The sequence below is a fragment of the Algibacter sp. TI.3.09 genome (assembly GCF_038154905.1).
GTDB lineage: Bacteria > Bacteroidota > Bacteroidia > Flavobacteriales > Flavobacteriaceae > Algibacter.
Genome location: NZ_JBAKAN010000003.1, coordinates 7,501 through 122,843, shown reverse-complemented (window position 1 = coordinate 122,843; position 115,343 = coordinate 7,501). Strand labels below are relative to the sequence as shown.

General features: G+C 33.5%; 102 protein-coding genes (2 of these 102 only partly in view). 29 read left to right on the top strand and 73 right to left on the bottom strand.

The features are described from left to right. The 3 genes from V6246_RS12410 to rpmH form a co-directional block, all read right to left on the bottom strand. Positions 1-1,164, bottom strand: partial view of a glycerol-3-phosphate dehydrogenase/oxidase gene (locus V6246_RS12410; RefSeq protein ID WP_341560795.1) — the 5' portion only. The gene continues 396 nt to the left of window position 1, outside the view; only the first 1,164 of its 1,560 coding nucleotides appear in the window; it begins with the start codon at positions 1,162-1,164; the stop codon falls past the left edge of the window. Positions 1,165-1,294: 130 nt separating this feature from the next. Then, positions 1,295-4,147 (bottom strand): carbamoyl-phosphate synthase large subunit, encoded by a 2,853-nt coding sequence (carB, locus tag V6246_RS12405; protein ID WP_341560794.1) that lies wholly within the window; start codon positions 4,145-4,147, stop codon positions 1,295-1,297. A gap of 112 nt (positions 4,148-4,259) precedes the next feature. Beyond that, positions 4,260-4,421, bottom strand: coding sequence for a 50S ribosomal protein L34 (rpmH, locus tag V6246_RS12400; protein WP_042495769.1), 162 nt, complete (start codon positions 4,419-4,421; stop codon positions 4,260-4,262). A 292-nt stretch (positions 4,422-4,713) separates the two neighbouring features. Here rpmH and V6246_RS12395 point away from each other — a divergent pair, with 292 nt between their 5' ends. Beyond that, the gene (locus V6246_RS12395; RefSeq protein ID WP_341560793.1) at positions 4,714-5,289 is read left to right on the top strand and encodes a DUF2892 domain-containing protein; all 576 of its coding nucleotides are present in this window, start codon (positions 4,714-4,716) and stop codon (positions 5,287-5,289) included. A 76-nt stretch (positions 5,290-5,365) separates the two neighbouring features. Here V6246_RS12395 and V6246_RS12390 read toward each other — a convergent pair whose 3' ends face one another. Then, the gene (locus V6246_RS12390; RefSeq protein WP_042495773.1) at positions 5,366-6,286 is read right to left on the bottom strand and encodes a lytic transglycosylase domain-containing protein; all 921 of its coding nucleotides are present in this window, start codon (positions 6,284-6,286) and stop codon (positions 5,366-5,368) included. Between the two features lie 36 nt (positions 6,287-6,322). Then, the gene (locus V6246_RS12385) at positions 6,323-6,988 is read right to left on the bottom strand and encodes an alpha/beta hydrolase (RefSeq protein WP_341560792.1); all 666 of its coding nucleotides are present in this window, start codon (positions 6,986-6,988) and stop codon (positions 6,323-6,325) included. 122 nt (positions 6,989-7,110) lie between these two features. Here V6246_RS12385 and V6246_RS12380 point away from each other — a divergent pair, with 122 nt between their 5' ends. After that, positions 7,111-7,407, top strand: a complete 297-nt coding sequence (locus V6246_RS12380) for an N-acetyltransferase (RefSeq protein ID WP_042495776.1) — start codon at positions 7,111-7,113, stop codon at positions 7,405-7,407. 76 nt (positions 7,408-7,483) lie between these two features. On the opposite strand, the gene V6246_RS12375 is transcribed toward V6246_RS12380, so the two are convergent. Together V6246_RS12375 and mtaB are read right to left on the bottom strand one after the other, a co-directional pair. Next, the gene (locus V6246_RS12375; RefSeq protein WP_341560791.1) at positions 7,484-7,879 is read right to left on the bottom strand and encodes a hypothetical protein; all 396 of its coding nucleotides are present in this window, start codon (positions 7,877-7,879) and stop codon (positions 7,484-7,486) included. Positions 7,880-8,002: 123 nt separating this feature from the next. After that, positions 8,003-9,331, bottom strand: a complete 1,329-nt coding sequence (gene mtaB, locus V6246_RS12370) for a tRNA (N(6)-L-threonylcarbamoyladenosine(37)-C(2))-methylthiotransferase MtaB (RefSeq protein WP_133968224.1) — start codon at positions 9,329-9,331, stop codon at positions 8,003-8,005. A gap of 89 nt (positions 9,332-9,420) precedes the next feature. Here mtaB and V6246_RS12365 point away from each other — a divergent pair, with 89 nt between their 5' ends. Beyond that, positions 9,421-11,052: an ABC transporter substrate-binding protein gene (locus V6246_RS12365; RefSeq protein WP_341560790.1), complete on the top strand. Its 1,632-nt coding sequence runs from the start codon at positions 9,421-9,423 to the stop codon at positions 11,050-11,052. Here the strand turns inward: V6246_RS12365 and V6246_RS12360 are convergent. The 4 genes from V6246_RS12360 to V6246_RS12345 form a co-directional block, all read right to left on the bottom strand. After that, complete coding sequence (locus tag V6246_RS12360; protein WP_074937852.1) at positions 11,049-11,753, bottom strand: lysoplasmalogenase family protein; 705 nt, start codon at positions 11,751-11,753, stop codon at positions 11,049-11,051. The genes V6246_RS12365 and V6246_RS12360 overlap by 4 nt on opposite strands. A gap of 47 nt (positions 11,754-11,800) precedes the next feature. Next, positions 11,801-12,712 carry a TolB family protein gene (locus tag V6246_RS12355; protein WP_341560789.1) on the bottom strand — a complete coding sequence of 304 codons (912 nt, stop codon included), beginning with the start codon at positions 12,710-12,712 and terminating at the stop codon, positions 11,801-11,803. Positions 12,713-12,801: 89 nt separating this feature from the next. Further along, positions 12,802-13,977, bottom strand: a complete 1,176-nt coding sequence (locus tag V6246_RS12350) for a GlmU family protein (protein WP_341560788.1) — start codon at positions 13,975-13,977, stop codon at positions 12,802-12,804. Between the two features lie 129 nt (positions 13,978-14,106). Next, on the bottom strand, positions 14,107-14,358 hold the full coding sequence (locus tag V6246_RS12345; protein ID WP_159019589.1) for a type B 50S ribosomal protein L31: 252 nt from the start codon (positions 14,356-14,358) through the stop codon (positions 14,107-14,109). 161 nt (positions 14,359-14,519) lie between these two features. Between V6246_RS12345 and V6246_RS12340 the strand changes: the two genes are divergently transcribed. The 7 genes from V6246_RS12340 to V6246_RS12310 all read left to right on the top strand — a co-directional run bounded on the left by V6246_RS12340 (position 14,520) and on the right by V6246_RS12310 (position 21,587). Then, the gene (locus tag V6246_RS12340) at positions 14,520-15,050 is read left to right on the top strand and encodes a DUF4199 domain-containing protein (RefSeq protein ID WP_341560787.1); all 531 of its coding nucleotides are present in this window, start codon (positions 14,520-14,522) and stop codon (positions 15,048-15,050) included. 39 nt (positions 15,051-15,089) lie between these two features. Continuing rightward, complete coding sequence (locus V6246_RS12335) at positions 15,090-16,049, top strand: glycosyltransferase family 2 protein (protein ID WP_341560786.1); 960 nt, start codon at positions 15,090-15,092, stop codon at positions 16,047-16,049. A 111-nt stretch (positions 16,050-16,160) separates the two neighbouring features. After that, a complete protein-coding gene (locus V6246_RS12330) occupies positions 16,161-17,891 on the top strand; it encodes a phospho-sugar mutase (RefSeq protein ID WP_341560785.1) in 1,731 nt (576 codons plus the stop codon). Positions 17,892-17,929: 38 nt separating this feature from the next. Then, a complete protein-coding gene (locus tag V6246_RS12325) occupies positions 17,930-19,759 on the top strand; it encodes an ABC transporter ATP-binding protein (protein ID WP_341560784.1) in 1,830 nt (609 codons plus the stop codon). A 298-nt stretch (positions 19,760-20,057) separates the two neighbouring features. Then, positions 20,058-20,600 (top strand): RNA polymerase sigma factor, encoded by a 543-nt coding sequence (locus tag V6246_RS12320; RefSeq protein WP_341560783.1) that lies wholly within the window; start codon positions 20,058-20,060, stop codon positions 20,598-20,600. A 33-nt stretch (positions 20,601-20,633) separates the two neighbouring features. Further along, positions 20,634-21,131 (top strand): hypothetical protein, encoded by a 498-nt coding sequence (locus V6246_RS12315; RefSeq protein ID WP_341560782.1) that lies wholly within the window; start codon positions 20,634-20,636, stop codon positions 21,129-21,131. A 6-nt stretch (positions 21,132-21,137) separates the two neighbouring features. Then, positions 21,138-21,587, top strand: a complete 450-nt coding sequence (locus V6246_RS12310; RefSeq protein ID WP_341560781.1) for a Spy/CpxP family protein refolding chaperone — start codon at positions 21,138-21,140, stop codon at positions 21,585-21,587. 9 nt (positions 21,588-21,596) lie between these two features. On the opposite strand, the gene V6246_RS12305 is transcribed toward V6246_RS12310, so the two are convergent. Beyond that, positions 21,597-22,322 carry an NUDIX hydrolase gene (locus V6246_RS12305; protein WP_341560780.1) on the bottom strand — a complete coding sequence of 242 codons (726 nt, stop codon included), beginning with the start codon at positions 22,320-22,322 and terminating at the stop codon, positions 21,597-21,599. A 174-nt stretch (positions 22,323-22,496) separates the two neighbouring features. On the opposite strand from V6246_RS12305, the gene V6246_RS12300 reads away from it, so the two are divergent. Next, entirely contained in the window at positions 22,497-23,966 is a 1,470-nt protein-coding gene (locus V6246_RS12300) for a mannitol dehydrogenase family protein (RefSeq protein WP_341560779.1), read from the top strand. Positions 23,967-24,039: 73 nt separating this feature from the next. On the opposite strand, the gene V6246_RS12295 is transcribed toward V6246_RS12300, so the two are convergent. The 18 genes from V6246_RS12295 to V6246_RS12210 all read right to left on the bottom strand — a co-directional run bounded on the left by V6246_RS12295 (position 24,040) and on the right by V6246_RS12210 (position 40,579). After that, complete coding sequence (locus V6246_RS12295; RefSeq protein WP_341560778.1) at positions 24,040-24,921, bottom strand: carbohydrate kinase family protein; 882 nt, start codon at positions 24,919-24,921, stop codon at positions 24,040-24,042. Between the two features lies 1 nt (position 24,922). Further along, positions 24,923-26,419 (bottom strand): mannitol dehydrogenase family protein, encoded by a 1,497-nt coding sequence (locus V6246_RS12290; RefSeq protein WP_341560777.1) that lies wholly within the window; start codon positions 26,417-26,419, stop codon positions 24,923-24,925. Positions 26,420-26,441: 22 nt separating this feature from the next. After that, on the bottom strand, positions 26,442-27,410 hold the full coding sequence (locus V6246_RS12285; protein ID WP_074937873.1) for an ABC transporter permease: 969 nt from the start codon (positions 27,408-27,410) through the stop codon (positions 26,442-26,444). 26 nt (positions 27,411-27,436) lie between these two features. Then, a complete protein-coding gene (locus V6246_RS12280) occupies positions 27,437-28,960 on the bottom strand; it encodes a sugar ABC transporter ATP-binding protein (protein WP_042505835.1) in 1,524 nt (507 codons plus the stop codon). Between the two features lie 19 nt (positions 28,961-28,979). After that, positions 28,980-30,044 carry a substrate-binding domain-containing protein gene (locus tag V6246_RS12275; RefSeq protein ID WP_042495808.1) on the bottom strand — a complete coding sequence of 355 codons (1,065 nt, stop codon included), beginning with the start codon at positions 30,042-30,044 and terminating at the stop codon, positions 28,980-28,982. A 41-nt stretch (positions 30,045-30,085) separates the two neighbouring features. Continuing rightward, positions 30,086-30,934: a hypothetical protein gene (locus tag V6246_RS12270; RefSeq protein WP_341560776.1), complete on the bottom strand. Its 849-nt coding sequence runs from the start codon at positions 30,932-30,934 to the stop codon at positions 30,086-30,088. A 346-nt stretch (positions 30,935-31,280) separates the two neighbouring features. Further along, positions 31,281-32,345 carry a sialidase family protein gene (locus tag V6246_RS12265; RefSeq protein WP_341560775.1) on the bottom strand — a complete coding sequence of 355 codons (1,065 nt, stop codon included), beginning with the start codon at positions 32,343-32,345 and terminating at the stop codon, positions 31,281-31,283. Between the two features lie 114 nt (positions 32,346-32,459). Then, entirely contained in the window at positions 32,460-33,128 is a 669-nt protein-coding gene (locus V6246_RS12260; RefSeq protein WP_341560774.1) for an SCO family protein, read from the bottom strand. Between the two features lie 4 nt (positions 33,129-33,132). Next, complete coding sequence (locus V6246_RS12255) at positions 33,133-33,750, bottom strand: toxin-antitoxin system YwqK family antitoxin (RefSeq protein WP_341560773.1); 618 nt, start codon at positions 33,748-33,750, stop codon at positions 33,133-33,135. Between the two features lie 12 nt (positions 33,751-33,762). Next, positions 33,763-34,563 (bottom strand): YHYH protein, encoded by an 801-nt coding sequence (locus tag V6246_RS12250; RefSeq protein WP_341560772.1) that lies wholly within the window; start codon positions 34,561-34,563, stop codon positions 33,763-33,765. 160 nt (positions 34,564-34,723) lie between these two features. After that, a complete protein-coding gene (locus tag V6246_RS12245) occupies positions 34,724-36,139 on the bottom strand; it encodes a CotH kinase family protein (protein ID WP_341560771.1) in 1,416 nt (471 codons plus the stop codon). A gap of 18 nt (positions 36,140-36,157) precedes the next feature. Next, positions 36,158-36,904, bottom strand: coding sequence for a DUF2490 domain-containing protein (locus V6246_RS12240; protein WP_341560770.1), 747 nt, complete (start codon positions 36,902-36,904; stop codon positions 36,158-36,160). Between the two features lies 1 nt (position 36,905). Further along, positions 36,906-37,508, bottom strand: coding sequence for a DUF4956 domain-containing protein (locus V6246_RS12235; protein ID WP_341560769.1), 603 nt, complete (start codon positions 37,506-37,508; stop codon positions 36,906-36,908). Between the two features lie 2 nt (positions 37,509-37,510). Further along, entirely contained in the window at positions 37,511-38,260 is a 750-nt protein-coding gene (locus tag V6246_RS12230; RefSeq protein WP_341560768.1) for a polyphosphate polymerase domain-containing protein, read from the bottom strand. A 195-nt stretch (positions 38,261-38,455) separates the two neighbouring features. Then, positions 38,456-38,941 carry an EF-hand domain-containing protein gene (locus tag V6246_RS12225; protein WP_341560767.1) on the bottom strand — a complete coding sequence of 162 codons (486 nt, stop codon included), beginning with the start codon at positions 38,939-38,941 and terminating at the stop codon, positions 38,456-38,458. Positions 38,942-39,063: 122 nt separating this feature from the next. Beyond that, complete coding sequence (locus V6246_RS12220) at positions 39,064-39,603, bottom strand: Spy/CpxP family protein refolding chaperone (protein ID WP_341560766.1); 540 nt, start codon at positions 39,601-39,603, stop codon at positions 39,064-39,066. A 6-nt stretch (positions 39,604-39,609) separates the two neighbouring features. Then, complete coding sequence (locus V6246_RS12215) at positions 39,610-39,930, bottom strand: hypothetical protein (protein WP_341560765.1); 321 nt, start codon at positions 39,928-39,930, stop codon at positions 39,610-39,612. A gap of 67 nt (positions 39,931-39,997) precedes the next feature. Then, the gene (locus V6246_RS12210) at positions 39,998-40,579 is read right to left on the bottom strand and encodes an RNA polymerase sigma factor (RefSeq protein WP_042505851.1); all 582 of its coding nucleotides are present in this window, start codon (positions 40,577-40,579) and stop codon (positions 39,998-40,000) included. A gap of 145 nt (positions 40,580-40,724) precedes the next feature. On the opposite strand from V6246_RS12210, the gene V6246_RS12205 reads away from it, so the two are divergent. The 3 genes from V6246_RS12205 (at position 40,725) to purL (ending at position 47,868) form a co-directional block, all read left to right on the top strand. Continuing rightward, the gene (locus tag V6246_RS12205; protein WP_159019565.1) at positions 40,725-41,942 is read left to right on the top strand and encodes an RsmB/NOP family class I SAM-dependent RNA methyltransferase; all 1,218 of its coding nucleotides are present in this window, start codon (positions 40,725-40,727) and stop codon (positions 41,940-41,942) included. Positions 41,943-42,176: 234 nt separating this feature from the next. Further along, positions 42,177-44,036 (top strand): endonuclease, encoded by a 1,860-nt coding sequence (locus V6246_RS12200; RefSeq protein WP_341560764.1) that lies wholly within the window; start codon positions 42,177-42,179, stop codon positions 44,034-44,036. Positions 44,037-44,193: 157 nt separating this feature from the next. Further along, a complete protein-coding gene (gene purL / locus V6246_RS12195; RefSeq protein WP_341560763.1) occupies positions 44,194-47,868 on the top strand; it encodes a phosphoribosylformylglycinamidine synthase in 3,675 nt (1,224 codons plus the stop codon). Positions 47,869-47,935: 67 nt separating this feature from the next. Here purL and V6246_RS12190 read toward each other — a convergent pair whose 3' ends face one another. Together V6246_RS12190 and V6246_RS12185 are read right to left on the bottom strand one after the other, a co-directional pair. Then, positions 47,936-48,385 (bottom strand): hypothetical protein, encoded by a 450-nt coding sequence (locus tag V6246_RS12190; RefSeq protein ID WP_341560762.1) that lies wholly within the window; start codon positions 48,383-48,385, stop codon positions 47,936-47,938. Further along, entirely contained in the window at positions 48,376-48,939 is a 564-nt protein-coding gene (locus V6246_RS12185) for a hypothetical protein (protein ID WP_341560761.1), read from the bottom strand. Before V6246_RS12185 ends, V6246_RS12190 begins: the two co-directional genes overlap by 10 nt. A 301-nt stretch (positions 48,940-49,240) precedes the next feature. On the opposite strand from V6246_RS12185, the gene V6246_RS12180 reads away from it, so the two are divergent. The 6 genes from V6246_RS12180 (at position 49,241) to V6246_RS12155 (ending at position 58,508) form a co-directional block, all read left to right on the top strand. Further along, positions 49,241-51,010, top strand: coding sequence for an AMP-dependent synthetase/ligase (locus tag V6246_RS12180; RefSeq protein WP_341560760.1), 1,770 nt, complete (start codon positions 49,241-49,243; stop codon positions 51,008-51,010). Between the two features lie 101 nt (positions 51,011-51,111). Then, a complete protein-coding gene (locus tag V6246_RS12175; protein ID WP_159019559.1) occupies positions 51,112-51,558 on the top strand; it encodes a MarR family winged helix-turn-helix transcriptional regulator in 447 nt (148 codons plus the stop codon). A 9-nt stretch (positions 51,559-51,567) separates the two neighbouring features. After that, positions 51,568-53,976, top strand: a complete 2,409-nt coding sequence (locus V6246_RS12170; RefSeq protein ID WP_341560759.1) for a 3-hydroxyacyl-CoA dehydrogenase/enoyl-CoA hydratase family protein — start codon at positions 51,568-51,570, stop codon at positions 53,974-53,976. Between the two features lie 5 nt (positions 53,977-53,981). Continuing rightward, a complete protein-coding gene (locus V6246_RS12165; protein ID WP_341560758.1) occupies positions 53,982-55,175 on the top strand; it encodes an acetyl-CoA C-acyltransferase in 1,194 nt (397 codons plus the stop codon). Between the two features lie 26 nt (positions 55,176-55,201). Further along, positions 55,202-57,010, top strand: coding sequence for an acyl-CoA dehydrogenase family protein (locus V6246_RS12160; protein ID WP_341560757.1), 1,809 nt, complete (start codon positions 55,202-55,204; stop codon positions 57,008-57,010). Between the two features lie 166 nt (positions 57,011-57,176). Then, on the top strand, positions 57,177-58,508 hold the full coding sequence (locus V6246_RS12155) for a M28 family metallopeptidase (protein ID WP_341560756.1): 1,332 nt from the start codon (positions 57,177-57,179) through the stop codon (positions 58,506-58,508). Positions 58,509-58,644: 136 nt separating this feature from the next. On the opposite strand, the gene yajC is transcribed toward V6246_RS12155, so the two are convergent. The 3 genes from yajC to nusB all read right to left on the bottom strand — a co-directional run bounded on the left by yajC (position 58,645) and on the right by nusB (position 60,547). After that, entirely contained in the window at positions 58,645-58,941 is a 297-nt protein-coding gene (gene yajC / locus V6246_RS12150; protein WP_042495844.1) for a preprotein translocase subunit YajC, read from the bottom strand. A 10-nt stretch (positions 58,942-58,951) separates the two neighbouring features. Then, positions 58,952-59,518: a DUF1573 domain-containing protein gene (locus V6246_RS12145; protein WP_341560755.1), complete on the bottom strand. Its 567-nt coding sequence runs from the start codon at positions 59,516-59,518 to the stop codon at positions 58,952-58,954. 81 nt (positions 59,519-59,599) lie between these two features. Continuing rightward, the gene (gene nusB / locus V6246_RS12140) at positions 59,600-60,547 is read right to left on the bottom strand and encodes a transcription antitermination factor NusB (RefSeq protein ID WP_341560754.1); all 948 of its coding nucleotides are present in this window, start codon (positions 60,545-60,547) and stop codon (positions 59,600-59,602) included. Between the two features lie 198 nt (positions 60,548-60,745). On the opposite strand from nusB, the gene V6246_RS12135 reads away from it, so the two are divergent. Together V6246_RS12135 and V6246_RS12130 are read left to right on the top strand one after the other, a co-directional pair. Beyond that, positions 60,746-62,503 carry an ABC transporter ATP-binding protein gene (locus V6246_RS12135; RefSeq protein ID WP_341560753.1) on the top strand — a complete coding sequence of 586 codons (1,758 nt, stop codon included), beginning with the start codon at positions 60,746-60,748 and terminating at the stop codon, positions 62,501-62,503. 138 nt (positions 62,504-62,641) lie between these two features. Further along, on the top strand, positions 62,642-63,037 hold the full coding sequence (locus V6246_RS12130; protein WP_159019550.1) for a PUR family DNA/RNA-binding protein: 396 nt from the start codon (positions 62,642-62,644) through the stop codon (positions 63,035-63,037). A gap of 56 nt (positions 63,038-63,093) precedes the next feature. Here the strand turns inward: V6246_RS12130 and V6246_RS12125 are convergent, their stop codons facing one another. Genes V6246_RS12125 through V6246_RS12115 form a run of 3 tightly spaced genes read right to left on the bottom strand, consistent with a single transcriptional unit; the run spans position 63,094 to position 65,373 of the window. Further along, a complete protein-coding gene (locus V6246_RS12125; RefSeq protein ID WP_341560752.1) occupies positions 63,094-64,125 on the bottom strand; it encodes a lysophospholipid acyltransferase family protein in 1,032 nt (343 codons plus the stop codon). Positions 64,126-64,143: 18 nt separating this feature from the next. Beyond that, positions 64,144-65,034, bottom strand: a complete 891-nt coding sequence (locus V6246_RS12120; RefSeq protein WP_341560751.1) for a bile acid:sodium symporter family protein — start codon at positions 65,032-65,034, stop codon at positions 64,144-64,146. 3 nt (positions 65,035-65,037) lie between these two features. Next, positions 65,038-65,373, bottom strand: coding sequence for a tRNA-binding protein (locus V6246_RS12115; protein ID WP_341560750.1), 336 nt, complete (start codon positions 65,371-65,373; stop codon positions 65,038-65,040). Between the two features lie 47 nt (positions 65,374-65,420). Between V6246_RS12115 and V6246_RS12110 the strand changes: the two genes are divergently transcribed. Further along, positions 65,421-65,981: a thioredoxin family protein gene (locus tag V6246_RS12110; protein WP_341560749.1), complete on the top strand. Its 561-nt coding sequence runs from the start codon at positions 65,421-65,423 to the stop codon at positions 65,979-65,981. Here the strand turns inward: V6246_RS12110 and V6246_RS12105 are convergent. The 8 genes from V6246_RS12105 to V6246_RS12070 all read right to left on the bottom strand — a co-directional run bounded on the left by V6246_RS12105 (position 65,978) and on the right by V6246_RS12070 (position 72,474). Beyond that, the gene (locus V6246_RS12105; protein ID WP_341560748.1) at positions 65,978-66,463 is read right to left on the bottom strand and encodes a GNAT family N-acetyltransferase; all 486 of its coding nucleotides are present in this window, start codon (positions 66,461-66,463) and stop codon (positions 65,978-65,980) included. The genes V6246_RS12110 and V6246_RS12105 overlap by 4 nt on opposite strands. Before the next feature lies 1 nt (position 66,464). Further along, positions 66,465-67,010, bottom strand: coding sequence for a YfiT family bacillithiol transferase (locus V6246_RS12100; protein ID WP_341560747.1), 546 nt, complete (start codon positions 67,008-67,010; stop codon positions 66,465-66,467). 21 nt (positions 67,011-67,031) lie between these two features. Next, positions 67,032-67,454, bottom strand: a complete 423-nt coding sequence (locus V6246_RS12095; protein WP_341560746.1) for a hypothetical protein — start codon at positions 67,452-67,454, stop codon at positions 67,032-67,034. 238 nt (positions 67,455-67,692) lie between these two features. Next, positions 67,693-68,625 carry a peptidylprolyl isomerase gene (locus tag V6246_RS12090; RefSeq protein WP_341560745.1) on the bottom strand — a complete coding sequence of 311 codons (933 nt, stop codon included), beginning with the start codon at positions 68,623-68,625 and terminating at the stop codon, positions 67,693-67,695. Between the two features lie 186 nt (positions 68,626-68,811). After that, entirely contained in the window at positions 68,812-69,045 is a 234-nt protein-coding gene (locus tag V6246_RS12085) for a hypothetical protein (protein WP_042495871.1), read from the bottom strand. A 195-nt stretch (positions 69,046-69,240) separates the two neighbouring features. Next, entirely contained in the window at positions 69,241-70,185 is a 945-nt protein-coding gene (locus tag V6246_RS12080; protein WP_341560744.1) for a DUF6602 domain-containing protein, read from the bottom strand. Between the two features lie 95 nt (positions 70,186-70,280). Further along, positions 70,281-70,751, bottom strand: a complete 471-nt coding sequence (locus tag V6246_RS12075) for a hypothetical protein (protein WP_341560743.1) — start codon at positions 70,749-70,751, stop codon at positions 70,281-70,283. A gap of 175 nt (positions 70,752-70,926) precedes the next feature. Continuing rightward, entirely contained in the window at positions 70,927-72,474 is a 1,548-nt protein-coding gene (locus V6246_RS12070; RefSeq protein ID WP_304405897.1) for a hypothetical protein, read from the bottom strand. 148 nt (positions 72,475-72,622) lie between these two features. Here V6246_RS12070 and V6246_RS12065 point away from each other — a divergent pair, with 148 nt between their 5' ends. After that, complete coding sequence (locus V6246_RS12065; protein ID WP_341560742.1) at positions 72,623-73,798, top strand: 2-isopropylmalate synthase; 1,176 nt, start codon at positions 72,623-72,625, stop codon at positions 73,796-73,798. Positions 73,799-73,852: 54 nt separating this feature from the next. Next, entirely contained in the window at positions 73,853-74,971 is a 1,119-nt protein-coding gene (leuB, locus tag V6246_RS12060; protein ID WP_341560741.1) for a 3-isopropylmalate dehydrogenase, read from the top strand. A gap of 269 nt (positions 74,972-75,240) precedes the next feature. Here the strand turns inward: leuB and V6246_RS12055 are convergent, their stop codons facing one another. From V6246_RS12055 to V6246_RS11965, 19 genes are all read right to left on the bottom strand, one after another. Further along, on the bottom strand, positions 75,241-76,209 hold the full coding sequence (locus V6246_RS12055) for a bile acid:sodium symporter family protein (RefSeq protein WP_341560740.1): 969 nt from the start codon (positions 76,207-76,209) through the stop codon (positions 75,241-75,243). Positions 76,210-76,317: 108 nt separating this feature from the next. Then, entirely contained in the window at positions 76,318-76,869 is a 552-nt protein-coding gene (locus V6246_RS12050) for a hypothetical protein (protein WP_341560739.1), read from the bottom strand. Between the two features lie 46 nt (positions 76,870-76,915). Further along, positions 76,916-78,190 carry an argininosuccinate lyase gene (argH, locus tag V6246_RS12045; protein ID WP_341560738.1) on the bottom strand — a complete coding sequence of 425 codons (1,275 nt, stop codon included), beginning with the start codon at positions 78,188-78,190 and terminating at the stop codon, positions 76,916-76,918. Between the two features lie 82 nt (positions 78,191-78,272). Next, positions 78,273-79,343 (bottom strand): M20 family metallo-hydrolase, encoded by a 1,071-nt coding sequence (locus V6246_RS12040; protein ID WP_341560737.1) that lies wholly within the window; start codon positions 79,341-79,343, stop codon positions 78,273-78,275. A 2-nt stretch (positions 79,344-79,345) separates the two neighbouring features. Next, positions 79,346-80,125, bottom strand: coding sequence for an acetylglutamate kinase (argB, locus tag V6246_RS12035; RefSeq protein ID WP_159019532.1), 780 nt, complete (start codon positions 80,123-80,125; stop codon positions 79,346-79,348). Next, positions 80,126-81,064 carry an acetylornithine carbamoyltransferase gene (locus V6246_RS12030; protein ID WP_341560736.1) on the bottom strand — a complete coding sequence of 313 codons (939 nt, stop codon included), beginning with the start codon at positions 81,062-81,064 and terminating at the stop codon, positions 80,126-80,128. It abuts the gene before it with no gap. Positions 81,065-81,163: 99 nt separating this feature from the next. Then, the gene (gene proB, locus V6246_RS12025) at positions 81,164-81,928 is read right to left on the bottom strand and encodes a glutamate 5-kinase (protein WP_341560735.1); all 765 of its coding nucleotides are present in this window, start codon (positions 81,926-81,928) and stop codon (positions 81,164-81,166) included. Between the two features lies 1 nt (position 81,929). Beyond that, a complete protein-coding gene (locus V6246_RS12020; RefSeq protein WP_341560734.1) occupies positions 81,930-83,123 on the bottom strand; it encodes a glutamate-5-semialdehyde dehydrogenase in 1,194 nt (397 codons plus the stop codon). 137 nt (positions 83,124-83,260) lie between these two features. Beyond that, positions 83,261-84,418, bottom strand: coding sequence for an aspartate aminotransferase family protein (locus V6246_RS12015; protein ID WP_341560733.1), 1,158 nt, complete (start codon positions 84,416-84,418; stop codon positions 83,261-83,263). 2 nt (positions 84,419-84,420) lie between these two features. After that, positions 84,421-85,215: a pyrroline-5-carboxylate reductase gene (gene proC / locus V6246_RS12010; RefSeq protein ID WP_341560732.1), complete on the bottom strand. Its 795-nt coding sequence runs from the start codon at positions 85,213-85,215 to the stop codon at positions 84,421-84,423. Positions 85,216-85,455: 240 nt separating this feature from the next. Then, on the bottom strand, positions 85,456-86,439 hold the full coding sequence (argC, locus tag V6246_RS12005; RefSeq protein WP_341560731.1) for an N-acetyl-gamma-glutamyl-phosphate reductase: 984 nt from the start codon (positions 86,437-86,439) through the stop codon (positions 85,456-85,458). 85 nt (positions 86,440-86,524) lie between these two features. After that, positions 86,525-87,706, bottom strand: a complete 1,182-nt coding sequence (locus V6246_RS12000) for an argininosuccinate synthase (RefSeq protein ID WP_341560730.1) — start codon at positions 87,704-87,706, stop codon at positions 86,525-86,527. A gap of 30 nt (positions 87,707-87,736) precedes the next feature. Continuing rightward, the gene (locus V6246_RS11995; protein ID WP_341560729.1) at positions 87,737-88,309 is read right to left on the bottom strand and encodes a GNAT family N-acetyltransferase; all 573 of its coding nucleotides are present in this window, start codon (positions 88,307-88,309) and stop codon (positions 87,737-87,739) included. Between the two features lie 458 nt (positions 88,310-88,767). Next, positions 88,768-89,745, bottom strand: coding sequence for a ThuA domain-containing protein (locus V6246_RS11990; protein ID WP_341560728.1), 978 nt, complete (start codon positions 89,743-89,745; stop codon positions 88,768-88,770). Between the two features lie 13 nt (positions 89,746-89,758). Next, a complete protein-coding gene (locus tag V6246_RS11985) occupies positions 89,759-90,550 on the bottom strand; it encodes a 3-keto-disaccharide hydrolase (RefSeq protein WP_341560727.1) in 792 nt (263 codons plus the stop codon). Further along, on the bottom strand, positions 90,550-91,602 hold the full coding sequence (locus V6246_RS11980; protein WP_282148970.1) for a sugar phosphate isomerase/epimerase family protein: 1,053 nt from the start codon (positions 91,600-91,602) through the stop codon (positions 90,550-90,552). Before V6246_RS11980 ends, V6246_RS11985 begins: the two co-directional genes overlap by 1 nt. 128 nt (positions 91,603-91,730) lie before the next feature. Then, positions 91,731-92,879, bottom strand: a complete 1,149-nt coding sequence (locus V6246_RS11975) for a Gfo/Idh/MocA family protein (protein ID WP_341560726.1) — start codon at positions 92,877-92,879, stop codon at positions 91,731-91,733. A gap of 6 nt (positions 92,880-92,885) precedes the next feature. Then, positions 92,886-94,058 (bottom strand): MFS transporter, encoded by a 1,173-nt coding sequence (locus V6246_RS11970; protein WP_341560725.1) that lies wholly within the window; start codon positions 94,056-94,058, stop codon positions 92,886-92,888. Between the two features lie 203 nt (positions 94,059-94,261). Then, entirely contained in the window at positions 94,262-95,293 is a 1,032-nt protein-coding gene (locus V6246_RS11965) for a helix-turn-helix transcriptional regulator (protein ID WP_074938002.1), read from the bottom strand. 210 nt (positions 95,294-95,503) lie between these two features. On the opposite strand from V6246_RS11965, the gene V6246_RS11960 reads away from it, so the two are divergent. From V6246_RS11960 to V6246_RS11950, 3 genes are all read left to right on the top strand, one after another. After that, positions 95,504-98,329 carry a TonB-dependent receptor gene (locus V6246_RS11960; protein ID WP_341560724.1) on the top strand — a complete coding sequence of 942 codons (2,826 nt, stop codon included), beginning with the start codon at positions 95,504-95,506 and terminating at the stop codon, positions 98,327-98,329. 108 nt (positions 98,330-98,437) lie between these two features. Continuing rightward, positions 98,438-100,339 (top strand): 3-keto-disaccharide hydrolase, encoded by a 1,902-nt coding sequence (locus V6246_RS11955; RefSeq protein ID WP_341560723.1) that lies wholly within the window; start codon positions 98,438-98,440, stop codon positions 100,337-100,339. 16 nt (positions 100,340-100,355) lie between these two features. Beyond that, positions 100,356-102,329, top strand: coding sequence for a plastocyanin/azurin family copper-binding protein (locus V6246_RS11950; RefSeq protein WP_341560722.1), 1,974 nt, complete (start codon positions 100,356-100,358; stop codon positions 102,327-102,329). Positions 102,330-102,480: 151 nt separating this feature from the next. Here V6246_RS11950 and V6246_RS11945 read toward each other — a convergent pair whose 3' ends face one another. The 8 genes from V6246_RS11945 to ilvD all read right to left on the bottom strand — a co-directional run bounded on the left by V6246_RS11945 (position 102,481) and on the right by ilvD (position 114,348). After that, entirely contained in the window at positions 102,481-104,715 is a 2,235-nt protein-coding gene (locus V6246_RS11945) for a DUF7133 domain-containing protein (RefSeq protein ID WP_341560721.1), read from the bottom strand. A 285-nt stretch (positions 104,716-105,000) separates the two neighbouring features. Further along, on the bottom strand, positions 105,001-105,510 hold the full coding sequence (azu, locus tag V6246_RS11940) for an azurin (protein ID WP_341560720.1): 510 nt from the start codon (positions 105,508-105,510) through the stop codon (positions 105,001-105,003). A gap of 167 nt (positions 105,511-105,677) precedes the next feature. Continuing rightward, positions 105,678-107,270 carry an NADP-dependent glyceraldehyde-3-phosphate dehydrogenase gene (locus V6246_RS11935; RefSeq protein ID WP_341560719.1) on the bottom strand — a complete coding sequence of 531 codons (1,593 nt, stop codon included), beginning with the start codon at positions 107,268-107,270 and terminating at the stop codon, positions 105,678-105,680. Between the two features lie 196 nt (positions 107,271-107,466). After that, positions 107,467-108,732 (bottom strand): threonine ammonia-lyase IlvA, encoded by a 1,266-nt coding sequence (gene ilvA, locus V6246_RS11930; RefSeq protein WP_341560718.1) that lies wholly within the window; start codon positions 108,730-108,732, stop codon positions 107,467-107,469. Between the two features lie 111 nt (positions 108,733-108,843). Beyond that, positions 108,844-110,319 (bottom strand): ketol-acid reductoisomerase, encoded by a 1,476-nt coding sequence (ilvC, locus tag V6246_RS11925; RefSeq protein ID WP_159019512.1) that lies wholly within the window; start codon positions 110,317-110,319, stop codon positions 108,844-108,846. A gap of 12 nt (positions 110,320-110,331) precedes the next feature. Next, positions 110,332-110,868, bottom strand: a complete 537-nt coding sequence (ilvN, locus tag V6246_RS11920) for an acetolactate synthase small subunit (RefSeq protein ID WP_341560717.1) — start codon at positions 110,866-110,868, stop codon at positions 110,332-110,334. 21 nt (positions 110,869-110,889) lie between these two features. Beyond that, positions 110,890-112,626 carry a biosynthetic-type acetolactate synthase large subunit gene (gene ilvB / locus V6246_RS11915; RefSeq protein WP_341560716.1) on the bottom strand — a complete coding sequence of 579 codons (1,737 nt, stop codon included), beginning with the start codon at positions 112,624-112,626 and terminating at the stop codon, positions 110,890-110,892. A 39-nt stretch (positions 112,627-112,665) separates the two neighbouring features. Then, complete coding sequence (gene ilvD, locus V6246_RS11910) at positions 112,666-114,348, bottom strand: dihydroxy-acid dehydratase (protein ID WP_341560715.1); 1,683 nt, start codon at positions 114,346-114,348, stop codon at positions 112,666-112,668. A 687-nt stretch (positions 114,349-115,035) separates the two neighbouring features. Here ilvD and metK point away from each other — a divergent pair. Beyond that, a protein-coding gene (gene metK / locus V6246_RS11905) for a methionine adenosyltransferase (RefSeq protein ID WP_159019508.1) crosses the window boundary here: on the top strand, positions 115,036-115,343 show its 5' end (the start). It continues 946 nt past the right edge of the window; 308 of the gene's 1,254 nt are visible here — the first part of the coding sequence; it begins with the start codon at positions 115,036-115,038; its stop codon lies off the right edge, out of view.

Here is a 115,343-nt window from a genome sequence, read left to right as displayed (position 1 = left end):
TTTCTCTGCTTTATTTACTAAATCTTCACCCATTTTTCTAAAAGTAGTCCATTTGCCACCAACCATAGTTAAAAGCCCTGATTTTGATGTATAAATTTTATGACTTCTAGAAATCTCTTTTGTTTTATTGCCTTCTCGTTTAGGGGCCGCCAATGGTCGTAAACCAGCGAAGACACTTAATACATCACTTCTTTTAGGTGCTTTAGTTAAATAACGACTTGCCGTATTTAAAATGAATTCAATCTCCTCTTCGAAAGCTATGGGTTCCAAAACTCCACGTTCTACTGGAGTATCTGTTGTTCCAATAATAACTTTATTATGCCAAGGCACTAAAAAGAGTACGCGACCATCATCTGTTTTCGGAATGGTAATCGCATCATTTCCCGGTAAAAACGATTTATCTAATATTAAGTGCACACCTTGGCTAGGAGCAATTGTTTTTCTAGAACCTGGTGCATCCATTTGTAACACATCATCTGCAAAAACACCGGTAGCATTAACAACTTGTTTACCTTTTATTTCGAATACATCTCCAGATTCTTCATCCTGAACTTTAACACCCATTACATCGCCCTTTTCATTTTTAACCAAAGCATTTACAGCACAATAATTAAGAACAATAGCTCCCATTTCTGAAGCACTTTGAAGCGTATTTATAGCCAATCGCGAATCATCGAACTGACCGTCGTAATAAACAACACCCGCGGAAATTTTCTTCGGATTAATTAAAGAAATACGTTCTAAGGTTTCTGACTTTGAAATATGTTTAGATCGCCCTAAACTCAGTTTCCCTGCTAATAAATCGTAAACCGTTAAACCAATGGTGTATAAAATTTCATCGTACCAGCCGTGTGTTGGAATAATAAACGATTGAATTTTTACGACATGAGGTGCATTACGCAACATTAACCCACGCTCCACAACAGCTTCTCGCACTAAAGCAATATCGCCTTGTTCCAAATATCTTACACCGCCATGCATTAACTTGGTGGCTTTACTTGATGTTGATTTTGTAAAATCTGATTTTTCTAATAACACTACCGAGTAACCTCGTGCCGAAGCCTCTAAAGCAATCCCTATTCCGGTTGCTCCGCCGCCTATAATTATAAAATCGTAAGTTTTGGAATCATTCCTTAACTTATACATCATGTCTTCTCTGTTCATGTAGACTTACTTTATTTTAGGAGGGCTATTAGTTACAAACGAAGTTAATAAAATTACAACCAACTAGAATAGGTTTAAAAACAAAAAACCCCGCATAATTGCGAGGTTTTTAATATAATTTGAATTGTTATTATTTGCTTAAGTACATTTTACGTCTTGAATATAAATCGTAAAAAGCATCGTCTTTTAAACTATCAATAAATAAGATACTCTCTCCCGTACTCTTCATTTCTGGTCCTAGTTTCTTATTTACATTATGGAACTTATCAAAAGAGAATACTGGTTGCTTAATGGCGTAACCTTCTAGTTTAGGGTTGAAAACGAAATCTTTAACTTTCTTCTCACCTAGCATCACTTTAGTAGCATAGTTTACATAAGGCTCTCCATATGCTTTTGCAATAAATGGTACCGTTCTAGAAGCTCTCGGGTTGGCCTCAATAATATAAACCGTATCATCTTTAATAGCAAATTGGATATTGATTAACCCAACTGTATTAAGTGCTAAAGCAATTTTTTTAGTATGATCCTTTATTTGTTCCATCACTAAATCACCTAAGTTAAAAGGTGGTAGTAATGAGTTACTATCTCCAGAGTGAATTCCGCAAGGTTCAATATGCTCCATGATTCCAATGATGTACACATCTTCCCCATCGCAAATAGCATCAGCTTCAGCCTCGATAGCACCATCTAAATAATGATCTAGAAGTAATTGGTTACCTGGCATTCTGCTTAATAAATCTACAACGTGCTTTTCTAACTCTTCCTTATTAATTACAATTTTCATACCCTGACCACCAAGAACGTACGATGGACGCACTAATATTGGAAAGTCTAATACATCTGCAATCGCAGCCGCTTCATCAGCTGTTGTTGCGATATCAAATTCTGGATAAGGAATATTATTTTCTTTAAGCATGTTAGAGAACAGTCCGCGATCTTCAGCTAAATCTAAAGCTTCAAAACTTGTTCCTAATATCTTAACACCGTATTTAGTTAATTTCTCCGCTAATTTTAATGCGGTTTGACCACCTAACTGAACAATTACACCTTCTGGTTTTTCATGTTTAATAATGTCGTAAATATGTTCCCAAAATACAGGCTCGAAGTATAATTTATCGGCTGTATCAAAATCGGTAGAAACCGTTTCTGGATTACAGTTAATCATGATGGTTTCGTAACCACATTCAGCTGCAGCTAAAACACCATGCACACAACAGTAATCAAACTCGATACCTTGACCAATTCTGTTTGGTCCAGACCCTAAAACAATTACTTTTTTCTTATCTGTAACAACACTTTCGTTATCTGCATAACGATTACCGTCTGCAGTTTCCATATCACTTTCAAAAGTTGAATAGTAATAAGGAGTTTTTGCTTCAAACTCAGCCGCACATGTATCTACTAATTTGTACACACGGTTTATACCAAGTTCTTCACGTTTATTATATACTTGACTTTCTAAACAGCCCAACATGTGCGCTATTTGGCGATCACCATATCCTTTTTGTTTAGCCTCTAATAATAAATCCTTTTGAATGGTATCTATTTTGAAGGTAGAAATTTCGTTCTTAATCATATGAAGTTCCTCATATTGCTTTAAGAACCACATATCAATTTTGGTGATTTCGTGAATTCTGCTTAGCGGAATTCCCATTTCGATAGCATCATAAATAATAAAAACACGATCCCACGAAGCATAAGTTAATTTTTCAATTATTTGTTCGTAGTTTTTGTTTTCTTTACCATCGGCGCCTAAACCATTTCTCTTAATTTCTAGAGATTGTGTTGCTTTGTGTAAAGCTTCTTGAAAAGAACGCCCGATACCCATAACCTCACCTACAGATTTCATTTGAAGTCCTAAAGTTCTATCTGAACCTTCAAATTTATCAAAGTTCCAACGTGGTATTTTTACAATTACATAATCTAATGTTGGCTCAAAAAGTGCCGATGTAGATTTAGTAATTTGATTTTTTAATTCATCTAAATGATATCCTAAAGCTAATTTTGCAGCAATTTTAGCGATTGGGTAACCTGTTGCTTTACTCGCTAATGCAGAAGAACGAGATACACGTGGGTTAATTTCAATAGCGATAATATCTTCTTTCTCATCTGGAGAAATCGCGAACTGTACGTTACATCCTCCGGCAAAATCACCAATATTACGCATCATATGGATAGCCATATCACGCATTTTTTGGAATGTTTTGTCGCTTAATGTCATTGCTGGAGCAACCGTTATCGAATCTCCTGTATGAATACCAATTGGATCCATATTTTCGATAGAACAAATAATAACAACGTTATCATTAGAATCTCTAAGCAACTCTAACTCATACTCTTTCCAACCTATTAAGGCTTTATCAATCATAACCTCATGAATTGGAGAAATCTCTAATCCGCGCGTTAATAATTCATCAAAATCTTCTTCTTTATAAACAAAAGAAGCACCTGCTCCACCTAAAGTAAAGGAAGCTCTAATAATTAAAGGAAAACCAAATTCTTGAGCAATTTCTTTACCTTTTAAGAATGAAGTTGCAGTTGCTTGAGGCGCCATTGGAATACCAATATCCAACATTAAGTGTCTAAACTTCTCTCTATCTTCAGTAATATTAATGGCATCAATATTAACACCAATAATGTCTACACCAAAATCTTTCCAAATTCCTTTTTCATCAGCTTGAATACATAAATTTAAAGCTGTTTGCCCCCCCATTGTTGGTAAAACCGCATCAATTTGAGGATGATCTTTTAAAATCTGTATTATAGATTTTGTAGTCAACGGAAGTAAATAAACATGATCTGCCATAGATGGATCGGTCATGATAGTTGCTGGGTTGGAATTGATTAGAACTGTTTCTATTCCCTCTTCTCTTAGCGAACGTAACGCTTGAGTTCCTGAATAATCAAATTCGCAGGCTTGTCCAATTACAATTGGTCCTGAGCCAATAATTAATATCGATTTTAGTTTTGAATTTTTTGGCATTTTACTCGTTATTTATTGTAGCTTAATGAATTGCAAAAATAGTAATCAGTTGACATAAAAAAAGGCATTACACTTAAGTAACACCTTTAATTTATCAACAATTGTTAATCATTTATTTCTTATGTCTAGTTTCAGTAGAAACAGATAATTTTTTTCTTCCTTTAGCTCTTCTACGTGCTAATACCTTTCTACCATTGGCAGAAGCCATTCTTTCTCTAAAACCGTGTTTGTTTCTTCTTTTTCTCTTAGAAGGCTGAAAAGTTCTTTTACTCATTATCTTGTATCTTTAAAACTGAATTGTATTTTTTTAAATCTATAGCTCTGAGTGTTCCCCAAAACTGACGGCAAATATACGAAGACTTTTCACTTTGACAAATGTTATTAGAAAAAAAGTTAGATTATTTTTATTCTGAACAAAAACATAGAGAACACCGCAATATATTTGACTTCGTTAGTCTTTTTTATGATAAAGGTTTCATTTGTTTTTCATAAAAATTTAGTTTCTTTGCACAAATAACAGTTAAATAGAAGGATATTTTCTTCTAGTTTCATACCAAAACTCAACCATGTACAATAAAATTATAAAACTTATTATCGCTGCGGGTCTTATTGCTTTTGCAGTTTATCAATTTACTGAAAGTAATATAGGTAATGGCATTATGCTTATTTTACTTTCCCTAATATTCATTTTCTTATACTTTAAGAATGAATTTATTTTATTAGCCTTTTTAAAATTAAGAAAACAAGATTTTGAAGGTGCAACAAAATGGTTAAACAAAATTAAAAACCCAGAAACGGCGTTAGTAAAAAAACAGCAAGGTTACTATAATTATTTAAACGGTATTATGGTATCGCAATCTAATATGAACGATGCTGAGAAATACTTTAAAAAAGCAATTTCTCTTGGTTTATCTATGGATCACGATTTAGCGATGGCTAAATTAAACTTGGCTGGTATTGCTTTTTCTAAACGAAGAAAAATAGAAGCTCAAAAACTACTTACTGAAGCAACTAAACTTGACAAACAAGGAATGTTAACTGACCAGATAAAAATGATGAAGGATAACATGAAACGTGCCGTTGGACCAACACAACACTATGGTTCTGGAGGTTCTGTAAGATCTCAAAAACGTAGAGGATAACATTATTTAAATACTCCATAATAAAAAAGCCAATACTTTTAAAAGTATTGGCTTTTTTATTGATATCTACTACCGACTAGTTGTAATATCCTTCTTCAGGAATATCGATATAATATTGTTTTCTAGATCTATTGTTTAAGTGTGGCTCACGTAACCAAGGGTTATGTAACTTTAATATTTTGTAGTTTATACCATAATTTTCGGCAAACTTAGTAAAATCTGTTACTGCTGTATCTACTTCTACTTTGTAAGTTGGTACAGGCGTGTATAGATCTTTATCTCTAAAATTGAAACCATATGTATCTGGGTTAGATAAAATTTCTTTTAAAGCTACAATTCTAAACATATAACGCCCTGTTTCTTCGCCTAAAAGCAAATCGTAATACTCACTTACATTTTGTTCTTTTAAACGCCTAGAAACACCTGCATTTCCAGCATTATACGCGGCAGCTGCTAACGTCCAAGATCCTAATTGTTCTTTCGCTCTTAACAAATATCTACAGGCTACTTCTGTAGCCATTTCTAAATTGTAACGCTCATCAACATTATTGTTTACTTCTAAACCATTTTCTCTACCTGTTGCAGGCATAATTTGCCAAAACCCTCTTGCTCCTGCTGGAGATACAGCATTGGTTAAACCACTTTCTATAACAGCTAAATATTTAAAATCGTCTGGCACACCATGTTTAGCCAAAATAGGTTCTATAATTGGGAAATACTTTTTAGAGCGCTTAAACATTAATAAACCATTAGATTGCCAATACGTGTTTACTAACAACTCTCTATCCATACGTTCTAAAATATCTGGATTATCAAGTGGCATTGGCTCTCCTGCGAAATCTAATTTTTCTGGAACTTGCAACGCATAAACATTATAATCGTTTATTAATTTAGTTTCAAAATTCTCATCGGTAGGAGCTTCTTGAAAAGCATTAATAAACAAGGCGCATAAGCTTAATAAGCCTACTAAAGCTAGGGTTTTCTGTACTATTTTCATTTTTACTTCTTTTTATTTTAAATGTAAGTTTTTTATTTAATTTTCTAATATAATTTTTGGTAAATTTTCGTTAAACCATTTATACTTATTTATAATCGCAATATGTGTTCCGTTTTTAACAACCATACAGTTTTTTATATTCTTAATAGGAAAAACCCCATCGGCATCACCATGGATATGTACTATATCTTTTGGAGCCTCTTTTTGCTCCCAGCAAACCATTTGCTCTATAGCCCAAGATAAATAACGACTATCATTAACCGAAAGGTATTTTTGATAAAGTTCTATACGTTTCTTAACCACATTACCTACTGCATATTTTTCGAATACATCAATATTTGAAGCCAATTGCGTTGGCACTAACTTATAAGCCTTTGTTGTTTTAGCCAACAACATACGTTTTGGCAATTCGTACATAGATTTAACACTCGATGCAATAATTAATTTCCTCGTTTTTATATGTTTAGCCATTTCTTGTACTAAAACACCTCCAAAAGAGACACCTAATAAAACAATATTATCGTGTTTTACACCCTGAGTCATTCGCAAAGCATAATCACTAAGCGACTCATTTTCAATAGGTATCATCCATTCTAACAGATGAATTTGAAAGGTTTCTTCTGGTAATTTTATGTTTTCAAAAATTAACGGACTAGCAGCCATTCCTGGCATGAGGTAAACATGTATTAGCTCTTGATGCATAAGGGATTAACTTCTATTTAACTATAATATAATGTTTTTTTTTCGTACTTTTGCACGACAAACTTATACAAAAATAGTTCTCACTATTTCAAGTTTGCAAATAATTTTAAAAATTTTATGATATGGTTGAAGCTGCTGAATTGATTGATAACGATTTTTTACGTCAATTTGAAATTAAAATCGATGACCAAATGGCCATAATCGAATATTCTCTACAAGAACGAAAGATTTTTTTAACAAAACTTTTTATTCCAGAAAGCATAACGGACGAAAACTTTAGTAAAGATTTTTTATCTGCTGTATTTGATCAAATAGCTGAACGTAACTTAAGCGTGATGCCTACTTGCCCAGAAATAGCAAAATTTGTTAGAAGCAACAGAAAGTACAAGCGCATGCTACCAGTAGGCGTAAGAATCTAATTTTAGAAATAACCTAAAACAAAAAATCCGAAGCAAAGCTTCGGATTTTTTTATGTTTTATATTCAACGTTGACTATCAATAATAATCTGAATAATCATTAGATATTTTATCAAGAACAACCACACCTGCAGAACCAGTTAACTCAAGTTGCCCGTCATCATTTATTTCATAACTATTTCCAGAGACATCTATATCTAAAAGCGTAACCACTTTACCATTTAGCTCCCAATTAAAAGGCTCTAAACTTGAAGTCTCTTCACCTGTATTCGTTTCGATAGCATAAATACTTAATCCGGTATTATTGTCTCCAAAAACTAATGTAAATGTTGTTGCAGCTTCTGTGGTAACCTCACTGGTTTGCCAAACTCCTAATAAAATAGAATCTTTATCGTTATCATCATTGTCACTAGAACAAGACATGAACAGAAAAACAACTAAGAGAGAAGTTAATAATTTTAAGTTTCTTTTCATAATTAATAAATCTCGATACTTTATACCGAAAACACTTGATGTAAACTTACATCAGCAAACAACATTTAGCAAAATAAAATCGTTTAAACTCAAATAAACCAATGCAAGATGAAAAAGCAGTTATTAAGCAACGCTATCTTGCTTAACAAAATCGAAACGCACTAAGCCATCATCATCAATTTTCGTAAGATTTACCGCATGTAAAGTATTTACCAACTCTGGGTTCCATGGCGTTTTTACTTTTACATAATTTTCTGTAAAACCATGAATGTAACCGCTTTTATTTTCACTTTCAAACAAAACAGTTCTTGCTGATTCTAATTGACTTTCATAAAATGCACGGCGTTTTTTAACCGATAAGCCCCGCAACATCTTACTTCGCTTACTACGCACATTACCTGGAACAATACCATCCATTTCTGCAGCTTCGGTATTATCTCGTTCCGAATACGTAAACACGTGTAAATATGAAATATCTAACTCGGTTAAAAAATTATAAGTTTCTAGAAAATGCTCATCAGTTTCACCCGGAAACCCAACAATAACATCCACACCAATACAGGCATGAGGCATAACTTCTTTTATTTTAGAAACACGATCTACATAAAGTTCACGCATGTAACGGCGTTTCATTTTTTTAAGAATTTCATTACTTCCAGATTGTAGAGGAATATGAAAGTGTGGTACAAAAGCTCTAGATTTCGAAACCAAATCAATGGTATCATTCTTTAGTAAATTAGGTTCAATAGACGAAATTCGTAAACGCTCAATACCTTCTACTTTGTCCAACTCTGTTACTAAATCTAGAAACGTATGCTCATGTTTTTTGTTTCCGAATTCACCTTTGCCATAATCACCAATATTAACACCGGTTAAAACAATTTCTTTTATATTTTGTTTTGAAATATCTCGTGCGTTTTTCAATACGCCTTCCATAGTGTCACTTCTAGAAATACCACGTGCTAAAGGAATAGTGCAATATGTACATTTATAATCGCAACCATCTTGAACTTTTAGAAAAGCACGTGTTCTATCTCCAATTGAATAAGAACCAACATAAAAATCGGCATCTTCAATTTCGCAAGAATGCACTTCACCAAAATCGTTTTTAGATAAATCGTTTAAATAATCTGTTATTTTAAATTTCTCTGTAGCACCAAGCACCAAGTCTACTCCGTTTACATCGGCTAGTTCCTGAGGTTTTAATTGTGCATAACACCCCACTGCAGCTACAAAAGCATCTGGATTAGATTTTTGAGCTTGCTTAACAATAGTTTTAAAACGTTTGTCTGCATTTTCGGTTACCGAACAGGTGTTAATAACGTAAATATCTGCCTTTTCAGAAAAATCTACGCGACTAAATCCCTCATCGTCAAAGTTTCTAGCTATAGTTGATGTTTCGGAAAAATTCAGTTTGCAACCTAAAGTATAAAATGCGACTTTTTTATTCATTATATTTTGTTATCCTCTGCTTGTTTCAAGATCTTTTTAAAATTATCTTTACATTTAAAAAGTCTGCAAATTTACAATTAATAAGTTATATGATAAAACATGTTACTAGTCAAATAATAAACTATCTCTCAATTAGTTGCGTTGTTTTATTCATTTTTTCATGTGAAAGCGATACAAATACAGCCAAAGACCATCTTGTTTTTCGCTATAATGAGCATAAAAATATAGGATCTCTAGATCCTGCTTTCTCTAAAGACATTGCCGATATTTGGGCTACCAACCAACTATTTAATGGTCTGGTACAAATGGATAACAACTTAAAAGTAATACCATGTATTGCAAAAAACTGGACAATCTCTGAAGATGCAAAAACATATAACTTCAGCCTTAGAAATGATGTCTATTTCCACAAACACGAACTATTTGGCAAAGACTCCACCAGAACCGTTGTTGCTACAGATGTCGCTTATAGCTTAAACAGATTATTAGATAAACAAATTGCATCTCCCGGAAGTTGGATTTTAAATAAAGTAGACCAATTTAATGTGATTAACGATACTACGTTTCAAATTAAATTAAAACAACCATTTCCCGCGTTTTTAGGGTTACTAACCATGAAATACTGCTCGGTTGTGCCTAAGGAAATTGTAGATTTCTATAATTCAGATTTTAGAGCACACCCTATTGGAACAGGGCCCTTTAAATTTAAACGCTGGGAGGAAAATGTAAAGTTGGTTTTTAGAAAAAATGATAATTATTTTGAAAAAGACCTTAACGGAAATAATTTACCTTACCTAGAAGCTGTTGCAATCACCTTTTTACCTGATAAGCAAAGCGAATTTATGCAATTTGCACAAGGAAACATTGATTTTGTTTCTGGTTTAGATGCATCATATAAAGATGAAGTTTTAACAGCCGATGGTAGATTAAGAGATTCTTACCAAAAAACATCGCGTTTAATTCGTGGCCCATATTTAAATACCGAATATTTAGGATTTAACTTAGATTCTGAAACCTCGGAAACACAATCAAAATTATTAAGACAAGCTATTAATTACGGCTTCGATCGAAAAAAAATGATGATTTACCTGCGTAACGGTGTTGGAATTCCTGCAAATGGCGGCTTTATACCTAAAGGTTTACCAGGTTACAATGCGACTACGGGTTTTAACTATAAGCCGGAAAAAGCTAAACAATTAGTTGAACAATATAAAAACGAAACTGGTAAACAAAAGCCAGAAATTACAATTACAACCATTGGGAACTATTTAAGTTTTTGTGAATATATACAACGTGAACTACAAAAAACAGGACTTATAGTAAACATCGATGTTATACCTGCGGCTACTTTAAAAGATGCTAAAGCCAACAATAAATTAGATTTATTTAGAGCGAGTTGGGTTGCCGATTATCCTGATGCTGAAAATTATTTATCTTTATTTTATAGTAAAAACTTTTCGCCAAATGGACCAAATTACACGCACTTTAAAAATCCACAATTTGACTCTTGGTATGAAAAAGCTTTTACAGAAACTAACCCAGGGAGCAGAGAACAACTTTACTCTAAAATGGATTCATTAGTTATGCAAGAAGCTCCAATTATTCCTTTGTTTTATGATGAAGTGGTTCGATTTACAAGGAAAAACGTTCAGCATTTAGGCATAAACCCTATCAACTTATTAGAATTAAAACAGGTGAAAAAATTAAAAGAAAATATTTAGTCTATTTCAACTGGTTTAATTAAAACTTCTTCTAAAACACCAAGAATAAAAAGATATTGTCCCAACTCATATAAAACAAGAAGCGTTGGACCATCAAAGGCAAAACTATTTCCGTAGAGTTTTACAACCAACATACTTTCTGATATCACAAAAAATAACAAGCCTAAAAACACCAAAACATAACTCTTGTAGCAAACAAATTCCTTTCGAACAAAAGCGAATGCTAATAAAACTATAGAAATAAAAAAATAAATAACGATTATTATAAGTTGATCACCTAACTTTTCGTAAACCTCATTAACAAGCACGAACATATACAAACTAAAAAACAACAAGAAAAAGAATATTCTCTTAAAGCTAAAATCATGATTTTTCGCTAACCTCAAGGCATAGAAAAACTTGCCAGCAACAAAAAAAACAAAAGAGAGTAAAAAAAATATTTGATTATTATTCATAAGTGTACCAAAACATCCACCAATAGTAAAAAGAACTAACCCAATAATTACGGCGTTAGATTTTAATTTTGGTACCTTATCATTCTTGTTTACCAAATAGTAAACTAACAACAAGCCTGTTACTAAACTCTTAGATATATGTCGATTAAAGGATGTATCGAGATTTTGTTTAATTAAATTATCCAGCACCACTGCAACCAAAAACACTACAGAAAACAAGTAAATATTTTTAAAAAAAATATTCATATAATATATTAGTTGTCTTATTTTTTTCAAGATAGGCAATTCCCTACTTATTTCATTTTAAAAACATAGATATCATCGTCTCCTTTTCCGCCTAAGCGTTTCGACGATAAAAAACCAGAAGTATTATTTGCATTCATTATTAAAGACAAATCGTCCTTAACACTATTTAATGGTTTTTCTAGTTTCTCTGCTTTTTCAAAAGTACTATCTCCATTCATTTTACATTTATACAAATCGTAACCACCAAAGCCATTAGGCCTGTTGGACGAAAAATACAATGTATTATCACTAGCTATAAACGGAAACATTTCTTTTCCGTAAGAATTTACTTTGGATCCTAAATTCTCAGGTTCACTATACGTATTTCCCTCTAAAATATCGACCTTAAAAATATCCGAACCTCCTTTTGTTGTAGCTTTACCTCCTTTGATATTTGCAGTGAAAAACAAAGTTTTACCATCGGGACTTAACGCTGGGTGCGCATAAGAGAACCTAGGCTTACAGAATGGTAATACTTTAAAATTAGTAAAACCAACACCTGCCTTAAACTCCCCTACTTTTAAATGAAAGTTAGTTTCCTTAAACCTAACATCTGGTTTATTTCTATTGGTGTAAACTGTAGTAATATAAATAAGCCTACCGTCTTGAGATAATGTTGCACTAGTAATTTGAGGCACACCTGCTTTGGGATCGATTTGAACGGTAGACAAGTTTTCGATTGTCTCTGAATTTTTAATCTCTCCCTGAAATATTGTTAGTTTTGGCTGACCCTGAACGCGCTTTACTCTTCCTTTTTTATCAAGTTGAAAAGATGTTACTATAACCGCATCGGCAACTCGCATTAATCCAAAATGAGGATTTTCATTGTTCAAACTTAAATTCTCAACAACATAATTTTCATTTTGAGCTAAAACTATTCCGTTACAAAACAAAAAAATACAGACTACAAATTTCATCATAAAAAACTGATATTTAAACAAATATACAAATACCTGTGTAATTCAAAAGTTTACAAAAAAACTTCATCTGTTTATTTTAAAACATAAATCTATTCTCTTCTAAACTTTTTTGTTTCCTCAAAAACATGAGTTAAAATAGCCTCTTCTTGCTCGGTAAATTCAATACCGCGCCTACTCATAACAATTTTAGTTACCTCAAAAGCTTTCTTTGTTAAGTAAGTAGTAAAGCCACTGCTACCGCCCCAAGAAAAACTTGGTACAAAATTACGAGGAAACCCTGTTCCAAAAATGTTTGCACTTACGCCAACTACGGTTCCTGTATTAAACATGGTGTTTATTCCACATTTACTATGGTCACCCATCATTAAACCGCAGAATTGTAAGCCTGTTTTAGCAAAACCTTCAGTTTGGTAATCCCATAAACGCACTTCAGCATAGTTGTTTTTAAGGTTAGAATTATTGGTGTCGGCACCTAAATTACACCACTCACCTAATACAGAGTTCCCTAAAAAGCCTTCATGTCCTTTATTAGAATACCCAAAAATAACCGAATTATTAACCTCGCCACCTACTTTACTAAAAGGACCTACTGTTGTTGGACCATAAATTTTGGCTCCCATTTTTATGGTAGAAGATTCGCATAAAGCAAAAGGCCCACGAATAAGCGCACCTTCCATTATTTCTGCATCTTTAGCAATATATATTGGTCCGTTTGTAGCGTTTAACGAAACGTACTCTAACTTTACTCCTTGTTCTATAAAAATGTTTTCTGGAGCTATAATATTATTGGTTTCCGAGATGGTTTCAGTCTTTCTATCTTCTGTAATTAATTCAAAATCGGCCTTAATTGCATCGCCGTTTTTAGAAAAAATATCCCACGTATTTTCAATTTTTAATACGTCACCATCAAATTCAATGGCTTTGTAATCGTCAAAATCAATATCTTCTTGTCCTTCTACTGCAAAAAAAGCAATAACATCGTCACCTTGAAAAATAGCTTGATTTTCTTCTAACTCCTTAATTTTTGCAACTAATGCCACATTTGGCAAATACGATGCGTTAATCATAACGTTAACTTCCATCTCCACCATCGGATATTTATCAGCTAAATAATCTTCAGTTATCGTAGTTGTTGTACAACTTAAATGGTTTTCCCATTTTTCACGAATAGTTAATATGCCTACTCTAATATCTGCAACAGGCCTTGTATAAGTAAAAGGCAGTAGATTGTTCCTTGAAGGACCGTCAAAAAGTATATAATTCATTTTAAGTGTAAAATTAAAAGTTCATCAATATAAACTTCAATTATGAATTCAAATGTAATTTAAATATAGAAAACAAAAAAGCCTTCCATATTAAATATGAAGGCTTTATATATTAAATGTAGACTAAATTTATTTTTTAAACTTAGCGTATTTATTTTTGAACTTGTCAATACGACCAGCTGTATCTACTAATTTAGATTTACCAGTGTAAAAAGGATGAGACGTTCTAGAAATCTCCATTTTTATTAATGGATATTCAACACCGTCAACCTCAAGAGTTTCGTTTGTATTTGCTGTAGATTTTGTTAAAAACACATCTTCGTTAGACATATCTTTAAACGCTACTAATCTATAATTTTCTGGGTGTATACCTTTTCTCATCGCTAAATGCTTTTTATTCTTTTCAATTTTGGAAGTGCAAATTTAAGTAAATTTTATAAATTCACAATATTTTTTGCATTTTATTTTTCTCTGGTACAAATGTAACGTTTTAGTATCTTTGAACACTAACAATTCAACTAAAATAATTTAATCAAAATATCATGGAAAAAACTTTAAAATCTATTGCTACTAATTTCGGATTGTATTTAGGAGCATTTCTAGCTCTAATCACTATAATTCCTTACGCCGTAAATATTGAATTATTAATAAATACTTGGTTAGGCGCCTTCATTTTAATTACTATTATTGTTTTCGGAATTGTTTCGGTAGCCAAAGTTAAACAAGCTCAAAACAGTTACGCTACTTTTAAAGAAGCTTTTACTGCATATTTTATTACTGTTGCGCTAGGTTTACTAATTAGTGTTTTAGTCTCTTATATATTATTCAACTTTATCGATCTAGAAGCAGCAACAGTTTTAAAAGAGATTACTATTGAAAAAACAGTACAAATGATGGAAGGTTTTAATTCACCAAGTGATATTATCGACCAAACCGTTGAAAACATGGAAGCTCAAAACAATTATTCTTTAGCCAACATCGCTAAAAGTTTAGCCGGCTACTTAGTTATGTTTAGCATTATTGGTTTAATAGTTGCAGCAGCAATGAAAAAAAAGAACCCTGACGCAGAATAATTTCAGTATTTTTGAACTTTATTATCTGAAAAAAATTACATGGATATATCAGTAGTTATACCACTACTTAACGAACAAGACTCTTTAACCGAATTGCACGATTGGATTGCTGGCGTTATGCAAAAGCATCAATTTTCGTACGAGATTATTTTCATTGATGACGGAAGTAAAGATGAGTCATGGAATATCATCACCTTACTTTCAACGCAAAATAATAGCGTAAAAGGCATTCGGTTTTTACGGAATTTTGGTAAATCTCAGGCTTTACATGCTGGTTTCGAAAAAGCGAAAGGCGATGTAATTATCACCATGGATGCCGATTTACAAGATAACCCAGACGAAATCCCAGATCTTTATAAAATGATTATAAAGGATGGTTTCGATTTGGTTTCGGGCTGGAAAAAGAAACGCTACGACTCTGTAATAGCTAAAAACATTCCATCAAAACTATTTAATTGGGCTGCCAGAAAAACATCGGGAGTAAAACTGAACGATTTTAATTGTGGCTTAAAAGCTTATAAAAAAGAAGTTGTAAAAAACATTGATGTTAATGGCGAAATGCACCGTTACATTCCGGTGCTTTCAAAAAACGCAGGCTTCTCTAATATTGGTGAAAAAGTAGTACAGCACCAAGCCAGAAAATATGGTGAAACGAAATTTGGTATGGATCGTTTTATTCATGGTTTTCTAGATTTAATTACCATTTGGTTTTTATCTCGTTTCGGAAAACGCCCTATGCATCTCTTTGGAGCATTAGGTTTTATAATGTTTGCCATTGGTTTTGCGTTTGCATTTTACCTTGGTGTCGATAAATTGTTTTTAGACCGCGCAGGCAGATTAATTACGCAACGCCCTCAATTTTACATTGCACTTTCTACCATGGTTATTGGTACTCAGTTTTTTGTAGCTGGTTTTTTAGGCGAAATTATCTTGAGAAACAGACCCGATAAAAAACGATATTTAATTAAAGATGAATTAAATTTAAACCAAAATCATTAAGAAATAGTTAAAAACGCCTTTTAAGGGCATCAAAATTGCCTGTTTTTAAAAATTATTCTTTAACAATTGTTTACTTTTGTTTTCATTTGTTACACAACTAATTATACATATATGATACACATTGAACCAAAAATTTTAGACAGAATAAACGCCTGGTTAACACCAGCTTTTGATGAAGAAACGCAAAAAACTATTAAAGATAGTATTGCAAACAATCCAAAAGATATACAAGAAAGCTTTTATAAAGATTTAGAATTTGGTACAGGTGGCATGCGTGGTATTATGGGTGTTGGTACAAACCGTATTAACAAATATACTTTAGGTAAAAGCACACAAGGTTTAAGCGATTATTTACATAAATCTTTTCCAGATGAAACACCTAAAGCTGTAATTGCTTACGATTGTAGACACAACAGTAAATCTTTAGCAAAATTAGTGGCCGATGTATTTTCTGCAAATGGTATTCAAGTTTATTTATTTGAAGATTTACGTGCTACACCAGAATTATCTTTCGCAGTAAAACATTTAAACTGCCACTGCGGTATTGTATTAACAGCATCTCACAATCCACCAGAATATAATGGCTACAAAGTATACTGGCAAGATGGTGGACAATTAGTACCTCCGCATGATGGTGGTGTTATTGGCTTAATTAACGATTTAGATTATGCTGATATTAAGTTTGAGGCAAACAACGATTTAATTCAATATATAGGTAAAGATGTTGATGATGTTTTTATCAACGCATCGGTTCAAAACGGTTCGGTTGGTGCAACTCAAGCCGCTAAAGACGATTTAACTATTGTATTTACATCATTACACGGCACATCAATTACCGCAGTTCCAGAAACATTAAAACGTGCTGGATACAAAAATGTACATATTGTAAAAGAACAAGAAGTGCCAGATGGTGATTTTCCAACAGTAAAATCTCCAAACCCAGAAGAACCTGCTGCTTTAAAAATGGCTTTAGAATTAGCCGATAAAGTAAATGCAGATATCGTTATTGGTACAGATCCAGATTGTGATCGTTTGGGCGTAGCCGTTAGAAATGCTGATGGTGAATTACAATTACTAAACGGAAACCAGACCATGTTAATGATGACGGATTTCTTACTAAAACAATGGAAAGAAGAAGACAGAATTAAAGGTAAAGAATTTATTGCATCTACAATTGTATCTACACCTATGCTAACAAAACTAGCTACATCTTACGGTGTAGAAAGTAAAATTGTTTTAACCGGTTTTAAATGGATAGCTAAATTAATTCACGATTTTCCAGAATTAGATTTTATTGGTGGTGGTGAAGAGAGTTTTGGTTTTATGGTTGGCGATTTTGTTCGCGATAAAGATGCCGTAACCTCTACCCTATTAGCTTGTGAAATTGCAGCTATCACAAAATCTAACGGAAGTTCTTTCTTTAATGAATTACTTCAATTATATACAGAACATGGTTTTTACAAAGAGAAATTAATCTCGTTAACTAAGAAAGGTATTGAAGGTGCTGAAGAAATCAAACAAATGATGACGGATGCTCGTAACAACACACTTAAAGTTGTTAATGGTTCTAAAGTTGTAAAATTTGAAGATTACGATTTATCAATTTCAAAAAACATGATTACTGGTGAAGAATCTACAATAGATGTTCCAAAATCTAACGTACTAATTTACTATACTGAAGATGGAAGTCAAGTAGCATTAAGACCAAGTGGAACTGAACCAAAAATTAAGTTCTACGTAAGTGTAAACACAGAGCTAAATGCTGTTGAAGATTTCAAAACAACCGAAGCTTCATTAGACGCTAAAGCTGAAGACATCTTAAAAAGCATGAACCTTATTTAAGGATCAGAACAATTTAAATAAAACAAGCATCAATTTAGATGAATCATTTTTATAACATACTTCGGTATGCCAAACCATATAAAAATTTCGCCATAGGACACATTATATCTAATGTGTTTTATGCGTTATTTGGGGCACTTTCTTTCATAGCATTAATACCAATGCTAGATATTTTATTTGAAAAAAAAGACCCCACTGCAACCATTGTAGAACCGGTATATAAAGGCATATCTAGTCTTAAAGATTTTTATAAAGACTATTTAGCTTACCAAGTAAGCCTACACACAGATAATGATCCGCAAAAAGCATTACTTATTGTAGTTAGCTTAATTATAATCTTATTTCTTTTAAAAAATATCTTTGGCTATTTAGCCAATTACTTCATGGTATTTTTAAGAAACGGTGTGGTTAGAGATATCAGAAATACTGTCTATAAAAAAACTGTAGAGCTACCTCTTTCTTATTTTTCTGAACAAAAAAAAGGAGATATCATGACACGTGTAACTGGCGATGTAGCAACTTTACAATACTCTATGCTACCAGCACTAGAGCTTATTGTTCGCGAACCACTTACAATTATTTTTACTATTGTTATGATGCTTCTAATAAGTGTGCCTTTAACCGTTTTTGTGTTTATTTTTATTCCGCTTTCTGGCTTGGTTATTTCCAGAATAGGAAAAAGCTTAAAACGAAAATCGGATCGTGTTCAAAAAGAGCAAGGTATTACACTATCAACTTTGGAAGAAACATTAACAGGTCTTCGTATCATTAAAGGTTTTAATTCTGAAGATAGATTTTATGAAAAATTCTCTGATTCAACAGGTAAATTCTATAATTTTTCTAACAAATTACTTAACCGACAAAACTTAGCATCACCAGCTAGCGAATTCTTGGGTATATTAGTTATTTCTATACTTTTATGGTACGGAGGACAACTAGTTCTAGTTGACAAAACACTAGACGGAAGTTCTTTTATCGCATATATGGGATTAGCATATAACATTTTAGTTCCGGCAAAAGCAATTTCCAGAGGACTTTATAACATTAAACAAGGTAACGCTGCTGCGGAAAGAATACAGGAAATCGTAGAAGCTCCTAACCCTTTAAAAGATAAAGAAGGCGCTATCGACAAAACGAGTTTCGATTCTGAAATTGAATTCAAAAACATTTCCTTTAAATATCAAGATGATTATGTTTTAAAAGATTTTTCATTAACCATTCCTAAAGGAAAAACCGTTGCTTTAGTAGGCCAATCTGGTAGTGGTAAATCTACAATTGCCAACTTAATCACTCGTTTTTACGATGTAAACAAAGGAGAGATCTTAATAGACGGCATCAACATTAGTGATTTAAAAACAAGTGCTTTACGTGCGCAGTTAGGTATTGTAACACAAGATGCTATTCTATTTAACGAAAGCATAAAAAACAACCTAAAACTAGGTAAACAAAACGCTACCGACGACGAGGTTATTGAAGCCTTAAAAATTGCAAATGCCTGGGAATTTGTAAAAGATTTACCAAAAGGCATTGAAACCAATATTGGTGATGCAGGAAACAAGCTTTCTGGCGGACAAAAGCAACGTTTAAGTATTGCTCGCGCCGTACTTAAAAGCCCTCCAATTATGGTGCTAGACGAAGCTACTTCTGCCCTAGATACAGAGAGCGAACGCCTAGTACAAATTGCTCTAGAAAACATGATGAAAAATAGAACCTCTATAGTTATTGCACATAGACTTTCAACCATTCAAAATGCAGATCAAATTGTTGTTTTAAACAAAGGCGAAATTGTAGAGCAAGGTAAACACCAAGAACTTATTGATAAAAATGGGGTTTATAAAAAACTTGTAGATATGCAAAGTTTCGAATAAACTTCAAAAACATGTTGTAAAATATAAAAAGGATAGAGACTTGGGGGTTTCTATCCTTTTTTTGTAGGTTAATGCTAGATTTGGGGCATCTAACAACTTAAGCAGGTTTCTGATGCAAATTTAAGGTAAATAATCTTACAAACAAAAAATTATCTGCATTTAATCTAAACTATATGTCTTTAAACGATAAAAAAGATTAAAACCCTTGAAAAACCAGCATTTTTTATTTTCCAAAAAAAATATCATAACAGATTAAACCTTTTGTATATTTATAAGTCTAAGAAATAAAGAAGTTTTAGTGACGGACGAAGTACAGCTCATTGAGCAATTAAAATCGGATACCCATAAAGAAGCAGCCTTTAGAGAGTTAATAACCCTATATAAAGAGCGCTTGTATTGGCATATTCGAAATATTGTAAAATCGCATGATGATACTGATGATGTCTTGCAAAACACATTTATTAAAATCTATAAAAACATAGGTAATTTTAAAGGTGATAGTAAACTTTTTTCCTGGATGTACCGTATAGCTACAAACGAGTCTATTACGTTTATAAACAAAAATGCTAAACGTTTACAGACAAGTAACCAGGAAGTACAAGATTTAGCTATTAATAATTTAACTTCCGATGTTTATTTTGAAGGCGATGCTATTCAATTAAAATTACAACAAGCTATTGCAACGCTTCCGGAAAAGCAACAATTGGTTTTTAACATGAAATATTTTGAAGACATTAAATATAAAGATATGTCTGAAATTTTAGAAACAAGTGAAGGTGCTTTAAAAGCATCGTATCATTTGGCAGTCAAAAAAATTGAAGCCTTTTTAACTCAAGATTAAACCTTTTAGAAAAATACAAGTCTTAATAATAAGATGAAAACAAATAAAATACATAACGTAACTAATTCAGGCTTAAAAGCTCCCAAAGATTATTTCGATAATCTTGAAGATCGCTTAATGACTGAAATTAAGCTAAATGAAACCGTGAGTGATTCTGGCTTCAAAGCTCCCGATAGTTATTTCGACACCCTAGAAAGCAGTATTTTAAGTAAAGTTTCAGAAAAAGAAACGACCAAAGTGATTCCTTTGTTCAGCAAAAAGAATCTACTTTATTTCTCAAGTATTGCTGCCGCAGTTCTATTATTATTCAATCTTTCAATTTTTGAAAAAGAAACAAGCTGGGACAGTCTAGACACCGAAACTGTAGAGAACTATATTTTAGATGAAAACGTAGGCTCTTATGAAATTGCCTCTATATTATTAGTAGACGATATATCTGAAGATGATTTTGACTCTTTAGAATTTGCAGACGAAGCTATGGAAGGCTATTTTCTAGAAAACACTTCTATGGAAGATTTAATTATAAAATAACAAAACATGAAAACATATATTTCAACCTTATTCGTACTCTTATTTACCATAAGTGTATTTGCTCAACATAAAGATCGAGAGCGCATACAAGCTTTAAAAGTATCTTTTATTACGGAAAAACTAGACTTAACAGCTAAAGAAGCGCAAGCATTTTGGCCTATTTACAATGCCTACGATGAAAAATCGAGAAAATGTAAATATGAAGATATGCGTGGTATTCGTAAAGAAATAAAAGAGAATGCCGCTACGCTTACTGATGCTAAAGCTGAAGAATTATTAAATAAATTTGTACAGGCCGAAAACACATTGCACCAAGAGCGCGTTAACCTTATTGTTAACTTGAAGAAAATTATTTCTCCAAAAAAGATAATTTTACTAAAAGCTACAGAAGATGATTTTAACCGCAAATTATTTGACGAATACAAGAAGCGTAAACGCGAAGGAAAGACGGAATAATATTAAAGATTACACATTAACAATAAAGTCTTTTTCCGAGACTTTATCATAAACATCACGGCTAAAAACATACAATTTAGATGGTTTTTTAGCCGTTCCTTTTTTAGTTTCATTTAAAGGAACAATATATATTTTCTTCAATACTTTCTTTCTAAAGTTTCGGTTATCGAGTTCTATTTCTAAAACCGACTCGAAAGCAAATTGCAATTCATTTAAAGTGAATTTATTAGGCATTAAATCGAATATTATAGGCTCTACCATAATTTTCTGTTTTAAATCCTCGTGCGCATCTTTAATAATTTTACTGTGATCGAAGCCCAACTCCGGCAACGCATCGATAGAGAACCACTTAAACTCATCTTCATCAACAATAATGCTTTCTATAGGTTGTGCAAAATAATAAGCAATCGTCATAGATTGGGTTTTTACACCATGGCTACGCACCCAAAGTAAATCTTTATCAGATTTTAAACGGGTTGGATTTCCGTAGGTTCTAAATTGGGTTCTGTTAAATTCATTATACCCCGTAATACCTTCAAAAATTACATTGGCAGATTCCTCTAAGGTTTTACTAATAAAAACACGTCCACCGGTAATCATCCAATCGTCAATAACTGGGTAATTTGCATCAAACATATTCAAGGTTCGTTTTCGTAATAAAACGTTTAAACCCGAATCATTTAATCCAAAAATCACACAATCTACCGATACATTATCTCGCTTCCTAAAATCCATTTTTCAACTTAAAAATTCATCTATAAAAAAATTAATAAAACATTTTTATATTCTCTAATATACAATGAAACCGCAAATTTTCAATGCAAATCAATATTTTTTTATGTAAATTTAAAAAGAATTTAAACACCCACACAATACAAAAATAAAATGCCCAATTCTTTATATTTAAACATGGAAAATATAGAAGCGATAAAAGAAAACGCTTCTACCCCTCTGTTTGATCGCGACCAAGTTAAAACAAGTATTGCACATATTGGCGTGAGCAATTTCCATCGCTCTCACCAAGCGTATTACATGCACAATTTAATTGAAAAGCATCATGAATTAAGTTACGGTATTTGTGGTATAGATTTATTAGATTCCGATAGAAAAACTTTTAATGTTTTAAAAGATCAAGACGGGCTTTACACCCTAATAACTAAAGACGCCACTAGCGTACATAAACCTAAAATAATTGGTTCTATTGTAGAATATTTTTTTGGACCAGAAAACCCTATGGCGGTTATTGAACGCTTGGCAAACCCTGATATTAAAATTATTTCCTTAACTATTGCAGAAGATGGTTATCACTTAAATGAAATTACCGGTGAATTCAATCAAAAACATCCTGCTGTAGCCGAAGAAGTTGTAAATCCATTTAACCCAAAAACTGTTTTTGGTTACTTAACGCAAGCTTTTAAACTTAGAAAACTTCGTGGATTATCTGGCTGTACCATTTTATCTTGCGACAACATTAAGAATAATGGCGACACCATGAAACTGTCGTTTTTAAATTACGTAAGTAAGAATGAACCCGACTTATTACCTTGGCTAAAAAGCAACACAACCTTCCCTAACACAATGGTTGATAGAATTACACCTGTTACCCAGCACAAAGATGTAGATGCCTTAAAAAAAGATTATTTAATAGAAGACCAATGGCCTGTAGTTTGCGAATCTTTTACAGAATGGATTATAGAAGACAACTTCTATAAACAAAAGCCAAATTGGGAACAAGTAGGTGTTCAATTTGTAAAAAATATTGCACCATACCAAAACATGAAATTGCAGCTTTTAAATGCCGGCCATAGTATTTTAGGTGTTCTAGGTACACTGCATGGTTACAAAACCGTACAAGAAGCTGCCAATGACGACGATTTTATTTTATTCCTTGAAACTTTTATGGACCTTGAAGTAACACCAACTTTGGTTGATGCCAAAAACAAAACTATAGAAGAATATAAAACGACACTAATTTCAAGGTTTAAAAACCCAAACATAAATGATAGTCTGTCTAGGATTTGTAGTGAAAGTTCGGCTAAAATTCCAATTTTCATTTTATCAACACTAAATATTCAGCTTTCAGAAGAAACAAAACATTTTAACCACATAGCTTTTGTAATTGCAGCTTGGTGTAAATACAATGATGGTATTGACGACCAAGGCAACCCTTATAATATAAACGATTCTATAAGTAATACCTTAATTAGGATGGCCGCACTATCGCAGCAAAACCCTATTAAGTTTTTAGAAATAAAATCGATTTTTAAAGACTTAAGTACACACACCGTTTTCACGGAAAAGTATTTTAAATATTTAAGCTATCTAAGAACACACAACATTAAAGAAAGCATTATAAACTTCAATGCTAATTTAATTTAACACTATAAAACGAGAAAAGCTTTATGACCAAATTCATAAAGCTTCTCAAGCACTATTAACAAAAAACAAATTCTTAACCGCTAATCATTCGTTCTATATCTGTTTGCTTAATTTCTGGATTTGCACCTTCGCTACTTGCTACAATGGCACCAACGGCACAAGCAAAGTTTAAAGCATCTTGCGGTGCTGTTTTATTTAATAATTGTGTAATAATTGAAGCTAAAAACGAGTCGCCAGCACCAACTGTATCTACAACCGTTACCTTATAACCATCGTTATAGTAAAAGGTATTATCTAAATATAAAATAGCGCCTTTACCGCCTTTAGTAACACAAATAGTTTTTGCCTGAGTTTCTTTAGCCATAAACTCAATAGCATCTTCTAAAACATTAGACTTTAAACCCAAATCGCTTGCTATTTCTAAAATTTCATCGTCGTTAAACTTTACAAAATCAGCCTGACTCATTAAATACTTAAGCACCTCGGCAGTATAATATGGCTGTCTTAAATTAACATCAAATATTTTATATTTTGCCAATTTTAAAAGTGCATAAAGCGTTTCTCTAGAAACATCATCTCTAGCAATTAAACTTCCAAACACAAAGGCATCACCATTAGAAACTATTGCTTTCACCTGGTCGTTAAGTTCTATTTTATCCCAAGCTCGAGGAAACATAATATCGTAAGAAGCAGAACCTGTTTCATCTAATATTACTTTTACTTTTCCTGTTTTGTGAGTTGAATCTACCTGAACACCATCAACATTTACGCCTTTTGATTTAATGAATTTAACGATCTCCTCGCCATTTTCATCTTCACCAATACGACTAATCATAGAGACATTATTTCCAAAAGATTGCAACCTAACGGCAACATTTAATGGAGCGCCTCCAATTTTTTTCATGGTTGGAAAAACATCCCACAAGACTTCTCCAAAACTTGTGATATTTGCCATTTTATATAAAATTTACACGATTAATATTCATTTCTAAAACACATTTTTCAATACCGTGTTTCACGATATCTTTATAAGCACTAGTATAAGCTTCTGTAAAAGGTTTAGAATCTTTTAATTTCCCGAAAATAGATTCAATTTCTAAAAACGTAGTTGGACAATTCTTAGACTCCTTTGCCTTTTCATTTAAAACAGATGCCATAACATCTTTAACGTTTAAAGCCTTTCCATTCTCATCATTACCTAAACTATAAATAGCCCATGCTGCAGTTACTAGAGCCGCATGCTCAATATGGCCATCTAATTTTAACTGCGCGTTTATAGTTGGCAAAATAAATATTGGGAATTTAGCCGAAGTTTCTGAACAAATTCTATCAATTTGATCCTTAATATAAACATTACCGAAACGTTGTAGTAAAGATACTTCGTAACTTTCTAAATCTACACCTTTAAGGTCACTTAAAATTGATGCAACTTCTCTACCCATATAAGCTCTTAAAAATGCATTTATCCCAGGATTATTAGCCGCTTCATCTATAGTATCATACCCAATTAAAGCACCTAAAATCCCCAACACAGAATGCCCAGCATTTAATAACTGAAGTTTCATTTTCTCGTAAGGCTCTACATTTGGTACAAATTGAGCGCCTACATTTTCCCAGGTTGGTCTTCCTGCAGAAAAATAATCTTCTATAACCCATTGTTTAAAAGGTTCGCAAACAACTGGCCAAGCATCATCAATACCAGAAGTTTCTTTTAAACTTGAAATATCCGAAGGACTTGTTGCTGGCGTAATTCTATCTACCATAGCATTCGGGAAAGATACATGCTCTTCTACCCAAGAAACCAATGCAGGTTCAGCAACGCCTACATAACTTAAAAGCATCTTTTTAGTCATGTGCCCATTACCTTGTATATTATCACACGATTGAATAGTACAACCTTTTAAACCACGTTCTTTTCTTAATTTAAGCGCCTGCGTTAGGTAACCAAAAATAGTTTTTGGAGCTTCAGCATTAGCTATATCATGTTGCACTAAAGGGTTTTCAAAATTGAATTCACCTGTTGCTTCATTATAGTTATAGCCACCTTCTGTAATTGTTAAACTAATAATTTTTACATCTGGGCTAGCCATTTTTTCAATCACTTTTTTAGGGTCTTCTGGTGCATACAATACCTCAACAATAGAACCAATTACACGCTTTGTAAGTGTACCATCTAGTTCTTTTACAACTAGAGTATACAAGCCGTCTTGCTCCTTTAAAGTATTATATATTTTAGCATCAAAATCTAACAATGCTACACCACAAATACCCCAATCTGCATTCGATTCATCATGTAATAATTGATCGGTATAAAACGCCTCATGCGACCTATGAAACCCACCAATGCCAACATGTACAATTCCAGTTTTAACGTTATTCCTGTTATATTTAGGAATAGAAACCTCGCCCTCAAACCTTGATAGGTTCTGGTTATTTAATTTATAACTTGTCATATTTTCTAAGTATTATATGATATTATTTGCTATCGAAACGTTGAAGTAATACAGCAAAAATGATGATAGCTCCTTTTACAACTTGCTGCGGATAAGACGGTACATTTAAAAGGTTTAGAATATTTCCTATTAAACCTAAAATTAGCACACCCATTAAGGTATTTATCGCGGTACCTTTTCCGCCATTTAAACTTGCACCACCAATTACAACGGCAGCAATAGCATCTAACTCCCAAGCCATACCCATGTTAGGCGAACCTAAGTTGGTTCTTGAAGCTACAATTACAGCAGCAGTTGCTGCTAAAGCTCCAGAGATAGCATAGACTAAAAACTTGTATTTATTAACTTTTATACCAGATAAACGAGATGCTTCTTCATTACTTCCTATGGCAATTATTAATCGTCCAAACACGTTGTAACGCAACATAACCATTGCTAAAATCACAATTAAAAAGAATACAATGGCAATATTTGGAATACCTAATGTAGAATTATTTGCAAAGTTAGACATAAACTCTCCTCCTGGAGTTTTGAAAGTAATTGGAGATCCTTTAGAATAGATAAACCCTAATCCTCTAGCAATCGTCATTAAAGCTAAAGTGGCGACAAAGGGCGCCATTTTTTGAAATGCGACCAAATATCCGGCAATACTTCCTAAGGCAAAACCAATAACAATAGTTAGTACAATTGCCAATGGTAGCACCACAATATTAACTAGAATTGCAAAGGTAACCGCCAGTAAAGCGACCATAGACCCCACAGATAAATCGATTCCTCCGGTTAAAATAACAAGCAACATACCGATACTAATAATACCTATACCCGAAACTTGTTTTAATAAATTTGAAAGATTTGTTGATGTAAAAAATACATCAGAAATTAATGCTGAAAAAACAACCAGCAATATGAAAATGAAAATTGTATTATGTTTTACGAGAAACTTAAGTATACCGCCAGGGCTACTAAGTTGTTGTTTTATTGTTAATGCCATGATTTTTGTTTTTTGTTATAGTTTTGTTAGACTACTTGTTTAAGTTTTTCGCCAATAGAGTAGCGTAAAATGTTTTCTTCGGAAAATTCTTCTTTGGTTAATTCTCCGTAGAATGTACCTTCGTGCATCACTAAAATACGATCTGCTATTCCCATAATTTCAGGCATATCAGAAGAGATTACTACAACTCCAACGCCTTTTTTAGCAACTTCATTAATAAGGTTATAAATTTCAATTTTCGCCCCAACATCAACGCCACGTGTAGGCTCGTCAATAAAAATAACTTTACTGTCTATACTTAACCATTTTGCTAAAGCTACCTTTTGTTGGTTTCCACCACTTAGGTTTTTAACATCGACCTCTGAACTTGGAGTTTTTATATTTAATTTTTCAATTAAACCTAACACATTTTTATACTCATCGTCCACATTAATAAAGCCTAGCTTTCCTGAAATACCTGCAAAATTGGTTACACTAATATTTCGTCTAATGGACAATGGCAAAAACACACCGTCTTCTTTTCTATCTTCTGAAACAAAACCAATTTGGTGTCCAACAGCACATACTGGTGAATTTGTTTTTATTTCTTTTCCGTTTAAAATTAAAGTTCCCGATTTTTTCTTGTGAGCTCCAAAAATAAGTTTTGCGGTTTCCGTTCTTCCGCTTCCTCCTAAACCTGCAATTCCAAGCACTTCACCAGGACGTACCGAAAATGACACATCGTGAACTAAAGTATCTTTTGCTGTTAAGTTTTTAACTTCAAATACAGGAACGTCTCCTATTTTCACATCACGTGTTGGGTATAAATCTTTCAACTCTCTACCAATCATTAAACGAATTACGCCATCGGTATTTGTATCTTTAACAGCCATACTTCCTGTATCTACACCATCTCTAAGTACGGTAACAGAATCTGCTATTTTAAAAATCTCATCTAAATGATGCGAAATGTAAATAATAGAAATCCCCTTGTCTCTAAGCTTAAAAAGGTTATCGAATAATTTTTTAGTATCCGTTGGATCGAAAACTGTAGTCGGTTCATCTAGCACCAAAACTTTAGTATCTTCAGAAAGTGCTTTGGCAATTTCAACCACTTGCTTTTGTACAATACTTAAGTTTCTTACGGTTGCAGATGCATCAATATCAAACCCTAAGGAATCTATTAATTCTTGAGCATCTTTAGTAATTTGTTTCCAGTTCATCCAAAATTTACTTGCACCAAGTTTGTGCAGATAAATATTTTCGGCTACCGATAAATCGTTCACTAAAGATAATTCTTGATACACAACACTAATACCTAAAACCTGCCCGTCGTGAGTGTTTTTCGGACTAATTTCTTCACCATCTAAAATTACTTTTCCAGAATCTTTTTGATGCACACCACTAAGGATTTTAACCAAAGTAGATTTACCCGCACCATTTTCGCCAAGTAAAGCGTGGATCTCCCCAGGCTTTACTTTTAAGTTTACATTTTCTAGCACTGAAACAACACCAAAACTTTTTGATATTCCGGTCATTTCAAGACGGTATTCATTATCTGAATTATGCATATCAATAAATTTTAAAAGATTAAAATAATGCTTTTGGATCGTAGTACTTAGCAGCGTTTTCTTTAGTAATTAATAATGGCGCTGTGAATGATGTTTTTTGGAAATCTCTTTTTCCGTTGATGTACTCAATAGCATATTGAACAGCATTTTTACCAATTTGCACTGGGCTATTCATTGCTGTACAACCATAAAAATCGGTATCCATAATATACTTAATAGCTTCTTTTTGTCCGTCTGCACCAGCAACAATTAAAATATCGTCTGTTTTACCAGCTTGAGCAATTGCTTTAATAGCTCCTAATACACAAACATCAGATTCTGTAATTACTACATTAATATCTGGGTGCGCTACTAAAATATCTTCCATCGCTTTTAAACCACCAGCGTAAGACCACTCTGTATAAGCTTGCGTTTTTACATTTAAATCTATTTTACCTTGCGTTCTTAATTGCTCTTCTGTAATACCTTGCAATAAACCTTGCTTGCGAGTTCTTCCAACAGGGTTACCAGCGTTACCACTTAATAAAGCAATATTCATTGTTTTGTTTCCCATTTTTTTAACTAACCACTCACCCGCTAATTCTCCGTTTGCTAAATTGTTAGATTGTATAGTTGTAACATAATCAGCAGAAGGATTTATAGAACTATCAATAATAAATACAGGAATACCTGCAGCTTTTGCTGCTCTTGTAACACCTACTAAAGCATCAGGATCTTTTGGGTTTAACAATAAAGCGTCAACACCTTTAGTAATTAAATCTTCAACAGCTGCAACTTGTTTGTTAATATCATCTTGACCATCTGCAGATAGAAACACCATACCGTTTTTTTCTGTATTAGCTTTTATACTTTGCAATAGCGCTTGATAATAAGGTGCATTTAAAGATGGTGTACAATACCCTATTTTCATTCCTGTTAAATCTACATTACTTGCTACAGTAACACCTGTATCTTCTGCAGAATTTACAGTGGCACTTGTAGAACCTGTTTGCTCTACACAACTAGATAAATTAAATATTAATGCAAGCACCATTAATGGCTTTAAACATTGCTTTAGAACCGAAGTTTTGTTTTTTGTTTTCATAATGAACGTTTTAAAGAATTATTTTGTTTAGTTATTGGTTATTAAAATATTGTAAAATCTACTTGAAGTACCGTTTTCTCTTTTTCTGGATTCCACATAGCGGTTACTCCAATTGGTAAATTATAAGTACCTAATTTAACATTTTTATTGAAGGTTGCCCCTACGTTTATTAAATTACCAGCACCTTCGGTATAAAAAGTTTTATCTGTTACAAAAGACCATGCGCCTCCTGCGAAAAGTGATAAGCTAGAATCTCCCTTTTCCCAAACCTTACTACTCACCTCAAAGTAATGCGTCCAAGAGTCTTCTAAAGAACCATCAGTTTGCACTTCATAGTCTCCAGAACCACCACCAAGAATGGTAGCAAAGTATAATAACGTGTTTGGAGTAACATTGTAACCAAAGTTAAGATCTACAAAGTTGTACCCTTGTGTTTTATCATAACTCCAGTAATGCAATACATCACCACGCTCTTCTACACCTGTGTAGTTATTGTGAGTAACCGCTTCGATAAAGAACTTATCAGAAAAACGATATTTAGTATAAATAGAAAATTCTTGATAGTGAGCACCAACATTTTCACCTGTAATTTTATTAGTAACATCTACTGTTGTTAAACTCGCACCGCCCCAAACACCAAAAGTGAATTTAGCATCTCTTGAATTAAACTCTAAATTAGTAGCAAGCATAGCACCTGGATGCACAACAAACCCATGCCATAAGTGCATGTTTTTTAAATGAGCTCCAGCTGTAAAAGCTTTATAATCATCGTTTACTAAATCGTCTTGTCCCTGTACAGAGTTAAAACCTAAAAAAAGCACAGCTAGTAAAATAGCCTTAATAGAAGATAAATTAGAATGGTTACTAATTCTTTGAAGTGGTAGTTTCATAATTTCAGTATTTAGTTTAGTTTTTTTAATAACGTACTTTGGACGTTTATTTTTTCAAATATATATAATTATATTTAATATTTCCAAATAAAAAATAAAACAATACACTACAAAACAGATGATTACAGTGCAATTTTCATGTTAAAAAAAACCAAAACCCTTTACTAATAAGAGGTTTAACGTATTTTTAACGCTTATAAATAAAATAAGAAAAATTTAAAAAAAATACTAGAATTTTACTAAATTCTAAATAATTGAGGTAAAATTCATAAGACTTGACAATCCACAAGGTAAATAAAAAATATTATTTTTCCTACAATTGAAATTTTAGAATGAAGAGAATCTACTATTTAAAATGAAGTTTAGACACTTTTCCTGCTCCAGCAGCATAAGCGATTGAATCGTTAACAAAGCGTATAGTATAAAAACTATCATCACTAACATGTTTCCAAGTCTCACCGGCATCATTAGAAACATCGATACCATTAAAACCTACTGCAACCAACTTTTCCCCTTTAGATTCGGGAACATATTGCACACAACTACGATATCCTGGGTTTGCCCCACTAGCAACAACCCGCCATGTTTTACCACCATCGGACGTTCTAATTTTATTAGCAACATTAGCTTCAGGCTTCGTGTAATCGCCACCAATAGCAAAACCATGCTGGGCATCATAAAAATCTATTGAGTACATTCCCGTAGTTTCTGTGCCTTGTATAATAGGAGTTTCAAAAGCTTGCCATGTTTCTCCTTTATCCGGAGAATACAATATTCTACTCGACTTTCCTCCTGTTGCAACCCAAGTATGCTTACCTACAATAGAAATGTTGGTATCACTGGCAGCAAAAGCAGCCTCACCTTCTTTAGCTTTTGGCAAATTTTCGCATGGAATTTTAGACCAACTATTTCCTCCGTCTCTGGTAATTATAATACTTAAACAGGCCTCGGTAGGATCGCCAATAGCAATACCTTCTTGATCGTTCCAAAAATCTAGAGCATCGTAAAATGCTTTTGGATGTTTTTCTTGATAAACGAGCTGCTTCTCGTCGTTTTTAATTTTATATAATCTCGCCGGACTCTCAATAGATAATCCGAAACCATTTTTTGAAGTTATAGCCAACGATCTAAAATTGTTTTTAACAGAATCTGACACCATAGCGATAGGATAAAGAATATTTAATCTTTTATCAGTATCACTATTATAAATATGTCCTGCTTTTCCGTTTGAAGTTAAAAAGAAAACCCCATTATTCTCCTTAACAATTTCTAACGCTCTAACGTTTAAAAGTGAATCTTCTAACAAATGCTTAACATCAACAGTATTAATATGTTTTTCTGGTAACTGATAATGGTTTCCACAAGACAATAAACTAAATAACACTAAAACAATAAAACCCATATTTTTCATAAACACAAATTTAGTCAAAAATTAAAAAAGCTCCAGCTTTTACGCATGGAGCCTTTAGAGCTATTAAACAAAATTTAACCTACTATTAATATTGACCTAATCAAATAGTTATATTTATATTTCCTGTTTTAAAGCTTTAACATCGGTAATTAATTGAGCCATGGATGCTCTATTTAAACCATTATAAATTCCTCTAATATGTTTATTTTTATCAATTAACAAGAAATTTTCGGTGTGTAAAAAATCATCAATACTTTTTACTTCTCCTAAATCACTTTCAACAAAATATTGCTCTCTTCCGAGGGTATAAATTTCATCTCTACTACCTGTTACTAAATGCCATTTATTATCTATAACATCATTTTTATTGGCATATGCACGCAAAACACTAACAGAATCTGTACTTGGCATTACGGAATGCGATAACAATAAAACATCCTGATCGTTTTTAAATTCTTCTTGAATTTTCGACATATTACCCGTCATTTTTGGACAAATACCCGGGCAGGTTGTAAAAAAGAAATCGGTTACATAAATTTTATCCTCAAAAGTATCTTGAGTAACTGTTTCTCCTGATTGATTTGTTAATGAAAAATCTGGAATTTTATGAAATGTTTTTTCTTCTTCTGTATTTGGCGTTAACCAATGTGGCGTAAAAGATTCATCGTTGTAATACGGCAAATAATCTACTCTACTATTTTCAACAACTTTAATATTTTCTTTTTTAACTTCATTCTTACAGCCTGTAAAAATTAGTAACACTACAATAAATAGATATTTCATAACATTATTTTTTCCTGATAATTACTTCATCTTCTAACCTAACACATGATGTTGCTCTTCTCATACCGAAAACACGACCATTTTTGGCTTCATAATTAACATACATTTTGCCATTAGCCAACCAAGCTTTTTGAAAGCCATGTTCTTTTCCATCAACAAAATTTCTTAATTTATTTAATTGTCCATCTGAAAACCATTTTCTTTCAACACCTTGCTTTACGCCGTTTTCATAATAAGTTTCACCTGACAAAAGGCCATTTTCCCACCAAGTTTTATAACTACCTACTAACCGATTATTTTTATAATAAGATTCTAATTGAAGCTTTTCGTTTCTAGTCCAACGTTTTGCAACACCTTCTCTTTTACCATTGTAAAAACCCCATTTTTCTTCTAAAATCCCATTTGGGTAGTACTTTAATGAAAAACCATTATAAGGTTGATCTTTATAATACCAGATACCTTTATTTCCATTAAGAACCAATTCTTCTTTTAAAACTTCAACACTATCAATAACGATTAACTCATTTTCAACAGCAGAGGTATTAGCAGTTTTGCTAGATATACCTTTTTCACAACTCGTGATTGATAAAGTAATAAGCATAAAAAAAAGAATTGGTTTCATATTTTTTTAAATTTAGTATCCTTGAAATGGTCCTGCAAAAAGAACATAGGCTGGTGTATACGCATAATTACCTGCAGCATACACTTCATTAATAATATGATAATGATACTCCTCTACACCATCTGTATATTGCGTAACAGATGTATGACCACCTGAAGCGTCTAAATCTGTAGGCGTTCCTCCTGTTGAATTACATTGTCTTCCATAAATAAAAACACCGTCAAGCAATATACCAACTAAACTATCATCATCGCTAGTAATTGGTGTAGGCTCTAAGTGATAGTGATATACTCCAGGACCTTTATGAGCTCCAGCCCAATCTAAACTTCCGGCAGCTTGATCTAAATCTCCAGCACCTTCTTGATCATTAAATATAGACGCTCCACTAACAGCTATACCAATAGTATTTAATTGTGTTGCAACAGTTGCTCCCGTTAAATCTGGAGTAGCATCCACTGTAAAACTTGCAGCTTCACCTTGCCCACCACCTATGTAAGTGTCTTGAGTTGTTTTTGAAACATCGGGCTCATCGATGTAAAGCGCATTATCTGTTTCCCAATACACTGAGGTATGATCTGGATACCCAGTTGTTTCAATGTAAACTTCCGTACCATCATCAGATAAAATAGCCGTAACCGCATCTGAATTAAATGCCGCAAAAGCAGCGTGTAATTCTGTTACTGCTTCTCCTTCTTCATCATTATCAGCTTCTTCAGAACTGCTATCCTCACTACCACTGCACGCAAGTACCGACATAAATATCAAAGCTAAAAAGCTCGAATACGGCACTATTTTTTTAATTTCCTTTTTCATTTTAATCTATTCTTTAAAGTTATATATAATTGATATGTTTTTTTAGATGTGTTTATAAAAATAAACTTGCGCCAATTTTCACTTTTTTTTCATAAGAAAGAGAAACACCCCAAAAACATTGAGTATTTGAGGTGTTTTTTCTTAAAAATATTTATAAATATTAATCATTTAAGTAACTACTTACTGCAGATGCCCTACTAGATACATGACTTTTTAATCCACTTACAGAAGATTGAAAATCGGCACTTGAGTTTAAAAACGTATAACCCGAAACCTCGGCATTTGCATATTCTTCCAGTAAAGATGAATAAGAATCGTACAAGGCTTGCATAGCACTTGTTTCAAAAGGCCCATCGACAACTTCCTGAACATAAGCATCGTATTTTGCTCTGTAAACCTCATCACTATAGATGTAACCAATTAATGGCCATGTTGATGAATTTAATCCTGAAAAATCTAAAGACAACGCACCACCTTGCTTACCTGTTTGTAACGACTCGTTATTATCCCAAGGAATCCAGTTTAATTTACCGGTATCAGGGTTATTGTATAAAAAGTAATTATGCGTCATTCTACCATAAGTATCCCAGTTTTGAATAACCGTGTTTACAGCTAAATATTTTAAATACACATCGGTATCGAAAACGGTTTCTAAACTCGCTCTCCATGCTGCTGCATCGCTAGTTCTAGAACCATCATTAATAATATCTAACAAGTTTGCAACATCGGTAAAATCAGCTTCGTCTTCGTTTGTTTTTTTAACATATTCATCTTCATCATAAGTACCACTAGCAAAACTTGCGGCATCACCATCTGGCTTGTATAAATTACCGTCGTTATCAGCATATTGCGTATCAATAACCGTATCATCAACCTCTTCTACCAAAGTATAAACCCCAAAATATTGCGGCCCATCTCCATGATCTACATACACCGTATAAAACGCGGTATGTGATGCTACTAAACCTGCATTTCTAAATACATCTGTCGCCACTTTTTCGCGCATCATAGAACTATCATCATAATTATTTTTAAGACTCAATTTCTTAAAGCCATAAAAGCGTTGGTTTTTTATTTGTGGATAATCATCTTCAAATTCATCAAAGTCAAGCTTGAATGATAACTTTAAAATACCAGCCTGCCAAGCACTTTGTAAGCTTGAATTTCCTTTAAAACGAATACCAACACGATACCACTCTTTATCTTGATAAAAAACTTCACCAGGAACAAAAACCGGATCCTCATCTGAAAAACCAGAATTACCACCACCCCTAGAACCGAAGGTTCCGTAAAGATTAGTCATATCATCAAGCATAGTATCCCAACGGTCTTCTGTAATTACAATATCCAAACGTTTCACAGTGCCATCCTCGAACACCTCATCAAAATCACCATCCACATCATTACTATGTGTTTCCGTTGTCCAATCTGTCGCTTCAAAATCAGAATCATCTGTAGATACAACAATATCAACATCGTCTTCTTCGTCTGCAGATTCATTAAAAGTATTATCATTAGCGCAAGAAAAAGCAAGCGCGAGAAAAGTAGATAAAAATAGAGTTTTTAAATATTTCATGTTTTTAATTTTAGTTTGTTAATCTTTCTTTTTTTTTGATTTATTCTTAATTGTGTACATGTATTTTAAGCCAACAATATTGGTAACATCAGGTAAATCAACATTCAATTCTTTTTCAAAACGGTAGAAAACACCAATCTCTCCAAAGTTTTTAATTTTATAATCTGTACCAAACGTTAACCTATATTTACTAAAACCATTGTCATCTTCTTTTTCAAAATGATTAAATAGTTCTGCTGAAAATTTAGGATCCAATTTCCAGTTATTGATATTATATTCTACAGATGTTTTTAACCGAATGTTTTGATTTGCATAATCACCTTCTTCTGAAGACACACCTAATTCATTTTTATTTTGATAGCGTAAACGATAACCGAGTTTGAAATTATCTAGCCCATGCTTGTAACTGGCATCGATATTAAAACGAAAATGATTCTCGTAACCTTGGATATTTCCTTGATTATCATTCTGACGAATATATCTAAGACCTCCTGCCAGTTTAAAATCTTTAAACAACTTATACTCAGCATTAAGTTGAGTAAAATATTCATCTATAACAGATATATCCTCCTTTAACCGTAACTGCTCTTCTAAACTAAACGTCCATTTTTTATCTAATTTATACTCTAATCCTATCGTATTCCAAGATCCCCAATCAGTATCGCCAGACTGTCCAAAACTTAAGCAACCACTAAGCATAGCAACCCATATAATATTTAATAAGAAGCAACGCCTTGACCTGATACTCTTTATTTGATTCTTCATATTATTCTCTGTTGTAGTAATAAATAGTTAGCACTGCTGTATCTCTTAAAAAATCTACATTTCCAATCGAAACATTGTTAATCGTTAAACCCGTCCGATCTTCCAAATCGGTCTTAAGTAACTCGTAATTCTCAGGTTTTATATTTTCTATATTTTCGTAGACTACCTCTTTAGTAACTTCGTGCTTTAAGTGCCAAAATTTCTCTATTATCGCTATAGAAATCACCACCACAGTGTTAGCCAAAAGAATTTCAGAATAACTCATTTTTTTATTAGCCAAAGAGTTCATTACAGAAACACCAATAACAACAAACAAATAGGTCATTTCTTTAATATCGATAGCATCTGTTCGGTACCGTATAATACCGAAAATCGCAAAGAGACCTAGAGCCATACCAATATCTAACTCGAATTTTTTAAGCGTAAAACACAAGAAAAACACGATAAAACTTATCATATAAAAAGTAAACAAATAATCTTTTCGTCTAGACGATGTATAATACAACCAACGTATAATTAGCGTTAAAAACCCTAAGTTTATTGTAAAACGGAAAGCCATTTTAAAAAAATCGTCATCGAAAATTGGTATCTCTAAAAACTCCATAGTTATGCTGTAATGTTATTGATTTTTATTAATTTCTTTTTAAACACATTGTACTTTACATCGTTGTACAAGCTTATCATACCAATGCAATATTTACTTATACTATAAGGATGCTGGCGTAAAGATTTTAAGGCTTTTACTATTGCCGAATTTCTATTGAAACGTTCTTGCTTAACTTCCACAACAACTAAATCATTGTAGTTTTTCTCTGTTTCGTTAATTTTAAAAGAAAGATTTAAATCTATAGTAACACGCTCTTTACTTTTTAAATTTACTAAGGTTACTCGGTTAAAACCATTCCAGAGGCTAGGCTCTAAATTAAAGTCTTCGTTTGTAGTTTCTGCGATAAAGGCTTCTGATGATTTTGATAAATTCAATTCAAAATCTTTTACAGGAATTCTAGTTTTATTTGTTTCTCCTTTACCATTCTTTTGTTTAATTTCAAGAAAGCAGAGATTAGATTCTACATATTTGCGCTGTCTAATTTTTGTTCTATTATTTTTCCCGTTATGGTGATCGTTGTAAAATTTATTGTCCGCGGTATCGAAATACAACGATGAATAACTCATTACCCTATCTGTATTAATTTCTAAAACCCGATACTCGTGTTCTACTGTATTTAAAAGAGAAAACAACTGGGTTTTATTAATTACAAACTTAGTATCGGTACGTTTCATTAAGGCTACACTATTCATTTCATCTAACGAAATAGAAGAAAACCTACTCATTATTTTTTGAATGTTTTGTGGCATATTATCAACTTATTTAATATTAATAGAATGTTATTAAATTGTTACATAAAGTTTAGATGCCCATCTGTTTTAAAACTTGCGCTTGTATTATGTTAAAAAAATCTTAACAAAAAAAAAGACTCAAAATTTTTAAATTTTGAGTCTTTAAACAAACTACAATGAGAGTTATAGTTTGTATTATAAATAATTAAGCAATTACCTTCTTTGTGGACGCTCTGGCTTTGGAGCATTTTTTAATTCTGCCTCAGATAAAAAGCCATCTTTATCAGTATCAACTTTAGAGAAATCGTTTTTCAATGGCCCCTTAACTTCACTTTTAGAAAGTTTACCATCCTTATCAGCATCCATTTGTTCTAACAACTCCGTGTAAGTTGGCATACCTTTTCCTTGACCTTTACTCTTCTTTTCCGATTTTGCTTCTTTTGCTTTCGGTTTCATTTCAGCTTCAGTAATAAAACCATTTTTATCGGCATCAATTGTAGCAAACTGTTCTTTTAAAGGTCCGTCTACTTCATTTTCCGATAGTTTACCATCTTCATTAGCATCTAGCTTTTTTAACAACTCACTAAATGATGGCGGTTTTTGATTTCCCTTTTCTTCCGACTGTGCAAATGTTTGAGTCGAACCTAATAATGCCAATCCAAAAACTAAGGCACCTGTTTTAAATGTTTTATTTTTCATCTTAAAAATTATTTTAATGTTTATATAAGTTTAGATGATATTGTTTGTATAAACTCGCGCGCAGTACTGTTAATATAATCACAAAAAAAAAGACACTCAAAATGAATGTCTTTTATTTTATATTAATGCATTGGCGGTCGCCCTTCGTGCTCTCCACCCATTCTTGGTGGTGGCGGTCCGTTTCTATCTCTACCTTCCTGATCAGGACCACCTTCTCTATTATTCGGTCCTTTCTGAAGTGCTTGTTTTATTATGCTCTTAAATTTTTCTTTTTGTTCAGCATTGCATAATTCTTGAATATCTCTAAAATGATAAAATGCCATTTTATCAAACTCCATTTCCTTTAAAGCAATTTCACGAGCTAAAGAATCTACAACATTAGAATCTAAATCAGTCTCAGATAATTTACTAAACAAAGCATCCTTCATTTTTTTGATACCACTATTGTTTCGCATCATATTTTGACGATGCTCTCTATTTAGAATTTGCACAGCCTCTAGTTGCTCTTCGTTAAAGTTCAACTCATCTATAATAAAACTCATAGGATCTTCGCGCTCCATCTTTTGTTTCCCTATAGGCTTGCCTAAATAATTAAAGAGAAAAAAAGCATTAACAGCCACTAAAAAGATAAGCAGGATGTATAAAACTATATTTTTTTTCATTGATTTTTAATTTAAAAATGATGTTGTTGAACTAGACGACAAACCATAAGTTTCCGCAAACTCATTAAGATTCTCGTCATAACTAGACGTTCCCGAACTATCTAACTGCGTAAATGCAAGTACGTTTAAAATAACAACGCATGCCAAAGTAGCCAATTGTAATTTTGGTGTAAACCAACTCGATCTCATAACAACCTCTTCCTTTTCGGAAAATAAACGTTGCATGGTTTTATCCTTAAAAAAAGGAGACACATTTACGGTTTCAATACCATCGACAGCTTGTAAAGTGCTATCTATTTTCTGTTGTATGTCTTTATTAATATCCATATCTTTTGTATTATAAAACTTTAGATGCAATATTTTATTAAAACTTGCGTTGGGTTGCTCATTTTTTTTACTTCATGTCATTTTTATAAAAATCACCCAAAACATCTTGCAAGTTTTTTTTCGCCCTAAACATTAACGACTCTACCGACGACAAACTTTTTTCTGTAATATCACAAACCTCCTGATTACTAAGCCCATCTATTTTACTAAGCGTAAAAACCACACGCTGGGCATCGGGCAATTGGTTTATAGCTTTAAAGAGCGTTTCACTCTTTTGTTTATTCTCTAATAAAACTCCCGGATGGTTCATTTCTGTAAAATATTTGGTTTTATCCATAGGGATTTCATTTCCCATTATAGATTGCAGAAAGGCAAAACGCTTTTTCGTGTTTTTCTTCCTAATAAACTCCAAACATTTATTGGTAGTAATTCGGTAAATCCAAGTTGATAATTTCGAATTCCCTTTAAATTTATTAATCGAATTGAAAACCTCAACAAAAACATCCTGCGCAATATCTTCGGCATCTTCTTTATTGGGTACAAACGAGATACAAGTTGCAAACACTTTTTGCTGAAAGAGATCTAGTAACTTTCCATACGCAAATTGCTTACCTGCTCTTAAATCGTTTATAAAATCTTGTTCTTCCAAATGCGTTAATTAATCGCTGCAAATTAAGAAAAATTATTAATGAATAAAGCGTAACTTTGCAAACTCTAATAATTAATGCAGTTTGGATGAAAGATGGATAACTTTTGTTTGAAAACTTCCAACTGAAAACTGAGAACTAGAAAAAATGCGATTACACAGAAATTTATGCTTTGCGGTTATTGACGGTTTAACCCTAATCTTCAACGAAGGAAAATACGCCGATAAGGTTATACAACAACTTTTAAAACGCGATAAGCGTTGGGGAGCGAGAGACCGTGGTTTTGTTGCCGAAACTACTTATGAAATGGTAAGATGGAAACGTCTATATGCCGAAATTGCCGAAGTAAAAGAACCTTTTGACCGTGACAACCTGTGGCGTATGTTTGCTGTTTGGGCAACTTTAAAAGGTGTAAAATTACCAGACTGGAAATATTTTGAAGGTACACCATTACGCCGTATTAAAGGGCGCTATGATGAGCTTTCTAACAATAGAAAATTTAAAGAATCTATCCCAGATTGGATGGACGAAATTGGAGTAAAAGAATTAGGTAAAGAACTTTGGAGCAAAGAAATTGAAGCTTTAAACGTGCAAGCCGATGTTATTTTACGTGTTAACACATTAAAAACAACTAAGGAAGAACTACAAACTGCCTTATTTGATTTAGATATTGAAACCGATTTTTTACCAGATCACCCAAGTGCTCTAAAATTAAAAGAGCGTGCTAATGTATTTTCTACGGAAATGTTTAAAAACGGACATTTTGAAGTACAAGATGCCTCTTCTCAATTGGTTGCCGAGTTTTTAAATGTAGAACCTGGTATGCGTGTTGTAGATGCTTGTGCTGGTGCTGGAGGAAAAACGCTGCACCTTGCTTCTTTAATGGAAAACAAAGGACAAATTATTGCCATGGATATTTATGGTAATAAATTGAACGAATTAAAAAGACGTGCAAAACGTAACGGTGCTCATAATATTGAAAACCGTACAATAGAATCTACTAAAGTTATTAAAAAACTTTACGATAAAGCAGATCGTGTTTTAATCGATGCGCCTTGTTCTGGCTTAGGTGTTTTAAGAAGAAACCCTGATGCTAAATGGAAACTTCAACCTGAGTTTATTGATAAAATCAAGAAAACACAACAAGAAATCATCCAACAGTATTGTAAAATGGTTAAACCTGGCGGACAAATGGTTTATGCAACTTGCTCGGTATTACCTTCGGAAAACCAAGACCAAGTAGCAATCTTTTTAAAATCGGAAGCGGGAGAGAATTTCTCTTTAGTTAAGGATAAAAAAGTAATGGCTCATAAATCTGGATTCGACGGATTTTACATGGCACTTTTAGAACGTAAAGTGAACTAACACCTATTCACTTAAAATATAAACGAAAAAAGACCATCTGAAAAGATGGTCTTTTTTTTTGTTTATAAAACTCTCGAATACACTATACTAATAGAACAGCATCGACTTGACAATTCCTTAACACAAGAGCGAGAAAAAGATTTTAACTTTGTGAAAAACTAAAACACACCCTTAACTTGTGTTTTTACCTTATTTTTATAATTCAAACTATAATTAATTAATCCATTCACCTCTATGAAGCACTTTTACTTATTCTTTTTATTTGTTACAACTTTAAGTTTTGCGCAGCTAGCACCGCCACAAAACCTACAAAACTATTACCAAGATGTCGATTTTTCGCAAACCGGAATAGATCTTTTTAACGATTTAGCTACAGAAACAGCAGCAAAACATACCCAATACCTAACCTATACACCAGGTATTTGGGAAGCTAGTAAAATAACAGATCAAGACCCAGACAATCTCAATAATGTATTATTAATATACGGTTACAGCGATACCGATGGCAACTATGTTACAGACCGAACTCGCAGTAACACTTCAACAGGTGGTAATCAAGGTACCGATTGGAATAGAGAACACACGTTCCCAAACTCTTTAGCCAGCCCTAAATTAGAAAGTACAGGTAAAAATGTACCTCCTTATGCCGATGCTCACAACCTGAGACCTTCAGATGTTAGAATGAACTCTAACCGTGGAAATTTAAAATACATCACCAATATTGGAGCAGATGGTAACCCAATTACAACTACAGCGGCTAATATTTCTGGAAGCTGGTATCCTGGAGATGAGTGGAAAGGCGATGCTGCAAGAATTATTATGTACATGTATTTAAGATATGGTACACAATGCAAACCAGTGTTTGTAGCTATTGGAGAAACCAATGCTATCGATCCAAACATGATTAATCTTCTTTTGGAATGGAATGCACAAGATCCAGTTTCTATAGTTGAAGACCAAAGAAATGCCTATCACGGAGACGCTAATAATGCTTACGGACAAGGAAACAGAAATCCGTTTATTGACAACCCGTATTTAGCAACAGCTATTTGGGGCGGACAAACCGCAAGAAACCGTTGGGGAGAATCTCAACTAACCGATACAGAAGCGCCAACAGTACCAACAAATTTAACGGTAGCTAACACAACAAGCACTACAGTAGATTTAAGTTGGAATGCTTCTACAGATGATATAGGTGTTACTTCTTATCAAATATATGTTGATGGTAAATATTTTATTTCGTCACAATCAGGAACCTCTTTAACAGTTACAGGTTTAACACCAGAAACATCATACAGTTTTTCTGTACTTGCTGCAGATTTAGCAAATAACAAATCGGACTTAAGCGATCCTGTAAATGCTACAACATTAGAAGATTCTACACCAGTAAGTAGCGCATGTATTACAGAAACTTTCGAAAACTTGGTTTCCACAGAAGGATCTAATGACAGCCAATATGCTGACAGAACATGGACAGGTAATGATGGAGGCATATGGACTGCGACTTTAGCCAGAATCGATCAAGTAATTTTACCTGAAAGCAAAGCCATTACTTTTGATGTACGAGGCACTAAAACGGGTAAGGTAACATCTCCAATGTTCTCGGGAGGTATTGGTAGCTTAACAGCAACTACTCAAAGAGCTTACAGCGGAGGTTCTGGAAATTTAGACGTTATGGTAAATGGTAACGTTGTTGGTTCACTACCTTATGGAGACTCTGCACAAACAACAACCATTTCTAATATCAATATCACTGGCAATGTAACTATTGTAATTACAGAAAGCACAAGTGGTGGAGATCGTGTAACTCTAGATGATTTATCTTGGACTTGTTACACCTCATTAAGTACAGATGATAAATTTTTAGAAGACCTAAAAATATACCCAAACCCAGTAAAAGGAAGCAACATTAATATTGACACCAACGAACCTCTAGAATTTGGTATCTACGATATTCTTGGAAAGCAAACCAATAGAGGCATAATTTCTTCTTCTGTGCAAAGCATAGATTTAGCAAACTTAAAGCAAGGTGTATATATTTTAAAACTTTCTTCGGAAGCAAGAAGCGTTACTAAAAAAATAGTAAAACAATAAGCACACGACTACTCTTACCAAAAGCGGCTTTTTTAAGCCGCTTTTTTTTGTTTAAAACCTCGTGAATAACTCTATATTTTCCTTCGTGTTTTTTTAATAGAAAATCGGCTAAAAAAAAGTAAATTTGCACTTTCTTTAAACTAACAACACACATATAATGATTCATTTCTTTGGAAACGTAACCAGCAAGATATTTGCTGTTCAAACAACAAAAGAATTATCTACAGAAACCATAACAAAATTGTCTTGGTTATTTGGCGACCAGCCTAAAATAGAACAAGCATCTTTAGATGCTTTTTTTGTTGGCCCACGAGCTGCGATGATTACACCTTGGAGTACTAATGCTGTTGAAATCACTCAGAACATGGGGATTTCAGACATTATTAGAATTGAAGAATTTTCAGCTTCAACAGAAGAATTCATGGATTTCGATCCTATGATTTCAGAAAAATTTGCAAGCTTAAATCAAGATACTTTTACTATTGATATTAAGCCAGAACCTATTTTAAACATTGAGGATATTGCTGCTTACAGCGCACAAGAAGGTTTATCTTTAAGTACTGAAGAGGTTGAATATTTAGAAGGTGTTGCTAAAAAAATTGGTCGTCCGCTAACAGATTCTGAAGTTTTCGGATTTTCACAAGTAAACTCAGAGCACTGTCGTCACAAAATTTTCAACGGAACTTTTGTAATTGATGGAGAAGAAAAGCCAACATCACTTTTCAAATTAATTAGAAAAACATCAGAAACACATCCAAACGATATCGTTTCGGCTTATAAAGATAATGTTGCTTTTGTAAAAGGGCCAGTTGTTGAGCAATTTGCTCCTAAAACAGCTGACAAACCAGATTTTTACGAAACAAAAAATTACGAGTCTGTTATTTCGCTTAAAGCGGAAACGCATAATTTCCCAACCACTGTAGAGCCTTTCAATGGTGCTGCAACGGGTGCTGGTGGAGAAATTAGAGACCGTCTTGCTGGCGGAAAAGGGTCTTTACCTTTAGCAGGAACGGCTGTTTACATGACATCGTATTCTAGATTAGAAGAAAATCGCCATTGGGAACAAAAGTTTAAAGCTAGAAAATGGCTTTATCAAACTCCAATGGATATTTTAATAAAAGCTTCAAATGGCGCTTCAGATTTTGGAAACAAATTTGGACAACCTTTAATTACAGGTTCTGTTTTAACTTTTGAACATGCCGAAAACGCATCGTCTAGCGATTCTGAACCGAGAAAATTAGGTTTCGATAAAGTGATTATGCAAGCTGGTGGTATTGGTTACGGTAAAGCAGACCAAGCCTTAAAAGACACTCCAAAAGAAGGCGATAAAATTGTTATTCTTGGAGGTGAAAATTATAGAATTGGTATGGGAGGCGCTGCAGTTTCTTCTGCAGACACTGGTGCTTTAGCTTCAGGAATTGAACTAAATGCAGTACAACGTTCTAATCCGGAAATGCAAAAACGCGCTGCCAATGCTGTTCGTGGTATGGTAGAAAGCGATGAAAACTTCATTGTTTCTATTCACGATCATGGTGCTGGTGGACACTTAAACTGTTTGTCAGAATTAGTTGAAGATACAGGAGGACACATCGATTTAGATAAATTACCTGTTGGAGACCCAACACTTTCTTCAAAAGAAATTATAGGTAACGAGTCTCAAGAGCGTATGGGCTTAGTGATTTCTGAAAAGCATACAGAAATACTTCAAAAAATTGCAGACCGAGAACGTTCGCCAATGTATACTGTTGGAGAGGTTACTGGTAACGATCGTTTTACTTTCGAATCTAAAACTAAAGGTGACAAACCAATGGATTTAGCTTTAGAAGATATGTTTGGTAGCTCACCAAAAACTGTTTTAACAGATAAAACGGTTGTTAGAAATTATAAAAACCCACGTTATAAAACCAAAAACTTAAAAATATACTTAGAGCAAGTTTTACAACTTGAAGCTGTAGGTTGTAAAGATTGGTTAACAAACAAAGTAGACCGTTGTGTTGGTGGTAAAGTAGCCAAACAACAATGTGTTGGTCCTTTACAAATTCCTTTAAACAATGTTGGTGTTATGGCACTAGATTTTAAAGGTAAAGAAGGTGTTGCAACCTCTATTGGCCACTCGCCTATTTCTGGTTTAATTAACCCTGTTGCAGGAAGCAGAAACTCGATAACAGAAGCACTTACAAACTTAGTTTGGGCGCCTTTAAAAGATGGTTTAAATGCGGTTTCGCTTTCAGCAAACTGGATGTGGCCTTGTAAAAATGAAGGTGAAGATGCACGTTTATACGAAGCTGTAAAAGCCATTTCAGAATTCTCTATAGATTTAGGCATCAATGTACCAACTGGGAAAGATTCACTTTCTATGAAACAAAAATATCCTGATGGAGATGTTATTTCTCCAGGAACGGTTATTATTTCTGCGGGTGCTAACTGTAATGATATTACTAAAGTTGTTGAACCTGTTTTAAAACAAAACGGTGGTAACATTTACTATATCAATATTTCTCAAGACGATTTTAAATTAGGAGGAAGTTCTTTCAACCAAGTCTTAAATGCTATTGGAAATGAAACGCCAAATGTAAAAGATCCAGCTTATGTAAAAGCGGTTTTTAATACCATTCAAAGTTTAATAACAGAAGATAAAATTGCAGCTGGTCACGATGTGGCTTCTGGTGGTTTAATTACTACTTTATTAGAACTTTGCTTTGCTGATATTAATTTAGGTGCCGATTTAGACCTTTCTAAATTAGGTGAAGAAGATGCTATAAAAGTACTTTTTGCTGAAAACTCAGGAATTATTTTTCAAGCAGATGCTTCTGCAGAAACCATCTTATCCGAAAATAAAATAAACGCTATTAATATTGGTTCTGTAAACAATACAGGACAATTAAACATCAAAAACAACGACGAGAGTTTCTCTTTCGATGTTGCAGAAACTAGAGATGTTTGGTATAAAACGTCTTATTTATTAGACCAAAAGCAAACGGCAAATAATTTAGCTGAAGCCCGTTTCAATAATTATAAAAATCAACCTCTTCAATATACGTTCCCAAAAAATTTCACAGGAAAACTAGAAGCTTTTACTGGCAAACGCCCAAAAGCAGCTATTCTTCGTGAAAAAGGATCAAACTCTGAGCGTGAAATGGCTAACGCTATGTATTTAGCTGGTTTCGATGTTAAGGATGTACACATGACAGATTTAATCTCTGGTCGTGAAACTTTAGAAGATATTCAGTTTTTAGGTGCTGTTGGTGGTTTTAGTAATTCTGATGTACTTGGTTCTGCAAAAGGATGGGCAGGCGCAATTAAATACAACGAGAAAGCAAATAAAGTAATTCAAGATTTCTTCAAAAGAGAAGATACATTATCGGTTGGTATTTGTAATGGATGTCAATTATTTATGGAATTAGAAGAAATTAATCCGGAACATGAAGTACACGGAAAAATGATTCATAATGATTCTCACAAACACGAAAGTTCTTTTACATCTGTAAAAATTCAAGATAATAACTCTGTAATGCTTTCAACTTTAGCAGGAACAGAATTAGGGGTTTGGATTTCTCATGGTGAAGGTAAATTTAGCTTACCACTTTCCGAAGATAACTATAATATTGTTGCTAAATACGGTTACGAAGGGTACCCGAATAATCCAAACGGATCGGATTATAACACAGCAATGCTTTCTGATAAAACAGGACGTCACTTAGTAACTATGCCACATATTGAGCGTTCTACGTTCCAATGGAACTGGGCAAATTACCCAGAAGGAAGAACGGACGAAGTTTCTCCTTGGCTAGAAGCTTTTGTGAATGCTAGATTATGGATCGAAAAAAAGTAAACTAGTATATAAATTATAAAAGCGGTTTAAGATTAAGTTCTTAAATCGCTTTTTTTATGCGTTAATTTCAATTATTTCCTTTAGATTTTCTGTGTCGCTTTATTTGCAAACCTCTCTTTTGTAATTTTCTTTGTTTTCTTATAAGAGGAAAACTTAACCCAACCAAAAGCGCAATACAGGCAGCCGACCCTAAACCGCCTCCAAAACCATTAAAAAAACTACTGGTATTAAAAAAAATAATGGTGAACACTATTCCTGAGAACCCAATTAAAAAATAGTTTGATAATACTTTAGACGACACCATACCTATAAAAGATGCTCCAAAACAAACTAATGGTAAGTTTTTAGTTAAATACGGTGACAACAAATCAGGACAAACTAAAACAAACACGCCAACCAAAACACCTACTAAAGAAGATGCTCTAACTGGCCCTTGGTTTAAATCTACATGCAAAAAGAACGTAAACATTGCAGAAAGCCCACCAACTAAAAATAATATATATTGTTCTATACCCATTGAGAAATAACAGATGTAATTAAAAAAGCAAACACAACACCAGCAAAGGCCAAAGTACCCAATTTACCACCAACCCCATGAAAAGTATCCTTGGTGCCAACCAAAAGTAAACCCGCAGTAGCGCTCGCTATGGTTATAATGATATAATCGGTAGACACACTTATATTTGTCATTCCAACAAAAGCACCGCAATACACTGCAGTTGGTATCCCTTGAGCAAAAATGCTTCTTTTAAATAAATCAGGAATAAAACTAGCTATTAAACCAACTAAACTAGCAGATAAAACACGACTTACCCCAAAAGAATTAGATAAAGCATAAGTTATTATCGCTCCAAAAAAAACAAAAGCAATAGTTAACACATGTTCAAAACTGTGATCTACCGAGTTTAAAGGTGTTTTTTTATAGGTAACAAAAAGTAATATTAAGGATAGAATAATAAAGGCTGAAACAAAAATATTATTCTGATTCTCGAATAAAATAGCAGCTAAAAACCCTAAATGACATAAAATTATTGAAAAAAAAGAAAGTTTTTTTACATGTTTTTTAAACATACAAATTGTTTAATAAGAGCTTCAAAAGTACAGAATATCAACGAAATCTTATCAATAATCACTTAAGTATTTCAACAAAAAACAAGACATATTAAAAGCAAGTTAAAACAAGCTTATATTTAACCATATTATTGTATATTAATAACTGCTAAGCAATTAACCCACTTCTAAAACTAAACACATAGAGAATACAAAATCGACAGAAATCAACAAAGTTTTATACGAATACAATACTTTTTTGGTACATTATTTGATAATCTTATTTTATTTCCTATTTTGCACCCTAGAATACTTATAGCCCATGACCAAAATCACCAGACTTTTTGACTTTCCTTATTATCAATTAGAAACATATAATTTAGATAAGGCTTTTAACACAAAATATAATGGAAAGTGGCAATCTATTTCTTCGCAAGAATATGTAGATCAAGCCAATGCCATAAGTCGTGGTTTATTAAAATTAGGCATAAAGCCTAACGATAAAATTGCGGTTATATCTTCTACAAACAGAACAGAGTGGAATATATTAGATATTGGAGTTCTACAAATAGGTGCGCAAAACGTACCAATTTACCCTACAATTTGTGCCGAAGATTATGAATATATCCTAAATCATTCGGAATCTACATATTGTTTTGTTTCAGATGAAGAAATTCTGACAAAGCTAAATTCAATAAAAGGAAACACAAAACTTAAACACGTGTATACCTTTGATGATATTCAAAATGAATCTAGCTGGAAGGAAGTACTTAACTTAGGTGAAGATACCAGTATTCAACCTGAAGTTGAGACTAGAAAAAACGATGTAAAGTCTACAGATTTAGCAACATTAATTTATACTTCGGGAACTACAGGAAGACCTAAAGGCGTTATGTTATCTCATAACAACCTTGTTTCAAATGTTTTAAATAGTCAAAACCGTGTTCCTTTTGAATATGGTGTTGCTAAAACACTTAGTTTTTTACCTGTTTGTCATGTTTTTGAACGCATGATTCTTTATTTATACCAATATTGTGGTGCCGAAATTTACTTTGCAGAGTCTATCGAAAAAATGAGCGATAACCTCAAAGAAATTAAACCAAACGTAATGACTGCTGTGCCGCGTCTTTACGAAAAAGTATACGACAAAATTATAGCTAAAGGCAGTGATTTAACAGGAATTAAAAAATCGCTTTTCTTTTGGGCTGTTAATCTTGGACTAAGATATGAACCTTACGGACAAAACGGTTGGTGGTACGAGTTACAACTTAAAATAGCTAGAAAACTTATTTTTAGCAAATGGCAAGAAGGACTTGGCGGAAATCTAGACCTTATGGTTTCTGGTAGTGCCGCACTGCAACCAAGACTTACCAGAGTATTTGCTGCAGCTGGCTTACCTATAATGGAAGGTTATGGATTAACAGAAACTTCACCTGTTGTATCAGTTAATGATACGCGAAACGGAGGTTTTAGAGTAGGAACCACAGGTAGAATAATTGATGATGTTGAGGTTAAAATAGCCGAAGATGGTGAAATACTTGTAAAAGGCCCGAACGTTATGATGGGGTATTTTAAAGATGAAGCCAAAACAGCTGAAGCTATTAAGGATAATTATTTCCACACTGGAGATATTGGAGAAATAGATGCTGATGGTTTTCTTAAAATCACTGACAGAAAGAAAGAAATGTTTAAAACATCGGGAGGAAAATATGTAGCACCTACCCTACTTGAAAACCAATTTAAACAATCTCGATTTATAGAACAAATTATGGTTATTGGTGAAGGCGAGAAAATGCCAGCAGCTTTAATACAGGTAAATTATGATTTTGTAAAAGAATGGGCTAAACGCCATAACATTCCATTTACAACTAATGAAGACATCATCTTGAATACTCAATTACTAGAAAGAATTCAAGAAGAAATTAATTTTGCCAATGCCAACTTCGGTAAATGGGAACAAATTAAAAAATTCGAAATCACTCCAGACGTTTGGTCTATAGATGCCGGACACCTAACGCCAACCATGAAAATGAAGCGTAAAGTTATAAAACAAAAGTACCTTTCTCTTATCGAGAAAATCTACAGAGGTTAGTCAAATCTTCTCTTATTAGTAAAAGATTAACTAAAATTATTAATAATTTATTATGCATGCATAATAAATTTTAGTATATTTGGGAACAACAACCTCTCAACATGAAAGATAGAACCATCGATTATATTTTAAGAACAACATGGCTAGCCGTTCAAAAAATGTATAACGAAGAAGCATTAAAATTTGATAGTACTATGGCAACGGGGTTTACCTTATTAAGCATAGATCCAGAAAAAGGAACACCATCGACTGCTTTAGGCCCCAAAATGGGTATGGAAGCAACGAGTCTTTCTCGAATTTTAAAAGCTATGGAGAAAAAAGGTTTAATTGATAGACACCCAAACCCAGAAGATGGTCGCGGTGTAATTATCAAGCTAACACCTTTCGGAATTCAAAAACGCACCTACTCTAAAGATCGAGTTTTAACTTTTAATGAGAAAATTAAACATAACATCTCCGATGAAAAACTAAAGCACTTTAATGAAGTAGCCGATGTGATTCTAGAGATGGTTTCAAATAAAAAAATATATACACCAAACGACAACTAGTTAAATAAAATGAGCAAACGTAGAATAAAAAAAATCGCAATTATTGGTTCCGGAATTATGGGAAGCGGTATAGCTTGTCATTTCGCTAACATTGGCGTAGATGTCCTGTTACTAGACATTGTTCCAAGAGAACTTAACGACAAAGAAAAAGCTAAAGGCTTAACTTTAGAAGACAAAATAGTAAGAAATAGATTGGTTAATGATGCGCTTACGGCATCGTTAAAATCAAAACCATCTCCAATTTATCATCAAGATTTCGCTAGTAGAATTACTACAGGTAATATAGAAGACGATATTGCTAAAGTAGCAGATGTAGACTGGATTATGGAAGTTGTAGTCGAAAGACTAGACATCAAGAAAATGGTGTTTGAAAACTTAGAAAAATATCGTAAACCAGGCACGCTAATTACATCTAACACCTCTGGTATTCCTATAAAATTTATGAGTGAAGGACGAAGTGAAGATTTCCAGAAACATTTCTGTGGAACACACTTCTTTAACCCTGCGCGTTACTTAAAATTATTTGAAATTATTCCTGGACCTAAAACAGATGCTTCTGTATTAGAATTCTTGAATGGTTACGGCGAGCAATTTCTTGGAAAAACATCGGTAGTTGCTAAAGATACACCTGCCTTCATTGGAAATCGTATCGGTATTTTCAGCATACAAAGTTTATTCCATGCCGTTAAAGATTTAGATTTAACTATCGAAGAAGTAGATAAACTATCTGGACCAGTAATTGGTCGTCCAAAATCGGCAACTTTCCGTACGGTAGATGTTGTTGGTTTAGATACTTTGGTTCATGTTGCAAACGGTATTGCAGAAAACTGTAAAAATGACGAACGTTTAGAATTGTTCAAACTACCAGATTTCATCAATACCATGATGAAAAACAAATGGTTAGGAAGTAAAACAGGTCAAGGTTTCTATAAAAAGCAAGTCTCTGCAGATGGATCTAAAGAAATTTTATCTTTAGACTTAAATACACTAGAATATCGTTCGGCTAAACGTGTAAAATTTGCCACTTTAGAACTTACGAAAACGATTGATAAAGTTGTTGACCGTTTTAAAGTATTAGTAAAAGGAAAAGATAAAGCTGGTGAATTTTACAGAAAGAGTTTTTCTGCTTTATTTGCTTATGTTTCTAATAGAATTCCAGAAATAACAGACGATTTATATAAAATTGATGATGCCATGAAAGCCGGTTTTGGCTGGGAACATGGTCCTTTTCAAATTTGGGATGCCATTGGTGTCGAAAAAGGAATTGAAATTATGAAAGCTGAAGGTTTAGAGCCTGCTGCTTGGGTAAACGAGATGTTAGCATCTGGAAATTCTTCTTTTTATACTATTAAAGAAGGCGCAAGTTATGCTTATGATATTCCTAAAAAATCACAAGTAAAAATACCAGGTCAAGACAGTTTCATTATTTTGGATAATATCAGAAAATCTAAAGAAGTCTTTAAAAATTCGGGTGTTGTTATTGAAGATTTAGGAGATGGCATATTAAACTGCGAATTCCAATCTAAAATGAACACTATTGGTGGAGACGTTCTTGCCGGATTAAATAAAGCTATTGATTTAGCCGAAAAAGATTTTGCTGGTTTAGTCATTGGTAACCAAGCTGCAAACTTCTCTGTTGGTGCAAACATCGGAATGATTTTCATGATGGCTGCAGAGCAAGAATATGATGAGCTTAACATGGCTATAAAATATTTCCAAGACTCAATGATGCGTATGCGTTATTCTTCTATCCCAACTATTTCTGCTCCTCATGGAATGGCTTTAGGTGGTGGTTGTGAATTATCACTACACGCAGATAAAGTAGTTGCAGCAGCAGAAACTTACATGGGACTTGTAGAGTTCGGTGTTGGTGTTATCCCTGGTGGTGGTGGTTCTAAGGAAATGGCTTTAAGAGCATCAGACACTTTTAGGAAAGGAGATGTTCAGTTGAATACACTTCAGGAATACTTTTTAACTATAGGTATGGCAAAAGTATCAACTTCAGCCTATGAAGCTTTTGATATGGGAGTTTTACAAAAAGGAAAAGATGTTGTTGTTGTTAATAAAGACCGCCAAATTGCAGTTGCCAAACAACATGCTATGTTAATGGCTAATTCTGGCTACACGCAACCTGTAAAACGCACGGATGTCAAAGTACTTGGGAAACAAGCATTAGGTATGTTTTTAGTAGGAACAGATTCTATGAAAGACTCCAATTACATTAGTGAACACGACATGAAAATTGCTAATAAATTAGCTTATGTTATGGCTGGTGGAGATTTATCTGAACCAACGTTAGTTAGCGAGCAATATTTATTGGATTTAGAGCGAGAAGCTTTCTTAAGTTTATGTACAGAACGTAAAACTTTAGAGCGTATTCAGCACATGTTAACAAAAGGTAAACCTTTAAGAAACTAAGAAAAATGAAAACAGCATATATAGTAAAAGCATATAGAACCGCAGTTGGTAAAGCACCAAAAGGCGTGTTCCGTTTTAAAAGAACAGATGAATTGGCAGCTGAAACCATCAAATATATGATGAGAGAATTGCCAAATTTAGACCCAAAGCGTATCGATGATGTTATTGTTGGTAACGCCATGCCAGAAGGTGCACAAGGTTTAAATATGGCACGTTTAATCTCCTTAATGGGATTAGAAGTTGTTGATGTTCCTGGTGTAACCGTAAACCGTTTTTGTTCTTCTGGAGTTGAAACTATCGGTATGGCAACAGCTAAAATACAAGCCGGAATGGCAGATTGTATTATTGCTGGTGGTGCAGAAAGCATGAGTAGCGTACCAATGACTGGTTTTAAACCAGAATTGAATTATGATGCGATTGTAAAAGCAGGTCACGAAGATTATTATTGGGGTATGGGAAATACTGCAGAAGCTGTTGCAAAACAGTTTAAGGTATCTCGCGAAGACCAAGATGAGTTTGCATTTAATTCTCATATGAAAGCATTACGAGCGCAGGCTGAAAATCGTTTTCAAGATCAAATAGTACCAATTGAAGTTGAGCAAACTTATATTGATGCTAACGGAAAGAAAGCGACAAAATCGTATACAGTAACTAAAGATGAAGGACCTCGTGCAGGAACTAGTAAAGAAGCTTTAGCGAAACTTAGAGCAGTATTTGCTGCTGGAGGAAGTGTTACAGCTGGTAACTCGTCGCAAATGAGTGATGGCGCTGCTTTTGTAATGGTTATGAGTGAAGAAATGGTAAAAGAGCTAGGTTTAGAACCAATTGCAAGAATGGTAAACTATGCAGCCGCAGGTGTTGAGCCTCGTATTATGGGTATCGGACCAGTAAAAGCAATCCCGAAAGCATTAAAGCAAGCAGGATTAAAACAAGACGATTTATCTTTAATTGAGTTAAATGAAGCTTTTGCTTCTCAATCTTTAGCAGTAATTAGAGAGTTAAATCTTAATCCAGATATTATTAACGTAAATGGTGGTGCAATTGCATTGGGTCACCCGTTAGGATGTACAGGTGCAAAATTATCAGTACAACTTTTTGACGAAATGCGTAAGCGTGACATGCAAGGCAAATATGGTGCAGTTACCATGTGTGTTGGAACAGGTCAAGGCGCTTGCGGAATATTTGAATTTTTAAACTAATAAAGAACTTAATACAAAAATATAAAATGGAAGCAAATGAAAAAGACATCTTAAGAGGTGGTCAATTCTTAGTAAAAGAAACAAATTGTGAAGATGTGTTTACTCCTGAAGATTTTTCAGAAGAGCAAACAATGATGAAAGAATCCGTAATGGAATTTAACGATCGTGAAATCATTCCTCATAAAGCACGTTTCGAAGCTAAAGATTATGCACTAACTGAAGAAGTTATGCGTAAAGCTGGGGATATGGGCTTTTTAAGTGTTGCTGTTCCTGAAGCTTATGGTGGTATGGGAATGGGCTTTGTTTCTACTGTATTAACGTGTGATTATATTTCTTCAGGAACAGGTTCTTTCAGTACTGCTTTTGGTGCGCATACAGGAATTGGTACTATGCCAATTACTTTATATGGTACAGAGGAGCAAAAACAAAAATACGTACCAAAATTAGCATCTGGTGAGTGGTTTGGAGCTTACTGTTTAACAGAACCTGGAGCTGGATCTGATGCAAATTCTGGTAAAACAACTGCTGAACTTTCCACAGATGGAAAATCATATAAAATTAACGGTCAAAAAATGTGGATCTCAAATGCAGGTTTCTGTAGTGTGATGATCGTTTTTGCTCGTATTGAAGGTGATAAAAATATTACTGGATTTATAGTAGAATATAATGGAGACACTCCAAATGGGATTACTTTAGGTGAAGAAGAGCACAAATTAGGTATTCGTGCTTCTTCTACGCGTCAAGTATTTTTTAACGACACTGTTGTTCCTGCTGAAAATATGTTAGCTGGTCGTGGCGAAGGTTTCAAAATCGCGATGAATGCACTTAACGTTGGTCGTATTAAATTAGCTGCAGCTTGCTTAGACTCTCAAAGAAGAATTTTATCTACAGCAGTAAATTATGCTAACGAGCGTAAACAATTTAAAACGCCTATTTCAGACTTTGGAGCTATTAAAGTTAAATTAGCTGAAATGGCAACTAATGCTTACGCAGGTGAATCTGCAACTTATAGAGCTGCAAAAAATATTGAAGACAGAATAGCAATGCGTGAAGCTGCTGGAAATACACATCAAGAAGCAGAACTTAAAGGTGTTGAAGAATATGCAATTGAATGTTCTATTCTAAAAGTAGCTGTTTCGGAAGATGTACAACATGCAGCTGATGAAGGTATCCAAATTTTTGGTGGAATGGGGTTCTCTGAAGAAACACCTATGGAATCTGCTTGGAGAGATGCGCGTATTGCACGTATCTACGAAGGAACTAACGAAATTAACAGAATGCTATCTGTTGGCATGTTAGTAAAGAAAGCCATGAAAGGTCATGTTGACTTATTAGGCCCTGCTCAAAAAGTTCAAGAAGAATTAATGGGAATTCCTTCTTTTGATACACCAGACTTTTCAGAATTATTTTCTGAAGAAAAAGTAATGATTAATAAGTTGAAAAAGACTTTTTTAATGGTTGCCGGAGGTGCTGTTCAAAAATTTGGTCCGGACTTAGACAAACACCAACAATTACTTATAGCTGCTGCTGATATTTTAATTGAAATATACATGGCTGAATCTGCTATATTAAGAACTGAAAAGAATGCTAAACGCTTTGGAGCCGAGTCTCAATCTGTACAAATTGCGATGTCTAAACTATACTTATACCACGCTGTAGATATTATCGAAGAAAAAGGAAAAGAGAGTATTATTTCTTTTGCCGAAGGTGATGAGCAACGTATGATGCTTATGGGGCTTAAACGCTTTACTAAATATCAAAACTACCCAGACATTGTAGATTTACGTAACGAGATAGCCGAAAAAGTTAAGGCCGAAAATAAATATTGCTTTTAAGGGATTAAAACAATTCATTAGTGACTAACTCAAGTGTTAATAGGCGCTTCAAATTAATTTTTGAAGCGTCTTTTATTTGCAATAATTTCTTTGTTCTTTATATTTAGTAAAAACGATATCACATTCAAGCCCTTTTCTTTTTTGTATTTTTAAGAAAAAAAACTGAATGAAAAAATTAATACTCCCTTTACTCCTACTTTCTATAACCATTAGCTCTGCCCAAACTAATCAAAAAATATACGATATCATAGATGATGTTTCTGCAGAACGTATAGAAATAGACATTCAAAAACTGGTTGATTTTGGAACTAGAAACACCTTTAGCGATACTATTTCAAACACTAGAGGAATTGGTGCAGCAAGACGTTGGGTTAAATCAGAATTTGAAACAATATCATCTAATTGTAAAGATTGTTTGAATGTCTTTTACCAAAAGGACTTTGTTACCAAAAAAGGCAACAGGCGTGTACCTCACGACGCTTGGATTGTTAACGTTGTCGCTATTCAAAAAGGAACGAAATATCCAAACCGCTATATTATCATGAGTGGAGATATAGACTCGCGTGGTAGCGACACTATGGAGTTTACAAAAGATGCTCCTGGTGCAAACGATAATGCTTCTGGTATGGCGGGAACTATTGAAGCCGCAAGAGTACTTTCTAAATATAAATTTGAAAACAGTATTATTTATGTTGGCTTATCTGGTGAAGAGCAAGGTCTTTTTGGTGGAGGCGGTTTAGCCAAATATGCTAAAGAGCAAGGTTGGGATATTATCGGAATATTTAATAATGACATGATTGGAAACATTGAAGGTGTAGATGGAGTAATAGACAATCGTACATTTAGAATATTTTCAGAACCAGTTCCTGCTAACGAAACCGAAAAAGAACGCAATTTAAGACGTTTTTACGGAGGAGAAGTAGATGGTATTTCTCGTCAATTAGCACGCTATATACATAAAACAGTAAAAACGTATATGCCAGAAATGAACCCGATGATGGTTTATAGATTAGATCGTTTTGGACGTGGTGGACACCACAGACCTTTTAACGACTTAGGTTTTGCAGGAATCCGTATTATGGAAGCACATGAAAACTACACGCAGCAGCATCAAGATATTAGAGAAGAGAACGGTATTAAATACGGAGATGTTATAGAACACGTTAATTTCGATTATGCAAAGAAACTAACCACTGTAAACGCCATTAATATGGCTAGTTTAGCTTGGGCTCCACCAGCTCCAAAAACAGTTGCTATTGGCGGTATTGTGGAAGCATCGGTTAAATTTAAATGGGATAAAGTAGAAGGAGCTGTTGGCTACAAAATATACTGGAGAGATACCACCTCGCCTACTTGGGATAAAAGTCGCTACGTTGGTGATGTTTCGGAGTTTATGCTTGACGGTATTGTTATCGATAATTATTTCTTCGGAATTGCTTCTGTTGGAAAAGATGGATTTGAAAGCCCTGTAGTTTTTCCTAATCAGATATTAAGATGATTTCCATCTAGAGCATCATCATAATTAATCTAAACCTAACATATCATATAGGCTCAATAACATCATTTTCAGATAAATATAGAACAAAAAAAGAACCCAAAAGGGTTCTTTTTTTATTCACTTAAAAAGCAAATATTTATTTTTTAACTACAGCAGGAGCATTTAATTTAGTGCTCATTTCCATAGAAATTGCCGAACGTTCAAATTTTACTTTCCCAGACATTGTTTCGATAACACAGCTACCGTCTTTGTCATTAAGTTCTAAAATTTTGCCGTGTAAACCACTTTTGGTTATAACTTTATCGCCACGTTTTAATTCGGCTGCAAATTTCTTTTCTTTTTTTGCTCGTTTCATTTGTGGTGCAATCATAAAGAAATACACTACTACAAACATTAATACAAACGGCAATAAACTACCAATTCCTTCTCCCATTATATTTTAATTAATCGTGATTATGACCTTCGTGGCCTGGTTGTGTGCTAGATTTAACAGCTCGTGATGCTGCCGCAGCAGAAATACCAGGAACTGTTTGTGTAGTTGTAGCTTGTGGAGATGCATTATCATCTGTTTTCACAAAAGCTGCAATTTTAACTATTTCTTTACCTTTTTCAGTATTAGCTGTAAGCGTTAAACTCTTAGAGATTTTCCCTTTACCACTACCGTTATATTTCACTGTAAATTCACCTGTTTCTCCAACAGCTAAAGGTTCTCTAGACCAATCTTCTGGCACTGTGCATCCACAAGACGTTCCAATATTAGTAATTACTAATGGCGCGTTACCAGTGTTTTTATATTTAAATACTGTTTGAACAGATTTTTTAGCTTCTATTTCTCCAAAATCATGAGTAGTTTCTTCAAACTCAATTACAGGAAAGTTAGACGCACTAGCATCTCTTACTGCAGCTGCAGTAACATTTGCTTCTTCAATTTTTTTTGCTGCGTTTTCTTCTTTACAAGAAGTTAAAGCTAATACACATAAAGCGCTTAATCCTAGTATAATCTTTTTCATTTTTAATATATTTTTAATTGAAGTTGCAAAAATAACAATTATTTAGTCGAATTGAAATTTTTGTAATACTCTTAACATTAATTACATTAAACCTCTACCAATTTTATTTAAATTTCCCGCTTCGGTATACTCTTTTACAAGCTTATCTAGAATACCATTAATAAACACGCTACTTTTTGGAGTAGAATATTCTTTAGCTATTTCTAAATACTCATTAATAGTTACTTTGGCAGGGATAGATGGAAAACTTTTTACTTCACAAATAGCCATTTGCAACAATACATAATCTACATTAGCAATACGGTCTGAATCCCAGTTTTGAGTTTTTAGCTCAATCTCTTTGTTTATAGCAGTTCTATTCAATAATGTTTTTCTAAACAAATCGATAGCAAATTGCTTATCCTCAGAGTCCTTATATAAACGAGGAGTAAAGTGGTTTTCCGAAGTACTTAACTTTACCTTTCTAAGTAATTTTAAAATGGTAGTATTTACAGTAGGTAAATCATCCAACCAAGTTAAATTTTTATCTTCTAAATATTCGTAAAGTTTTTCGTTTGGAGCTATAATTTCTTTAAAAACATCAACTAAAAACTCTTTATCTTCCTTAAAGCTAGAAGTATTAGTTTCCATGTAGTTTTTATAAAGTTCACTTGCTGTAATGGCTTTAAAAATAACATCTACATATTCGCTATCCAATTCCCAATTCTTAACATCATACAAATCTAATTTGTCTTTTAAGTCCAAATTATTCAATAAAATTTTAAAAACTTCATTGTTTACAAACTTACGGTTTGGGTCTATATCTTCTTTTGTGGCAAGGTGCTTGTTTTGTTTTTTCACTAGGTTACTCTCAGCTCTTTTTTGAACTTCAATTATAAGTGAAATAAGTAATAAGTATAAGTTATACATATTATCTATGCTAAACAGCAGGAATTTTTGATCTTTACTAAAATCATCACTTTCACTACCTTTAAAGGCATACATGGTTTGCATTACTTTTACACGAATATGTCTTCTATTTAGCATCATTACAAAGAACTTATTATGGTTTGAAAAATTTTATTGCTTTCGTGCGGCAAAAATAACACTATATTTAAATAAAAGCCGCTTTTAAACACTTTATTATTCCGATAATACTTTAAGCTATATTTAACAATTGCTTATCGCATATCAATATCTCAATTATAATGAATACCCTATATTTGCAACTTATTTCCTTTAAAATAAATGAAAGAATTACAGCACTTAAATAAGTACTTTCTAAAATACAAAACTAATCTATTAATCGGTATTTTTATTACCATAATTGCCCGTATGTTTTTGTTATTTACGCCTCGGTATGTAAAAAAAATATTTATTGTAATAGAAAAATATTTCAATGAAGAAATGCCTATTGAAGCCTTTAAAGCCGAGCTCCTTGAAGCTATTTTATTCATTATAGGTGCTGCAATTATTGGTGGTATCCTTACATTCTTTATGCGACAATATATTATAAATGTATCGAGATATATTGAATTCGATTTAAAAAATGAAATTTATGAGCAGTACCAAAAGTTATCTTTAAATTTCTATAAAAAAAACAGAACAGGTGACTTAATGAACCGCATTAGTGAAGATGTTGGACGTGTAAGAATGTACGCTGGCCCAGCCATAATGTATAGCATAAACACAGTAACTCTTTTTGTAATTGCGCTAATATATATGTTTGAAGAATCGCCATCTTTAGCGCTTTATACTATATTACCACTACCTATATTATCAATTGTAATTTACAAATTAAGTAAAGAAATACATAGACGAAGTACAATTGTACAAGAGTATTTATCAAAACTTTCCACCTTTACACAAGAGTCTTTTAGTGGAATTTCGGTAATAAAAGCTTACGGAATAGAACCACAAACTTCGGCCAACTTCTCTACCCTTGCCGCAGAAAGCAAAGAAAAACAAATAGATTTAGCACGTGTACAAGCTTGGTTTTTCCCAATGATGCTTTTGCTAATTGGTGTAAGTAACCTAATTGTAATTTACATTGGTGGTATGCAATATATTAATGGTGAAATTGAAAGTATTGGTACCATTGCCGAATTTATAATTTACGTAAACCTACTAACTTGGCCAGTAGCAACCGTTGGTTGGGTAACATCTATTGTTCAGCAAGCGGAAGCTTCACAAAAAAGAATAAATGAGTTTTTAAGAATAGAGCCCGAAATAAAAAACACTGTTGAAACAGATACCGAAATCACAGGCGATATTGAGTTTAAAAACGTGACATTTACTTATGATGACACTAATATTACCGCTCTAAAAAACATCAGTTTCCATGTAAAAGAAGGCGAAACACTTGCCATTATAGGAAAAACAGGATCAGGAAAATCTACTATTTTAGATTTAATTGGTCGTCTATATGATATTGATAAAGGTTCTATAATAATTAATAAACAAGAAATTGATCAAGTAAATTTATCGAATTTAAGAGACAGTATTGGTTATGTACCGCAAGAAGCGTTCTTGTTTTCCGATAGTTTAAAAAACAATATTAAATTCGGTAAAGAAGATGCTACCGATGAAGAAGTGATTGAAGCTGCTAAAAATGCACAGGTTCATAAAAACATTATTAAATTTAATCATGGATACGATACCGTTTTAGGTGAACGTGGTATTACGCTTTCTGGAGGGCAAAAACAACGCGTTTCCATAGCTAGAGCGATTATAAAACTACCTAAAATTTTACTTTTCGACGATTGCTTATCAGCTGTTGATACTGAAACGGAAGAAAAAATTCTTAAAAATCTTAATAAAATCACAGAAGGAAAAACCACAATTATAGTAAGCCATCGTGTATCATCGGCTAAAAATGCAAACAAAATAATTGTGCTAGAAGATGGTGAAATAGTACAACAAGGTACACACGATACGCTAATAGATATAGATGGTTATTACAAACATTTATATTTAAAGCAATTAAGCGAAACCACTTCAAAATAAAACACTTACAGTTCTATTTGGTTTCTATGTGGCAATTAAATTTTACTTTTTGAAAAGAAACTCCTTAAAAGGTTGGTTTGTTTAGGTTTTTTTTAGATTTTTGAGACACTAGAATTAAAAACAAATTTCTATATAATTATGAACAATAATGGTATGATGGAGAAAGAGGAGATTTTTTCAAAGGTATTGAGAGCAGGAAGGCGCACTTACTTTTTTGATGTAAGAGCAACGAAGGCAGAAGATTATTATTTAACAATTACTGAAAGTAAAAAGTTTACTAATGATGATGGCTCGTTTCATTATAAAAAACATAAAATTTATATTTATAAAGAAGATTTTGCAGAATTTAAAGATATTCTAGGTGAAATGACCGATTATATTATAAATGAAAAAGGCGACGAAGTAATAAGTGAACGTCACCAAAAAGACTTCAAAAAAGAATATGATAATACAGTTGACGATGGATCTCGCGTTACTGAAGCAGAATTAAAAACACCAGAAAGCTTTACTGATATTAGCTTTGATGATATCTAAAGCATTTCAAAATATATAAATAAAAAAATCTGTTGCTAAAAAAGTAACGGATTTTTTTATGCCTTAACCGCAATTAGTGCCAAAAACAAACTCCCTAAAATATAACCAAGTGCTATTTGCCATCCGAAGGCTACCAAAAGAATTCCAGAAACCATTAACAACCAAATAGGCACCAAAGTAATGGCTATTGTAAAACGAAAGGTTCCAACAAATTCAACATCATTAACTTTAGGCTGAGCAATAAACTTCCAAATTAAATACGGTAAAATCAAATTACAGATGAGTAGAAATTTTAATCCGCTCTTCAGTAAACCCGGTTTCTTATGGGTATTAATTTTAGATGATGTGCCTCGGTTCTCTATAAAGGCATAAATTGCTTTAGGATTAGTAAAGCAAACATTCAAATCGTTAAGCTTCGTAATCGTTTCTGTATATGTATCTGAAGGTATATGTATTGTAAGTTTTGATATTTCAGAATGAATTTTAGTTTTTAAATTTATCACCGCTTCGTTTCTTTTTTCCGAAGCATAGTCTTTTGCTGTAATAGTCTCTCCGAAATATAACGAAACCGAATCTCCAAACCGCTCGGCGTTCTGGTAATTTAATCCAACCGGAATAAGCTGTAAATCGATATCGGGATAAGCATCCAAAGTATCAAAAACAATACGTGTAAACCCTTTACTTAAAGGTCGCACGGTTCGTTTTAAATTATGATTACCTTCTGGAAAAATAGCCACCATTTCATTCTTATTCAATATACCCGAACAAGCCTCAAATATGGCTTTATTATTATTAATAGTGTTCCAACCATCACGAATTCTATAAACGGGTAGCATTTGCAAGCTTCTCAATATTTTGCCTACTAATGGTTTTTTAAAAACAGCTGCTCTCGTTAGAAAATAAGGAAACCTTCCCGACTGTGTACCAATGATTAACGCATCTAACAACGCATTTTGATGATTCGATAATAGTAATAAAGGTTTATTTTCAGGTATGTTTTCAGCATTAAAAACATCGATTTTCTTATAATAGAAAAACAATCCTATTTTAATATACAACCGTACACTATGCAACCAAATTTTATTCAATAGTACTTTTATTATTTTTTATTTTTTAGACCAATACGTGGCCAATAGTAGTCCTGAAATAATATGCCAAATCCCCCAAAACGCAGCTAAAATAGCCATTCCTCCTAACCCATTAAAAAACGAAAATATCAGTAGTAAGCCCAATCCTGTATTTTGAATACCAGTTTCTATCGCTAATGTTTTTTGATCCACAAAGGACAGTTTAAAAGCCTTCGCTAATAAAAACCCAAGTAAAATAGCGAGTATATTATGTCCTATTCCAAGTATTAAAACATGATGAATATAGGCATTAAACACATCTATGTTTTTAGAAAACGCAATAACAACAATAGTCGCAAAAATAACAATAGATAATGGTTTTAGCAGTTTAGACAGCTTAACAGCAAAGTCCGTTCTGTAATGGCGTAATAACATCCCCAAAATTAAAGGAACTCCAAGTATTATTAAAACTAATTGTATTAAATCGAATGGATTTAGTGCCACATTTTTTAAAATTTGCGCCGTTGGAGGATACAAATTTCCATAAAACTGAAAGTTAAAAGGTGTCATAAAAACAGCTGCAAAGGTTGCAAAAGCAGTTAAACTTATGGATAACGCCGTATTTCCTTTAGCTAAATGCGTCATGAAGTTAGAAATATTGCCACCGGGACAAGCTGCCACCATCATCATACCTAAAGCAATGCTTGGTTGGGGTTTCACGATATAAACAACACAAAAAGTAATGAATGGTAATAATACAAACTGACTTAAAACACCAACTAAAACGGCTTTAGGTTGCTTAAATAAAATTTTAAAATCGTTTAAACTAATCCCCAATGCAACACCAAACATAACAACAGCTAACGCGATGTTTAAAACCCATAGCCCATTACTATCAAAGTTGATTTTTACATCATCCAGTTCTTGCATATGTTATGAAACTGTTGTTCCGTTTTTTACTTTATTTTCTGGATTTAGCAATATAACATCCTTACCGTCTACAGCACCAACAACCAAACATTCACTCATAAAATTAGCGATTTGTTTCTTCGGAAAATTAACTATAGCCACAATTTGCTTTTGTATCAAATCTTCTTTTTTATAAAGTGTGGTAATTTGTGCCGATGTTTTTTTTATGCCTAAATCTCCAAAATCAATGGTTAATTGATAAGCGGGTTTCCTTGCTTTCGGAAAATCGTTCACCTCCAAAATAGTACCGACTCTTAAATCTACTTTTGTAAAATCTTCGAAAGTTATTGCTTGGTTCATTTTTTAAAAATACAAATAATCCCGAACTTAGCATAAAACTTTTAACTATGGCTCAAACTCCATCCAACATGCTTCCGTTAGGAACAAAAGCACCTCAGTTTTCATTGCTAGATACCGTATCTGGAGAAACTCTAGATCTCAATGCTTTAAAAGGTGAAACCGGTACTGTAATTATGTTTATTTGTAACCACTGCCCTTTTGTAATTCATGTAAATGAAGAATTAGTAGCCATCTCCAATGCATATCTAAAAAAAGGCCTTAAATGTATCGCTATTTCTAGTAACGATGTGGTTAACTATCCGCAAGATAGTCCTGAAAAAATGAAGCTTCATGCGGAAACAGAAGAGTATCCTTTTCCTTATTTGTACGATGAAAGTCAAGCTGTAGCAAAAGCTTATGATGCCGCTTGTACACCAGATTTTTATGTATTCAACGGGAATTTAGAATTAACTTATAGAGGCCAATTAGACGATTCTAGACCAGGCAATGGCGTTCCTGTTACCGGTAAAGATTTACGCCACGCTATAGATTGCTTAGTGAATAACACTAGTAATAATGCGCAACAAAAGCCAAGTATTGGTTGCGGTATAAAATGGAAAAAGGCTTAATTAATTTTTAATTGAAAAATGCCAACATCTAGCCAAGTATCAAACTTAAAGCCAACTTCTTTTAAATGTGCCACCTGAGTAAAACCAAATTTTTCGTGTAGCTTAACGCTTGCAGGATTCGGAATGGTTAAAACACCCAAAACCGATTTAAAATTACGTTGCTTTAACTGCGCAAGTAGTTCGGTGTATAGTTTAGAACCTATTTGCTTTCCATGCGCTCCGTTTTTAACATATACTGTAGATTCTACAGTATAATTATAGGCAGGTTTCGGTCTAAATTTACTACCGTAAGCAAAACCTAAAATCTCATTATTGTCTTCAAAAACTATACACGGGTAATCTTTTAAAATAAGCTCTAACTTTTCGGTAAAAGCATTTAAGGATAAAGCTACTTCATCAAAAGTAACCGTAGTATGTATTACATAATAATTGTAAATTTCTAAAAGGGCGCTAGTATCGGCAAGAGTTGCTTTTCTTATCATTTTAAATCCAACCTTTAAGTTTCATTAAATTTTCAATGTGCGCATAATGGTGGTTACTATGCCAAGCGTAATTACCAACATTAAAATTTAATGGCACTTCACTATTAGTTTCCGGATGAATAAAACAAGCTTGCAAAGCTTCTTCCGATAAGGTTTTTAATAAATACACCAGTTTAAAATGTATGGCACGCAAATGTGCTAAAGACATTTCTATGGGTGCAGATTTAGAATCTATTAATTCTGCCCAACGCTCTTCAAAATATGCTTTTATTACAGGTTTATCTTCTGTTAAAGCCCATTTAAAACGTGTATAACTATGGTGATGACTATCGGATAAATGATGAATAACTTGCCTAATAGTCCAACCTTCTGGTCTATATGGCGTATCTAGCTGTTGGTCTGTTAAGTCTTTAACTAAACCTTCTAGTCTATTAGGAAAGTGCTCTAATATAGAAATCCAGCCCGCTAGATGTTCTTTAGTAATATTGCTAGGGCAAGAAAATTGACCTATTGGGTATTTAAGCTGTTGGAGTTCTTTATCTGTCATAAAAACAAATATAAAACAATGCTAGCTAATTTCTACCATATCATTTTCGACAAAATTAATGGCCATATCTAACTCTTTAAAATGCTTTATAGTACCTTTAAAAAAGAGTTTTTCGATAATAGCATTAGATAGGCGTGTTTTATCTGAAACTACAATATAAGATTTTAAGAAATAGCTATTTTTAAAAAACCTTATCCAATCGGAAGCCATAACCGAATACGAATTAATTCTATTCGATATAAAATTAATAGTTGCTCCATCTGGCGTACCTAGGTATCCAAAAACATCGTCAATAATTATTTTTGCATGTACATCCCAAGTAAAATCAACACCTTGATTCACTTCGGAAACAACACACTTTTCGAAAATAAAAACGCTGCCAAAATCGTAATTAAATTCTTTCAAAACCATTGGGTAAAAATCCGACTCTCTTATACTAATCATACTACAAAAATAGATTTACCCAGAAAATTGAAAGAATAAAATCGATGAATTAAAATAATTATCAGTCCTTTGGTATCGCCAAAATACAACAATAAAAAAGCACCCTAAAATAGGGTGCTTATTTTTATTTAATCTATATAAAATCTTGTTGCTAAGTCTATTAATAACAAGAAAAAACAACACGTATCATGTTCTATCTTCAGTTATTATTCAACTTAAAAACTAAGTCTTTTTTAGCTTACTTTACATCCATAAGTTCTACATCGAAAACCAATGTAGCATCTGGTGGAATAACACCACCTGCACCAGCACTACCGTAACCTAAGTGACTCGGAATTACTAAACGTGCCTTATCGCCTACTTTTAATAAGCTAATACCTTCATCCCATCCTGGAATAACTTGTCCTACTCCAATTGGAAAATCAATTGGTGAATTACGTTTGTATGATGAATCAAAAACAGTACCATCAGCCAATTGGCCTTTATAGTGTACAGAAACCGTTTTACCTTTTTCTGCTTTTGCACCATTACCTTCTTGAATAATTTGGTAACGTAAACCACTTTCAGTTTTTTCAAACCCAGCAGCCAATTTATCCAATTCCGCTTCACCAGCAGCTTTAGCCTCTGCTAATTTTGCCTCACGAGAACCTTCAAATGTTCTAAATGCTTCAACACCGTTAAAAGCTTCAGCTTCCGCTCCAACTCTAACAATCTCTAAGGTATCAATTAAATCACCTTGTGCAATAGCATCTACTATATTTTGTCCTTCTACAACTTTACCAAAAACAGTATGCTTACCATCTAACCAAGCTGTTTGTTCGTGTGTTATAAAAAACTGACTTCCATTAGTTCCAGGTCCTGCATTTGCCATAGACAATACACCTGGTCCGTCGTGTTTTAAATCTGGATGAAACTCATCATCAAATTTATAACCTGGACTTCCAGCTCCTGATCCTTGTGGACATCCACCTTGGATCATAAAATCTTCAATTACTCTATGGAATTTTAATCCATCGTAATAAGGTGTTCCTTGTGGTTTTACTTTGTTTTCAAGATTTCCTTCAGCTAAAGCTACAAAGTGCCCAACTGTTCCTGGCGTTTTTTTGTACTCTAAAGCAACTAGAATCTCTCCTTTTGTTGTGTTAAATTTTGCGTATAATCCGTCTTGCATGATTGTTATTTTTAAGAAAGTGCAAATATACGGAAGTAAGTTTGTAGATAATAAGCTTGTGGTTTATTTTTTCGCTTTCGCGGAAAGAGAACATCGCCAACACTTTATATCGTTAAAACTATGTTCCTTTTTATGTTTTTAGAGAATGAGATGGTTTGCTTGGATTTGATAGTTTAAATTCCGGTTTTATTGTTTTTGTAACCATACTCTAATTTCTTTTCGTAAAGAAACCTCAGGTTTTGGTAACGGAATTTTTTGTCCAAATTGTTTACTTTTATTAAATTTTGAATACATAATTTTATGTTTTTTCCACGCTTCTGGATACAATTCCAAGAACTTATTGAAAAAACTTTGCTCATTAATTTTTCCTTCTATTTTAGAAAGTACGTCTTTAAATTTTTCTTCTTGTTCTATAATCATGTTGATATTATGTAGTAATAAATGAAACTTTTGTAGTCTCTGTTTTTATTTCTCTTAATTGTGGTTAATGGGTTTGTATGCACCGATTTTTCTAAGGAAAACCTTATGTAACAAAGACGCAACGACCTGTGATTAATCCTAAAATAGCAATTATTTTTACACGTTGTGCAACAGGCACCAATGTTAGGCAAAGTATTATTTGATTACATTCAATTTTCCATTGCTAACTGTAAATTTTACTTTTAAATCTTCTGTCAGATAATGCTCCATCAAATTTAAATTCGGATTTATATCCTTGAGCTGAAGCATTCTTGTCAAAATTAGGATGAAATTTAATAATGTTTTTCCTTGGTCGACTAAAACATCTTCTTCGCCAACCTTTGTGTATGGAAAAAGGCTATCCTTGTAGCTATGGAATTTTTTACCATTAATTTCAACTAATGGATTATCTTCAGTAGTTTGAAATATATCACCTTCAACAACAGGAAATACCAACGGTAATTCTTTTTTTAATCCTCCTTTCAATACTAACAAGCCTTGGTCTAACGCACATATATGGCTCGGAATATTGTCAAATTCTTTATTGTTCTCTGCGCTAAACCAATTTAAATATGTGTCCAATTTATTTGTGTCAGTTTCATAGGCAAAGACCAATCCAAGAGGTGGTTTTGTTGGTTCGTCTTGGAAAAACACAGTATCATTACTTATTTTTCCAATTGGATCGGTAGGGAATTTTCTAAAGCTTTCTTTTATATAATCTAATTTTAATACTGAATCAATATTTTGAATTGCAATTTTACTTTTTTCAGAATCAAGAGCTGTTTTTACTTCAATTACGGCATACACAATATCGACAGGATAAAATTTGGCAGTTGACATGGATAACAATTCAGGATAATTATAGTTGTCATAAATAATTATGTCACATTGTCGACTTTGATTGCCATTTTTATCAATTACTATTCCTGAGCCAATGCCATATTTTTTAGGAATAAATTTCTCAATTAAATCTCGAATTGCTGATTCATTTCCATCGCCTTTCATTCCATTGTGTTTAAACAATCGATTTATTAGTTGGACTTCAGAATTTAACTGTCCAAGTATACCTTTGTAGTATTGAGAAAGTACATCTGTATTCATTCAGTTTATATTTTGCCTAACTTAAGTATAAGAATAGTCAGGTATTTATTTAAGCCTAAAATAGTAATTATTTTTAGACATCATTGTAAAACGTTTTATTCACAATCTATGTCTGAGATGTTTCTGGCTTCTAAAATGTTTACTATCTCATAGGTGCTGTCATAATCAGCAGCAAATCCATCTTCTGATTTTCCTTTATCAATAATTTCAACTCTTACAAATATTGGAGAGTAAGGCACTTTGTTTTTTGTTAACTTGAAATATAACTCAGTCAGTTCCTCTTTCGCTATAATCCAAAATTCCTTATCATCTCCACAAGGGGAAAAACTACTAACCTCATGCCCTAACGTTATTCTTCCTCTTAAAATAATTTGTGTACTATCAGTTTTAGATTCACCTTTTTCAGAGTAAACCGGGAAATCTGTATTAATTTCTGAGTTTTGTTCTAGTATTTTTTCGTTTGTAACATTTTCAACGATTGTTTTTTGCTTTTCCTTACAAGAAATTAGAAATAGATTAATAACAAATAGAACTAATAGCGGTTTGTATATATTTTTTAATTTCATGTTTTTTTTTATGGTAATTATCTTTTTATCAAATGATATACAGCTTATGTCTAAGACTATTTACACCTCAATTAGCAATTGTTTTTAGACCTTATTAGATACCATGTTTTTCAATTGCCTTCCATAAAAAAACTAAACCAATTAATGCTATCCTTAAATTAAAAAGAAGGGAAACCTACTTCACCTTCAACTCATGAAATTTATTTCGAATAACCAAACCAATTGGTCGGTTCTGAATTTTAGATTCTAACCAAGAAATAATATCTAGATATAAAAACGCTCGACTTTGGTAGGGATCGTTTTCATATTCCTTTAGTTTTTTATGCAGTTTCTTAAATTCGTTCTTCACCTCATGCGGATAGATATCTCCTAAACCTCTTAAAAACTTAATAAATTCTTTTTGTACTTCATATAAATCTTCCATTTTAATTAAAAACTTATACGTACTCTTTATAAGCACATCGAGGTTGTAATCTAAACCAGCTTCGTAATGCGCCACAAGATTTAAAATACGAGAAAAACACAGCAAATCTTCACGCATTTGTAAAGACTTATTGCTTATAATTTTATCTAAAAACTGAATACATTTTTTGTTCTCGCCAGCTCCAAAATACATACTCGCCATTTTGTAATAAAACACCATAACGTGATGCTCATCAATACGGTTTTTGTAGAATTTCAATTCGTCCAAAACAGTATCTACAAGCGGTAAGCCTTCGTCAAAGCTACCTTCAATAAAATGTAAATTAAACTTGTTGTTATAAATATAAAGAAAAGCTAAACCGTCTAAGTTATCATCTTTAGGGAACCATTTTTCTTTGGTTACACCTTCAAACTTAATTAAGCTCTCTTTAAACTTATCGTATTTTCTTAAAAAGTAAAGCGACTCTAATAAATAATTATTTCCGCTTAAAAAAAACACAGGGTTTAATTCAATCATTTCTTCTTTCGCATAAAATAAATCTACCCATTTTAGAGAGTATTTATAGCACGATAAAAAATCGACGGTTAAAAAACTATACCACAGGTAAGATTTGTATAACCATAGTTTTTCACGAAAACCTAACTCGTGTATATCGTATTTTGGTAAACGATCGTTAAAGTATTTAGTAACCTGTTTATAATCTTCATCATTTTTTATGTATCCTATTTTTAGATACAAGCCGTACAATTGCAGAGATAAATTAGATAGCTTACTAGCCAAAACATTATGCAAACTAAGCTCTTTGGCTTGTATGGTAAGCTCATCGGCACGATTACTTAAACTTCGGGTAATATATTGCGATTCTATAACTTTTTCGAGCTCGACAACCTCGTAAGCCACATTTTTTTCTTCGTTTAAAATGGCTAAACTTTTTGCTTTATCTAAAAGTTTCAAACTCTGTTTGTAAAGTCCTTTATGGTAAAGTATGGTTGCAAAATCGAGTTGTTCGCGTATTTGTAGTCTAATATCTTTATGCGACGGGTTTAACCTTAAACTAATTAATATTTGCTTATAAAGGTGTGCCTTTAAATTAGAGAGTTGTTGCTTTTTAACAATACCCTTCTTTAAAATAAAAGCCTCATCATAAACCGATAATTTATCGAGAATATTAAACAGCATTAAAAACTTAGAGTCCTCATTTACTCCCAATCGTCCTACATAAAGCTTAAATTGTCGCTTTTCGGATTTAGAAAGTGATTTCACTAGCACAAACAAATTATCTTTTTGCTCTTTCGTCATAGGTGTAAAACCAATATTAATTGATTGATTATTAATACATTAACTACATAATTACAACTTTAAACATCGTAATAACCCAAGGTTGTATTATCCTTTTCGTTAAGCAAAATATAACTTCGTAGAACAATAAGAAAATATATTTTAATAAATGTCTGATAATAAAGTCCAAATTTTCGATACAACACTAAGAGATGGTGAACAAGTCCCTGGGTGTAAACTAAATACCGAGCAAAAATTAATAATAGCCGAACAGCTAGATTTTTTAGGTGTTGATATTATTGAAGCTGGTTTTCCCGTTTCGAGTCCTGGTGATTTTAAGTCGGTTGAAGAAATTTCTAAAATTGTAAAAAACGCAACCGTTTGTGGTTTAACACGCTCGGTAGAAAATGATATAAAAGTAGCTGCCGAAGCTTTAAAGTATGCTAAATTACCTAGAATACATACAGGTATTGGCACATCGGATTCTCATATAAAATTCAAATTTAAATCTAACCAAGATGCCATAATAGAACGTGCCGTTAGAGCCGTTACTTATGCAAAATCTTTTGTGGAAGATGTTGAATTTTATGCTGAAGATGCAGGTAGAACTGATAACGAATATTTAGCACGTGTTTGCGAAGCCGTAATTAAAGCTGGAGCAACGGTATTAAACATACCAGATACTACAGGGTATTGCTTACCTAGTGAATATGGTGCAAAAATTAAATACTTAAAAGAAAACGTAAAAGGTATAGACAAAGCAATTTTATCTTGTCACTGCCATAACGATTTAGGTTTAGCAACGGCAAACTCTATAGAAGGTGTAATTAATGGTGCGCGCCAAGTAGAATGTACTATTAACGGTATTGGCGAACGTGCAGGTAACACGGCTTTAGAAGAAGTTGTTATGATTTTAAAACAACATCCATACCTAAACTTAGATACCAATATTAAAACAGAAATGCTTTATGGCTTAAGCCAATTGGTTTCAGATAGTATGGGGATTTACACACAACCAAACAAAGCCATTGTTGGTGCTAATGCTTTTGCACACAGCTCAGGAATTCACCAAGATGGTGTGATTAAAAATCGTGAAACTTACGAAATTATCGATCCTAAAGATGTTGGTGTTACAGAATCTGCTATAGTACTAACCGCCCGTAGTGGTCGTGCAGCACTAGCTTACAGAGCCAAAAATGTTGGGTACGAGTTAACAAAACTTCAATTAGACGTGATTTACACAAATTTCTTAGATTACGCCGATAAGAAAAAAGAAGTTGTAGATAGCGATATCCATAAAATAATAGAAAGCAGTAAAATTTATAACGAAATTGTTTCGTCGTAATTCAAAAGTAACGCCCTACGCCTTACCTTTGGTAAAAATATAAATACCTAACACATGAAATTAAATATAGCCGTATTGCCAGGCGATGGAATTGGCCCAGAGGTCACCGCTCAAGCCGTAAAGGTATTAAAAGCCATTGCTATGGATTTTAATCACATATTTACTTTCAACCATGGTTTAGTGGGCGCAGGTGCCATAGACAAAACGGGGAATCCGTTGCCACAAGAAACCATCGATATTTGTAAAAAAGCAGATGCCGTACTTTTTGGAGCTATTGGCCGTACCTCTTTCGATTTAGATCCTAATGCAAAAATACGCCCAGAACAAGGTTTATTAGGTATCCGTAAAGAATTAGACTTACATACAAACATACGCCCAGTAATAGCTTATGAAGATTTGTTAAGCAAATCTTCCCTAAAAGTGAAGCAAATTAAAGATGTAGATATCTTAATTTATCGCGAACTTACAGGTGGTATTTATTTTGGAGAACATACGCTAAGCGAAGATGGTAATACAGCAACCGATACTTGCACCTATAACAGGTACGAAATCGAGCGCATAGCACATGCCGCTTTTAAAGCTGCGCAAGCCAGAAAAAAGAAAATTACACTTGTAGATAAAGCAAACGTTTTAGAAAGCTCACGCCTTTGGAGACGTATCGTGCAAGAAATTGCACCGCAATATCCAGATGTAAAATTAAAATACATGTATATTGATAATGCCGCTATGGAACTCATTATCAACCCAAGACAATTTGATGTTATTTTAACCGAAAATATGTTTGGCGATATCCTTTCCGAAGAAGCCAGCGTTATTGTAGGTTCAATTGGCCTGTTGGCATCCGCATCATTAGGTGACAAATTTGCCATGTTCGAGCCTATTCACGGCGCTTATACCAAAGCAGCCAACAAAGGCATTGCAAACCCAATAGCCTCTATTTTATCGGCTGCTATGCTCTTAGATCACTTTGGTTTAGACGAAGAAGCTAACCGTGTTCGCGAAGGTGTGGATAAATCATTAAAATTACACATTACAACACCCGATTTAAATAACAAATACGATAACATTAGCACCACCAAGGTTGGAGATTTCATCGAAGATTTTATAAATAATCCCGACGAAACCAATCTAAACTTTACCAACATACATTTAGGGCAATCTACTATTATTTAATTATTTTAGTTAGAATATCGAAAACCCATTCCAAGCGCATTTTTTTTTAAAGTGCGCTTTTTTTATACCATTTTTTTCGGGGCGTTACCCAAGGGTCGGGCTTTCCGCAGTCGCTTTTTTGTGTTGCAATAGGTGCAACAACACAAAATGAGCTCCAACAATGCTGCAATCCCTAACGCAAGTATCCGCTAAGGTTCTAGAACAAATATTAAGTAATTGTTTCTTTGTAGAGATCTACACTTGCAAAACAGAATATACGGTATAAAACCCTAATCTTCCCTTTTAGACAATCGCGTTGCTATTATGGTAATAATTAATATTTGCGACGCATGAAACAGCATTAAAGGCAATAAAACAATACCAATAGAAGCCATATTCCCAAATATAATTTCAGAAAACACCGTACCATGTACTAAAGATTTCTTGGTGCCGCAAAATTGCGCCGTAATCTGGTCTTCCTTGTTAAAATTCATTTTTCTAGATAAGAAACCGATCAAAACAAAAACAATAAAAAACAGCACTAACACAGCTACAAAAAGCAATAACAAATCCAATACCGAAACCGAATTAAATATGTTTCCTGTAAAAGATTCAGCAAAACTCTTGTAAATAATAAGTAGAATAATAGATTTATCAAAAAGCGTAAGTTTCGCACTATGCTTTTGAACAAAAGCACCAAAATAGCGCTGTAACCCAAGCCCTAAAACAACAGGTAAAATAATTTGAACAATAAGTTTAATGTAAATAGCCGTAAAGTCAAAATCGGTTTGAGCATCATTAACAAAAAGCCCCATCCAGAGTGGCGTTAAAGCAACACCAATAATACCAGAAATACTAGCATTAAAAATAGCTGCAGGTATATTGCCTTTTGCCATAGACACCATAACCACAGATGATGATACCGTAGATGGTAACGCAGCTAAAAAAAAGAAAGCCAGCCAAATCGTTTCTTGAGCCTCATTTTGTATTAACGGACGCAAAGCAAGCACTAACATCGGGAAAATTAAAAACGTAGCACTTTGCACTAGCACATGTAGCTTCCAGTTTTTAAGCCCAACCTTTAGCTTAGCCGGACTCAATTTAAGCCCGTAAAAAAAGAATATAAGAGAAATTCCTATCGCACTAATCGTGTCGATAGGAATTTTACTTTCACTTACGCCCCATTGCGGGAAAAAATAAGCGAATATTATAACACCAATAATAGATAAAACAAATTTATCAATTTTAATTTTCTGCATCTTTAAAATTATAAATTACGATACAATATTAATATAGTTAAGTGTTTAAGGATAACATTTTAAGAAAACAAGTTCTTCAAAATAAATCTAGTTTTTATTAGCAAACCATTATTTCGAATTAAGATTTATAATTTCTTCTACAAAACTGTTATAATCAAATCTTCTTTCTAAAACTATACTTTGTAATACCTCATAGTCGTTCAGTTTCTGAGCAATTTTTTTCTTGTTTTTCAGTTTTCTAAAGCCAAAAACCTTAAACATAACAAACTTATTGTCAAAATCTAACAACAAAATAGGGCTTTTCAAAGAATTTGAACTTTCTTCTATAGTTTCGAATAAGGTAAACCTACCTTCATCTATTAATTTAGCAAATTTATAGTAACCGAAACTGCCTATTTTTTTTATAAATCTTTTTAGATAAAGCTCTTCTTTAACCTTATATCCTTCAATTAAATCAGGTGTTAAATGCTCCGTAGAGCCATCCATACTTTTCTTGAATTTAACACTATCAAAAGAAATACTTTTAGTTTTAACAAACCCCTGAATAGTATCTGTTTTAGTAAATACTGATGCTTTAACCCAATTACCATTTTCTTGTGAAAACGTTATTTGTGTGAAAAACATAAATAATAAAACAACTGTTCTAAACATTATTTTCATAAATTGTATAAACTAGAAACAACAACAAAATCCGTTTCAACTAAAATTAAACAGGGAACTTAGCACGAATTTTATCTAAACATAAGTTATGGATACTTCCGGCATGTGTGTGCTTTTTAGAGGTATCAGGGACGTAAGTACCATCTTGCACCTGTCCGCCAATTTTTTGGTAAGCCTCTCTAAAACTTTGTCCTTCTACAACCAAAGTATTTATATTATCAACTGTGAACAGGTATTTATATAAATCGCTATTTACATCAACGTCTTTCACTATAATTTGCTGAATAGAATAGTTAAAAATATCCAAGATATCTTTTAATTCTTCGAAAGCAGCAATCATGTTTTCTTTCAATAATTGGTAATCTCTGTGGTATCCACTTGGTAAATTATTGGTTATTAAAACCATTTCACCTTGTAAGGCTTGTATTTTATTACACTTACCTCTAATTAACTCAAAAACATCCGGGTTTTTCTTGTGTGGCATAATGCTACTTCCCGTTGTTAATTCATCTGGAAAAGAAACAAATCCAAAATTCTGACTCATATATAAACAGGTGTCCATTGCAAAACGAGACAGTGTATTACACAAACTTCCTAGAGCCATAGCAATAGTACGTTCGTTTTTACCACGCCCCATTTGTGCTGCAACCACATTGTATTTAAGTGTTGCAAACCCCATTTCTTTAGTTGTTAATTCTCTATCGATAGGAAAAGAGCTTCCGTAACCTGCAGCCGAACCTAACGGATTTTGATCTACCGTTTTTATAGCAGCATCTAATAGAAACACGTCGTCTATCATTAATTCTGCGTATGCAGAAAACCACAACCCAAAAGATGATGGCATAGCTACTTGCAAGTGCGTATAGCCAGGTAAAACCTTATCTTTATATGTATCAGCTAAATCTAAAAGTGTATTAAAAAGCGTTTTAGTTTTATCTTTTATAACACTCAAATTATCTTTGTAATATAAATGGCAAGCCACTAAAACTTGATCGTTTCTAGAACGTGCTGTGTGTATTTTTTTTCCAACTTCACCTAAAGTTCTAGTAAGTTCGAATTCAATTTTAGAGTGTACATCTTCAAACTGTGCATCGATAACAAAAGTACCATCGGCAATTTGAGCTTCTAGTCCTTTTAAACCACGTAATAAATCGACTAACTCTTCAACAGAAATAATTCCGATTTTTTGAAGCATTTTAGCATGTGCACGCGACGCAATTACATCGTACTTTGCAATATGAATATCAATTTCTCTATCGTTTCCAACAGTAAATTGTTCTATTTTTTTATCTATTGAAATACCTTTATCCCACAACTTCATCTTAATACTTTTTTTTTCTGTTTCCGCGAAAGCGAAAATCTATTATTTTAAAGAAAGAAGAACAATCTACTTTCCATTTTTTTTATTTTACGATAACCTTATCTAATAATTTAATATACAAATCGACACCTTCTACTATTTCATGTAAATGAATAAATTCATCTGCTGAATGCGAACGCGTACTATCTCCAGGCCCTAGTTTTAAAGATGGGCACGTTAATGTGGCTTGATCGGATAATGTTGGCGAACCATAAGTAGATCGTCCCATTTCGATACCTGCTTTCACTAAATCGTGATCCATTGGAATACAAGATGAATTTAAACGTAAACTACGTGGTGTAATACTTGTACACGGCGCTTTTTCTTGTAAAATCTCAGCGATTTCTGTATTGGTATATGCATCGTTTACACGTACATCGACAACTAAATCTACATGACCAGGAACCACATTATGCTGAGAACCTGCATTAATTTGCGTTACCGTTAACTTCACATCACCTAAAGCTTTAGAACCTTTTTCGAACTTAAAATCTTTAAACCATTGTAACACTTCTATGGTGTTATAAATAGAATTATTATCGTTTGGATGTGCCGCATGACTTGGCGTTCCAGCTACAACAGCATCAAAAACCACAAGTCCTTTTTCAGCTACAGCTAAATTCATTAAAGTCGGTTCGCCTACAATAGCAACATCGACGTGAGGTATTACAGCCAACATACTGTTTAAGCCATTTGGGCCACTGCTTTCTTCTTCCGCGGAAGCGACAATAACCAGATTGTATTTTAAATTATCATGCTTGTAAAAATGAGTAAACGTCGCAATTAAAGACACCAAACATCCTCCAGCGTCATTACTACCTAAACCATACAATTTACCATCTTCTACAATGGCTTTAAAAGGATCTTTAGTATATGCTGAATTTGGTTTTACGGTATCATGATGTGAGTTTAAAAGCAATGTTGGCTTACTCTCATCAAAATGCTTGTTTACTGCCCAAACATTATTTTGTGTACGTTTAAAATCAATATTATAACGCTTAAACCAATCTTCGATATGTAATGCCGTTGGATCCTCTTCCGAAGAAAAAGACTGTGTTTCTATCAGCTTTTTTAAAAGTGAAATGGCATCATTTGTTAAATCTTGCTGCGTCATTTTTATAAAGTTATTTTTGTAAAATTATCATTTTCTTGGGTTAACATTTCTGTATTCCCCATGTTTATTGTGCTAACGCCATTTTTTAAAGCAGCAAAGCAGTTTTCTAGTTTTGGCAACATACCATCGGCAATAATACCTTTTGCTAACAAATCTTGATACAGGTTGGTATCAATATGTTTAACAACCGAATTTTTGTCGTTAATGTCTTCTAAAACCCCGTTTAATTCGAAACAATAATAAATAGATGTTTCGTATAATTTACTCATTCCAATAGCCACTTGCGAGGTTATAGTATCGGCATTTGTGTTTAATAATTGCCCATTACCATCGTGGGTAATAGCACAAAATACCGGTGTAAAATCGGCTTGAATTAATTTATCTATAGAATCGTGAGCGACGCTTTCTACATCGCCTACAAAACCAAAATCAATATCTTTAACAGGGCGTTTAACCGATTGAATACTATTAATATCTGCACCTGTTAATCCAATAGCATTGGTATTTAAAGCTTGAAGTTTGGCAACAACATTTTTGTTAACCAAGCCACCATAAACCATGGTTATCACCTCTAAAGTTTCGGCATCGGTAATACGTCTGCCATTTACCATTTGAGACTCAATTCCTAATTTTGATGCTATATGTGTAGCGCGTTTACCGCCACCATGCACTAAGATTTTTTTGCCTTTTAAATTAGCAAACAACTTTAGAAAAGCTTGTAATGAGGTTTCATCTTCAATGATGTTCCCTCCTATTTTTATGATTGATAATTTTTCTTTCATCTATAAGTTTTCTAAAATCTTCTTGAGTACTAATTGCGCTGCAAAGGTTCTATTATTTGCTTGTTGAATCACTAAAGAGCTATCACTATCTAAAACAGCATCTTCTACAACTAAGTTACGTCTAACTGGTAAACAGTGCATAAATTTAGCTTCACCAATTTTCTCTTTAGTAATCATCCATTCCGGATCAATATTATCAACTAAACCATAATCCTCATAAGAACTCCAGTTTTTTGTGTATACAAAATCGGCATCTTTGAAAGCATCTTCTTGATTGTGATAAATTGGCGTATCGCCCGTAATTTCCGGGTTTAAGTTATAACCTTCTGGATTTGCAATTACAAACTCCACATCCATTTTTCTCATGGCTTGCGTAAAGCTATTTGCAACCGCATGTGGTAACGCCTTAATGTGTGGCGCCCAACTTAACACAACTTTTGGTTTAGACCCCTTAGCGTGCTCTGCAATAGTAATAGCATCGGTTAAACCTTGTAATGGATGACCTGTAGCACTTTCCATGCTTATTACAGGCACTGATGCAAACTTTTTAAAAGACTCTAAAACATGTTCACTTTCATCCAATGCTCTATCGGTTAAACTTGGAAATGCACGAACTGCAATAATATCGCAATATTGAGATACCACAGCGGCAGCTTCTTTAATGTGTTCGGCTGTATTACCATTCATAACAGTGCCATCACCAAACTCAATTCCCCAAGCATCGCCTGAAACATTCATTACAATAGGATTCATTCCTAAATTTAAAGCCGCTTTTTGCGTGCTTAAACGCGTACGCAAACTAGAATTAAAGAATAATAAACCTAAGGTTTTGTTTTTACCTAATTCAATGTCTTCTAACGGGTTTTCCTTTAAGGCTTTCGCTTCTTCAATCCAAGTATGGATGTTATCGATATCGTTAATGGATGTGTAATGTTTCATTTTTTAAACTTATTTTTTAATAACTTTCTTGGTTTCAGAAACCTAAAAAAGTCTTGTACTTTAATTATTTATTTCAGGCTACATTCGCCTAAAACTTTACTATTTTATTTTGGTAAAGGGCACTTTATTATCAAACGCATTGGTTATAAAATCGTCTTCCAAACCGTTTACAATCCAAGTTTCGATATTCGCTTTTTTGGTAACGGCCGCAGCCTCAATTTTAGACTCCATACCTCCACTTCCGTGGGAAGATTTAGAATTAACCACTTGTGCTCTTAAGCCATCAAAGTCGGTAACCTCAGCAATAGTTTCAGGCACACCTTTCTCTATTGATTCTTTAGTGTAAATTCCGTTAGTGTTAGTTGCTATTATAAGTAAATCCACCTCTAAAAGAGAAGCTGTTAAAGCGGCTAATTTATCGTTATCACCAAATTTAATCTCATCTGTAGCTACCGTATCATTTTCATTGATAATAGGAATATAATTGTTTTGCACCAAAACATTTATGGTGTTTACAATATTGGTTTTACTTTCCTGTTTTTCAAAATCGGAATACGATAATAAACACTGAGATGTTAATAAACCGTATTCTCTAAAAATTTCTTGGTAAATACGAATTAAATGTGGCTGACCAATAGATGCCAAGGCTTGTTTTACAAAAACATCTTCCTGCTTACTTTCTAACTTTACAAACTGTTTTGCTACAGCTATTGCGCCAGAACTTACAATAATAAACTCGCAAGTATCTTGAAGTTTTGCTATTTGATTCGCAACATCTTCAATTTTACCACGGGAAATATTGTTGGTCTCTTTGGTTAGTGTATTAGACCCTATTTTTAATAAAATTCGTTTCTTTTTCTGCATGCTATCTTGTTTGTCCGTTACCATGAACATACCATTTGTTGGTAACTAAATGCTGCAAACCAATTGGTCCGCGTTGGTGTAATTTATCTGTACTGATAGCCAATTCGCCTCCTAAGCCTAATTGCCCACCATCAGTAAAACGTGTGGACGCATTATGGTAAACTGCTGCCGTATCTACATTTTCCATAAACATTTTAGCTTCGTCATTATTTGTAGTAACAATAACAGAAGAATGTCCACCAGAATATTTATTAATCATAGCAATAGTATCTTGGTTAGATTCTATTTCACCAATAAGTATTTTATAATCTAAAAATTCTTTATACCAAATATCATCTGAAGTAATTGCTTCTACCTCATGATTTTTTGAAATAATAGCATCACCTAAAACTTCAATATTAGCTTCTTTTAATTTTGCAATTAATCGATTTACAAATGTCGCTTTATCTGCAAGATTTTTATCAATTAAAATTTTATCAACCGCATTACAAGCCGAAATTTTAGATTTCCCATTCATAATAACATCAATAGCAATATCTAAATCGGCATCTTTATGCACATAAACAAAATTATTACCACGTCCTGAGATAATCACTGGGCATGTAGCATGCTCTTTTACAAAAGCAATTAACCGCTCGCCACCACGTGGTACAATTAAATCTACTTTTTGTGTTGGCTTTTCTAAAAAAGCTTGAGTTTCTGTACGGTTAAATTGTAAATACTCAACCCAATCGGTTGATGCGCCTTGTTCTTGTAAAGCTTGGTGCCATAATTCTACAATTTTTAAGTTTGATTTTAAAGACTCTTTCCCGCCTTTTAATAAAATTTTATTACCCGATTTAAATGCAATTCCGGCAGCTTCTACCGTAACATCTGGACGCGATTCGTATATAATTAAAACCGTACCAAACGATGCTGTTTTATTATAAACCTGCATCCCGTTATCATGCTTAAAGCTAAAACGCTCTACACCAACTGGATCTTCTTGCGAAGCCAAATGCGTAACAGATTTTATCATTTCATCAACTTTAAAATCGTCTACTTTTAATCGGTCGAACATCGAAATATCGTCACCTTTATAAGCCTCTAAATCTGTTTTATTTATGCTAATTATCTCCTGACGCTCCTGTTCTAAAAGCTTTGCCATTTTTAATAAAACAGCATTTCTAGTTTCTATGGATAATAGGGTGTTCATTTTTTAATATTCAGTTTTTCAGTTGGAGATATATTTGGTTGACAACGATTTTATTTATGTAATTTCTCATAAAGTCGAAATGACAAAATACTTAATATAACAACCTATATTTCTTTCTATTCTATATTTTATTTCCTCTACGAGTTATTCACTTCCAGTTCCTCAACCTCGTTTAAAACTTCAACTAAAGCTTCAAAAAACATATTAATATGCTCTTTTCTAATGGTTAATGGAGGTAAAATTCTCAACAAGTTTTTATTCATGGCACCACCAGTAAAAATATGATGCTTATATATTAACTCTTTGCGTAAATCGCCAACTTCAAAATCGAACTCCAAACCAATCATTAATCCTTTACCTTTTATGGCTTTTATCTGCGGAATTGTTTTAGCCAGTTTCACGAAATAACACGACATCTCGTTTACGTTATCCATTAATTTTTCGCCTTCAATAACGCTTAAAACAGATAAACCAGCAGCACAAGCCAAGTGATTTCCTCCAAACGTAGTACCTAACATACCAAATTTAGCTTCAATGCTTGGGTGAATTAAAATAGCGCCTATTGGAAAACCATTCCCCATACCTTTCGCTATAGAAATAACATCTGGCGTTACATTATAATGTTGAAAAGCAAAGAATTTTCCCGAACGGCCATAACCAGACTGAACCTCATCGGCAATAAAAAAGGTATTGTTTGCTTTACAAAGCAAATCTACCTGCTCAAAAAATTCGGCAGTACCTTGATCTAAACCTCCAACACCTTGTATAAACTCAACAATTACGGCACAAACATCACCTTTTTCAAGTTCTCTTTTTACACCTTCAATATCATTTAAAGGCAAAATAGTTACGGCTTGTTGCGCGTTTATTGGTGCTATAATATTTTTATTATCGGTTACTGCAACAGCTGCCGATGTTCTACCGTGAAATCCATTGCTAAAAGCAACAACACGTTTTTTATTTGTTTTAAAAGATGCCAATTTTAAAGCATTCTCATTTGCTTCTGCACCAGAATTACACAAAAACAACTCGTAACCTTCACAACCAGAAAGCGTTTCTAATCTTTCAGCCAGTGTAACCTGCAAAGGGTTTTGCACGGCGTTAGAATAAAAACCAAGCGCAGCAACCTGATTAGAAATCGCTGCCACATATTTTGGATGTGCGTGTCCGATAGAAATTACGGCATGACCACCATAAAGATCTAAATATTCGTTTCCTTTTTCATCATAAACATAAATGCCTTTGCCCGATACAGGCGTAACATCATACAACGGATATACATTAAATAGTGGCATAACTAATTATTTTTTATCTGGTTAATTTTTTCAAAAGATGCATTTATTCCTTTTATAAGCGACGAACTTAAACCGCGGTGTTCCATTTCATTCAAACCTTCAATAGTACAACCACTAGGTGTAGTTACACGGTCTATTTCCTCTTCTGGGTGCTTACCCGATTCTTTCAATAAACTAGCTGCGCCAAAACACGTTTGCATCGCTAGTTGGTGAGCTTCGTGTGCCTCAAAACCTAACTGAACCGCTCCTTGTGTTGTTGCACGAATTAAGCGCATCCAAAAGGCAATACCACTCGCACAAATTACTGTAGCGGCTTGTAATTGTTCCTCCGGAATTTCCAACGAAGTACCCAAACTATTAAAAATAGCCATAGCTAAATCAATTTTTTCCTTTCCTTTTTTATTGGTAGAAATACAAGTCATTGATTGTCCCACAGATGCCGCAGTATTCGGCATAGCGCGTACCACGTAATGATCTTCCCCCACAATAGCCTCAATTCTTGCAATAGCAAATCCGGTAATTACAGAAATTAAAACATGTGCTTTAGTTAAATGTGGTTTCAGGTCGTTTAATATACCTTCAAAATGTCTTGGTTGAATAGCAAAAATTAAAATATCTGCATGTTTTACAGCCTCAATATTATCTGTAGTTAACGTTACTTTTTCCGAATTATCAAAATCCTTTAAAGCGCCTAAGTTTCGTTTTGTTAAATACAAACTCGTCAACGCTTCCGAACTTAATAAGCCTTTTGCAATCGACTGCCCCAAGCTACCTGCACCAATTATGGCTACTCTCATAATGCCTAATTTTATATACGTTTTTTTCATTTCCGTGACAACGAAAACTTAATTTTTAGTTCTGTTTTGACGTTACCACAAGAGTCCGGCTTTATTCGGTGATTTCTATTTTGAATTAAAGAAATCATGAATATAAATATTTCTCTACTCGCTCCCTTACGTTAGTTGAGGAGCTCAAACTTGCCATTCTATTCCTAACGCGCCACTGTTATGTACTTACTCAAATTCTAAAATAATATTCTAGAAATAAGTAGCTTTTAAACCTAAGCCAGTAGTTTCGTCTAAACCAAACATCAAATTCATGTTCTGTACGGCTTGTCCCGAAGCTCCTTTTAATAAATTATCGATAATACTAGTCACCAATAATTTACCGTTATGCTTATGTAAATGTATTAAACATTTATTAGTATTTACTACTTGTTTTAAATGTAATTGATCATCCGATACAAAAGTGAATTTGGCATCTTTATAAAAATCTTTATAAATCGTTTTTGCCTCTTCAATAGTACCTTCAAAATCGGTGTAAAGTGTTGCAAAAATCCCTCTAGGAAAATCACCTCTATTTGGCATAAATAAAATCTCAGTAGCAAAATCACTTTGCAATTGCTTAACCGATTGATTTATTTCACCTAAATGTTGATGCGTAAATGGTTTGTAGTATGAAAAATTATTATCTCTCCAAGTAAAATGTGTTGTTGCAGATAACGATGTTCCTGCACCAGTAGCACCTGTTACAGCATTAATATGCACATCTTTATCTATCAAACCTTTACCTGCCAAAGGCAACAAACCTAACTGAATTGCCGTTGCAAAACACCCCGGATTTGCAATATAATTTGCAGTTTTAATAGCTTCACGTTGCAATTCTGGTAAACCGTAAACAAATGTTTTACCATCAAAAACCTTATCGGCTTCTAATCTAAAATCATTTCCTAAATCTATAATTTTTGTATTATCAGAAAACGTATTATTCGATAAAAACTTCACCGAATTTCCGTGACCTAAACATAAAAATAAAACATCTACATCTGGGTTAACAGTATCGGTAAATTCTTGATCCAAGGTTCCTACTAAATCCTGATGTATTTTACTTATTTTATTTCCAGCATTCGATGTGCTAAACACAAAATTAATGTTTGTGTTTGGGTGATGGATTAATAAACGAATTAACTCACCAGCCGTATAACCAGCACCTCCAATAATTCCAACTTCAATATTTTTCATTATATACTATTTTTGTTCATTTCGCCGTATTAAAATTATGTAGTTTCTTAATACTTCGAAATAACTCAATTATTCAATTCAAGTTCTATTCCTGAGAATTTACTTGTCTGTATATTTTATTTTGGTTTCCGAAAATCTTAATAAATCCTTTAGCATCATCTGCCGTCCAAGCCTTGTTTTCTTCACCGTAAGTACTAAACTTACTCGACATTAAATCGTGATCTGAAACAATACCATCTAAAGAGAAGTGATAAGGTTTTAGAGATACTACAACATTACCAGAAACCATTTTCTGAGAACTTTGTAAAAATGCTTCCGTATCTCTCATTACTGGATCTAAATATTGTCCTTCATGCAAATGCATACCGTAAAAACTAGACAGATAATCTTTATGTTGTAATTGCCATTTTGTTAATGTATGCTTCTCTAACAAGTGGTGTGCTTTTACTGTAATTAAAGCAGCTGCGGCTTCAAAACCAACACGTCCTTTAGTTCCAACAATAGTATCTCCAACGTGAATATCTCTACCAATAGCATAAGCCGAGGCGATATTATTTAAGTTTTCAATATTTACTTCTGGAGCATTTGCCTCACCATTTAGCGCAACAAACTCACCGTTTTTAAAAGTTAGTGTTACTTTCTCTTCTCCTTCTTTTTCTAATTGAGATGGGTAAGCTTCACTTGGTAAAGGTTTTTCAGACTTTAAAGTCTCTACTCCACCAACACTAGTTCCCCAAAGGCCTTTATTTACAGAGTATTTTGTTTTTTCCCAAGGCATATCAATTCCTTCAGATTTTAAATACTCAATCTCTTCTTGTCTTGTTAATTTTTGATCTCTAATTGGTGTAATAATTTTAATATTTGGTGCCAATGTTTGAAAAATCATATCGAAACGAACCTGATCGTTACCAGCTCCAGTACTACCATGCGCAATATATTCTGCATCAATACTTTTAGCATATTCAATAATTTCTATAGCTTGAATAATACGCTCAGCACTTACAGACAAAGGATATGTACCGTTTTTTAAAACGTTACCAAAAATTAAATACTTCACTACTTTTTGATAAAATGTAGCTACGGCATCAATATTTTTATAAGTTGAAACACCCATTTTATAGGCATTACTTTCAATATGTTTAATTTCTTCAGTTGTAAAACCACCAGTATTTACACTTACAGCGTGTACATCATATTCTTTTGATAAACTAACGGCACAGTAAGATGTATCTAATCCTCCACTGTATGCTATGACTAATTTTTTCATTGTATAATTTTATATAACTTATTCTATAATTTAAATTTGTTTTAATTGACCTATTTCAGACTTGAAACAATCATTAACGTAATATTTGAAATTTAATTCATCACGTAATTTCCCCAACTTTTCAAGTTCTTCAACTAATCCTGTAGACATTTTAGCTAGGGTAACGTGCGTCATCCCTATTAACTCGTTATAATGATGTACTTTAGGTGTTTGCGCAACAGAAATAAGAAAGGTATCGGAAAACAATTCGGTCATTCTAGACATTAATAGTAATCCGAGGTTACAATTACGGCAATCGCGATCTACCCATAGGGAAGTACGTTCGTAAACAGAGTGGCCTTTTACATGATGCTCATGGACAAAAATATGCCCATAAATTCTATCATTTTTTTTCAATATAAAACAGCCGTTTTCAGCACGAGTTCTTAGCATCTCGACATCTACATAATATAACGTAGCGAGCTCTTTAGATCGTTCTGAAATTAATTCTAACGTTTTATTTGAAAGTTTATAAACTAGCTTTATTTCTATCTCTTCCTCGGAACAATAGGCCTCAGCTTTCTCTATAACACTTATAATATCTGTATCCAATATAGTATCCATTTTACAATACCTTTAAGGTATATTTTTATTTAATTCAAAATCAATAAATGACTTTAAAACAAATGATTAGCTTAAGTATTAAATACTTAAAAAATCCTTTTAAAAAAAATAACGAAACTTGGAAAGCGAATAGCTTTCTTAATTGAAAAGCCCCATGGGGCGAATTTGAGGAATACGCACAACAGTTGCTTTAGTATTTGCTACTAAAACAGAAGAGATAAGAGATATGTTGTTTCCTGTTTTCACTGAATAACTACCTTAACTATTAACTCTAAATCGTCGGCGTGAGCCCCTTTCGTTAATATAAGCCGCAAAATTACAACTAATTATGAATTACACAACATTAAACATAAAAAATAGAGTAGATTTATATTTAATGTTGTGCAATTATATTAATCTGATATTTTTGCTATCAAAAACATTAATAAATTACTATTTCTTGAATAATTCAATCGCCTCTATTTTGCTAAATTGAAATTTCTTGTAGATACATTATCGGCAGATGGAAAATCTGCTGGCAATTCTGTTTGAGTCACTTTATTAGTTGCAGCCCACTCTACCCCGCGTTTTAACAAGGTTATAAAACCAACACATTCAAATGATTTTGTATCGTGCCCCAAAGTAGTATGAAATATTCTTCCTTTACCATAATCGACAACCATAGCTACAGGTTCTTTTTGTTCTAGCTCAGGCTTTTTCTTTGTAGATACAGCAGTTGCTAAAATGGTTACATTCTCGGCAGGCCCTCTAAGAAACGCATAACATTCATCTGGTGCATGCATCCAAACCTTTGGCATTCCTTTAGTAATTGGGTGCTCGGTATTGTAGTTTGTTACAGCAAAAGCTTCTCTTTTACCATGAGTTCCTCCTTTTCCTGGACTATAATCTTTCTTTGGCTTATTGTCTTTATCAACATATAAATAAGGCCCGTGCTTTTCAGTTCGACCGCCCCAACCGCCTATAGCAATCATTTCATTATAAGCTGTCCATTCCGGAAAGCTATTATCGGCAGCATGCACACTAACAAAACCACCTCCTTTTTTAATGTATTTCTCGAATTTCTCTTGCACTTTCTCAGGCCATGAAGCTGCTTTGTATCCAAAATTTGAAATCACCACATCGTACTTTGAAAATTTTGGGTTAAAATCCGGATCTGTTTTTGGTTTCCCCTCAATGCCTTCACCTACGTTTGCTACCCCTAACCAATCTTTATTTTCTTCACTATTATTTAAATGTTTAGTTCTAGCAATATCTACAGTAAACATACCTGTTTCTTCAAGGTACTGCTTCATCATAATCGTTGATTTTGGCCAAACTGTATGATTATTTTGTCCGTCTACAATGAGCACTTTTATTTTACTTTTAATTGGATTACACGAATAGCTATTGCTAATAAAACAAAGACTAATTAGTAAAACAACAATACGATTTATCATAATTTCTATTTTTTTATAATTCTCTAACCCAAATATTTCTATAACTCACACCACTATTATCACGGTGATCTTGCAACTTAATTGGCGCTTTTCCGTGAGGTTTATTTTTAGGCCACCCAATAAACTGAGTTGTTCCGTTAATTTCGTAATGATCTTGTATTAAAACACCATTATGAAGTACCGTTATTGTGCCAGCTTCTGTTTTTTCTCCAGCTTCATTAAACACAGGTGCATGATAAATAATATCATAAACATTCCATTTCCCTGCTTTTGAAGATGCTTTAGCCAACGGAATACCCTGCTTATATATAGACCCAACTTGGCCATTTACATACGTTTCATTATCGTTATTATCTAAAACCTGCACTTCATATCTATCTTGGATAAACACACCACTATTAGAACGACTTTGCCCTTTCCCTTTTATAACTTCGGAAGATTTCCATTCTATATGAAGTTGTATATCACCAAAATCACGTTTGGTTTGAATATTACCAGCCTTATTTTTAACAGTCATGCTTTTATCAGGATTTAAAATCCATTCAACATTTGAAGAATCATCAGAAGACACCCATTCATCAAAATTCTCACCGTTAAACAAAACAATCGCATCCGACGGAACTTGAGTCTCCTCATCCACCTCAACAACTTTAGGTTTAGGTTCCCAAACCTCGGTTTCCTCAGGCTTTGTAGGTTCTATTACATCTTCCGAAGTTTCAACCTGTTGTTTAGAATCTACCGTTACAAGCCTTTGACTACAAGACGCAAAAACTAAAGCTGTTAAAATAATTAAACCTTTATTCATTAAATTCCAAGTATACTTTTTAAATAAGCTTCATCTGGTTTCGCACCAGCAAAATCGTCGAAACTACGCTCGGCTGCCTCAATAATATGTTGCTGAATAAACGGAGCTCCTTCTCGAGCACCTTGAGCCGAAGATTTTATACAACATTCCCATTCCATAACCGCCCAAACATCACAATCGTATTTAGTAAGTTTTGTAAAAATACTTTTGAAATCGACTTGGCCGTCACCTAAAGATCTAAAACGACCTGCGCGATCTTGCCAATCCGAATAACCTCCGTAAACCCCTTGTTTTCCAGACATATTAAACTCTGCATCTTTAACATGAAAAGCTTTTATACGCTCGTGGTAATAATCTATAAATTTTAAATAATCTAATTGTTGCAATACAAAATGACTTGGATCGTAAAGAATATTGGCACGTTTATGATTTCCTGTTGCCTCTAAAAAACGCTCGAAAGACACACCATCGTGCAAATCTTCACCTGGATGTAGTTCATAACAAATATCAACACCTTGCTCATCAAAATGATTTAAAATAGGTAACCAACGGTTTGCTAATTCCTTAAATCCCATTTCCACTAAACCTTGCGGACGTTGTGGCCAAGGGTACATAGTATGCCAAAGCAAAGCACCCGAAAACGACGCGTGAGATTTTAAACCTAACCGCCCACTTGCTGTCCCCGATTTCTTAACAAAATCTATAGCCCATTCCGTTCTTGCTTTTGGATTCCCCTTTACAGCATCGGGAGCAAAACCATCAAACAAGGTATCGTAAGCCGGGTTTACAGCGACTAATTGACCTTGTAAATGTGTAGATAATTCTGTGATTTCTAATCCATAAGAATTAACTTTTCCTTTTAAATCATCGCAATACGTTTGACTTTCCGCAGCTATCTCGATATCGATTAATCCAGTTTCCCATGTTGGAATCTGAATCCCTTTATACCCTAAATCTGCAGCCCATTTACATAAGTTATCTAGAGTATTAAATGGCGCCTCACTTCCTGCGAATTGCGCTAAAAAAATTGCTGGTCCTTTTATTGTTTTCATATTTTATCTTATTTTTTTGGCGTTACCCAAGGGTCGGGCTTTCTCTACTCGCTCCCTTCCGCTGGTCGAGGAGCTTAAACAGGCCGTTCAATCCCTAACGCAGCATCCGCCAATAGTAGTTTATATCGTTATTCTATTTTTGTCCAAGCAGCATTCTTTTTATCACTTTCTACAGCTGCATAAATAAATTGCATACCTCGAATACCATCTTTTACTGTTGGATAATCTGGCTTATCAATAGTTTCACCATTTAAAACAGCCATTAAATGTGTTGCGAAATTTTTATAAATAGTTGCAAAAGCTTCTAAATATCCTTCTGGATGTCCCGCCGGAATACGAGAAACATTTAGAGCTTCTTCATATAAATTATTACCGTTTGGCGTAAATATTTTAACAGGCTCTTCTAACCAATGTGTAATTAATTGGTTCGGATTTTCTTGATGCCATTCCAAACTTCCTTTTTCACCATAAACCTTTATAGCTAAATTATTTTCTTCACCTAAAGCAATTTGCGAAATAGACATGGTTCCCTTTGCTCCGTTTTCCATACGTAGTAATAAATTTCCATCATCATCAAGCACACGGCCTTCTCCAAACTTACCTAAATCTGCAGCAAGTTCTTCAATTTTTAGACCTGTAATATATTCAGCTAAATTTTCTGCATGCGTTCCAATATCACCTAAAGCACCGCCAATACCCGATTTACTCGGGTCTACTCGCCAAGAGGCCTGTTTCTGTCCGGTTTGCTCTACTGCCGTAGACAACCAACCCTGTAAGTATTGCACTTGTATTTTTCTAATTTTACCCAAATCACCTTTCGCAACCATAGCTCGCGCTTGCTTTACCATCGGGTGACCAGTGTAATTATGCGTTAAAGCAAAAAGTTTCCCGCTTTTTTCAATTATAGTTTCTAACGCGATGGCTTCGTCTAAAGTTAACGTCATCGGTTTATCACAAACCACATTAAATCCATGTTCTAAAGCTAATTTTGCAGGAGGAAAATGCATATGGTTTGGTGTTACAATGGAAACAAAATCCATGCGAACACCTTCAGGAAGTTCCTTTTCTTTTAAAATCATTTCCTCAAAACTACCATAGCATCTATCTTCAGGAAGGTATAAGGCTTTACCAGATGTTTTAGACTTCTCCTCATTACTACTAAAAGCCCCGCAAACTAATTCTATCATGCCATCGATGGCTGCGGCTCTGCGGTGTACATCTCCAATGAATGATCCGGTGCCGCCACCTATCATTCCCATTCTTAATTTTCTTGTCATAACTACTTATGCTTGTTCTGTTTTATTTCTTTTTTTCATATAAAAATTTAAACCTAAAAAGGCCACAATAAGGATTGCTGGTAAAATAGACATGGTTCTTAAAGCTTCAGACGCATTCGCATCATCCATCAATTTCCCCATAATTGGTAATACTAACGATACAGAAAACATACCTGCTCCACCCATAATTGAAAGTCCAAGCGCTCCTGTTTCTGGTAAATATTCTGCCACAAAACCTAACATGGTTGGCCAAAAGAATGTAACGCCAATAGCAAAAACTGCTGCTGCAACAAAAGTCATTCCGCCACTAGTTACCGTTAACAACCATAAACCTATAAAAGTGAATATTGCCGAATATAATAACATGCCCGAAGGTTTTAATCTATGTACAACTTGCCCAGCGAACAGTCTCCCTAGAGCCATAATACCGTTGATAAACGCTAACACTAACAGTGGCACCGCAACAGATTCTTTTAAAAGCGATTCTATACGTTGGGTTGTTCCTAACTCTGAAGCTGCTGTTAAAAGCATACAAAACACCATAAAGATGAATAAAGGTTTCCCGACGCTAGAGAACATTTTTTTATTACTAATTCCCATTTGAACACGCTCGGTAACCGGAAATTCTTGTCCAAAAAACAATACAGCATATAGTACTAAGGGTATAAATAACGTTGAAACCATAATTTGCCAACTTAAACCCATAACATCCATAACAAGCCACCCAATAATGGAACCAATTACGATACCACCAGGGAACCATACATGGAATCTATTTAGCATTTTTGTTTTTTCATTAGTATACATTGATGCTACCATTGGGTTTAACGCTGCTTCTACCATACCATTACCGATACCAACAAATAGTGTTGCTAGAAATAAAGACGTCATTGAATCGGCCATAATAGTCCACACAATTCCTACGGCATGCATAGCAAAGGCAATCCAAGTAATTTTTTTAATTCCGAGAAAATCGACTAGTGGCCCTCCAAAAATCATGGCAATTGTAAAACCGAAAAAAGCCGGCGTAAAAGCATAACCAATTTGTTCTAGTGTTAGCCCAACGCCTTCAGGTCCAAAAACAGTTTCTAATCGTGCGCGAATGGCAAATGTCATTGCCGTTGTAATTAATGCTAAACAACTCGCAAGAAAGAGTCGTTTCTTATTAATGTTTTCCATTTTATAAAATTTAGTTTAGTTTGGTTGGTATAGAAATTACAGACTACTATTTGTCTTTACAACACATAACCGTTCCTTTATAAAATCGTTAACGTTATAAAGTATAGACTTAAGTATTGAAACAAAAAAGCACAGTAATTTCTACCTAGTGAAAATATAAAATAGAATTTTAAATAGCGTGTATTATTATTCAGTGAAATAATTTAAACACAGTCTACCGCATTTACAGCATACTTTAACCTATAAGTATTAGGCGAGCATTTTTCATGCTTTTTAAAAACCGTTGCAAAGTATTGGCTTGTCGCAAAACCACACATATAGGCCACTTCTGCAATAGTCAACTCGTTATTTTCTTGAAGAATTTTTTTAGATAAATCCAAACGCTTCATGGTTAGATAGCGCATAGGCGTTACATTGGTTAAGCGCTTGCAATGATGTGTAAACCTTGTTACTCCCACACCTGCGGATTCTGCCATTAGTTCTACAGTCCAATTTTCTGATAAATTATTCACCAATTCATCTAAAAAAAATTTTACGCTTCGTGAACTATCAGTTAGTTTTTCATCTAAAACAACATCGTCTGTATTTAATAAATCGAGTAAAAGGATTAATAAATAATTAACTAACAGTCTTATTTTAGAAGCATTGCTCCCATTTTCATCGGTATTAATAGCCTTGTTAATCCTAAGAAAACAATCGCGAACTGTTTGATCGGTTTTCCAAATAGACTTTTCATTCTGCCTTAAAATAGTAGTTAATCGTCCTAAATCACTCGGCGTTAATGTGATCCAATCTGGCCAAACCCATTCTTGATGAGGCCTTCGCACGCCTAAATCGATAATAACCCAATAAAATTTCCCCATACCAACATATGGATTTCCAACTTTATGAGCTTCCCACGGACGTGTAATTGTTAAATGATTTGGAGTAAGCAAAACTTCTTTATTTTCCTGAGAATACGGCATGGTGCCCGATTCTAAAAAATGAAACTCAATACCTTCGTTGCGGTGCCAATCTAAACCCCAATCTTGCGGTTCGTTTGCATCCCAATAACCAATACTGTTTAGCCCCATGGTATTTTCATCCAATCGATCACCAGGATAAGTATGCCTAGCTAAAGCTTTAAACTTTATTTTTTTTCTGTTAAACGCATCAATTAATGGCAAACAAGTATCTGCATGATATACAATACCATCAGCCTCATAAGGCTCAATATTTATTTTGTTTACTTTCACTGAAATTATTTGAACATTAGCACCACGCAAAATACACATTTTTTATGAATTAAAAATTTGCCTTTCATTAAAATTGGAACAGGACGTTATTTATTACCAATTGATAGACCTGTTTGAATCCTTTCAGTGATAATATATAAACAGTAATGCGGATTAATTTTATAAATTTGTGTTCAAAAATCAACCAACTATTTTTACTCTCTATAACTTATGAATAGCATTAAATTACTAATATCCTTTTTGATATTGGGCCAAACCTTATTAATTAACGCACAATCATCTCTTAACGGAACAATTACAGACAGCAACAATAATCCTATATCCGGAGCTACTGTTTTTTTAAACACAGAACCAATACTTTTTAGCATTACAGATACTGAAGGCAAGTATTACTTAACAAATACACCTACGGGAAATTATATTTTAAGTATTTCGCATTTAGGATTTAAACCTATTAATGAGAATGTTAGCTTAAAGGGTTATAACACCGAGTTATCGTACAATTTAGAGAGCGACTTATTAAACCTACACACTGTAGTTATTACCGGGAATTTCACGCCTACAATACAATTAGAATCGAGTACCTCTGTGAGCACTTTAAACACTAAAGACTTAAAACAAATAGTTCCGCAAGGCACTGCAAACTTATTGCAGAACATCCCTGGAACTTTTGTTGATGCTTCTGCCGGAGAAGTTTTTACAAGAGTTTACACGCGTGGCGTTTCGGCTGCAGCCGAAGATGATATGGGCTGGTATTACGTGTCTTTACAAGAAGATGATTTACCGGTTAGTTTAGTACAACACTCGTACTATGGTCCAGATTTATTTCATCGTGTAGATTTAATGACAGCAAGCGTTGAGGCCTTAAGAGGCGGTAGCGCATCCATAACAGCCATGAATGCTCCTGGAGGCGTTTATAATTTTATTTCTAGACAAACGAACTCAAAAGAATTAACTGGTGAAGTACAATTACAAACTGGTATTAAGGGTGAAGGCAATCCATATTACAGAGCAGATGCTGTTTTAGGTAGCCAATTAGGAAATAATTGGAGTTTTAACGCTGGTGGACATTACAGACATGATGAAGGTGCAAGAAACACAGATTTTACGTTTAGTAAAGGCGGACAATTTAAATTCAACTTAACTAAAGTAAACTCTCGTGGATATTTTAAACTTTACGGAAAATATTTAAACGATTATACTAATAGATATAACGGTGTTGCGGCTACAAACTGGGACAATCCTGAAGCTGCTTTTGGACAAGATTTCAACTCCTCTGCTCTTTTAATGCCTTCTTACAATGCATCGATTCCCGATGGTCGTTATTTAGAAGACGATAAAACAAACAGTTTTAATCCATCAAAAGGTGTGCATGCAAAAGATTTAGCGGTTGGGTTAGATTTGTTTCAAAACCTAAACCATAATTGGTCTATTAAAAATAATATGAAATTTTCGACCAAAAATGCAAATTGGCAAACCTCTATTAGTAACGCTTTTGTATCATTGAGCGACCCTACAACGTATTATTTACCAAGTAACGGAAATCCTTTTCCTGTTGGCCAAATTGTTTTTAAAAATACTCGAACAGGAGACGAAATGGCAAGAATTGATAACAGTCCTATTTTTGCAGGAAGTCCAATAAACTATCTAACCGATAGCACATTACCTAACGATGCCGTTTTAGGAACATCTACTTGGTATAAAGATAACGATGCCGATGAGTTTATGCAACAATTAACTTTATTGAAAACTTGGGATAACCACGATTTTAGTTTCGGTTTTTCTACAGGTATATCTAATACTTCCGTTTTTACACAAGGTAGTTTTGCGTTTTCTACTTACGAAAATAACCCAACCATGTTAGAGGTTACTTTAGAAAACCCTGGTGAACCGGTTCTATATTTATCTGATGAGCATGGTGTAAGTAACTATGGTGGTTTATTTTTCACAAACAGTCGTGCTGATGTTTTTCAAGCAGCTACGTTTGTTAATGATATTTGGAAAATTTCTGATAATATCCAATTAGATTTAGGACTTCGTTATGAATCTATATACCATAAAGGCAGTAATGACCGTAGCGCTCCTTTTACACAAAATGGAGGTTTAGATGCAGATGAAACCACTATTTATGATAACAATATTTTACAACCAACAGGTGAACGTGATTCGTTTAATTTCAACTATAATTACTTATCATATTCAGCAGGTCTAAATATCAAATTAACCGAAGATGCGTCTCTATTTGGACGTTATTCTAGAGGAAACAAAGCACCAGAATTAAATTATTATTTCAACAATTTTGCTAACGTACCTATTATTAATGCAGGTGAAGTACAAAAAATAAAACAAGCAGAATTAGGATTGAAATCAGCTTTAAAAGATTTCTCATTTACAACAACACTTTTTTGGAGTGAATTAAAAAACATTGGAGTTTCTAATTTTGAATTTGATGATAGTACAAGCAGTATTTTTTACACGCCAATACAATTTAACAGCTCACAAACATTTGGCTTAGAATGGGAAACCATTTACAACCCTATTCAATATTTAACCTTTCGTTTTAATGGTGTTTTACAAAACCCAAAGGCAAGAAAATGGAATATTTATGACGCAGCAGGATCTGCTGATATAGGAGATGATAGTATTATAAACTATTCTGGAAATAGATTACCATTCAATCCAAAATTACTATTTAATCTATCTTCAGAATTTCAGAAAAACAAAGTATCATCTTTCATTAAATGGAAATACACAGGCAAGCGTGAAGGTAACGTAGCCAACGCTTTTCAATTGGCTGCTTACAGTGTTTTTGATGCTGGTATAGGTTACCAAATAAACAAGAATTTAAGCGCTCGCGTGTTAGCTAGTAACCTTTTAAACTCTGACGGGCTTACTAACTTTTTTGGAGCAAATTCTTTTGGAGCAAATGCCAATGGAGTAACTCAAGACTACATTAATGACAACCCAGATGCTAGTTTTATTGTAGTTCCTATTTTACCAAGAAGCACCATGTTAACACTTAATTATGCGTTTTAAGAACCATATTTTGCATAAAATAAGCCATATGAACAACGGGTAACAACTAAAAGCAGATACTTTTACGCAAGTCAAAAAACAACCAACTTTATCTAAACAAATAGGCATATGAAAAACAAACTCCTTTTTCTTTTTGCTATTTCGTTGATAATTTCTTGCGAAAAAGAAGAAACAAAACTGCTAGAAACTGTTAATGAAAAAGAAGAAACACTTAACGCATTACCGTTTACTAATATTGAATTAGAAGACTTATCTCATTTTAAACCAACTGCTGAAAATTGGCAAATAACCGGAAGTGTAGTGGCTAATAGAAGTAAAGAAAAAACACTTACACCATACAAGGGTAATGGCATATTAGTAAACAAAAACGACCAAGAAAAAAACAAAAATTTACTTTCAAATTTTGAACATGGTGATATTGAGCTAGAGCTTGATGTTATGATGCCCATAAAGTCTAATTCGGGTATTTATTTTCAAAGCAGATATGAAATTCAGCTATTTGATAGTTGGGGTGTAGAACATCCTAAATACAATGATATTGGCGGTGTTTATCAACGATGGAACAAAGATGCTGAAAAAGGTAAAGAAGGTTATGAAGGGCATTCGCCTTTAGTAAATGCTGCTAAAGCTCCTGGTTTATGGCAACATTTAAAAATTATTTTTCATGCACCAAAGTTTAACGAAAAAGGCGAAAAAATTAAAAACGCTTGGTTTGAAGAAGTTAGGTTAAATAATATTTTAATTCAGAAAAACGTAGAAGTTACGGGATCTACTCGCGGTGGCGCGGCAAAAGAAGAAGTGCCTTATGCGCCTTTAATGATTCAAGGTGACCATGGACCTGTTGCTTTTAAAAACATAAAATATAAACTTTATGAAGACAAAAAAATTGGCATCGAAAAATCTGAGCTTAAAATTTACGATAATTCTAAAAAACTTTCTGTTGTAAAAAACATAGAAGATCTTAAACTTCTTGAAACGTTTACAACGGATTCTATTTCTCCTTTAATGAGGATTGATGTTAGAGATCAAAAAGTATTAAGCTACTCAGGAAAACTAGATATACCAACATCTGGCGACTATTTATTTGAAGCTGCGGTTAATGGCGGTACGTACTTAATCATTGAGAATGATACTGTAATGAAAATGAACGGCGACTTTGATATGAATACGACACAGTTTAGTAAAGTTCATTTAGAAAAAGGTCAAGTTACTTACAACCTTGTGTACAACAAGCCCGTAATATGGCGCCGTGGTTTCGACTTTTTTGTTGAAGGACCAAAAATGCAACGTTATTCATTATTAAAAACAGGAACTACAACTTTAAGCAAGAACAACCCAATAAAGCCAATTACCTTAAACGTAAAAGATAAGCCACTTACACAACGTAGTTTTTCAAACCACAAAGGTGTTAAGCGTTCTCATTGTATATCGGTTGGATTAGTTGAAAGACTGAATTATAGTTTAGATTTGGAAACAGGCACTTTACTCCATGTTTGGAGTGGTGATTTCTTAGATGCTACACAAATGTGGCACTCTCGAGGAGAACATCAACGCGGAGAACCTATGGGCTTCCCTATTTCATTACATGGCGATTTAGATTTCGCTTCATTAAATTCTAAGAATGAGGCATGGCCGAATGCCTTAGGTAACAACCAAACATTTAAACAAATTGGTTATGAATTTAAAGATGATGGCTTACCAATGTTTTCATTCGAAATAAATGGAAATAAAATATCGCATAGCTTTAAAGCTTCTGCAAAATCAAAAAGAGGTATCGATCGAGTAATTACTTCTAACTCAAAATCTTCAATGTGGCATAAAATTGCAGATGGAGAAGGTATAACAGCATTAGAAAATAATACGTTCATTATTAACAACGAGAGCTATTATATTGCTTTTCCAGATGGAGAAACGATTAAACCAATTATTAGAGACAGCAATGGAAAAAATGAATTACTTATAGAAATCCCTAAAGGACATTCAACAATAAATTATACTATAATCTGGTAAACTAAAACTTAAAAACATGAAGATTATCAATAAAACAATAGTAATAATAGCCGTCCTTCTAGTAAATCAATTTGGATTTTCTCAAAAAGATAAAATGTTAAACTCAGATCAAGCTAAAAAAGAAGCTGAGTATTATAAAATTGTAGACGTCCCGATACCTAATGATATCAAATTAGAAGTTGGAGGTTTAGCGTTAACGGATAAAAACCAACTCGGTGTTTCTACCAGAAGAGGTGAAGTTTGGCTTGTTAACAATCCATATAGCAAAACACCAGTATTTAACAGATTTGCACACGGTATGCACGAAACGCTAGGTTTAGCATATAAAGACAATGGTTTTTATTTAGCACAACGTGGTGAATTAACAAGGCTTGAAGATAAAGATAATGATGGCGTAGCTGATTTATACAAAACGGTTTACTCATGGCCACTTTCCGGGAATTATCATGAATATTCATATGGTCCAAAGTTTGACAAAAACGGCGACATGATATTAACGCTAAACGTATCATGGTACAAAGGCGGAAAAAGTTTTGCTAAATGGAGAGGCTGGCTTGTAAAGGTTACTACAGAAGGAGAATTTACACCTCTAGCTGCTGGACTTAGGTCTCCAGCTGGGTTTGCAATTAATGATAATAACGATATTTTCTATACAGAAAACCAAGGTGACTGGGTAGGCTCTGGACGTATGTCGCATTTAGAAAAAGGCGATTTTGCAGGGCATGCAGAAAGTTTAAAATGGACAGACGAACCAAACTCACCGTTAAAATTAAAACCAGAGGATATTGAAAAACAATCTGGACTTTCGATGTATGATTATGCTAAAAAAGAAAAGGCATTAAAATCTGCCGCAATTTGGTTTCCACACACCATATTAGGTATATCGACCTCAGATATTTTATACGACACTACCAATGGTAAATTTGGTCCATTTGAAGGCCAACAATTTATAGGAGATCAAGGGCATAGTAAAATTATGCGTGTTTACATGGAAAAGGTAAATGGTGTATACCAAGGCGCTGCTTTTGGTTTTGTTGAAGGTTTTTCTTCTGGAGTTTTAAGGATGATTTGGGGTAAAGACAACAATATGTTTGTTGGTATGACGAGTCGTGGTTGGGCATCTACAGGAAAAAAAGCCTATGGATTACAACGTTTAGTTTGGAGCGGTAAAACACCTTTTGAAATTAAAACGATGAAAGCACTTGATGACGGTTTTGAATTTGAATTCACCAAGCCTATCAACAAAAAATTAGCTGAAGATCTTTCGAACTATAAAATGTCGACATTCACATACAAATACCATGATACTTACGGTAGCCCCATTGTAGATCAACAAAAATCTATGGTTCATAAAGCTGAAATTTCCGCTGATGGGTTGAAAGTAAAATTAACGATTCACGGCATGCGTTTAGGTTTTATTCATCAAATAGAAATGCCTAAACTAAAATCTGCATCTGGAGAATTATTATTACACAATACGGGCTATTACACTTTAAACCAAGTACCTGGAGGAGAATTAAAATCGCCACAAATGCATATAGCTAAAACGTCTAACAAAAAGGTAGACCAACCTAAGCGAGTTAACACCATGCCATCTTCATGGGGAGAACATGGAGCAGATGAAAAAGTGGTTATTGGTACAATTCCTGGATTAAAATATGATACAGAAGAAATCACTATAAACCGAAATAGCAAAATACAACTTACCCTGAATAATAATGACGATATGATACACAATGTTGTTATTACCAAACCAGGTAAAGAAACACCGCTTAAAATTGGAGAAATGGCTCTTAACCTTGGGTTAGATGGTCCAGATTTAAATTATGTTCCGTTTAGCGACTTAGTTTTATTCCATTCAGGAACTGTTGGACCTGAAAGTAACGAAACTATTTACTTTACATCTCCTAGCGAACCCGGAGAGTATTGGATCGTTTGTACATTCCCCGGTCATTCATTTACTATGAGGACTAAATTGATTGTAAAATAAAAACTTAATTTTATGTAAAAAGCCTCAGAGTTAAACTATAGTTTAACTCTGAGGCTTTATTTTTATTTTTTATATTGAATTTATTGTTACCCCAACAAAAAAAGTTGGATTCTCATCCAACTTTTTTTGTCCACTATATTAAATAATTTAATTACTCTTTATAAAGTTCTTCTAAAGTCCAATAATCTTCTCGGTCTTTTGATTGTGCTCTAGCGTTTCTAACAACTTTTTTATCTACATTATCTTCATCATTCATTGCTCTAACATAACTCAATACATTTGCAATCCACTCATCACTATTATCTTTTAAAGGCATCATGATACCATATTCTTTACCTTCAATTGGGCCAATAAGTCCGTTTAATAAAATTTTACTCAGTACACCTTTATCTCCAGTTACCCTACCACTACCAATTAAGGATGGCGCTATAAGACCACCATCTTCAGTAGGCAAACCTTTTAAATCGGCACCATGACAGGTAATACATAGTTGTTTATAAGAGTCATAACCCTTCGTAATACTCAACCTTGCCCCTAAACTTCTTCCAGAAATTCGCTTTTTAAGTTGAGCTAACTGAGAGTCATCTTTCTTTAAACTTTCAACAACAGCATGAGAGATAATTTCGTGACTCTCATATTTTTCATTAATGGCTTTAAGTAATTCTGTAGCCTTTTTATCTTTGCTGTAACGTAAACTTAAAGCCAATTGGTTTACAACATTTACATCGACATCTGAAATTAATTTCTCTAAATCTTGAAGAATATCCTTATCACCCGCTTTCATAAAATTCTCACTTAACCTTATAGCAGTAAGCCTTACACGATAATCTTCATCTTGTAATTTTTCAGTAATTAAAGTTTTATCAATATTATCCATACCTTCAAGAGTCCAAAGTGCGGTAACACGTTCTAAACCAAAATCTTTATCGCTATTAAACAAACCATCCAAAAAAGAAGTATTATCTCTAGCTATAGCTTGTAATTCTGGAATAACAGACTCATCACCTCTTAAAACAATTAACTTTTGAGCTGTATTTCTGTACCAACCATTAGGGTGCCCTAAATACTCTATTAATTCTGAAGCTTTCTTTCCTATTAAATTAGGTTTTTCATCAAGCTCAATATCTTCATGTACAATTCTATAAATTCTACCTTTTCCTATATTTTTATCTAACCCTTTGCGTTCAATAACTGGCCTTAGAAAACTTCCTTTTTTAGTCCAATTACTTTCTTGAATAATACCACGATACATATCTACAATATAAAGCGCACCATCTGGACCTGTTTTAGCTTGTAATGGTCTAAAATTTAAATCTGTAGATGCCATAAACTCAGCTTTATCGTAAGCGTTATATACCACCTTTTTACCATTTTCATTTTTTATTTTCGCTCTACGAATCAATCTACCAACAGGTTCAGGAATAAAAAGATCACCATATAAATCTGATGGTAATTTATGTCCTCTATAAATTTCTTGTCCTGCAGTTCCTGTAAAGTGGTTAAGTGTACCATCTTCTCGTAATCTTTTTGGTCCTCCTTGAACATCAGGAGTTCCAACTACTGGCCAAGGCTCTACAAAACCTTCAGCAAGTCTACCTTTTGCATTAAACTCACCATATACTGGTGGTTGTTGAAATCCATAAGCTGGATTTTCACTACCTGCAGAAGAGTAATACATGTTCCCTAAATCATCTTGAGTAAGTCCCCATTGCCCTCTATTTGGCATGTTTTCTAAAGAGTCTACTTCTACTTTACCATTACTTTTAAACTTAAATCGAATAGGGTTATACGTTGTATATAACCAATTATCTAAATTCCAAATTAAACCACTTTGTTGATGCTCTAAATTTCCGCCACGACGATTTGGATTATAGTAAACACGTTCTTTTTTATCGGCAACACCATCTCCATTGGTATCTTTATAGCTCCATAAATCATATGAAAACGTTTCATTAACAATCAATTCATTTTCAAGAGGCAAAATCATTCTTGGTAATAATAGGCTATCGATAAAAACAGTGCTTTTATCCATTTTACCATCACCATCTAAATCTTCAAGCATTTTGATTTTACTAATAGATCTATTAGTTCCTGTTCCATCAACATCTTGCATATAGGTGTTCATTTCAGCAACATACATACGTCCATTTCCATCCCATGCAACGGTTACAGGCTCATCGATCATCGGTTCGCTAGCAACAAGCTCTACTCTATAGCCTTCAGGTAAATAAAAGGTTTTCATACTTTCTTCTGGTGAAAGAAATTTAGAATCTGCTTCTTTTACAATCTCTGGCTTTTCGTAAATTTTATCGACATACTCCTTTTTCTCACAATTGTAAAAAGACAATAAAACGAGTAATGCCGCACTAATTTTTTTAATTTTCATGTTTAGTTAGTTTTTTTTATTGGAAGCAAAACATCTTGGATAATGTTATGCTTAAGAGGGTAAATTTATAATGAAATCAATATTATAACTATAAACTATAGTTTAAAGCCTATAAAATATGATTCAGAAAGAGAGATTTTCTAATTAATTCAAATAATGAAAGTAAAACAATTATTAAGATTGAAGTTACTCTTATTCTAAAAAAGCAAAGTCCTAATTACTGTTAAATCCATCAGAGATGATTAACAAAATAAGGACTTTAAAAGCTTTTATAATCTTGGTGATTTATTCTACTATTAACTTCCCTTTCATCATGGCATAATGCCCTGGGAAACTACATAAAAAATCGTAAGTTCCTGGCTCAGGAGCGTCAAACTCTACTATAGATGTTTCTCCTGCTCCAACAAGACCTGTATGAGCAATAACATCTTTACCATTTTCAGGAATATAATCTGAAGCCTTTGCCGTAGCTGCTTTATTTCCAAAAGCAGAAACGCTTACACGTTTTTTAAGCAAAACAAAATTATGTCCCATGACATTTTTATCCATTTTACCAATATGCTTTAAAGTAATTTTAATTTTCTCGCCTGCTTTAACCTTAATTTCGGTTTTATTAAACTGCATGGCATCATTACCTGTAATAAGAACATCGTTTGCGTTGCTTTCTACTGTTTTAACAACCTCTGTTTTTTTCTCATAAGAAAAGCCTTCTTTCTTCTTTTCTTCTTTTCCGCCACATCCTATTAATACTACTGCAGAACACGCAGCAACTAATACATACTTTGCTATTTTCATTTTAGTTATTTTAGTTTAAATTAAATTTTTACAGGAATCTTCAATGTATCAAATATACATATATAAAGGCTTCTAGTAGTGCAATATTTTTCAGTGAAAAATTCTGCACTACTAGAAGCCTAAAGATAAAATTATTTTTTAAGATAATTTATGTGATTTTCTCTTTATTACAGAATATAATCTGTGCTAATAAAGTTAGATGTTTTCTTCTCTAATAATTCTTTTAAAATAGCATTATTATAAGCGTTATCTTTTGAAGCAACAAAGGTTCTAATTGAAAAAGAACGTAATGCATCATGTACACTTAATGTTCCGTAAGCCGAATCTTTTCTTCCTGTAAAAGGATAAACATCTGGTCCACGTTGACAAGAACTGTTTAAATTTACACGACAAACTAAATTAACCAAAGTATCTATTAATGGAGATAATGTATGAACATTTTGACCAAACAAGCTCACTTGTTGTCCGTAATTAGATTCTGCCATATCATGAAGCGGCTCTTCGATATCTGAAAAAGAAACCACTGGCACTACTGGTCCAAATTGTTCTTCTTTAAATACACGCATATCTTTTGTTACTGGATAAAGCACTGCTGGAAAAATAAAGTTCTCGGTAGTTTCTCCTCCTTTTTTATTTAAAATTTTAGCGCCTTTTTCCTTAGCATCATCAATTAATTCTTGAATATAACCTGGCTTTTCTATTTCTGGAAGTGGTGTTAATTTTGCGCCTGCCTCCCATGGGTTTCCAAATTTAAGTTGATCTACTTTAAAAGCAAACAATCTATTAAATTCCTCTACCACAGATTCGTGTACATATATTACTTTTAAAGCTGTACAACGCTGTCCATTAAAAGATAACGTTCCTGCAAGACACTCCTCTACTGCTAAATCTAAATCGGCATCTGGTAAAATAATTGCTGGGTTTTTAGCTTCTAAACCTAAAACCATACGCAATCTATTTCCTTTTGGGTGTTGTGCTTGTAATGCATTTGCAGATTTACTGTTACCAATTAATGCTAAAACATCTACTTTACCCGATTGCATTATTGGTGTTGCCAAAACTCGACCACGACCATAAACAATGTTTACAACGCCTTTTGGAAAACTATTTTGAAAAGCTTCTAATAATGGAGAGATTAATAAAACACCAATTTTTGCCGGTTTAAAAACCACAGGGTTCCCCATGATTAATGCCGGAATTAAAAGTGTAAAGGTTTCGTTTAAAGGATAGTTATATGGCCCTAAACATAGCACCACACCTAGTGGTCCACGACGAATATGAGCATAAACGCCTGAGTTTTTCTCGAATTTTGCTGAGTCTCTATCAATTTGTTTGTAAGCCTCAATAGTATCGTAAATATAGTCTACTGTTCTATCAAATTCCTTTTGAGAATCTGGTAGGTTTTTTCCAATTTCCCACATTAAAAGTTTTACAACTTCCTCACGCTTGGTTTTCATTTCTTCAACAAACTTTTCCATACAAGCAATTCTATCAATCACTTTCATGGTTGGCCATAAACCTTGCCCTTTGTTGTATGCTGATGTCGCAGAATCTAAAGCTTCCAATGCTTCAGCTTCGCCTAACTGAGGAATTGTTCCTAATACAGTTGTTTTATAATCTTTAGTAGATGAAATAGTAGAATAAACTTCTGCTGTTTCGCCTTCCCAATGTTTTAGTTCTCCATTAACCAAATATGTAGATTGGTGTAATAATGAGTCTATTTTATATTCGTCTGGAATGTCTTGAAATGCTGTTTTCATATAAAAATATATTGTGTTATGTAGTAAAGTAAAGGTATCAATATTCTCGATGAAATAGCACTAAAACAAAGCTATTGTACGAAAAAATATCAAATTCTTAGCACTTCAATTACAACAGTTTCATATACATACAACTCAAACGTTTTCGAAAAGAAATACATTAAAATTTTTACTGTTTAAGCTAAAACAATGCGAATTACACTAAAAATTGAAACAAATCGGGCTTATCGTTTAAGTAATCACCAAAAAATTTGCGTGCTTTCATTTTAGCAATAAGCGGTTCCAAATCTTCAGAAGATTTTAATTGAATACCAACAACAGCTGCTCCATTTTCACGGTTCGTTTTTTTGGTATATTCAAAATGAGTAATATCATCGTTAGGACCTAAAATATCCACAACAAACTCCTTTAATGCTCCTGCCCTTTGCGGAAACTTTAAAATAAAGTAGTGTTTTAAATTAGCATAAAGTAAAGCTCGCTCTTTAATTTCGGCAGTTCGGGTAATATCATTATTACTTCCAGAAACGACACAAACTACGTTTTTCCCTTTTATTTCTTCAGCATAAAAATCTAGAGCTGCTATGCTTAAAGCTCCTGCCGGTTCTACTACAATAGCGTCCTTATTATAAAGCTCTAAAATAGTCTGGCATACTTTCCCTTCCGGAACCGTAATCATGGCATGTAAATTTTGCTTGCATATAGAGAAGTTTAAATCACCAACGCGCTTTACAGCTGCACCATCAACAAATTTTTCAATATGTTCTATTTCTGTGTTTTTATTATTTTTAATTGAAGTAGACATCGAAGGAGCGCCTTCTGGCTCTACACCAATAATTTTGGTATTTGGAGACAATGCCTTAAACACAGTTGATAATCCAGACGCTAAACCGCCACCACCAACAGCAACAAACACATAATCTATAGGCACTGTGGTTTGCTCTAAAATCTCTAAGCCAACCGTACCTTGACCTTCAATAACTTTTTGATCATTAAAGGGGTGAATAAACATTTTACCTAAAGCAGTACATTCTTGAACGGCTGCATGGTTTGCATCGTCGAACGTATCTCCTTCAATTTTAATTTCTATATAATCGCCACCAAACATTTTAACTTGTTCTATTTTTTGGTTTGGCGTTGGAGAAGGCATATAGATTGTGCCTTTTATTTTCAGCAGTTTACAAGATAAAGCCACACCTTGCGCATGATTTCCGGCACTGGCACATACCACACCTTTCTGAGATTCTTCAGGAGTTAAAGAACTAATTTTATTGTAAGCACCACGAATTTTATACGAGCGTACTTGCTGTAAATCTTCACGTTTTAATAAAATATTAGCGTTAAAAAATTCAGAATAACGAAGGCTTACTCCTAAAGGCGTAACTGCCGATACATTTTTAATAGTATCGGCAGCTAGCTTTATATTATTAAGACTTGGAAAATAGGTATTGCTCTCCTTACTCATTGCTTTATAATTTTAAAAACCTACAAGCTTATACAGCTTGTAGGTTATATTAATATGTAAAACCTGTTGGTCCGTTTAGACTAAAATGGTTTTAAAAATATGTTTAAAGAATTAAACTATTGGCTTCATAGCCGTCATAGATGCTCTTAAGAATGTACCAACTTTTTCTACTGGGTGATTTCTTAAAGCTGCATTTATTTCAATTAACTTAGCATTATCAACACCTGCACCATTACTTGTTGCGTAAGGCTTACCGATAATATCTGTATCAACAGTTTTCATGAAATCTGCTAATAAAGGCTTACAAGCGTGATCGAATAAATAACATCCGTACTCAGCAGTATCTGAAATTACAGCGTTCATTTCGTATAATTTACGTCTTGCAATAGTGTTTGCAATAAGTGGCGTTTCGTGTAAAGACTCGTAGTATGCAGAAGCAGCAATAATTCCAGAATCCGTCATAGCTTCAAAAGCTAATTCTACACCTGCTCTTACCATAGCAACCATTAATACACCGTTGTCATAAAATTCTTGTTCAGAAATTTCAACATCACCAGCTGGAGTTTTTTCGAATGCAGTTTCTGCTGTTGCAGCTCTCCATCCTAATAAATCTTTATCATCGTTAGCCCAATCTGCCATCATTCCTGCAGAAAAACGACCTTCAATAATATCATCCATATGCTTTTGGAATAACGGTCGCATAATATCTTTTAATTCTTCTGAAAGTTCAAAAGCTTTAATTTTAGCTGGGTTAGACAAACGATCCATCATGTGAGTAATACCACCATATTTAAGACCTTCTGTAATAGTTTCCCAACCGTATTGAATTAATTTAGAAGCATAACCAGCATCAATTCCTTTTTCAATCATTTTATCGAAACAAAGAATAGAACCTGTTTGAAGTAAACCACACAAAATAGTTTGCTCTCCCATTAAATCAGATTTTACTTCAGCAATAAAAGAAGATGCTAAAACACCTGCTCTATCACCACCAGTTGCTGCTGCGTAAGCTTTTGCTTGTGCCCAACCTTTTCCTTCTGGATCGTTTTCTTCGTGAACCGCAATTAAAGTTGGTACACCAAAACCTCTTTTATATTCTTCTCTAACCTCAGTACCTGGGCATTTTGGAGCCACCATAATTACTGTTAAATCTTCACGAACCTGAGTTCCTTCTTCAACAATATTAAAACCGTGAGAATAAGATAAGGTTGCACCTTTTTTCATTAAAGGCATAACTGCTTTTACTACACTTGTATGTTGCTTATCTGGCGTTAAGTTTAACACTAAATCTGCAGTAGGAATTAACTCTTGGTAAGTACCAACAGTAAAACCATTATCACTTGCATTTACAAAAGATTGACGTTTTTCTGCAATGGCAGCATCACGAAGTGCATAAGAAATATCTAAACCAGAATCTCTCATGTTTAAACCTTGGTTTAAACCTTGTGCACCACAACCTACTATAACAATTTTTTTACCTTTTAAAGCATTTACACCATCTTCAAATTCTGAAGAGTCCATAAATCTACATTTAGATAATTGATTTAATTTATCTCTTAATGATAAGGTGTTAAAATAATTTCCCATTTTATAATTTAATTAGTATTTATTATTGAAGGCTTTAAGCACTTCTGTTACTTTCATTTCTTCTTTAGTGACTGCAATACGGCCAGAACGTACAAACTGCATAATACCGTAAACGCTTAATTCTTTGCGCAAATTTTCGATTTCTACACGTCTTCCAGATTTTTCTAACACAAAAAAATCTTTATTTACAGTTACAATTCTAGCATAACTTTCTTTTATTAAATTCTGAATTTGAGGTTCATCAAACAATAATTCAGATTTAATTTTGAACATACTCGATTCTGTAAAAATAGTATCTTCTTCTGTATGATAAAATGCACGAATAGTTTCTACTTGTTTTTCTATTTGCTTTACTATTTTTATAGCTTGTTCTTCACAAATATTTACAACAATTACAAAACGATTTACACCATCAATTTCTGACTGTGACGTTGTTAAACTTTCAATATTTATATGTCTACGCTGAAAAATAGCTGAAATACGATTTAATAACCCGATATTATTTTCGGTATAAATTGAAATCGTAAATGATTGTATATCTTGATTCATTTTATTTTAGATCTTAATTTATTAGCACAATCTTACTTCTGAAACGGAAGCTCCAGTGGGAATCATCGGGAAAACATTCCCTTCTTTTTCCACACATACTTCTAAGAAATATGATTCTTTAGATTCAATCATTTCCTTAACAGCATCTGCCAACTCTTCGCGTTTTACAACTTTTCTAGCTTTAATGTAATAGCCTTCTGCTATGGCCACAAAGTTAGGATTTGTCATTTCTGTAGATGCATAACGTTTATCGAAAAATAGTTGTTGCCATTGGCGCACCATTCCTAAAAACTCATTATTCAAAACTACAATCTTAACAGGTGTTTTCTGCTGAAAAATAGTTCCTAATTCTTGTATATTCATTTGAAAACCACCATCACCGATAATAGCAACAACTTCACGTTCTGGTGCTGCCATTTTAGCACCAATAGCTGCGGGAAGCGCAAAGCCCATTGTACCTAAACCACCTGAAGTAATATTACTTTTTGAAATATTAAAATCAGCATAACGACAAGCAATCATTTGGTGTTGCCCAACATCGGAAACTATAGCGGCATTACCTTTTGTTTCCTTATTTATTTGATTAATAACCTCTCCCATAGTAATACCTTCTTTGGTTGGGGTTAAATCTTCTCTAATTACTTTATCAAACTCAATAGCGTACAAGTCTTTAAATTCTTGTAACCATGCATCGTGAGACTTTGCATCTAATAATGGTAATAATTGCGATAAGCTATCTTTAGAGTTTCCCAAAACGGCAACTTCTGTTTTTACATTTTTATCAATCTCTGCTGGATCAATTTCAAAATGAATCACTTTAGCCTGCTTAGCATACGTATTTAAACTACCCGTTACACGATCGTCAAAACGCATACCAATGGCAATTAAAACATCACATTGATTAGTTAAAACATTTGGTGCGTAATTACCGTGCATACCAACCATACCTACATTTAAAGGATGAGATGTTGGTACTGCTGATGCTCCAAGAATTGTCCAAGCTGAAGGAATTCCTGCTTTTTCTATTACTGCTTTTAATTCTTCTTCTGCTTTTCCTAAAATAACACCTTGTCCCCAAACGATCATTGGTTTCTTTGCAGCGTTAATTAATTTTGCAGCTTCTTTTACAGCTGCTGTATCTGTATCTGGTATAGGATTATAACTTCTTACACCTGTACATTTTTCGTATTTAAAATCGAATTCTTCTAACTGAGCATCTTTTGTAATATCTACTAAAACAGGACCCGGACGGCCACTTTTAGCGATATAAAATGCTTTCGCAATAGCTTCTGGAATTTGAGATGCTTTTGTTACTTGGCAATTCCATTTAGTAACAGGAGTAGATATTCCCACAATATCAGTTTCCTGGAATGCATCACTACCTAATAAATGAGATGCGACCTGACCAGTAATACATACTAGTGGTGTAGAATCTATTTGAGCATCGGCAATACCAGTAATTAAATTGGTAGCTCCAGGACCAGAAGTAGCCATAGCTACACCTACTTTTCCTGAAATACGAGCATAACCTTGAGCTGCATGCGCTGCACCTTGCTCATGACGAGTTAAAACATGATGAATTTTATCTCTAAATTTATATAATTCGTCATAAACGGGCATTATCGCACCACCTGGGTAGCCGTAAAGAATGTCTACGCCTTCTGCTAATAAACAATGGATAATTGCTTCGCTACCAGAAATACGCACAGTTGCTTGCGTATTATTTGCTTGTTTTTTTATGGTTTGAGTGTCTTTCATCTCTATATATTTTCTTCTTGCTCTTGTAATCGTTACTTACTATAAATCTGTCACACAGCCTTTAGACGCCGATGCTACAGATTTTGCATATTTATATAATATTCCTTTTGTATGTTTTAAAGCTGGCTGAACCCATTGTGATTTTCTTTCAGCTAATTCTTCATCAGAAAGTAAAACGTTGATTGAATTATCTTCGGCGCTAATTCTAATATTATCACCGGTTTTTAATAATCCAATTGCTCCACCTTCTTGAGCTTCTGGTGTAATGTGGCCCACAACAAAACCGTGTGTTCCTCCAGAAAAACGACCATCAGTAATTAATGCTACAGATTTCCCTAAACCTGCTCCCATAATTAACGATGTTGGTTTTAACATTTCTGGCATTCCAGGACCTCCCTTAGGACCAACATATCTAATGACGACTACATCACCTCTTTCTACTTCCCCGTTTGAAATTCCAGTATTTGCAGCTTGTTCACCATCGTAAACCACCGCTTTACCTTCAAATAACAAACCTTCGTTTCCTGATATTTTTGCTACAGCACCTTCTGTAGCTAAGTTTCCGTAAAGAATTTGTAAATTCCCTGAAGATTTTAATGCTTTATCCTTAGGAAATATAACGTCTTGGTCATCTTCAAAAGTAAGCGGTTCAACATCTGCTAAGTTTTCAGCTAATGTTTTTCCCGTTACTGTTAAACAATCACCATGTAAATAACCATTATCTAATAAGTATTTCATTACTGCTGGAGTTCCTCCTACACCATGAACATCTTCCATTAAATATTTTCCAGATGGTTTTAAATCTGCTATTAAAGGCGTTCTATCACTAACACGTTGAAAATCTTCCAAGGTGAATTCGATATCCGCAGCATGTGCAATAGCCAAAAAGTGTAATACCGCATTGGTAGAACCACCTAAAGCATTTACTAGAGCTATAGCATTCTCGATAGATTTTTTAGTAATAATATCTAAAGGCTTTAAATCTAACTCTAAAAGGTTTTTGATAGCGATTGCCGTTCTTTCACTTTCCGATAATTTATTTGGATTCTCTGCTGGAATAGAAGAGTTATAAGGTAATGCAAACCCCATACATTCTATAGCCGAAGCCATTGTGTTTGCAGTATACATACCACCACAAGCTCCTGCTCCTGGAATAGCACTTTTTATAATTTCTCTGTATTCTTCTTCACCAATCTCTCCTGCTACTTTTTGACCTAAGGCCTCAAAAGCAGAAACGATATTTAATTTTCTTCCTTTATATTTTCCTGATGCTATTGTTCCTCCATACATCATTATAGACGGACGGTTTAAACGTAACATAGCAATAACGGCTCCTGGCATATTTTTATCACAACCAACAACAGAGATTAAAGCATCATAACTTTGTGCATTCATAACCGTTTCAATAGAATCGGCGATAATGTCACGAGAAGCTAAAGAGTAATTCATTCCTGAAGTCCCCATAGAAATACCATCAGAAACTCCAATAGTATTAAACCCTAAACCTACTAAATCTGCTATTTTACACTCAATTTTCACTTCAGCAGCCAAGTTATTCAAATGCATATTACAAGGGTTACCATCGTAACCTGTACTAGCAATACCCACTTGGGCTTTTTTCATATCTTCATCAGTCAAACCTACCGCGTATAACATCGCTTGCGATGCAGGTTGAGATTCATCTTGAGTTAACCTTTTACTATGTTTATTGAGTTCCTTCATTTTTGTTGCGGATAATTTTATCTTTTACTGTATTTCTATTTTAATAATTTAGGTTTTTATGAATTTCATTAAAAACTCTTCATTCTTTGAAATAATGCTCGAAATTAATTTATTAGCCATTTAAAACGATTTATAATTCGTTTTTTAGGTTAAATTCACAAACCTAAAACACCTACCAACTATTTGACTATCAATTATTTAATTCGATATTTTTACTATGTCCAAAAAATCAAAAATTTACAATAAAAAAAGCCTTCTATAAAAGGAAGGCTTTTTAACATATTAAGATTTAAAAAAACGTTCCGAGTGCATCATGAAATAATCACAATGACATTAATAGACGTTTTAATTAAAGAGTTCTTTTTCATCCTATATTATAAATTCAATCGTTCTTCCCCAAAACATTCTGTATATAGGTGTTGCTGAAGATTAGATTCATCAAATATTTATAAATAAAACTTATTAAGCAAATTTTAGGTTAAAAAACTCTAAATGAATTCGCAATTCCTTTTATTTTTCTATTTTTGCAGCCACATATAACAGAGGAAAGATTTGACTGATTGCAACCTCTTTGTACTAAATAAAGTTTCAAAAACATTGAAATTAATTTTTTACAAATAAAAATGCTAAAGGCAGTGTAAACTTCCTTCGACGTTTTCGTCAAATCTTGCTATAAAATAATATAATATGGCTTATTTATTTACTTCGGAAAGTGTTTCTGAAGGACACCCAGATAAGGTGGCGGATCAGATTAGTGATGCGTTAATCGACAATTTTTTAGCTTTTGATACCGAATCAAAAGTAGCATGTGAAACTCTAGTTACTACTGGACAAGTAGTGCTTGCTGGCGAAGTTAAATCGACGACTTATTTAGACGTTCAAAAAATCGCTAGAGATACCATTAACAAAATTGGATATACCAAAGGTGAATATATGTTTGATGGAAATTCGTGTGGTGTGCTTTCTGCAATACACGAACAATCAGACGATATTAG

Excerpts from the sequence above, each read along its gene's own strand:
- V6246_RS11990 (WP_341560728.1), bottom strand. The coding sequence starts at position 89,745 with ATGATAAATCGTATTGTTGTTTTACTAATTAGTCTTTGTTTTATTAGC.
- V6246_RS12310 (WP_341560781.1), top strand. The coding sequence starts at position 21,138 with ATGAAAACATATATTTCAACCTTATTCGTACTCTTATTTACCATAAGT.
- V6246_RS12160 (WP_341560757.1), top strand. The coding sequence starts at position 55,202 with ATGGAAGCAAATGAAAAAGACATCTTAAGAGGTGGTCAATTCTTAGTA.
- V6246_RS12270 (WP_341560776.1), bottom strand. The coding sequence starts at position 30,934 with ATGAAACTACCACTTCAAAGAATTAGTAACCATTCTAATTTATCTTCT.
- V6246_RS11935 (WP_341560719.1), bottom strand. The coding sequence starts at position 107,270 with ATGAAAACAGCATTTCAAGACATTCCAGACGAATATAAAATAGACTCA.
- purL (WP_341560763.1), top strand. The coding sequence starts at position 44,194 with ATGATTCATTTCTTTGGAAACGTAACCAGCAAGATATTTGCTGTTCAA.
- V6246_RS12165 (WP_341560758.1), top strand. The coding sequence starts at position 53,982 with ATGAAAACAGCATATATAGTAAAAGCATATAGAACCGCAGTTGGTAAA.
- V6246_RS12130 (WP_159019550.1), top strand. The coding sequence starts at position 62,642 with ATGAACAATAATGGTATGATGGAGAAAGAGGAGATTTTTTCAAAGGTA.
- V6246_RS12390 (WP_042495773.1), bottom strand. The coding sequence starts at position 6,286 with ATGAAAATAGTACAGAAAACCCTAGCTTTAGTAGGCTTATTAAGCTTA.
- V6246_RS11985 (WP_341560727.1), bottom strand. The coding sequence starts at position 90,550 with ATGAATAAAGGTTTAATTATTTTAACAGCTTTAGTTTTTGCGTCTTGT.
- V6246_RS12220 (WP_341560766.1), bottom strand. The coding sequence starts at position 39,603 with ATGAAAAAAAATATAGTTTTATACATCCTGCTTATCTTTTTAGTGGCT.
- V6246_RS12245 (WP_341560771.1), bottom strand. The coding sequence starts at position 36,139 with ATGAAATATTTAAAAACTCTATTTTTATCTACTTTTCTCGCGCTTGCT.
- V6246_RS12285 (WP_074937873.1), bottom strand. The coding sequence starts at position 27,410 with ATGGCATTAACAATAAAACAACAACTTAGTAGCCCTGGCGGTATACTT.
- V6246_RS11955 (WP_341560723.1), top strand. The coding sequence starts at position 98,438 with ATGAAAAACAAACTCCTTTTTCTTTTTGCTATTTCGTTGATAATTTCT.
- ilvN (WP_341560717.1), bottom strand. The coding sequence starts at position 110,868 with ATGAATCAAGATATACAATCATTTACGATTTCAATTTATACCGAAAAT.
- ilvA (WP_341560718.1), bottom strand. The coding sequence starts at position 108,732 with ATGAGTAAGGAGAGCAATACCTATTTTCCAAGTCTTAATAATATAAAG.
- V6246_RS12090 (WP_341560745.1), bottom strand. The coding sequence starts at position 68,625 with ATGCAAGACGGATTATACGCAAAATTTAACACAACAAAAGGAGAGATT.
- V6246_RS12225 (WP_341560767.1), bottom strand. The coding sequence starts at position 38,941 with ATGAAAAATAAAACATTTAAAACAGGTGCCTTAGTTTTTGGATTGGCA.
- V6246_RS12015 (WP_341560733.1), bottom strand. The coding sequence starts at position 84,418 with ATGCCACTATTTAATGTATATCCGTTGTATGATGTTACGCCTGTATCG.
- V6246_RS12265 (WP_341560775.1), bottom strand. The coding sequence starts at position 32,345 with ATGAAAAATATGGGTTTTATTGTTTTAGTGTTATTTAGTTTATTGTCT.
- V6246_RS11970 (WP_341560725.1), bottom strand. The coding sequence starts at position 94,058 with ATGGAAAACATTAATAAGAAACGACTCTTTCTTGCGAGTTGTTTAGCA.
- V6246_RS12000 (WP_341560730.1), bottom strand. The coding sequence starts at position 87,706 with ATGAAAAAATTAGTCATAGCATACAGTGGAGGATTAGATACATCTTAC.
- V6246_RS12305 (WP_341560780.1), bottom strand. The coding sequence starts at position 22,322 with ATGGATTTTAGGAAGCGAGATAATGTATCGGTAGATTGTGTGATTTTT.
- V6246_RS12040 (WP_341560737.1), bottom strand. The coding sequence starts at position 79,343 with ATGACGCAGCAAGATTTAACAAATGATGCCATTTCACTTTTAAAAAAG.
- argH (WP_341560738.1), bottom strand. The coding sequence starts at position 78,190 with ATGAAGTTGTGGGATAAAGGTATTTCAATAGATAAAAAAATAGAACAA.
- nusB (WP_341560754.1), bottom strand. The coding sequence starts at position 60,547 with ATGATGCTAAATAGAAGACATATTCGTGTAAAAGTAATGCAAACCATG.
- V6246_RS11960 (WP_341560724.1), top strand. The coding sequence starts at position 95,504 with ATGAATAGCATTAAATTACTAATATCCTTTTTGATATTGGGCCAAACC.
- V6246_RS11975 (WP_341560726.1), bottom strand. The coding sequence starts at position 92,879 with ATGACAAGAAAATTAAGAATGGGAATGATAGGTGGCGGCACCGGATCA.
- V6246_RS11995 (WP_341560729.1), bottom strand. The coding sequence starts at position 88,309 with ATGGATACTATATTGGATACAGATATTATAAGTGTTATAGAGAAAGCT.
- leuB (WP_341560741.1), top strand. The coding sequence starts at position 73,853 with ATGAAATTAAATATAGCCGTATTGCCAGGCGATGGAATTGGCCCAGAG.
- V6246_RS12180 (WP_341560760.1), top strand. The coding sequence starts at position 49,241 with ATGACCAAAATCACCAGACTTTTTGACTTTCCTTATTATCAATTAGAA.
- V6246_RS12175 (WP_159019559.1), top strand. The coding sequence starts at position 51,112 with ATGAAAGATAGAACCATCGATTATATTTTAAGAACAACATGGCTAGCC.
- V6246_RS12240 (WP_341560770.1), bottom strand. The coding sequence starts at position 36,904 with ATGAAGAATCAAATAAAGAGTATCAGGTCAAGGCGTTGCTTCTTATTA.
- ilvB (WP_341560716.1), bottom strand. The coding sequence starts at position 112,626 with ATGAAAGACACTCAAACCATAAAAAAACAAGCAAATAATACGCAAGCA.
- V6246_RS12300 (WP_341560779.1), top strand. The coding sequence starts at position 22,497 with ATGGAAAATATAGAAGCGATAAAAGAAAACGCTTCTACCCCTCTGTTT.
- V6246_RS12365 (WP_341560790.1), top strand. The coding sequence starts at position 9,421 with ATGATAAAACATGTTACTAGTCAAATAATAAACTATCTCTCAATTAGT.
- V6246_RS12095 (WP_341560746.1), bottom strand. The coding sequence starts at position 67,454 with ATGATTAGTATAAGAGAGTCGGATTTTTACCCAATGGTTTTGAAAGAA.
- V6246_RS12260 (WP_341560774.1), bottom strand. The coding sequence starts at position 33,128 with ATGAAATATCTATTTATTGTAGTGTTACTAATTTTTACAGGCTGTAAG.
- azu (WP_341560720.1), bottom strand. The coding sequence starts at position 105,510 with ATGAAAATAGCAAAGTATGTATTAGTTGCTGCGTGTTCTGCAGTAGTA.
- carB (WP_341560794.1), bottom strand. The coding sequence starts at position 4,147 with ATGCCAAAAAATTCAAAACTAAAATCGATATTAATTATTGGCTCAGGA.
- V6246_RS12335 (WP_341560786.1), top strand. The coding sequence starts at position 15,090 with ATGGATATATCAGTAGTTATACCACTACTTAACGAACAAGACTCTTTA.
- V6246_RS12155 (WP_341560756.1), top strand. The coding sequence starts at position 57,177 with ATGAAAAAATTAATACTCCCTTTACTCCTACTTTCTATAACCATTAGC.
- V6246_RS12275 (WP_042495808.1), bottom strand. The coding sequence starts at position 30,044 with ATGAAAACAAAAAACAAAACTTCGGTTCTAAAGCAATGTTTAAAGCCA.
- V6246_RS12215 (WP_341560765.1), bottom strand. The coding sequence starts at position 39,930 with ATGGATATTAATAAAGACATACAACAGAAAATAGATAGCACTTTACAA.
- V6246_RS12230 (WP_341560768.1), bottom strand. The coding sequence starts at position 38,260 with ATGCCACAAAACATTCAAAAAATAATGAGTAGGTTTTCTTCTATTTCG.
- V6246_RS12360 (WP_074937852.1), bottom strand. The coding sequence starts at position 11,753 with ATGAATATTTTTTTTAAAAATATTTACTTGTTTTCTGTAGTGTTTTTG.
- V6246_RS12315 (WP_341560782.1), top strand. The coding sequence starts at position 20,634 with ATGAAAACAAATAAAATACATAACGTAACTAATTCAGGCTTAAAAGCT.
- V6246_RS12350 (WP_341560788.1), bottom strand. The coding sequence starts at position 13,977 with ATGAATTATATACTTTTTGACGGTCCTTCAAGGAACAATCTACTGCCT.
- V6246_RS12355 (WP_341560789.1), bottom strand. The coding sequence starts at position 12,712 with ATGATGAAATTTGTAGTCTGTATTTTTTTGTTTTGTAACGGAATAGTT.
- V6246_RS12340 (WP_341560787.1), top strand. The coding sequence starts at position 14,520 with ATGGAAAAAACTTTAAAATCTATTGCTACTAATTTCGGATTGTATTTA.
- rpmH (WP_042495769.1), bottom strand. The coding sequence starts at position 4,421 with ATGAGTAAAAGAACTTTTCAGCCTTCTAAGAGAAAAAGAAGAAACAAA.
- proC (WP_341560732.1), bottom strand. The coding sequence starts at position 85,215 with ATGAGAGTAGCCATAATTGGTGCAGGTAGCTTGGGGCAGTCGATTGCA.
- V6246_RS12235 (WP_341560769.1), bottom strand. The coding sequence starts at position 37,508 with ATGGAGTTTTTAGAGATACCAATTTTCGATGACGATTTTTTTAAAATG.
- V6246_RS12080 (WP_341560744.1), bottom strand. The coding sequence starts at position 70,185 with ATGAATACAGATGTACTTTCTCAATACTACAAAGGTATACTTGGACAG.
- V6246_RS12200 (WP_341560764.1), top strand. The coding sequence starts at position 42,177 with ATGAAGCACTTTTACTTATTCTTTTTATTTGTTACAACTTTAAGTTTT.
- proB (WP_341560735.1), bottom strand. The coding sequence starts at position 81,928 with ATGCAGAAAAAGAAACGAATTTTATTAAAAATAGGGTCTAATACACTA.
- V6246_RS12135 (WP_341560753.1), top strand. The coding sequence starts at position 60,746 with ATGAAAGAATTACAGCACTTAAATAAGTACTTTCTAAAATACAAAACT.
- argC (WP_341560731.1), bottom strand. The coding sequence starts at position 86,439 with ATGAAAAATATTGAAGTTGGAATTATTGGAGGTGCTGGTTATACGGCT.
- V6246_RS12280 (WP_042505835.1), bottom strand. The coding sequence starts at position 28,960 with ATGCATAATTCAGATAATGAATACCGTCTTGAAATGACCGGAATATCA.
- V6246_RS12110 (WP_341560749.1), top strand. The coding sequence starts at position 65,421 with ATGGCTCAAACTCCATCCAACATGCTTCCGTTAGGAACAAAAGCACCT.
- V6246_RS12170 (WP_341560759.1), top strand. The coding sequence starts at position 51,568 with ATGAGCAAACGTAGAATAAAAAAAATCGCAATTATTGGTTCCGGAATT.
- V6246_RS12330 (WP_341560785.1), top strand. The coding sequence starts at position 16,161 with ATGATACACATTGAACCAAAAATTTTAGACAGAATAAACGCCTGGTTA.
- V6246_RS12185 (WP_341560761.1), bottom strand. The coding sequence starts at position 48,939 with ATGTTTAAAAAACATGTAAAAAAACTTTCTTTTTTTTCAATAATTTTA.
- V6246_RS12085 (WP_042495871.1), bottom strand. The coding sequence starts at position 69,045 with ATGATTATAGAACAAGAAGAAAAATTTAAAGACGTACTTTCTAAAATA.
- V6246_RS12120 (WP_341560751.1), bottom strand. The coding sequence starts at position 65,034 with ATGCAAGAACTGGATGATGTAAAAATCAACTTTGATAGTAATGGGCTA.
- V6246_RS12115 (WP_341560750.1), bottom strand. The coding sequence starts at position 65,373 with ATGAACCAAGCAATAACTTTCGAAGATTTTACAAAAGTAGATTTAAGA.
- V6246_RS12250 (WP_341560772.1), bottom strand. The coding sequence starts at position 34,563 with ATGAAAAAGGAAATTAAAAAAATAGTGCCGTATTCGAGCTTTTTAGCT.
- V6246_RS12395 (WP_341560793.1), top strand. The coding sequence starts at position 4,714 with ATGTACAATAAAATTATAAAACTTATTATCGCTGCGGGTCTTATTGCT.
- V6246_RS11980 (WP_282148970.1), bottom strand. The coding sequence starts at position 91,602 with ATGAAAACAATAAAAGGACCAGCAATTTTTTTAGCGCAATTCGCAGGA.
- V6246_RS12385 (WP_341560792.1), bottom strand. The coding sequence starts at position 6,988 with ATGCATCAAGAGCTAATACATGTTTACCTCATGCCAGGAATGGCTGCT.
- V6246_RS12100 (WP_341560747.1), bottom strand. The coding sequence starts at position 67,010 with ATGACAGATAAAGAACTCCAACAGCTTAAATACCCAATAGGTCAATTT.
- V6246_RS12205 (WP_159019565.1), top strand. The coding sequence starts at position 40,725 with ATGCGATTACACAGAAATTTATGCTTTGCGGTTATTGACGGTTTAACC.
- V6246_RS12290 (WP_341560777.1), bottom strand. The coding sequence starts at position 26,419 with ATGACAAGTTATAAATTAAATAACCAGAACCTATCAAGGTTTGAGGGC.
- V6246_RS12325 (WP_341560784.1), top strand. The coding sequence starts at position 17,930 with ATGAATCATTTTTATAACATACTTCGGTATGCCAAACCATATAAAAAT.
- argB (WP_159019532.1), bottom strand. The coding sequence starts at position 80,125 with ATGAAAGAAAAATTATCAATCATAAAAATAGGAGGGAACATCATTGAA.
- ilvD (WP_341560715.1), bottom strand. The coding sequence starts at position 114,348 with ATGAAGGAACTCAATAAACATAGTAAAAGGTTAACTCAAGATGAATCT.
- V6246_RS12375 (WP_341560791.1), bottom strand. The coding sequence starts at position 7,879 with ATGAAAAGAAACTTAAAATTATTAACTTCTCTCTTAGTTGTTTTTCTG.
- V6246_RS12020 (WP_341560734.1), bottom strand. The coding sequence starts at position 83,123 with ATGAACACCCTATTATCCATAGAAACTAGAAATGCTGTTTTATTAAAA.
- V6246_RS12055 (WP_341560740.1), bottom strand. The coding sequence starts at position 76,209 with ATGCAGAAAATTAAAATTGATAAATTTGTTTTATCTATTATTGGTGTT.
- V6246_RS11945 (WP_341560721.1), bottom strand. The coding sequence starts at position 104,715 with ATGAAAATTAAAAAAATTAGTGCGGCATTACTCGTTTTATTGTCTTTT.
- ilvC (WP_159019512.1), bottom strand. The coding sequence starts at position 110,319 with ATGGGAAATTATTTTAACACCTTATCATTAAGAGATAAATTAAATCAA.
- V6246_RS12145 (WP_341560755.1), bottom strand. The coding sequence starts at position 59,518 with ATGAAAAAGATTATACTAGGATTAAGCGCTTTATGTGTATTAGCTTTA.
- V6246_RS12105 (WP_341560748.1), bottom strand. The coding sequence starts at position 66,463 with ATGATAAGAAAAGCAACTCTTGCCGATACTAGCGCCCTTTTAGAAATT.
- V6246_RS12030 (WP_341560736.1), bottom strand. The coding sequence starts at position 81,064 with ATGAAACATTACACATCCATTAACGATATCGATAACATCCATACTTGG.
- V6246_RS12345 (WP_159019589.1), bottom strand. The coding sequence starts at position 14,358 with ATGAGAAAAGGTATACACCCAGAAAATTATAGATTAGTAGCGTTTAAA.
- V6246_RS12075 (WP_341560743.1), bottom strand. The coding sequence starts at position 70,751 with ATGAAATTAAAAAATATATACAAACCGCTATTAGTTCTATTTGTTATT.
- V6246_RS12070 (WP_304405897.1), bottom strand. The coding sequence starts at position 72,474 with ATGACGAAAGAGCAAAAAGATAATTTGTTTGTGCTAGTGAAATCACTT.
- V6246_RS12255 (WP_341560773.1), bottom strand. The coding sequence starts at position 33,750 with ATGAAACCAATTCTTTTTTTTATGCTTATTACTTTATCAATCACGAGT.
- V6246_RS12295 (WP_341560778.1), bottom strand. The coding sequence starts at position 24,921 with ATGGCAAATATCACAAGTTTTGGAGAAGTCTTGTGGGATGTTTTTCCA.
- V6246_RS12050 (WP_341560739.1), bottom strand. The coding sequence starts at position 76,869 with ATGAAAATAATGTTTAGAACAGTTGTTTTATTATTTATGTTTTTCACA.
- V6246_RS12380 (WP_042495776.1), top strand. The coding sequence starts at position 7,111 with ATGGTTGAAGCTGCTGAATTGATTGATAACGATTTTTTACGTCAATTT.
- yajC (WP_042495844.1), bottom strand. The coding sequence starts at position 58,941 with ATGGGAGAAGGAATTGGTAGTTTATTGCCGTTTGTATTAATGTTTGTA.
- V6246_RS12190 (WP_341560762.1), bottom strand. The coding sequence starts at position 48,385 with ATGGGTATAGAACAATATATATTATTTTTAGTTGGTGGGCTTTCTGCA.
- mtaB (WP_133968224.1), bottom strand. The coding sequence starts at position 9,331 with ATGAATAAAAAAGTCGCATTTTATACTTTAGGTTGCAAACTGAATTTT.
- V6246_RS12065 (WP_341560742.1), top strand. The coding sequence starts at position 72,623 with ATGTCTGATAATAAAGTCCAAATTTTCGATACAACACTAAGAGATGGT.
- V6246_RS11950 (WP_341560722.1), top strand. The coding sequence starts at position 100,356 with ATGAAGATTATCAATAAAACAATAGTAATAATAGCCGTCCTTCTAGTA.